The organism is Pseudomonas sp. MF08831, from assembly GCF_059862645.1.
In genome coordinates this window covers 56,480-170,773 of the sequence record NZ_JCBCUX010000008.1, presented here as the reverse complement: position 1 = coordinate 170,773, position 114,294 = coordinate 56,480, and the positions used below count along the sequence as shown (strand labels likewise).

Annotated in this window: 102 protein-coding genes, 1 tRNA gene and 1 pseudogene (2 of these 104 only partly in view); 34 read left to right on the top strand and 70 right to left on the bottom strand. The window is 61.1% G+C overall.

Annotation, left to right across the window (positions count from 1 at the left end):
• From AC19YS_RS18390 to AC19YS_RS18370, 5 genes are all read right to left on the bottom strand, one after another.
• Nucleotides 1–1,706, bottom strand: the 5' portion of a protein-coding gene (locus AC19YS_RS18390; RefSeq protein WP_500602348.1) for an extracellular solute-binding protein. The gene continues 151 nt to the left of window position 1, outside the view; 1,706 of the gene's 1,857 nt are visible here — the first part of the coding sequence; the start codon lies at nt 1,704–1,706; its stop codon lies beyond the left edge, outside the window.
• A 162-nt stretch (nt 1,707–1,868) separates the two neighbouring features.
• Nucleotides 1,869–4,766, bottom strand: a complete 2,898-nt coding sequence (locus tag AC19YS_RS18385) for a TonB-dependent receptor (RefSeq protein ID WP_500602347.1) — start codon at nt 4,764–4,766, stop codon at nt 1,869–1,871.
• 114 nt (nt 4,767–4,880) lie between these two features.
• Nucleotides 4,881–7,835 (bottom strand): TonB-dependent receptor, encoded by a 2,955-nt coding sequence (locus tag AC19YS_RS18380; protein WP_500602346.1) that lies wholly within the window; start codon nt 7,833–7,835, stop codon nt 4,881–4,883.
• 191 nt (nt 7,836–8,026) lie between these two features.
• Nucleotides 8,027–8,980, bottom strand: a complete 954-nt coding sequence (locus AC19YS_RS18375; protein WP_500602345.1) for a FecR domain-containing protein — start codon at nt 8,978–8,980, stop codon at nt 8,027–8,029.
• Nucleotides 8,977–9,489, bottom strand: a complete 513-nt coding sequence (locus AC19YS_RS18370; RefSeq protein WP_500602344.1) for a sigma-70 family RNA polymerase sigma factor — start codon at nt 9,487–9,489, stop codon at nt 8,977–8,979. The genes AC19YS_RS18375 and AC19YS_RS18370 overlap by 4 nt, the downstream gene beginning before the upstream one ends.
• Before the next feature lie 255 nt (nt 9,490–9,744).
• On the opposite strand from AC19YS_RS18370, the gene solA reads away from it, so the two are divergent.
• On the top strand, nt 9,745–10,908 hold the full coding sequence (solA, locus tag AC19YS_RS18365) for an N-methyl-L-tryptophan oxidase (RefSeq protein ID WP_500602343.1): 1,164 nt from the start codon (nt 9,745–9,747) through the stop codon (nt 10,906–10,908).
• A 350-nt stretch (nt 10,909–11,258) separates the two neighbouring features.
• Here solA and AC19YS_RS18360 read toward each other — a convergent pair whose 3' ends face one another.
• The 8 genes from AC19YS_RS18360 to AC19YS_RS18325 all read right to left on the bottom strand — a co-directional run bounded on the left by AC19YS_RS18360 (nt 11,259) and on the right by AC19YS_RS18325 (nt 20,299).
• Nucleotides 11,259–11,885, bottom strand: a complete 627-nt coding sequence (locus AC19YS_RS18360) for a glutathione S-transferase family protein (RefSeq protein ID WP_200624961.1) — start codon at nt 11,883–11,885, stop codon at nt 11,259–11,261.
• Between the two features lie 68 nt (nt 11,886–11,953).
• The gene (locus AC19YS_RS18355) at nt 11,954–13,693 is read right to left on the bottom strand and encodes an OPT family oligopeptide transporter (protein ID WP_500602342.1); all 1,740 of its coding nucleotides are present in this window, start codon (nt 13,691–13,693) and stop codon (nt 11,954–11,956) included.
• Between the two features lie 223 nt (nt 13,694–13,916).
• Complete coding sequence (locus AC19YS_RS18350; protein ID WP_500602341.1) at nt 13,917–15,974, bottom strand: methyl-accepting chemotaxis protein; 2,058 nt, start codon at nt 15,972–15,974, stop codon at nt 13,917–13,919.
• A gap of 347 nt (nt 15,975–16,321) precedes the next feature.
• The gene (locus AC19YS_RS18345; RefSeq protein WP_119742530.1) at nt 16,322–16,612 is read right to left on the bottom strand and encodes a DUF3144 domain-containing protein; all 291 of its coding nucleotides are present in this window, start codon (nt 16,610–16,612) and stop codon (nt 16,322–16,324) included.
• A gap of 93 nt (nt 16,613–16,705) precedes the next feature.
• A complete protein-coding gene (locus AC19YS_RS18340; protein ID WP_106576630.1) occupies nt 16,706–17,278 on the bottom strand; it encodes an ATP phosphoribosyltransferase regulatory subunit in 573 nt (190 codons plus the stop codon).
• A gap of 265 nt (nt 17,279–17,543) precedes the next feature.
• Complete coding sequence (locus AC19YS_RS18335; RefSeq protein ID WP_500602340.1) at nt 17,544–18,767, bottom strand: DUF1444 family protein; 1,224 nt, start codon at nt 18,765–18,767, stop codon at nt 17,544–17,546.
• Nucleotides 18,768–18,868: 101 nt separating this feature from the next.
• Nucleotides 18,869–19,564, bottom strand: coding sequence for a tRNA (adenine(22)-N(1))-methyltransferase (locus AC19YS_RS18330; RefSeq protein WP_500602339.1), 696 nt, complete (start codon nt 19,562–19,564; stop codon nt 18,869–18,871).
• A 24-nt stretch (nt 19,565–19,588) separates the two neighbouring features.
• Nucleotides 19,589–20,299, bottom strand: a complete 711-nt coding sequence (locus AC19YS_RS18325) for a FadR/GntR family transcriptional regulator (RefSeq protein ID WP_106576627.1) — start codon at nt 20,297–20,299, stop codon at nt 19,589–19,591.
• A 347-nt stretch (nt 20,300–20,646) separates the two neighbouring features.
• Between AC19YS_RS18325 and AC19YS_RS18320 the strand changes: the two genes are divergently transcribed.
• Together AC19YS_RS18320 and gudD are read left to right on the top strand one after the other, a co-directional pair.
• Nucleotides 20,647–22,008, top strand: coding sequence for an MFS transporter (locus AC19YS_RS18320; protein WP_500602338.1), 1,362 nt, complete (start codon nt 20,647–20,649; stop codon nt 22,006–22,008).
• A gap of 19 nt (nt 22,009–22,027) precedes the next feature.
• Nucleotides 22,028–23,353 (top strand): glucarate dehydratase, encoded by a 1,326-nt coding sequence (gudD, locus tag AC19YS_RS18315; RefSeq protein ID WP_448197821.1) that lies wholly within the window; start codon nt 22,028–22,030, stop codon nt 23,351–23,353.
• Nucleotides 23,354–23,404: 51 nt separating this feature from the next.
• On the opposite strand, the gene AC19YS_RS18310 is transcribed toward gudD, so the two are convergent.
• The 3 genes from AC19YS_RS18310 to AC19YS_RS18300 all read right to left on the bottom strand — a co-directional run bounded on the left by AC19YS_RS18310 (nt 23,405) and on the right by AC19YS_RS18300 (nt 25,151).
• Nucleotides 23,405–23,785 carry an addiction module antidote protein gene (locus AC19YS_RS18310; RefSeq protein ID WP_106576718.1) on the bottom strand — a complete coding sequence of 127 codons (381 nt, stop codon included), beginning with the start codon at nt 23,783–23,785 and terminating at the stop codon, nt 23,405–23,407.
• A 4-nt stretch (nt 23,786–23,789) separates the two neighbouring features.
• The gene (locus AC19YS_RS18305) at nt 23,790–24,089 is read right to left on the bottom strand and encodes a type II toxin-antitoxin system RelE/ParE family toxin (RefSeq protein WP_106576624.1); all 300 of its coding nucleotides are present in this window, start codon (nt 24,087–24,089) and stop codon (nt 23,790–23,792) included.
• A 138-nt stretch (nt 24,090–24,227) separates the two neighbouring features.
• Nucleotides 24,228–25,151 carry an ABC transporter substrate-binding protein gene (locus tag AC19YS_RS18300; protein ID WP_500602337.1) on the bottom strand — a complete coding sequence of 308 codons (924 nt, stop codon included), beginning with the start codon at nt 25,149–25,151 and terminating at the stop codon, nt 24,228–24,230.
• Nucleotides 25,152–25,424: 273 nt separating this feature from the next.
• On the opposite strand from AC19YS_RS18300, the gene AC19YS_RS18295 reads away from it, so the two are divergent.
• Nucleotides 25,425–26,663, top strand: a complete 1,239-nt coding sequence (locus tag AC19YS_RS18295) for an acyl-CoA dehydrogenase family protein (protein WP_500602336.1) — start codon at nt 25,425–25,427, stop codon at nt 26,661–26,663.
• Between the two features lie 138 nt (nt 26,664–26,801).
• Here AC19YS_RS18295 and argE read toward each other — a convergent pair whose 3' ends face one another.
• The 7 genes from argE to AC19YS_RS18260 all read right to left on the bottom strand — a co-directional run bounded on the left by argE (nt 26,802) and on the right by AC19YS_RS18260 (nt 34,005).
• On the bottom strand, nt 26,802–27,953 hold the full coding sequence (gene argE, locus AC19YS_RS18290) for an acetylornithine deacetylase (protein ID WP_500602335.1): 1,152 nt from the start codon (nt 27,951–27,953) through the stop codon (nt 26,802–26,804).
• Nucleotides 27,950–28,627, bottom strand: coding sequence for a DUF1028 domain-containing protein (locus AC19YS_RS18285; protein WP_448194523.1), 678 nt, complete (start codon nt 28,625–28,627; stop codon nt 27,950–27,952). The genes argE and AC19YS_RS18285 overlap by 4 nt, the downstream gene beginning before the upstream one ends.
• A gap of 9 nt (nt 28,628–28,636) precedes the next feature.
• The gene (locus AC19YS_RS18280) at nt 28,637–29,368 is read right to left on the bottom strand and encodes a class II aldolase and adducin N-terminal domain-containing protein (protein WP_448194522.1); all 732 of its coding nucleotides are present in this window, start codon (nt 29,366–29,368) and stop codon (nt 28,637–28,639) included.
• Between the two features lie 50 nt (nt 29,369–29,418).
• Nucleotides 29,419–30,249, bottom strand: a complete 831-nt coding sequence (locus AC19YS_RS18275; RefSeq protein ID WP_500602334.1) for an ABC transporter substrate-binding protein — start codon at nt 30,247–30,249, stop codon at nt 29,419–29,421.
• Between the two features lie 28 nt (nt 30,250–30,277).
• Nucleotides 30,278–31,150 (bottom strand): phytanoyl-CoA dioxygenase family protein, encoded by an 873-nt coding sequence (locus AC19YS_RS18270; RefSeq protein WP_472526393.1) that lies wholly within the window; start codon nt 31,148–31,150, stop codon nt 30,278–30,280.
• 28 nt (nt 31,151–31,178) lie between these two features.
• A complete protein-coding gene (locus tag AC19YS_RS18265) occupies nt 31,179–32,696 on the bottom strand; it encodes an amino acid ABC transporter permease/ATP-binding protein (protein ID WP_106576616.1) in 1,518 nt (505 codons plus the stop codon).
• A gap of 334 nt (nt 32,697–33,030) precedes the next feature.
• Nucleotides 33,031–34,005, bottom strand: a complete 975-nt coding sequence (locus AC19YS_RS18260) for a LysR family transcriptional regulator (RefSeq protein WP_119742506.1) — start codon at nt 34,003–34,005, stop codon at nt 33,031–33,033.
• Nucleotides 34,006–34,188: 183 nt separating this feature from the next.
• Between AC19YS_RS18260 and AC19YS_RS18255 the strand changes: the two genes are divergently transcribed.
• From AC19YS_RS18255 to AC19YS_RS18245, 3 genes are read left to right on the top strand one after another with little or no spacing between them, the layout of a single operon-like run.
• On the top strand, nt 34,189–34,611 hold the full coding sequence (locus AC19YS_RS18255) for a RidA family protein (RefSeq protein ID WP_124418079.1): 423 nt from the start codon (nt 34,189–34,191) through the stop codon (nt 34,609–34,611).
• Nucleotides 34,608–35,585, top strand: coding sequence for an NAD(P)H-quinone oxidoreductase (locus AC19YS_RS18250; protein WP_500602333.1), 978 nt, complete (start codon nt 34,608–34,610; stop codon nt 35,583–35,585). The genes AC19YS_RS18255 and AC19YS_RS18250 overlap by 4 nt, the downstream gene beginning before the upstream one ends.
• 14 nt (nt 35,586–35,599) lie before the next feature.
• Entirely contained in the window at nt 35,600–36,043 is a 444-nt protein-coding gene (locus AC19YS_RS18245) for a type II 3-dehydroquinate dehydratase (RefSeq protein ID WP_500602332.1), read from the top strand.
• A gap of 65 nt (nt 36,044–36,108) precedes the next feature.
• Here the strand turns inward: AC19YS_RS18245 and AC19YS_RS18240 are convergent, their stop codons facing one another.
• Nucleotides 36,109–36,306 (bottom strand): hypothetical protein, encoded by a 198-nt coding sequence (locus AC19YS_RS18240; protein WP_500602331.1) that lies wholly within the window; start codon nt 36,304–36,306, stop codon nt 36,109–36,111.
• 193 nt (nt 36,307–36,499) lie between these two features.
• Here AC19YS_RS18240 and AC19YS_RS18235 point away from each other — a divergent pair, with 193 nt between their 5' ends.
• Together AC19YS_RS18235 and AC19YS_RS18230 are read left to right on the top strand one after the other, a co-directional pair.
• Nucleotides 36,500–37,750, top strand: coding sequence for a flavin-containing monooxygenase (locus AC19YS_RS18235; RefSeq protein ID WP_124418082.1), 1,251 nt, complete (start codon nt 36,500–36,502; stop codon nt 37,748–37,750).
• 322 nt (nt 37,751–38,072) lie between these two features.
• Nucleotides 38,073–38,402, top strand: a complete 330-nt coding sequence (locus AC19YS_RS18230) for a DUF6124 family protein (RefSeq protein WP_500602330.1) — start codon at nt 38,073–38,075, stop codon at nt 38,400–38,402.
• 185 nt (nt 38,403–38,587) lie between these two features.
• On the opposite strand, the gene AC19YS_RS18225 is transcribed toward AC19YS_RS18230, so the two are convergent.
• Nucleotides 38,588–39,112 carry a GNAT family N-acetyltransferase gene (locus AC19YS_RS18225; protein ID WP_472526397.1) on the bottom strand — a complete coding sequence of 175 codons (525 nt, stop codon included), beginning with the start codon at nt 39,110–39,112 and terminating at the stop codon, nt 38,588–38,590.
• A gap of 289 nt (nt 39,113–39,401) precedes the next feature.
• On the opposite strand from AC19YS_RS18225, the gene AC19YS_RS18220 reads away from it, so the two are divergent.
• Nucleotides 39,402–39,866: a hypothetical protein gene (locus tag AC19YS_RS18220; protein WP_200624974.1), complete on the top strand. Its 465-nt coding sequence runs from the start codon at nt 39,402–39,404 to the stop codon at nt 39,864–39,866.
• 199 nt (nt 39,867–40,065) lie between these two features.
• On the opposite strand, the gene AC19YS_RS18215 is transcribed toward AC19YS_RS18220, so the two are convergent.
• A complete protein-coding gene (locus AC19YS_RS18215) occupies nt 40,066–40,566 on the bottom strand; it encodes a GNAT family N-acetyltransferase (protein ID WP_500602329.1) in 501 nt (166 codons plus the stop codon).
• A 90-nt stretch (nt 40,567–40,656) separates the two neighbouring features.
• Nucleotides 40,657–41,163: a peptide-methionine (S)-S-oxide reductase MsrA gene (msrA, locus tag AC19YS_RS18210; RefSeq protein ID WP_119742485.1), complete on the bottom strand. Its 507-nt coding sequence runs from the start codon at nt 41,161–41,163 to the stop codon at nt 40,657–40,659.
• Nucleotides 41,164–41,481: 318 nt separating this feature from the next.
• Here msrA and selD point away from each other — a divergent pair, with 318 nt between their 5' ends.
• The 4 genes from selD to AC19YS_RS18190 all read left to right on the top strand — a co-directional run bounded on the left by selD (nt 41,482) and on the right by AC19YS_RS18190 (nt 45,486).
• Nucleotides 41,482–42,531, top strand: coding sequence for a selenide, water dikinase SelD (gene selD / locus AC19YS_RS18205; protein WP_500602328.1), 1,050 nt, complete (start codon nt 41,482–41,484; stop codon nt 42,529–42,531).
• A gap of 10 nt (nt 42,532–42,541) precedes the next feature.
• The gene (locus AC19YS_RS18200; protein ID WP_234452677.1) at nt 42,542–43,303 is read left to right on the top strand and encodes a sulfite exporter TauE/SafE family protein; all 762 of its coding nucleotides are present in this window, start codon (nt 42,542–42,544) and stop codon (nt 43,301–43,303) included.
• 72 nt (nt 43,304–43,375) lie between these two features.
• The gene (locus tag AC19YS_RS18195) at nt 43,376–44,572 is read left to right on the top strand and encodes a cysteine desulfurase family protein (RefSeq protein ID WP_200624978.1); all 1,197 of its coding nucleotides are present in this window, start codon (nt 43,376–43,378) and stop codon (nt 44,570–44,572) included.
• On the top strand, nt 44,569–45,486 hold the full coding sequence (locus tag AC19YS_RS18190; RefSeq protein ID WP_500602327.1) for a DHH family phosphoesterase: 918 nt from the start codon (nt 44,569–44,571) through the stop codon (nt 45,484–45,486). The genes AC19YS_RS18195 and AC19YS_RS18190 overlap by 4 nt, the downstream gene beginning before the upstream one ends.
• Before the next feature lie 74 nt (nt 45,487–45,560).
• On the opposite strand, the gene AC19YS_RS18185 is transcribed toward AC19YS_RS18190, so the two are convergent.
• Nucleotides 45,561–46,202: a hypothetical protein gene (locus AC19YS_RS18185; RefSeq protein ID WP_234427157.1), complete on the bottom strand. Its 642-nt coding sequence runs from the start codon at nt 46,200–46,202 to the stop codon at nt 45,561–45,563.
• A gap of 231 nt (nt 46,203–46,433) precedes the next feature.
• Between AC19YS_RS18185 and AC19YS_RS18180 the strand changes: the two genes are divergently transcribed.
• The 7 genes from AC19YS_RS18180 to AC19YS_RS18150 all read left to right on the top strand — a co-directional run bounded on the left by AC19YS_RS18180 (nt 46,434) and on the right by AC19YS_RS18150 (nt 51,668).
• Complete coding sequence (locus AC19YS_RS18180; protein WP_491724476.1) at nt 46,434–46,724, top strand: transposase; 291 nt, start codon at nt 46,434–46,436, stop codon at nt 46,722–46,724.
• Between the two features lie 83 nt (nt 46,725–46,807).
• Complete coding sequence (locus tag AC19YS_RS18175; RefSeq protein ID WP_119742475.1) at nt 46,808–47,026, top strand: hypothetical protein; 219 nt, start codon at nt 46,808–46,810, stop codon at nt 47,024–47,026.
• A gap of 177 nt (nt 47,027–47,203) precedes the next feature.
• Nucleotides 47,204–48,103 (top strand): alpha/beta fold hydrolase, encoded by a 900-nt coding sequence (locus AC19YS_RS18170; RefSeq protein WP_500602326.1) that lies wholly within the window; start codon nt 47,204–47,206, stop codon nt 48,101–48,103.
• Between the two features lie 355 nt (nt 48,104–48,458).
• Nucleotides 48,459–49,259 (top strand): enhanced serine sensitivity protein SseB, encoded by an 801-nt coding sequence (gene sseB, locus AC19YS_RS18165; RefSeq protein WP_124418090.1) that lies wholly within the window; start codon nt 48,459–48,461, stop codon nt 49,257–49,259.
• 14 nt (nt 49,260–49,273) lie between these two features.
• On the top strand, nt 49,274–49,864 hold the full coding sequence (locus AC19YS_RS18160) for a hypothetical protein (protein ID WP_256680550.1): 591 nt from the start codon (nt 49,274–49,276) through the stop codon (nt 49,862–49,864).
• A gap of 237 nt (nt 49,865–50,101) precedes the next feature.
• Nucleotides 50,102–50,509 (top strand): hypothetical protein, encoded by a 408-nt coding sequence (locus tag AC19YS_RS18155; protein ID WP_179609216.1) that lies wholly within the window; start codon nt 50,102–50,104, stop codon nt 50,507–50,509.
• Nucleotides 50,510–50,606: 97 nt separating this feature from the next.
• On the top strand, nt 50,607–51,668 hold the full coding sequence (locus AC19YS_RS18150) for an alpha/beta hydrolase family protein (RefSeq protein WP_500602325.1): 1,062 nt from the start codon (nt 50,607–50,609) through the stop codon (nt 51,666–51,668).
• On the opposite strand, the gene AC19YS_RS18145 is transcribed toward AC19YS_RS18150, so the two are convergent.
• From AC19YS_RS18145 to AC19YS_RS18130, 4 genes are all read right to left on the bottom strand, one after another.
• Nucleotides 51,647–52,870, bottom strand: a complete 1,224-nt coding sequence (locus AC19YS_RS18145) for an amidohydrolase family protein (RefSeq protein WP_200624983.1) — start codon at nt 52,868–52,870, stop codon at nt 51,647–51,649. The genes AC19YS_RS18150 and AC19YS_RS18145 overlap by 22 nt on opposite strands.
• A 70-nt stretch (nt 52,871–52,940) precedes the next feature.
• Nucleotides 52,941–53,180 carry a DUF2790 domain-containing protein gene (locus tag AC19YS_RS18140; protein WP_106576594.1) on the bottom strand — a complete coding sequence of 80 codons (240 nt, stop codon included), beginning with the start codon at nt 53,178–53,180 and terminating at the stop codon, nt 52,941–52,943.
• A 77-nt stretch (nt 53,181–53,257) separates the two neighbouring features.
• Nucleotides 53,258–53,728, bottom strand: coding sequence for a cyanase (cynS, locus tag AC19YS_RS18135; RefSeq protein ID WP_119742460.1), 471 nt, complete (start codon nt 53,726–53,728; stop codon nt 53,258–53,260).
• Nucleotides 53,729–53,849: 121 nt separating this feature from the next.
• Complete coding sequence (locus AC19YS_RS18130; RefSeq protein WP_200624984.1) at nt 53,850–54,473, bottom strand: carbonic anhydrase; 624 nt, start codon at nt 54,471–54,473, stop codon at nt 53,850–53,852.
• Nucleotides 54,474–54,584: 111 nt separating this feature from the next.
• Here AC19YS_RS18130 and cynR point away from each other — a divergent pair, with 111 nt between their 5' ends.
• Complete coding sequence (gene cynR / locus AC19YS_RS18125; RefSeq protein WP_200625029.1) at nt 54,585–55,469, top strand: transcriptional regulator CynR; 885 nt, start codon at nt 54,585–54,587, stop codon at nt 55,467–55,469.
• 14 nt (nt 55,470–55,483) lie between these two features.
• Here cynR and AC19YS_RS18120 read toward each other — a convergent pair whose 3' ends face one another.
• On the bottom strand, nt 55,484–55,672 hold the full coding sequence (locus tag AC19YS_RS18120) for a DUF1737 domain-containing protein (RefSeq protein WP_106576590.1): 189 nt from the start codon (nt 55,670–55,672) through the stop codon (nt 55,484–55,486).
• 277 nt (nt 55,673–55,949) lie between these two features.
• Between AC19YS_RS18120 and AC19YS_RS18115 the strand changes: the two genes are divergently transcribed.
• A complete protein-coding gene (locus tag AC19YS_RS18115; protein WP_500602324.1) occupies nt 55,950–57,338 on the top strand; it encodes an aminotransferase-like domain-containing protein in 1,389 nt (462 codons plus the stop codon).
• Here AC19YS_RS18115 and panB read toward each other — a convergent pair.
• Together panB and AC19YS_RS18105 are read right to left on the bottom strand one after the other, a co-directional pair.
• Nucleotides 57,326–58,141: a 3-methyl-2-oxobutanoate hydroxymethyltransferase gene (gene panB / locus AC19YS_RS18110; protein ID WP_106576588.1), complete on the bottom strand. Its 816-nt coding sequence runs from the start codon at nt 58,139–58,141 to the stop codon at nt 57,326–57,328. The genes AC19YS_RS18115 and panB overlap by 13 nt on opposite strands.
• A 164-nt stretch (nt 58,142–58,305) precedes the next feature.
• Nucleotides 58,306–59,262 carry a glycoside hydrolase family 6 protein gene (locus AC19YS_RS18105; RefSeq protein ID WP_500602323.1) on the bottom strand — a complete coding sequence of 319 codons (957 nt, stop codon included), beginning with the start codon at nt 59,260–59,262 and terminating at the stop codon, nt 58,306–58,308.
• Between the two features lie 81 nt (nt 59,263–59,343).
• Here AC19YS_RS18105 and AC19YS_RS18100 point away from each other — a divergent pair, with 81 nt between their 5' ends.
• Nucleotides 59,344–59,508, top strand: a complete 165-nt coding sequence (locus tag AC19YS_RS18100; protein ID WP_106576586.1) for a DUF2986 domain-containing protein — start codon at nt 59,344–59,346, stop codon at nt 59,506–59,508.
• Here the strand turns inward: AC19YS_RS18100 and AC19YS_RS18095 are convergent.
• The 10 genes from AC19YS_RS18095 to AC19YS_RS18050 all read right to left on the bottom strand — a co-directional run bounded on the left by AC19YS_RS18095 (nt 59,482) and on the right by AC19YS_RS18050 (nt 70,055).
• The gene (locus AC19YS_RS18095; protein ID WP_500602322.1) at nt 59,482–60,462 is read right to left on the bottom strand and encodes a GlxA family transcriptional regulator; all 981 of its coding nucleotides are present in this window, start codon (nt 60,460–60,462) and stop codon (nt 59,482–59,484) included. The two genes, AC19YS_RS18100 and AC19YS_RS18095, sit on opposite strands and share 27 nt — an antisense overlap.
• A 4-nt stretch (nt 60,463–60,466) precedes the next feature.
• On the bottom strand, nt 60,467–61,009 hold the full coding sequence (locus tag AC19YS_RS18090) for a cysteine hydrolase family protein (protein WP_124418098.1): 543 nt from the start codon (nt 61,007–61,009) through the stop codon (nt 60,467–60,469).
• Nucleotides 61,010–61,123: 114 nt separating this feature from the next.
• Nucleotides 61,124–62,464, bottom strand: coding sequence for an MFS transporter (locus AC19YS_RS18085; RefSeq protein ID WP_106576583.1), 1,341 nt, complete (start codon nt 62,462–62,464; stop codon nt 61,124–61,126).
• A gap of 171 nt (nt 62,465–62,635) precedes the next feature.
• Nucleotides 62,636–63,574 (bottom strand): 5-oxoprolinase subunit C family protein, encoded by a 939-nt coding sequence (locus AC19YS_RS18080; protein ID WP_500602321.1) that lies wholly within the window; start codon nt 63,572–63,574, stop codon nt 62,636–62,638.
• Nucleotides 63,571–64,335, bottom strand: coding sequence for a 5-oxoprolinase subunit PxpB (gene pxpB, locus AC19YS_RS18075; RefSeq protein WP_500602320.1), 765 nt, complete (start codon nt 64,333–64,335; stop codon nt 63,571–63,573). Before pxpB ends, AC19YS_RS18080 begins: the two co-directional genes overlap by 4 nt.
• 86 nt (nt 64,336–64,421) lie before the next feature.
• Nucleotides 64,422–64,847: a VOC family protein gene (locus AC19YS_RS18070; protein ID WP_119742438.1), complete on the bottom strand. Its 426-nt coding sequence runs from the start codon at nt 64,845–64,847 to the stop codon at nt 64,422–64,424.
• Between the two features lie 110 nt (nt 64,848–64,957).
• Nucleotides 64,958–65,833: a LysR family transcriptional regulator gene (locus AC19YS_RS18065; protein WP_124418101.1), complete on the bottom strand. Its 876-nt coding sequence runs from the start codon at nt 65,831–65,833 to the stop codon at nt 64,958–64,960.
• 22 nt (nt 65,834–65,855) lie between these two features.
• Complete coding sequence (locus AC19YS_RS18060) at nt 65,856–67,067, bottom strand: YeeE/YedE family protein (RefSeq protein WP_119742434.1); 1,212 nt, start codon at nt 67,065–67,067, stop codon at nt 65,856–65,858.
• Nucleotides 67,068–67,274: 207 nt separating this feature from the next.
• The gene (locus AC19YS_RS18055) at nt 67,275–69,077 is read right to left on the bottom strand and encodes a hypothetical protein (RefSeq protein WP_500602319.1); all 1,803 of its coding nucleotides are present in this window, start codon (nt 69,075–69,077) and stop codon (nt 67,275–67,277) included.
• A 222-nt stretch (nt 69,078–69,299) separates the two neighbouring features.
• A complete protein-coding gene (locus AC19YS_RS18050) occupies nt 69,300–70,055 on the bottom strand; it encodes a YaaW family protein (protein ID WP_200624993.1) in 756 nt (251 codons plus the stop codon).
• 156 nt (nt 70,056–70,211) lie between these two features.
• On the opposite strand from AC19YS_RS18050, the gene AC19YS_RS18045 reads away from it, so the two are divergent.
• The 3 genes from AC19YS_RS18045 to AC19YS_RS18035 are packed head-to-tail and all read left to right on the top strand — an operon-like array spanning nt 70,212 to nt 72,502.
• Entirely contained in the window at nt 70,212–70,664 is a 453-nt protein-coding gene (locus AC19YS_RS18045; RefSeq protein WP_200624994.1) for a MarR family winged helix-turn-helix transcriptional regulator, read from the top strand.
• A 22-nt stretch (nt 70,665–70,686) separates the two neighbouring features.
• A complete protein-coding gene (locus AC19YS_RS18040; protein ID WP_200624995.1) occupies nt 70,687–71,250 on the top strand; it encodes an isochorismatase family protein in 564 nt (187 codons plus the stop codon).
• Between the two features lie 7 nt (nt 71,251–71,257).
• On the top strand, nt 71,258–72,502 hold the full coding sequence (locus AC19YS_RS18035) for an MFS transporter (protein ID WP_169367291.1): 1,245 nt from the start codon (nt 71,258–71,260) through the stop codon (nt 72,500–72,502).
• Here AC19YS_RS18035 and AC19YS_RS18030 read toward each other — a convergent pair.
• The 5 genes from AC19YS_RS18030 to AC19YS_RS18010 all read right to left on the bottom strand — a co-directional run bounded on the left by AC19YS_RS18030 (nt 72,477) and on the right by AC19YS_RS18010 (nt 78,961).
• Entirely contained in the window at nt 72,477–73,343 is an 867-nt protein-coding gene (locus AC19YS_RS18030; RefSeq protein ID WP_106576574.1) for a DNA/RNA non-specific endonuclease, read from the bottom strand. The genes AC19YS_RS18035 and AC19YS_RS18030 overlap by 26 nt on opposite strands.
• A 124-nt stretch (nt 73,344–73,467) precedes the next feature.
• The gene (locus AC19YS_RS18025) at nt 73,468–75,798 is read right to left on the bottom strand and encodes a membrane-bound PQQ-dependent dehydrogenase, glucose/quinate/shikimate family (RefSeq protein WP_500602318.1); all 2,331 of its coding nucleotides are present in this window, start codon (nt 75,796–75,798) and stop codon (nt 73,468–73,470) included.
• A 94-nt stretch (nt 75,799–75,892) separates the two neighbouring features.
• Nucleotides 75,893–76,657, bottom strand: coding sequence for an SDR family NAD(P)-dependent oxidoreductase (locus tag AC19YS_RS18020; RefSeq protein ID WP_106576573.1), 765 nt, complete (start codon nt 76,655–76,657; stop codon nt 75,893–75,895).
• Between the two features lie 91 nt (nt 76,658–76,748).
• The gene (locus tag AC19YS_RS18015) at nt 76,749–77,660 is read right to left on the bottom strand and encodes a LysR family transcriptional regulator (RefSeq protein WP_500602317.1); all 912 of its coding nucleotides are present in this window, start codon (nt 77,658–77,660) and stop codon (nt 76,749–76,751) included.
• 83 nt (nt 77,661–77,743) lie between these two features.
• Nucleotides 77,744–78,961 carry an MFS transporter gene (locus AC19YS_RS18010; protein ID WP_448200851.1) on the bottom strand — a complete coding sequence of 406 codons (1,218 nt, stop codon included), beginning with the start codon at nt 78,959–78,961 and terminating at the stop codon, nt 77,744–77,746.
• Nucleotides 78,962–79,087: 126 nt separating this feature from the next.
• Between AC19YS_RS18010 and AC19YS_RS18005 the strand changes: the two genes are divergently transcribed.
• On the top strand, nt 79,088–79,792 hold the full coding sequence (locus AC19YS_RS18005) for a TetR/AcrR family transcriptional regulator (RefSeq protein WP_500602316.1): 705 nt from the start codon (nt 79,088–79,090) through the stop codon (nt 79,790–79,792).
• Here the strand turns inward: AC19YS_RS18005 and AC19YS_RS18000 are convergent.
• The 4 genes from AC19YS_RS18000 to AC19YS_RS17985 all read right to left on the bottom strand — a co-directional run bounded on the left by AC19YS_RS18000 (nt 79,695) and on the right by AC19YS_RS17985 (nt 81,504).
• On the bottom strand, nt 79,695–80,618 hold the full coding sequence (locus AC19YS_RS18000) for a LysR family transcriptional regulator (RefSeq protein WP_124418109.1): 924 nt from the start codon (nt 80,616–80,618) through the stop codon (nt 79,695–79,697). The two genes, AC19YS_RS18005 and AC19YS_RS18000, sit on opposite strands and share 98 nt — an antisense overlap.
• A 70-nt stretch (nt 80,619–80,688) precedes the next feature.
• On the bottom strand, nt 80,689–80,856 hold the full coding sequence (locus AC19YS_RS17995) for an OprD family outer membrane porin (RefSeq protein WP_500602315.1): 168 nt from the start codon (nt 80,854–80,856) through the stop codon (nt 80,689–80,691).
• 88 nt (nt 80,857–80,944) lie between these two features.
• Nucleotides 80,945–81,127 carry a hypothetical protein gene (locus AC19YS_RS17990; protein ID WP_367241681.1) on the bottom strand — a complete coding sequence of 61 codons (183 nt, stop codon included), beginning with the start codon at nt 81,125–81,127 and terminating at the stop codon, nt 80,945–80,947.
• Nucleotides 81,127–81,504: an NAD(P)-dependent oxidoreductase gene (locus AC19YS_RS17985; RefSeq protein WP_500602314.1), complete on the bottom strand. Its 378-nt coding sequence runs from the start codon at nt 81,502–81,504 to the stop codon at nt 81,127–81,129. The genes AC19YS_RS17990 and AC19YS_RS17985 overlap by 1 nt, the downstream gene beginning before the upstream one ends.
• Before the next feature lie 9 nt (nt 81,505–81,513).
• Between AC19YS_RS17985 and AC19YS_RS17980 the strand changes: the two are divergent.
• Nucleotides 81,514–83,330 (top strand): annotated as a pseudogene (locus AC19YS_RS17980) (DUF3857 domain-containing transglutaminase family protein).
• 66 nt (nt 83,331–83,396) lie between these two features.
• Here AC19YS_RS17980 and AC19YS_RS17975 read toward each other — a convergent pair.
• From AC19YS_RS17975 to AC19YS_RS17955, 5 genes are all read right to left on the bottom strand, one after another.
• The gene (locus AC19YS_RS17975) at nt 83,397–86,231 is read right to left on the bottom strand and encodes a TonB-dependent receptor (protein ID WP_500602313.1); all 2,835 of its coding nucleotides are present in this window, start codon (nt 86,229–86,231) and stop codon (nt 83,397–83,399) included.
• Between the two features lie 96 nt (nt 86,232–86,327).
• Entirely contained in the window at nt 86,328–87,293 is a 966-nt protein-coding gene (locus AC19YS_RS17970) for a FecR domain-containing protein (RefSeq protein ID WP_500602312.1), read from the bottom strand.
• Nucleotides 87,290–87,796 carry a sigma-70 family RNA polymerase sigma factor gene (locus AC19YS_RS17965; RefSeq protein WP_119742412.1) on the bottom strand — a complete coding sequence of 169 codons (507 nt, stop codon included), beginning with the start codon at nt 87,794–87,796 and terminating at the stop codon, nt 87,290–87,292. The genes AC19YS_RS17970 and AC19YS_RS17965 overlap by 4 nt, the downstream gene beginning before the upstream one ends.
• Before the next feature lie 134 nt (nt 87,797–87,930).
• A tRNA-Asn gene (locus AC19YS_RS17960) sits at nt 87,931–88,006 on the bottom strand.
• 86 nt (nt 88,007–88,092) lie between these two features.
• Nucleotides 88,093–88,977, bottom strand: coding sequence for a LysR family transcriptional regulator (locus AC19YS_RS17955; RefSeq protein ID WP_500602311.1), 885 nt, complete (start codon nt 88,975–88,977; stop codon nt 88,093–88,095).
• A gap of 101 nt (nt 88,978–89,078) precedes the next feature.
• Between AC19YS_RS17955 and lldD the strand changes: the two genes are divergently transcribed.
• Together lldD and AC19YS_RS17945 are read left to right on the top strand one after the other, a co-directional pair.
• Nucleotides 89,079–90,221, top strand: coding sequence for an FMN-dependent L-lactate dehydrogenase LldD (gene lldD, locus AC19YS_RS17950; protein WP_106576563.1), 1,143 nt, complete (start codon nt 89,079–89,081; stop codon nt 90,219–90,221).
• A gap of 281 nt (nt 90,222–90,502) precedes the next feature.
• Entirely contained in the window at nt 90,503–91,432 is a 930-nt protein-coding gene (locus AC19YS_RS17945) for a GGDEF domain-containing protein (protein WP_106576562.1), read from the top strand.
• A gap of 22 nt (nt 91,433–91,454) precedes the next feature.
• Here AC19YS_RS17945 and AC19YS_RS17940 read toward each other — a convergent pair whose 3' ends face one another.
• The 7 genes from AC19YS_RS17940 to AC19YS_RS17910 form a co-directional block, all read right to left on the bottom strand.
• Nucleotides 91,455–92,228, bottom strand: a complete 774-nt coding sequence (locus tag AC19YS_RS17940; RefSeq protein ID WP_234452688.1) for an iron-containing redox enzyme family protein — start codon at nt 92,226–92,228, stop codon at nt 91,455–91,457.
• Nucleotides 92,229–92,305: 77 nt separating this feature from the next.
• Entirely contained in the window at nt 92,306–94,780 is a 2,475-nt protein-coding gene (locus AC19YS_RS17935; RefSeq protein WP_500602310.1) for an EAL domain-containing protein, read from the bottom strand.
• Between the two features lie 195 nt (nt 94,781–94,975).
• Nucleotides 94,976–96,778: an ABC transporter ATP-binding protein gene (locus AC19YS_RS17930; protein WP_119742404.1), complete on the bottom strand. Its 1,803-nt coding sequence runs from the start codon at nt 96,776–96,778 to the stop codon at nt 94,976–94,978.
• The gene (locus AC19YS_RS17925; RefSeq protein WP_177410076.1) at nt 96,771–97,373 is read right to left on the bottom strand and encodes a DsbA family protein; all 603 of its coding nucleotides are present in this window, start codon (nt 97,371–97,373) and stop codon (nt 96,771–96,773) included. The genes AC19YS_RS17930 and AC19YS_RS17925 overlap by 8 nt, the downstream gene beginning before the upstream one ends.
• A gap of 36 nt (nt 97,374–97,409) precedes the next feature.
• On the bottom strand, nt 97,410–98,351 hold the full coding sequence (gene trhO / locus AC19YS_RS17920) for an oxygen-dependent tRNA uridine(34) hydroxylase TrhO (RefSeq protein WP_106576557.1): 942 nt from the start codon (nt 98,349–98,351) through the stop codon (nt 97,410–97,412).
• 189 nt (nt 98,352–98,540) lie between these two features.
• Nucleotides 98,541–98,834, bottom strand: a complete 294-nt coding sequence (locus tag AC19YS_RS17915) for a BolA family protein (protein ID WP_106576556.1) — start codon at nt 98,832–98,834, stop codon at nt 98,541–98,543.
• A 6-nt stretch (nt 98,835–98,840) separates the two neighbouring features.
• The gene (locus AC19YS_RS17910; protein ID WP_003175221.1) at nt 98,841–99,359 is read right to left on the bottom strand and encodes a DUF2059 domain-containing protein; all 519 of its coding nucleotides are present in this window, start codon (nt 99,357–99,359) and stop codon (nt 98,841–98,843) included.
• Between the two features lie 193 nt (nt 99,360–99,552).
• On the opposite strand from AC19YS_RS17910, the gene AC19YS_RS17905 reads away from it, so the two are divergent.
• Nucleotides 99,553–100,941 (top strand): class II fumarate hydratase, encoded by a 1,389-nt coding sequence (locus AC19YS_RS17905; RefSeq protein WP_124418118.1) that lies wholly within the window; start codon nt 99,553–99,555, stop codon nt 100,939–100,941.
• Nucleotides 100,942–101,345: 404 nt separating this feature from the next.
• Here the strand turns inward: AC19YS_RS17905 and AC19YS_RS17900 are convergent, their stop codons facing one another.
• From AC19YS_RS17900 to pap, 3 genes are all read right to left on the bottom strand, one after another.
• Nucleotides 101,346–102,302 carry a DMT family transporter gene (locus tag AC19YS_RS17900; protein ID WP_500602309.1) on the bottom strand — a complete coding sequence of 319 codons (957 nt, stop codon included), beginning with the start codon at nt 102,300–102,302 and terminating at the stop codon, nt 101,346–101,348.
• Nucleotides 102,303–102,497: 195 nt separating this feature from the next.
• Entirely contained in the window at nt 102,498–103,682 is a 1,185-nt protein-coding gene (locus AC19YS_RS17895; RefSeq protein ID WP_500602308.1) for a thiolase family protein, read from the bottom strand.
• Nucleotides 103,683–104,002: 320 nt separating this feature from the next.
• Nucleotides 104,003–105,520, bottom strand: coding sequence for a polyphosphate:AMP phosphotransferase (pap, locus tag AC19YS_RS17890; protein ID WP_119742394.1), 1,518 nt, complete (start codon nt 105,518–105,520; stop codon nt 104,003–104,005).
• A gap of 155 nt (nt 105,521–105,675) precedes the next feature.
• Here pap and mnmC point away from each other — a divergent pair, with 155 nt between their 5' ends.
• Complete coding sequence (mnmC, locus tag AC19YS_RS17885) at nt 105,676–107,664, top strand: bifunctional tRNA (5-methylaminomethyl-2-thiouridine)(34)-methyltransferase MnmC2/FAD-dependent 5-carboxymethylaminomethyl-2-thiouridine(34) oxidoreductase MnmC1 (RefSeq protein WP_500602307.1); 1,989 nt, start codon at nt 105,676–105,678, stop codon at nt 107,662–107,664.
• A gap of 11 nt (nt 107,665–107,675) precedes the next feature.
• Here mnmC and AC19YS_RS17880 read toward each other — a convergent pair whose 3' ends face one another.
• Nucleotides 107,676–112,505: an NEL-type E3 ubiquitin ligase domain-containing protein gene (locus AC19YS_RS17880; RefSeq protein WP_500602306.1), complete on the bottom strand. Its 4,830-nt coding sequence runs from the start codon at nt 112,503–112,505 to the stop codon at nt 107,676–107,678.
• 310 nt (nt 112,506–112,815) lie between these two features.
• On the opposite strand from AC19YS_RS17880, the gene AC19YS_RS17875 reads away from it, so the two are divergent.
• Nucleotides 112,816–114,294: the 5' portion of an N-acetylglutaminylglutamine amidotransferase gene (locus AC19YS_RS17875; RefSeq protein ID WP_119742388.1), read on the top strand. It continues 294 nt past the right edge of the window; only the first 1,479 of its 1,773 coding nucleotides appear in the window; it begins with the start codon at nt 112,816–112,818; its stop codon lies beyond the right edge, outside the window.

The following is a 114,294-nucleotide window of genomic DNA, read 5'->3' as shown; positions in this document are numbered from 1 at the left end:
GAGCCTGGCGGATAGTAGTTGGGAATCCAATAGAAGCCCCACTGCAAAACACGATCGAGCGCGTGGGCGTAGCGCACCATGCTCGGACGGTCGTTGGCGCGCACCAGGCCATCGATCAATGCGTCTACTGCGGGGCTGCGCAGCGCCATGTAATTGTTGGAGCCCGGGTCGTCGGCGCTTTCGGAGCCAAAATAGTTGATCAATTCGCGGCCCGGCGATGGGCTGACCGGGTAGCCCACAACAATCATGTCGTAGTCCCGGGCGCGCACGCGGTTGGTGTACTGGGCCGAGTCGATCATGCGAATGTTGAAGCCGATGCCGATCTGCGCCAGGTTGCGTTTGTACGGCAGCAGCAAACGCTCGAAACCTTTCTGGCTGTTGAGGAAGGTGAATTGCAACGGCGTGCCTTCGGCATTCACCAGTTGGTCGCCCTTGGGTGTCCAGCCCGCCGCCTCAAGCAACTTCAAGGCTTGCGCCTGCTGGGGCCGAATGCGGCCGCTGCCGTCGGTGTGCGGCGGTTGATACACCGCATCGAACACCGCATCCGGCACCTGGCCGCGCCAGGGTTCGAGGATCGCCCGCTCCTGGGCGTCGGGCAGCTCACTGGCCGCCAGCGGGCTGCGCGAAAAAAAGCTGCGCTGGCGCAGGTACATGCTGTGCATGATCTGGCGGTTGCTCCAGTCGAAATCCCACAGCAAGCTCAGCGCCTCACGCACGCGGCGGTCTTGGAACTGCGGTTTTTGCAGGTTGAACACAAACCCCTGGGTGCCCTGCACCGCATTCGGGGCCAGCTGTTCGCGTTGCAGTCGCCCGTCGCGCAGGGCTTCACCGTCGTAGCCCACCGAGTAACTGGTGGCAGAAAACTCGCGGTTGAAGTCATAGCCCTGGGCTTGCAGGATCTGGCGCGACACGTCGGTGTCGGCGAAAAATTCCAGGCGCAGGCTGTCGAAGTTGTACTGCCCTTGGGCCACTGGCAGGTCTTGCCCCCACCAGTCCTTGACCCGCTCGAAGGTAACGCTGCGGCCGTTGTCCACTGCGCTGATGCGGTACGGGCCGCTGCCCAGCGGCGGTTCAAAGCCGCCGCCGTTGGCAAAGTTACGCCCGCGCCACCAATGCTCCGGCAGCACCGGCAACGAGGCGATATCCAGCGGCAAGGTGCGGTTGTCGGCGCTTTTGAAGGTGAAGCGCACCTGGGTCGGTGATTCCACCTGCACCTCATCCACGTCGGCAAAGGTTTGGCGGTACGCGAGGCTGCCCTGGGTGGTGAACAGCTTGAAGGTGTAGGCCACGTCTTGGGCGGTGATGGGCGTGCCATCGGCAAAACGCGCCTTGGGGTTGAGGTAGAAACGTATCCACGAATGGTCGTCGGCCAGCTCCAGGGTCTGCGCCACCAATCCATACACGGTGTAGGGCTCATCCTGTGAGCGGTACGCCAGCGGGCTGTACAGCCAGCCCTGGATCTGCGTGATGCCGGTGCCTTTGTCGACATACGGGATCAGGTGATCGAACGCGCCGCCTTCCATGGACGAGCGGCGAAAACTGCCGCCCTTGGGGGCGTTCGGGTTGACGTAGTCCAGGTGCTTGAAGTTTGCCGGGTACTTGGGGGCTTCGCCGTAAACCGTTAATGCATGCACCGGTTGCGCCAGCAGTGACGGCGCCCAAAGCCCCAGCAGCAGCGCTGCCAGGATGAAACGACACAGGATCACAAACGCGGCTCCTTTTTTGAAAACACTGAAGATCACATGTGGGCGCTGGCTTGCCTGCGATGAGGCCCTGTCAGTCAGTATTTCATCGACTGATCCACCGCTATCGCCGGCAAGCCAGCGCCCACCGTTGACGTGCTTTGTTCCTGAGGCAGTGCTTCACCCTCAGAAGTTGTAGGAAACCCGGCTATACAACGTGCGGCCAAACGGGTCGGAGTAACGCGGGTCGTAGCCACTCTGGAAGGTCGAGGTCTGGTTGCTGAACGGTGGTTCGCGGTCAAACACGTTCTGCACGCCCACCGTGACCTGCGCGGTGTCACGCCAGGTGTAGGTGCCGGCCAGGTCCCACACGCTCCAGGCACCGACCTTGTCGTGGAAGGCGCGGTTGTAGTCGTTGTAGCCACTGGTGTAGCGGTTGGTCAGCGAGGCGCCGAGCGGGCCTTTGTTCCAGGTGCCGGTCAGGCTGTGACGCCAGCGGGCGACGGCGCCGGCCGAGGCAAAATCGCCGCCGCGAAAGTCGCCGGCCTTGTCGATGTAATCGCCCTTGAGCTGCTGCTGGTACACGTAGCGATCCACGTAAGTGCCTTGCAGGTTGGTGCCGAACTGGCCCAGCCGGGACTCGGGAAAGCGGTAGTCGAGGCTGACGTCGACGCCGTTGGTCTTGACCTTGCCCAGGTTGGCGAGCCCGGTGACGATGTGGTCGATGGAGCCATCGGCCTTGCGCACGATGCGGTCCGAGTACAGGTCAGGCTGTTCGAAGACCGCCGACTCCGGGAACTCGGCGATCTGATTGGCGATCTTGATCCACCAGAAATCCAGGCCCACCGACAAGTTGGTGATCGGCTGATAGACAAAGCCCAAGGTCACGTTGCGCGCGGTTTCGGGGCTCAGGCTGGTGTTACCGCCACTGCGGCTGAAAAACTGCTGCGCACAATCGCGGTTAGCCAGGCCACCGTTGCTCGGCGAGCCGCCAGCGCACAGGCGCGGGTCGTTGTAGTTGGCCACGGTAAAGCTGGTGAAGTTGGGGTTGTAGAGTTCATACAGGGACGGCGCACGGAAGCCTTCGCTGTAGGCGCCACGCACCACCAGTTCGCGGAACGGCTGGAAGCGGAACGAGTATTTGGGGTTGGTGGTGTTGCCAAAGTCACTGTATTTGTCGTGACGCAGCGCTGCCGACAGCTCGAGGCTGTCGATCACCGGCACGTTGACCTCGGCGTATTGCGCCGACACTGTGCGATCCCCCGCCACCGTCGCGGCCGGGTCGACGCCCAGGCTTTGCACGTTGGCGGCAAAGTCGGCGAAGTCCTGGTGGAAGTCTTCCTTGCGGTATTCACCGCCCAGCGCCAGGGCCGACGGGCCTGCGCCGAACCAGTCGCCGATGTCGCGGCTGATACGGCCATCGATGCTTTTGACACGGCCGACGGCAGAGCCGTAGTCGCCGTCTACCCCGCTGGCGCCGAGCAACGCACTGCCGGCCGCCGTCTGCGGACCGAACGGGTTGATCACGCCGGTGTTGATGCCGCTGGCAACCACACGGTCGTCCACATAACCGCTTTTGATCGTGTTGGTGACTTTGTTCTGGTTGTAGGCCGCGCCGACGTTGTAGTCCCAGCCCGCCAGCGTGCCTTCGAAGGTCAGCAGCAGGCGCTGGCCGACGTTATCGTCTTCATGCTTGCGTGGGCCCACTTCACTTTCGCGCCAGTTCACATCGACCGGCTGCGTCGGGTCGAGGGCAAACTGGGTCGGGCCCGGTGTGATGCCGTTGCCTGGGTAGAACGGCGTGCCCGGTTGCACTTGCAGCCCTTGCAGCAAGCCGGGGCCGATCTGGGTACGGTTGAGGTTGCGTGCCCAGAAGTACTCGAGGCTGACGGTATGCTCGTCCGCCAACTTGCCGCTGGCTTTGCCGAAGAACGAAGTGTTTTCGGTTTCTGGCACCAGGTCCAGGTAGCTCCACAGCGATTGGCGGCAGATGCCGCTGCGGGAAATCAGCCCCGGTGCATTACAGCCGGACGCCGCCAACGGGTTGCTCGCGTTCGCGCCCTGGCTGTAGTTGGCCGGTGAGGCGATGCCCGATGAATAATCCAGGCCGCGGCCCGGCTGGTAGTTGTAGGTGTAGTCGCGGTCTTTGGCCTTGAGGCTTTGCTGTTTGTCGTGGCTGACCACGCCGAACACGTTGAAGCGGTCTTCTTCCAGGTCGCCAAAACCCCAGCTGCCACTGAAGTTATTGGTTTCACCGCCACCGGAGCGGGTTGGCGTGCTGCCGCCCAGGGTCAGTTGGCCGTCGGTCACGCTTTTTTTGGTGATGAAGTTGATCACCCCGCCGATGGCGTCCGTGCCATACAACGCCGACGCGCCGTCGCGCAGCACTTCCACGCGGTCGATGGCGGCAAACGGGATGGTATTAAGGTCTACACCCGAGCCGTTGATTGCACTGGTGGCGTTGTTGGCCAGGCGCCTGCCGTTGAGCAGCACGAGGGTTTTGTTCGGGCCGATTCCACGCAAGTCGGCATAGGCCGCACCCCCGCTGCTGGAACCGATCGAGCGGCCGGAGCCTACCGAGGACTGGTTGGCGGAAATACGGCTGATCAATTGCTCGGTGGTGGTGACGCCCTGTTTTTTCAGCTCTTCGGTGCGCAGGATGGTCACCGGCACGGCGGTTTCCGCATCAACCCGGCGGATCGCGCTGCCGGTGACTTCGATGCGCTGCAATTGCGGGATCACCGACGGGCTTTCTACCCCGGCGGTGACCGGCGCAATAGTTGCCTCGCGCGGTGCGGCGCTCAGCACAATGCCGCTGGCGCTTTCGCTGTCTTGCAGGTCGGTGCCCTGCAGGGCGATTTGCAGGGCTTCACCGACGCTGAGGTCACCCTTGATCGCCGGTGCATTCAGGCCACTGACCAGGCGTTGTTCGAACGCGATCGGCTTGCCGCTTTGCTGGGAAATACTCAGCAGCGTTTTGTCGAGCGACCCGGCGGGAATGTCCAACGGGCTGGCCGCCGCGCTACCGGCGACCAGCGTGGCGGCGAGGCTGAGTAAAAAACGTGTGGGGTTTGGCGTAAGCATGCGTCGAGGGCTCCCTGTCCTTTGTCTGGGTATGCAGGGTTGTGCGTCGATGCCGGTTTTTTTATAGAGCGCCGTTTAGACCGTTAACGCATGTCCTTATGCGTTAGCGACACCTCACTTGCCGAAGTGGTAACTCACGTCCAGCCAGACTTGCCGACCATAGGGGTCGTAGTTGCCCACCGGGTAATACGGCCAGGCGGAATCATCATGCTTGTAGGTGTTGAGCAGGTTGTTGACGGTCAGGCCAACACTGGCCTGGTCATTGACCTGATAACGCGCGCTGGCGTTGAAGGTGGCCCAGGGCGACAGGCGCCCGTCGCCGGCGCCATTGGTCACGCTGCCGTAACGGATGCCGGTCAGGGTGGTGGTAAAGCGCTGGTAATCCCAGGTCAAGCTGGCGTTGACCTTGCTGCGCCAGTCGTAGTTGTTGGTGCTGCTGCGCAGGTTCTGGGTTTGCGCCTCATCCGATTCCTTGAGGTAGTGGGACAGCACCAGGCTGTAGCCGATCACCGAACTGAACGCGCCGTACTCGCCTGCGCCCCAGCGGATATTGCTCTTGAGGTCCAGGCCGCTGGCGCGTTCGCTGGCGGCGTTGATGGCATTGACATACACCTGTTGCAACTTATTCGGATCGACCGCCGCGTTGCCGGCATTACGCTGCACACGCGCCAGCACATCGGCGCAGGTGGCGGCGTCGAGCAGGCCATTACGGCACTGGTCTTCCTGTTGCAGCAGGCGGTTGATGTCAACGGTGGTCAGCAGGTCCTTGATCTGCACGCGCCAGAAGTCAGCGGACACATCGAACTGATGCGAGGGCGACCAGACAACCCCATAAGTCCAGGATTTACCGCGCTCCGACTCAAGGTTCGGCGTGCCGCTCTGGGTGTAGTCAACGCGCCCGCGATCACAGGCGCCTTCAAGGCCTTTGCTGCAACCGTAGTAGTCGATCTGGTCCGGTTTGTAGCCTTTGCTGTCGGCCTGATAGAGGTAATTAAGGTCCGGCGCGCGAAAGCTGGTGCCGTAGCTGCCGCGAAACAGCAGGCTGGTGATCGGCCGCCATTCGAGCCCCAGGTTGTAGGTTTTCTGTTGCTCAGAGCGGCCACTGAATGTGTACTGGTCCCAACGCCCGGCGGCCGAGGCCAGCAGCGTGTCGGTGAGCGGAATGCTGAACTCGCCGCCAGCAGCATAACGGTCGCGCGAGCCGCCGGAATTGGACGCCGGCGTGGTGTTGTAGAAGGTGCCGTCATTGAGCTGGTCATCGACATGCACGCTGTAGGACTGGCGCCCGACTTCAGTCACGCCGGCAAACCCCACCGGCCCGGCCGGCAAGTCGAACAGGTCACCGTTGATGTTGGCGCTGAAGGTTTGGGACACCGACTTGCTCTTCTGCACCAGGTTGCCGCGAAACTGCCGCCACTGCGCTTCGGTCAAGGGCTGGTCGAGCCGCGACGGGTCCGGGGCAAATACCGGGTGGCCGTCCTGGGTGCCCAGTTGCAGCCCCAGGTAGTAATCGCGGATGCCGCTCAACGGTGTGTAGCGGGTGTTGCGGTCGCTGGTGTACTCGGAGCGGTTGGCGGCGATCTGGTAACCCCAGTCGCTGTTGGCGAACTTGTCTTCCAGGCCCAGGGTGCCGGTCCAGGACAGCTCGCGCCATTTGCTGTTGTTGGAGGTCTTGCCGCCGATTTCCTCACTGGCGAAGTTACGCGACCAGCGCTCCAGGTTGCCGGTGTTCTGGTTGATGAAGTCCGGCGAGGTAAAGCTCGGGCCGCGCGTGTTGTTCTGGGTGTGATCAAAGCCAAACATCAGGTCGGCAAATACTTTGCCGCTGTCGCTGAAATGCCAGGTGCCCCGGGTGTAGCCGTCGTAGTTCTCCTTCTCGGCCTGGAGGGTCGAGTAATCGTTGTAGTACTGGTTGGTGGTGCAGCGATTGCCGGTGTTGCCCAGCTTGCCGTTGTAGATACCGCCATAGGCGGCGCAGCCGGGCCCCAGGTAGGCGCCGCTGTCGAGGTTGCGCCGGTAGCCGACGTTGACCGCCGGGCCGTCGGTCATGAAGCCGCGCTGGTTGCTCCAGATCGGCTGGCGGTTGGTCAGTTCAAGGCCGAACACACCGTCGAAATCGCCCCAACTGTCGCCGCCGCTGATCTGCAGGCGCTGGTTGTCGCCGCCGCCGCGCTCGGCGTAACCGCCGCGCAGGTTAACGTCTACGCCGCTGATTTTGTCCTTGAGGATGATGTTCACCACCCCGGCAATGGCGTCGGAGCCGTACACGGCCGACGCACCGCTGCTGAGGATTTCGATGCGCTCGATCATCACCGCCGGGATATTCGCCAGGTTAGTGAAGTTGACCGCGCCGTCGTACGCCGTGGGGTAGTCGGCCACGCGCCGGCCGTTGATCAGCACCAGTGTGTGGTTGGGCCCCAACCCTCGCAGGTTGAGGGCGCTGGCGGCGGGCTGGAAGGTGTTGCCGTAGTCTTCGCCCTGGGTCATGCCGGTGTTCTGGGTTTGCGAAGCGATGGCGTCGTAGACGTTCTTGTAGCCACGGCTGGTGATTTCTTCGCCGCTGATTACCGTGACCGGCGACGGCCCTTCGACCTGGGCGCGGGCAATGCGCGAGCCGGTGACCACGACTTTTTCCAGGGCCACATCGCCAGGCACTGGTGCGAGGGCGACGGCCGCAGCAGGTGCCGCCTTGATGCTGGCGGCAGGCGCCTTGGCCGCGCGGCGCAGCACCCAGCCGCCGTCGCCGCTTGGCACCGCGTCCAGGGCCGAACCACGCAGCGCCTGTTGCAGCGCTTGCTCGGTGGTCAGGCGACCCCGCACCGCGGCACTGGTAAGGCCTTGCACCAGGTCTTGCTGGAAGGAGATGGTCTGCCCGCTGTTGCGCGACAGGTTCAGCAACGCCTGGTCGAGGGGACCGCTGGCGATATCGAAGTCATAGGTCTGGGCGTGCGTGGCCGCTGCCGGCGACGGCGACTGGCCGAACGCCAGGGCGCCATGCCCGGCCAGGGTCACGCCAAGGGCCAAAGACAGCGCCGCCAGCGATGAGCGATTAAGGTGTTTGAAGTGCATGGTTGAGCGTCCCCATCAGTGTTATGCAGTTGATGGGTTGAACAACCAATCAGCGGTTTTTATAGACGGGCGTTAGGCTAAAAAGGCATGGGTTTATAACGGCGAAAACGGCTGTACGCGGGCAGATAAACCTCTGCCTGCACTGGGTTGTGCAACTGCCATGGGATTTTTATAGGGCGCCGTGCAATGATTTATCGGCGCTCGATACTGACCCAGTACGGGCTGTGGTAGTCGACCTGCACCGGCAACGACTGAGCCAGCAATTGCAGGGCACGCTGGCTGTCGTCCAGCGGAAAAATCCCGCTCAAGCGCAGGCTGGCTGCCTCGGGGCTGATGCGGATAATGCCGCGCCGGTAGTCGCGCAATGCGTCCACCACTTCACCCAGTGAGCGGTCACGCACTTCCAGCAGGCCCTGCGTCCACGCGGCCTCGCCACCGCTGGCGGCTTCGAGTTTCAACAGGCCCTGCGCGTTGAACGTGGCTTTCTGGCCGGCGTTGATCACCTGCACGGCGCCGCTGCGCGTGGTGATTTCCACTTGGGAATGCAGCATCGTGATTTGTGTCTGGCCGTCGCCCTGCTGCACCTGAAAACGCGTGCCCAAAGCGCGCATGCGGCCCTGCTCGGTCTCGACAATAAACGGGCGCAGCGGGTCCTTGACCACGTCCACCAACAGCTTGCCGTCGAGCAACGCCAGCAGCCGTTGCCGAGCGTCGAAATGCGTGATCACCTTGCTGCGCGCGTCCAGGCTCAACGCGCTGCCGTCTTCCAACGTCAGGTTCAAGCGCTCGCCCGTGCCGGTGCGCAGGCCGTCGGACGGCAGCCAGGTGTCGGACAGCCGCGTGACCAGGCTCGCGCAGGAAACGAAGCCCACCAACGCCAGGGTATTGCGCAAAAAGCGGCGACGGCCCGAGGGCGCATTCAAGGTGTGCAACAGGCTCTCGCGCGGCATGCGCCGCAGGTCGTCGTTGCCCAGCGCCGACATGCCACTGCCCATCATATTGAAGACCTCGGCCCGCCGTGGGTCGCCCTCGCGCCAACGGCGGAACGCGTGGTGCTCCTGGGCACTGGCATGCCCCGATTGCAGCAACGCCATCCATTGCGCCGCCTCATCGATCATCGCCTCATCGGGCGGGTTGGTGCTCATGGCTGCGCCATCGCCAGGTAGCAACGCTTGAACGCATCGGCCATGTACTGCTGCACCCGGCTCACCGACACCTGCAGCCGTTCGGCAATTTGCGCATAGGTCAGCCCATCCAGTTGGTGATACAAAAACGCTGCCTTGGCCTTGGCCGACAAGCCGTTGAGCAAGCGGTCGACTTCAAGCAATGTCTCGATCAGCAACAAGCGCTCTTCAGGCGACGGATGCACCAACTCCGGCGCCAGGGCCAGTGCTTCCAGATACGCCCGTTCCAGGTCCTGGCGGCGCCAGCCCTCATACATCAGGCGCCGCGCAATGGTGGTCAACAATGCGCGTGGTTCTCGAATGGCCGCCGGGTCCGGCAACGCCAGCACCCGCAAAAAGGTTTCCGAGGCAATATCCTGCGCCCCGTGCGGGCATCCCATCGCCCGGCCAACGCGCGCACACAGCCAGTTGTAATCGCTCTTGAACATCTGACCAATCAGACCGAAATGCAGGTTCTGATTAACACCCATTGCATGCTCCGTGCGGATAACGGCCATTCAGCCTTGCTGTCGAGGAACGATGGAGATCCATCGCTGGAAAGGCGGACTTTGCATGAAGGCGGTATAGGTTAGGAAAGAATAAAAAATTGCAAAGGGCTTTGTAATTGGCATATGCAGAACGCGTGGTCCAACGCCGCAAGGCGAGGCGCCCGTGCCTGTTGCCCATTGTTTTTTCTGCCGTCTTGGCCTCAACTACTGCCCTGCCCTCAGACGCGAGTATCAACCTTGGAACGCTATGAATCGCTGGTCATCGGCCTCGGCGCCATGGGTGCCGCCACGGTGTACCAACTGGCCAAAGCCGGTGTAAACGTTGCCGGTATCGATCGCCATCACCCGCCCCACTCGTTCGGCTCAAGCCACGGCGATACGCGTATCACGCGGCTGTCGGTGGGTGAAGGCGCGCAGTACGTGCCCATTGTGCGCAACTCGCACCGTATCTGGCGTGAGCTGGAGGCGTTGTCCGGGGAGGCGTTGTTCGAGCAGTCGGGGCTGTTGGTGCTGACCTCCCGCGATGACTTCGACCCCAGCGATGAAACCGACTTCACCCTGCGCACCATTGGCCTGGCGCAAACCTATGGCATCGAACACGAGTTGCTGGATGCGACGCAGATTCGCCAGCGCTTCGCGCAATTTTCCCAGGTCGCGGACAGCGCCATCGGCTACTACGAACCCGGCGGCGGTTTTGTGCGCCCGGAGCGGTGTATCGATGTGCAGCTCAAGCTGGCCGAGCAGCACGGCGCCACGCTGTACAAGGGCGAGACCGTCACCCAGATCAGCTCGGACGCGCACGGCGTGACGGTGACCACCGACAAACGCACGTTGCAGGCCGACAAACTGGTGGTGAGCGCGGGCAATTGGGCGGGCGGTTTGCTCGGGGCGCCGTTTGATCGGTTGCTCAGCGTTTACCGTCAGCAACTGTTCTGGTTCGCGCTTGAACCGGGTGCCGAGTTGGTCGGCAAATCGCCCACGTATATCCTCACGCATGGCCAGGATCAAACCCACTACGGCTTCCCCGCATTGCCCGGCGAGGGCAGCCTGAAACTTGCCACGGCGCAGTATCACACCGCTGCCACGCCTGAGACGCTGGACCGCACGGTCTCGGCGGCGCAAGCGCGCGAGATGTATGAGCAGCAGGTGCAGGGCCGTATCGCCGGGGTGACGGCCGAGGTGGTGAAGTCAGCGGTGTGTGCCTACACGGTGACGCCGGACCACCATTTCATCATCGACGAGCACCCATCGCTGCAGCACACACTGGTGGTGTCGCCGTGTTCGGGGCATGGCTTCAAGCACTCGGCGGCGTTGGGCGAGGCGTTTGCGCAGTGGTGTATGCGGGGGTCGAGTGACCTGGATTTGTCGTCGTTTTCGTTGAAGCGGTTTGCGAACAGCTGAGAAGCCGCTCTCGGTGGGCTGTAGGGGCTAAGGCGTTGTGAAGCGCGGGCCTCTTGCGGCGAACGGGCTTCTTGTGGCAAGCGGGCCTGGTGTGGCGAGCGGGCTTGCCCCGCGTTGGGCTGCGCAGCGGCCCCAATGGAGCAGAACGCGGTGTGTCAGGCGGTACTCGGCGGCTGGTTTGGGGCTGCTTCGCAGCCCAACGCGGGGCAAGCCCGCTCGCCACATCAAGCCCACTCTTCACATCAGGCCCGTTTGCCACACCGGGCCCGCTCGTCACACCAAGCCCGTTTGCCACACCAGGCCCGTTTGCCACACCAGGCCCGTTCGTCACAGGGGTAACGCCTGCGCTTTTATTTGGCGAAGGCGTACTCGCCGCCCTGCTCCACTGCCTTGCGGTAGGCCGGGCGCGCCTGGAAGCGTTGCACCCACGCGGCCAGGTTCGGGTAGGCCTGCAGCTTGCCTTGGGCCTTGGCGATTTCGCCGATGAAGCTCATCTGGATATCCGCGCCGCTCAGTTCATCACCCACCAGGTATGGCGTATCCGCCAGCACGTCGTTCAGGTAGCCCAGGTAGTTGGCCAACTCCGACTCGATGCGCGGATGCAACGGTGCGCCCGCTTCACCCAGGCGGCCGACGTAGAGGTTGAGCATCAGCGGCAGCATTGCCGAGCCTTCGGCGAAGTGCAGCCATTGCACGTATTTGTCGTAGGTGGCCGTGGCCGGATCGGGCTGCAGACGGCCTTGGCCATGACGGCGGATCAGGTAGTCGATGATCGCGGCAGACTCGATCAGCACAAGGTCGCCGTCTTCGATCACCGGGGATTTGCCCAACGGGTTGATTGCCTTGAGTTCGGGCGGAGCAAGGTTGGTTTTCGGGTCGCGCTGGTAGCGCTTGATCTGGTAAGGCAGGCCGAGTTCTTCGAGCAGCCACAGAATGCGTTGCGAACGCGAGTTGTTGAGGTGGTGGACAGTGATCATAAGGGCTCCGCTGAACGAGAGTGGGTATCCAGGTAAGAGACTACGCTGTCGCGGTGGAGTGCCATGGATTAATTCGCAACCATCGCCCACAACGACGCGCCGACCCCGGTGATGCTCTCCCCGGCGATCAATCCGGCCGCAGCGGTAATCGCAAAACGTTCGGTGAGACTCGGCCAGCGGCAGCTCGCCAACCACGTCAGCACCGCGCCGAGGGCCATCATCAGCGACACCGAAGCCGGCAGCACGAAGGCCAGGCCCAAGGCCGCGGCGCTGGGCAGATACCGGGCGCGTCGGGCCGACAACGTGCTGTCGAGAACGCCCAGCAACACGCCGACCGCACCCGCCAGGCCAATCGCCCAACGAATGCTCACCGACAATGAATCCAGGCCATGGGTCAGGGTTTGCGCCACGGCCTTCCAGGTGGCGACCGCAGGCGCCGGCCACTCTTCGGTGAGCAGCATGCTTTGCGGGTCGGGGATCAACGCCAGGTAGGCAAATACGCCAACGATGCTGCCCACAAAAATCCCCAGAATCTGCGCGATCACTTGCTTGCGCGGCGTGGCGCCAATCGCCTTGCCAACCTTGAAATCGTTCATCAAGTCCGTGCATTGCCCGGCCGAGCCGCCGGCGGTGTTGGCACTCATCAAGTTGATCGGCACTTGCCCCGGCGCAACGATGCCGAAGCTCAGCTGGGACAATTGCCCGATGGCGCCAATCGGCGGAATGCCGGTGGCACCCACCACGCGCGCCGCCACGGCGGCCAGGCAAATCGCCAGGGGAATGGTCAGCAAGGCCATCCACAGGTTGATGCCGAACAACAGCGCCTGCAGGCTCACCACCAGCACAATCGCCAGCGCAAAACCGGCGGCAGGCCCAACCTTGGGCACCGCCCATGGCGTGCCGCCGCCGGCTTTGGTGGACGTGTGCAAGGCCCACAGACGGATCGCCAGCGAGGCCAGCGTCGAACACACCATCAGGCTCACGCCGGGCCACAGCAACCATTCCACCAACGCGGCAAATTGGGGGCCGCTGCTGCCTGCCGGCAGGCTGACCAGGCCTTGCGCCAACAGCCACGGCCCCAGCCCGCCCCAGGCGAGCAAGGCGCCAAGCAGCAGGGTCAGGCCCACGCGAATACCGATGATGCCGCCAAAGCCCAGCAACAGCAGCGAAGGGTCGGCGGTAAACGTCAGGCGCTCCAACGCCGCGCTGGGCGACCAGCGCGGCAAGGCCCACATAAACGTATCCACCCACTTGACCAGCCCGGACAGCAACGCGGCGCCGAGCAGCACCTTCAAGCGCGTGGCGGCTTCACGGCCGTGGTTGTAGATGTGCAGCAGGGTTTCCAGGGTGGCCATGCCCTCGGGGAATTTTAGCGCGTTGTCATTGAGCAGCGAGGGCCGCAGGTACCAGGCGATCCAGATCCCGAGAAAGCTCACCGAGAACACCCAGGCGATCATCGGCAAGGCGTCCAGCGTGTGGCCGGTCAACAAGGTGTAGGCCGGGATCGGCGCCACCAGCCCGCCGGAGATAATCGAGGCGGCGGCCGAGGCAACGGTCTGGTTGATGTTGCTTTCGTGCAGTGTCCACGGCATTTGCCCGGGGCTGCGCCTGGCCAGGCCCTGCCAGATGGCGTAGCCAACCAGCAAGGCGATGATCGACATGTTGAACGACCAGCCGATCTTGAGTCCCGCATACACATTCGAGGGCGTGAGCAGGATGCCCAGCACGACCCCGGTAATCACCGCGCGCAGGCTGAGTTCGCGTTCCACGGGGGCGGTCAGGTCGGGTGATGGGGGGGTTGAAGGCATGCAGATTCCTTTCGGCAACGGGACAGGGCGTCTTGATAAGTGAGCCCTGTTGGCGCTGAAGGTTCATCTAACGCGCGGTGCTTTCATTCAGAGCGCACCGCGTTGAGGGGGCGCAGCAGGCTCAATTAGAGCGATGGGGTTTTTCTGATAGTCCTCGTTGTCTGGGTTTGGGGCCGCTTCGCGGCCCAACGCGGGGCAAGCCCGCTCGCCACAGGGGGGATGGTCAGTCCAGGCGAAAGCGCGCGGTGTTTTCACTCAGGGCGCGGCTGCCTTTGCTCAAGGTGTCGGCCGCCTGGTTCACCGCGCGCGCGCCGTCGAGCAAGCGCCCTGCGGCCTGATCGACCTGCTGGATATTGCCGCTGACTTCATCCGCCGTCGTCGCCTGTTCTTCCACCGCCGCCGCAATCTGCGCCAGGGTGTCGGTGACGTTTTGCACCGCGCCGGCAATTTCGCCCAGGCGTGTGCCCAGGCCGGTGACGGACTCGGCGTCAGTCAGCGCCTGGTCACACGCGGCGCCCATCAGCGTGACCGCCTGGCTCACCGTCGCGCGCAGGCTGTCCACCGTGCCGGCGATCTGCGCCGTCGAAGCCTGGGTGCGTTGCGACAGGCTGCGCACCTCATCCGCTACCACGGCGAACCCGCGGCCCTGCTCGCCTGCGCGGGCGGCTTCGATGGCGGCGTTGAGTGCGAGCAGGTTGGTCTGTTCGGCAATGCCGCGAATGGTGTCGACCACCGACTGAATCTGCTGGCCCTGCTGGCTGACTTGCTCCAGGGCATTGGCCGTGTCGGTCAGGCGCTGGTTGAGTTGCTGGATACTCGCCGTGGTGCGCTGGCTGTCACGGCTGCTGTCTTCGGCGATACGCCGGGTTTGCTGAGCGCTGCCGGAAGCCTGTTCGCAGCTTTTGGCGACGCCCATCGAGGTGGCCGCCAGTTGCGTGGCGGCGGCGGCGATCTGGCTGATCTGGTGTTGCTGGTCTTCGACTTCGGTCAGGGTGCTGCCCGATTGCGCGTTGAGGGTGAGCACTGCCGAGCCCAGTTGCTGGGTCTCGTGGTTGACGCCCAGCAGGCTGGTGCGCAGCTGCACCACGGCGACGTTGAGCGCGGTGCTGATTGCCGCCAGTTCATCGCGACCTTCCACCGCCACTTCGACGCACAGGTTGCCGTCACGCAGGGACTCGGCGAGCGTGGTGATGCCACTGGCACTGCGACGAATCGAAGCCTGCAGGCAAATAAACAGGTACAACGCCGCCAACGCCAGCAGGCTGAACGTGGCCACCACCGGAATGAACTCCCTGAGCGAGCGGTCACGGTAATAACTCAAACGTTCATCCAGCGAGTGCAGCGACTGGCTGCGCAGTGCGCCCAACGCGCCGAGGATGCTGTCGACACTGCGATCAAAGCCTGCGGTGTCGAGCTTGATGGTGCCGCCAAACACGCCGTCGTCCAGGCCTTTGAGTTCGTTATCGAGCAATTGCAGGCTGGTGTCGTATTGCGCCGTCCACGGTTCCATCCCGGCATATTGCTTGGCTTTGAGTGACGCGGCGGCCTTGACCAACTGGTCACGTGCATCGCCGATTCGGCCGCGCAGGTCGCGCATCTGCAAGCGGCTTTGCAAGGTGAATTGCCCGGAGGCAATCGAGGACTGGCCGACGCTCGCGGTGCGGCCGATACGTTCGATCAGGTCCGGCGTGTGCTGGGTGGAAATCTGCATCAGCAAGTAGGTTTCCAGCCACGGGTCGAGGATCAGGCCGGCGTCCAGGGTGATCTGCTCGCGCAAGGTTTGCATCGCAGTCAGGGCGGCGGTGAAACGGTCATAGCCGTCCGGCCACCAGCCCACGGTGTGCAGCGATTGGGTGTCCATGCCCTTGACCGTCGCCTGCAACGCCTCAAAACGGGCCAGGGTGTCGGCGCTGGCGTTGTGGGTCTTGAGCGCCTCGCCCAAGGCTTGCAGGCTTTGCACAATGGCCGGGTTGCCGGCATCGACGTTGTCCATCGCGGCCTGCGCGGCGGGGGTTGGGGTGTGCAGAATATCCAGCGCTTTCCAGCGGGCAGCCAGGTTGCGTTGTGCGGTCAACTGCCCATCCAGGGTGTCCAGGGCCAGCAGTTGGCGCACGCCGGACTGCTCGCTGGAAATCACCGCTAATTTGTCGCGATAGTCCTGGCCGATCAGCCACAGGCTTCCGGCCAGAGGCAGCATGAACAGGAAAAACAGGATCTGGAACTTGCGCGCAAAACCGAAACGGCCAAGCAGGCGGATACCCGGTGATAAAAGACTGTGCATGGCCGACCCACTCCCCCAAACAACCTGGATATGACTAGAAGCAAAATGCCATGTCATTGATTGGGAAGGTACTAGCAAGATACGGGCCGTTGGTGGCGGGTCGCGAAATAGGCGGCTTGGCGAGGTGACGGCGCTGTGGCATGCGCGAAAATGGGGCAAAAGCACTCAGTGTGCAGAGTGGAACGGTAACCCGGCTTTCCAGGTAGGCTGGCTTACCCTGGAGGGCTCTGGGCACTGACCTGCCTGACCTGGCGTGCAAGGGCATCTGAAACAGCCATGGATATCCATCGGCTGCTGAAGAAAGGACAACTCAACGTACAAGAGCAAGTGGAATCGGTGCCGACGAGCTATTTGACCAACATGTACTGACTGAAATTATTGATGTGATCATCCAGATTGTCCTCAAGCATCATCCGGTACTGGTCACAGAAATACTTCAGCATCGCTTCCCGCGCCTCGGCCATTTCGGCGCCGGACTTGAAGTTGCGTGCACTGGCCCAAGCGTTGAAGCGCGTGGTGCCGAACATCATCGAGGCACTGACCTCGCCGAGGTTTTCACAGGTTTTGAGTTGTTCGTTCGACAGTTCGATGTGTGCGTCTGCACGGTCGTAGAAGGCTTGATCGGTGGTGTCGGCCATGGCGGGGGTCCCGGATGAGCAAATGATGGCGGCTATTGGAGCATATCCGGCGGCCGGATAGGAGACGCCTCCGGGTGGAGGCGTCCTTGCACATCACGCCAACGCAAGCACCAGACGCTCAAGCCCGATGCCGAACCCGGCGCCTTCGCGGTATGCACCGCCGCCCACCACTTGCTGCTGAGCACCCAACGCGGGGCAACGCACCTCGAAGCCATTGCCTTGCAGGTAGTAACTCAACCCGCGTTTGACGGCCAGGTTAAGCTCATAGTCAAGGTCCAGCGTGTCGAGAAAACCGGTGCACAGCGCTTGGCTGCGCTGCAACGCCAGCGCGGGCTCAGGGCTGAGAATTTCCAGCCCCAACTGAGTGAACTCCCGGTAGCGCCCAGCTTGCGGCCGCTCATACCGGTAACACCGCGCCACGTAGAAAAACATCGCCTCCGCGCGCGCGCCAAGCAATTGCGTGTTGCGTTCCTGGAACAGCGCGGTGGCTTCCGGGATCAGGCAACACTGACGTCCGGCCTTGTCATCGAAGGCCCACATCTGCCCGATGATTTCACTGCCGCCGGCTTTTTCGATAAACGTGTCCTGGCCCCACAGGGCCGGCACGATGACTTCTTCAGCGCCCGCGTCGATGAAGATAGCTCCGAAAACGCGCCTCGATCTCACGCATTGTCGCGGCTTCTTTGCCCATCACTATTCGGGTACCCCGTAGCATTGTCATCTGTTGAATCTCCCTTTTTACAAGCAATAAAAAAGGCGCCATCGGCGCCTTGGGTGGTGGTTCATCGAGTGATCAGAGGTTCTGGTCAATCAGTGAGCGCAAGCAACCGCGGCACCTTGGGCAAGGTCCGTGGGGGTGATGGCGGTTGCTTTGCGAAAATTTGGTCATGGGCGATCCTTGCACAGGTGGGCGACGCGTGACAAGCCGGCGTTAAACCAGCGGCGTCAACTGACTCAATTGCGCAGGCGTTGGAAAACCCAGCGTGCGATAGCGCGCCGGGTACAGGCTCGCCGGCGCCAGCAGGTCACCCAATTTGGCCTCAAGCTCAGCCCATTCGACCACTTGGGTCTGGGCGGTGCCATCGGGCTGGATCTGCACCAGCGCCACGCGGTCGGTCTTGGGCAGCAAGGTGTCGACGGTTTCTGTCCAGCTACAGAGCGAGAAGGTCTTGCCGTGACTGTCCTTTAACTCGAACAACGTGTAGGTCGCGACAAACACGTCGATCTTCTGCTCATCGTGAAGGATGTCGAGCTGCTCTTTCTGCGCGTGGTAGTTGCCCTGCAGCAGCATGTGTTCGAGGCTCGCCATGCGCGCCTTGAGCGCTTCATCCTGGCTGATGAAAGGCACGATCCGTTGATCGTCATAGGTGTAGACCTGGCTGGACACCGCGCGCCCGCTTTCCATGGCCTTGAAGCTGACCTCGACCATGTGCCGAATGCCCGCTTCATCCTTGTCACCGGTCACCATCAGGATGTCGCGGGTCGGGATCATGAACACAGGGCGGCCCTTGATGGCCGCACGCTGCAGCACATCCGGCAACAGCACGCGGCTGGTGTCATAGCCGTCATTCCAGCGGCCGAGGTAGAGGCCGGGCACGATTTCGTCAAACGCGTCCTGGGTCGCTTCACGCAGATTGCTCACCGCCACCGCCAATGCCTCGTCCAGGCTCACGCCCCACTGTGGATCAGGCCCCTCGGTCAGGGTGGAGGTGGTCTCGGGGTAGTCCACCGCCAGCAGGGTCACGCAGTCGGTGCCCAGCGCCTGGTGGACGGCGGTGTACGGCGCATCCCAGCCCTTGTTGCGGACGTGATGAAGGCGCACTTCTTCGAGCATCGCCAGGTTACGAATCACCGGCCGCAACAGCGGCCTGACGCCTTCGAAGGTTGGCGGGGCTGGCTTTTTGTAGCCGAGCAGGGTCGATACATACCCTTTCAATACGTCAGATTTGTGCGCTTTTTCGGCGTTCTGATAGTCATTGAATGCGTTATGCAGATTGAAGTAGCTACCGTCGCCATGCTTGAGGCGGAACTCTTTGGGCACGTACTCAAGAGGTTCGCTGAAACCCGCTTCGCGAGCTGCCTTGATGACTTTCTCGGCGAACGCGTCTTCAGTCAGCGGGCGATTGAAAAGTTTGTCGAGCAGGGAGCCAAACATACGCAGCGTCCTCCATGAGTGCGAGCCGTCCATCATGGGCGGCGCAAGAGACCGGGTAAAGCGCCGGTCTGGGATGTGTGACCCTGTTCACTGTTGCCAGTTCAAGCCAGCAGCTGGGTGATCCAGCGCGCCTGCTGTTCAATCTCCTGCACCTTATGCTGGGGCACCGCCTGCCGGGCCTGCTCGAAGCTGGCCAGGGTCTTGTGCTTCTGACGCAACATGCGTTGCCACTTGCCCAGGAACTGCGGGCTGCGCGCCTGCATCTGCAGCGGGCCGAAGTACAGCTGTTGCGCCGTGTAGACCAGCGGCTCAGCGCGTTCGGCGACGATGATTTCGTAGTAAAACCGGTTTTCCTGCAACAGCTCCTCGCGCACGATCCGGTAGCCGTTGTCCATCAGCCATTGGCGCAAGGGTTGTTCGCCGCCATTGGGTTGCAGGATCAGCCGTTCTTGACCGCTCAGGTGCGCCCTGCCGCTGTTGAGGATGTCGCGGATGGTTTCGCCGCCCATGCCGCACAGGCTGATCGCGGTGATTGCGTCCGCCGGTTCAATGGCCGCCAAGCCATCAGCCAGCCGCACGCTGATGTGCTGCTCCAGAGCGTTGTCGCGTACCATGCGTTCGGCCGCGTGAAAGGGCGTGGCCGCCACCTCACCCGCCACCGCCGCTGCGATCGCGCCGCGACGCATCAAGGCTACCGGCAGGTAGCCGTGGTCCGAGCCAATATCGGCCAGGCGCGCACCCGCCGGCACGTTTGCCGCCACGCGCTCCAGGCGCATGGACAATGTGTGTTCGTTCAACGGTTGTTCCTTATCAGCACAACATTACACACCTGAAAACCGATCCCGGCTGTTGGTCAGGTGCAGCACCATGGCCGCGCGCGCGGCGTCCGGGTCCTGGCGCTTGATGGCATTGAAGATCGCTTCGTGCTCCAGGTTTGCCAACTGACCGAGCTTGGCAAAATCGGCGCCGCCGCGCTCGGCGCCCTTGACCTGGGTGCGCGGGATCATCGCATTGCCCAGGTGCAGCATGATTTCAGTGAAGAAGGTATTGCCGGTGGCCTCGGCGATCAGTTGGTGAAAGCGCTTGTCCTCCTCCACGCAACTGTCGTTGTTCGCCAGCGAAGCCTGGTAGTCATCCAGCGCTTCGCGCATGCGCACGAGTTGCTCGTCACTTCTGCGCACAGCGGCCAGCGCCACCGCTTGCACCTCCAGGCCCAGGCGCAGCTCGAGCATATTGCGCACGCTCGCGACGGTGTCCACATGCAGGCGCAAGCCCTGTTGCGCAGGTTGCTCCAGTACAAAGGTGCCGATGCCGTGGCGGGTCTCTACCAGACCTGACGCCTGCAACTTGGAAATCGCTTCGCGCACCACCGTGCGACTCACCCCATGCTCAAGCACGATGGTGGATTCGGACGGCAGTTTTTCACCGGGCTTGAGCTGGCCGAGCAGGATGCGCTGGGTCAGCGCATCAACCACGCCCTGGGCCAGGTTATTGGAACGTCTACGGACCAGGGTTGCGTTTTCAATGGGCATCGCTAGGGTCCACGGGGTTGGGCTGGACGGAGCTTAACACCCCGCTTGGCGGCAGCGTTGAGTTGATTCAAAAAATGCCTAACTTGTATGACAACTAAGCTCTATAGCTCTTAGCCTAAAGGGCGTCGGTGTCGCTTGGCGGGTGGCGCTCACGCCTTATCGACATACCCCAAACGGCGTAAAACCCAATAAACGCTGAACAAATAACCAAAACATCTATTAAATTCTCTCGCTTATAAGAACAAATACACCCACGCCGCATTGCGAAAAAAATAAATGCACTTGTATGATGTCTATCAACAAAACACGCAAACCCGTATAAAAATAAATCAGGGGAGTTTTGAATTGTGACCAATTCAAACCATGCATCTGCCGCTTCACCCAGCGACTCAGTACTCACGCGCGCCGTGAGCAAAGTGAAGGGCCATGTGCTCCCACTGTTCGTGATCATGTTCATCCTCAACTACATCGACCGGGTCAATATCGGCTTCGTGCGCACGCACATGGAGCATGACCTGGGCATCGGCGCGGCCGCCTATGGCCTGGGCGCCGGGTTGTTCTTTATTGGCTATGCGCTGTTTGAAGTGCCCTCCAACATGCTGCTGCAAAAGGTCGGTGCGCGGATCTGGCTGACGCGCATCATGTTCACCTGGGGCATCGTTGCCACGCTGATGGCGTTCATCCAGAACGAAACACAGTTCTACATCCTGCGCTTTCTGCTGGGCGTGGCCGAAGCCGGGTTTTTCCCTGGGGTGATCTACTACTTCACTCGTTGGTTGCCGGGTGTGGAGCGCGGCAAAGCCATCGCAATCTTCCTCAGCGGTTCGGCGGTCGCCTCGCTGATTTCCGGCCCGTTGTCGGGCGCACTGTTGCAAATCGAAGGTTTGGGCTTTCACGGTTGGCAATGGATGTTCGCCATTGAAGGCCTGGCCTCGGTGGCGCTGGGGTTCTTCGTGTGGTTCTGGCTGGACTCCAACCCCCACGACGCCAAATGGCTGACCCGCGAAGAGCGGGACACACTGGTCGGCGCCATCGACCAGGAACAACGTGAGCGGGAAGCGCTGACCACGGTCAAACCGACCATTGGCAAACTGCTCAAAGACCGCCAGATCCTGCTGTTCTGCGCCCTGTACTTCTGCATCCAGCTGACGATCTACGCGGCGACCTTCTGGCTGCCGAGCATCATCAAGAAAATGGGTGACCTGAGCGACATACAGGTCGGGTTCTTCAACTCGATTCCGTGGCTGATCTCGATCATCGCCATGTACGCCTTCGCCTCGCTGTCGGGCAAGTTCAAGTTCCAGCAAGCCTGGGTCGCCGCCGCGCTGTTGATTGCCGCTGCGGGCATGTTCATGTCCACCACCGGCGGGCCAATCTTCGCCTTCGTGGCGATCTGCTTCGCGGCAATCGGGTTCAAGTCCGCCTCGTCGCTGTTCTGGCCCATTCCCCAGGGTTATCTGGATGTGCGCATCGCCGCGGCCGTGATCGCGTTGATCAACTCCATCGGCAACTTGGGCGGCTTCGTGGCCCCGACCACGTTTGGATTCCTGGAACAAACCACCGGCTCGATCCAGGGCGGCCTCTACGGCCTGGCCGGCACGTCGGTGCTTGCCGCGATCCTGGTGTTTTTTGCCAAGACGTCACCCTCGGCCGTACTGACCTCTGCCAGCGCTGTGCCAACGGGCGCCGCCATCAGCAAACCTCTTTGAGCTTACTTAGGACACTGCCATGAACACTCCTGTAGTCACCCATTTGCAAGTCATCCCGGTGGCAGGCCACGACAGCATGCTGCTCAATCTGAGCGGCGCCCACGGGCCATTTTTTACCCGCAATATCGTGATTCTCAAGGACAGCGCCGGCAACACGGGCGTGGGCGAGGTGCCCGGTGGCGAGCGCATCCGTGAAACCCTTGAAGATGCGCGCAGCCTGGTGGTCGGCCAGCCGATTGGCCAATACCAACGCGTCCTTAACCAGATGCGCAGCACCTTTGCCGCTCGCGACGCCGCCGGTCGCGGCCTGCAGACCTTTGACCTGCGCATTACCATTCACGCCGTCACCGCCATGGAAGCTGCGCTGCTCGACCTGTTGGGTCAGTTCCTGGAAGTGCCGGTGGCGGCGCTGCTGGGTGAAGGGCAGCAACGTGATGCGGTAAAAATGCTCGGCTACCTGTTTTATGTCGGCGACCGCACAGCCACCTCTCTGGCCTACCGCAACGAGGCCGACGCCGATGACGCGTGGTTCCGCCTGCGTCACGAGAAGGCCATGACTGCCGAATCCGTGGTGCGCCTGGCCGAAGCCGCCAAGGCCAAATACGGCTTCAACGACTTCAAGCTCAAAGGCGGCGTGCTGAGTGGCGATGAAGAAATCGAAGCCGTCACCGCCCTGGCCGAACGCTTTCCAGACGCGCGCATCACCCTTGACCCCAACGGCGCGTGGTCACTCAAAGAAGCCATCCGCCTGTGCCGCGACCAACACCACGTGCTCGCCTACGCCGAGGACCCCTGCGGTGCAGAAAACGGCTACTCGGGTCGCGAAGTCATGGCTGAATTCCGCCGTGCCACCGGGCTGAAAACCGCGACCAACATGATCGCCACCGACTGGCGCGAAATGGGCCACGCGATCCAGCTGCAATCGGTCGACATTCCGCTGGCCGACCCACACTTCTGGACGATGCAAGGCTCGGTGCGTGTGGCTCAAATGTGCAATGAATGGGGCCTGACCTGGGGTTCGCATTCCAACAACCACTTCGATATTTCCCTGGCGATGTTTACCCAGGTGGCCGCCGCCGCACCGGGAGACATCACCGCCATCGACACCCACTGGATCTGGCAGGACGGCCAGCACCTGACCAAGGCGCCACTGAAAATCGAAGGCGGCTACGTAAAAGTGCCCACCCAGCCTGGCCTGGGCGTGGAGATCGACATGGATGCAGTGGCCAAGGCCCATGAGCTGTACAAAGGCATGGGCCTTGGAGCGCGGGATGACAGTGTGGCGATGCAGTTCTTGATTCCGGGCTGGCGCTTTAATAACAAGCAGCCTTGCCTGGTGCGCTAAGACTTGAGGACAACGGCGACCGCTCCCACATTTGATCGTCGTGATTCGATATCAGGGCTTACCGGCTGCCACCGGCTTAGCCCTTGTCGCCTGATTGACAGCAATCGGTTGCACAGTGAGCTCAACGCCTAACGCCAGCATCAGCTTCTGAATCGTCTCATAGCGAGTCTTAGAGCCGCCTTTGAGGGTTTTGTACAGACTCTCCCGGTTGACCCCTGCCGCCTCAGCCACCTTGTTTACGCCTTGGGCTTTGGCAACCTCGGCAAGCGCCTTCATGAATATTTGCGGATCTTGCGCCTTCATGCTTTGCGCGAGATAGGCACTGATAACTTCCGGGCTGTCGAGAAAGCGCGAAGCCTCATAAACACGGGTGCCGGACGTATCAAGATCGAGGATCGGCATGTCCTCGGGTTTGAATTTCGATTCGCTCATTTCATTAACCTCTGAGGGCATCGAGGATCTCTTTTGCCCGTGTGATTCCCCGCTTCTGGTCGGTTTTATCGCTGCCCCATAACATCAGGTAAGCGGTAATGCCCGTCCGTACAAAGTAAATTCTGTAGCCCGGCCCGACGAAAACACGCATTTCGCTCAGGCCTTCACCGACTGGCTCGCAATCGCCAAAATTGTGTTCTTCGGCGCGGTCCAGGCGCGTCAGAACAGCCGTTCTTCCCCAGACATCCTTCATGCCGTCGAGCCATGTATCGAACTGCGGCGTCCTGCCGATCAAGTTGGTCACAGATTCACATGTAGCCTACTGGCTACTCCTCGCTGATGCTAGTTAATTTTTTGTCCCGGTGCGCACCGGAATAAAAAACCTAGCCCAGCCCAGGCATAATCAGCCTGTCGATACTGTTAGTGCTTATTTCCGTTACGTTTAAAGCGCCCGATCAAACAGTGGCGTCACGTCATACCGCTGCTTCAGCATCTGCGCATCCACCAGGAAATCCGCCGTGGCCTGGGCTTCGCTGACAATCGTCGGCGAGATCGGCAGAACCTTGATCGCATCACGCTTGAACCACACTTTGGCAATCTCCGGCGCCGACTGGTTGGCCTTCGACCACGCCTGCGCGTACTCATCGATATGGCTGTTGCTCCACACCCGTGCGCGGGTAAGGCGCGCGACGAAGTCTTTGATGATCGCGCCTTTCTGCGCCAGCGCCGGCTCATACGCAACGATGTAGGTCGGCGCACTCATCAAGCCCTTGTCGTTGCGGATCAGGCGGCTGCCCTCTTTCTCCTGCAGCGACACGTAGGGTTCCCAGGTGCCGAACGCATCGATGTCGCCCTGTGTCAGCGCCAGGCTGGCCTCGGCCGGCAGCAGGTATTTGAAGGTCACGCTGTTGCGCGGCACGCCGGCTTCGTCGAGGGCTTTGTAGGCCAGTTGCTGGCTCCACGAACCATTCCAGATCGCGATGGTTTTGCCTTTCAGATCGGCCACCGACTGGATGCCTTTGCGCGCCACGATGCCAACGCCGTCAAGGCTGGTCTGGGTGCTGGCGACCACTTTCACCGGCGCGCCGTTGGCGGCCAGGCTGATCACCGGCGTGTCGCCGACAATGCCCACGTCCAGTGCGCCGCTGGCGACCGCCGAGGCCACAGGGGAGCCAGTATTAAAGCGCTTGAAATCGATCTTGTAGGGCAAGTCCTTCAACTCGCCTGACAGCTCCAGAACAATGCGGTTGGAGAAAAACTGATCGCCCACGGTGAGCGTCAGCGGCTCTGCCGCCTCGACCGAAGGACCGTGCAGCGTAAGCGCGGCCAGGCCGAGCAGGGCAAGCAAGTGTCGACGATTGATCATGAATGCACTCCACACACGTGAGGGCTGACTCAACCATCTGTGGGCGTGCAGTCTGGTCATGAGAAAAGGGGTTGGAAGGTCGCCAAGAACGGCGCCCGTAGAAGCTAACGCAATAAAAGCACGGGGTTTAATACTGTTGCGCACTATCGATAGAACCGCCGCGCAGCTCCATAGCTATTTTTCGTATTAAAAACTTTGCGAACTGTGGGTTAGGGTGGCGGCACCAGACCACTGGACCCCAGCACCTGAGCCACTTTCTGCAAGGTCCATTGCATGTCGATTTGCGCGTTGAATATCTGGGGCGCTGCGCCCTCCTCCCGTTACGAACAACTGGCTGCTCCCTTTCGCCCGCTTTTTGCGCAGATCCTTGCGCAAGCCGCAGAGGCTGATCAGACACGCGCCAGCCTGGCACTTGTTATCCGCCAGCTCAACGAACTGGGACTGCCCCGCTGGCGCTTGCCCGTGAGCCACGGTGGCCAGGGCGCGACCTTTGCCGAACTGCTTGCACTGCTCACCGAACTGTCCGCCGCCGACTCCAACATCACCCAGGCCCTGCGTGGGCATTTTGGTTTTTGCGAGGACGTCCTCTGTGCCAAAGACCTCGACTGGCGCGCAAAATGGCTGGACCGGCTCGGCCAGGGCGCGCTGCTTTCTCCCGGCAGCACCGAGGTCGGCAACCAGACCCGCGGCGACTTCGAAACCCGTCTGCACCGCGATGCTGACGGCACCCTGCGCATCAGCGGCAAAAAGTTCTACACCACCGGCGCGCTCTACAGCGACCTGATCAACACCGTCGCCACGGGTGAGGATGGCACGGTGTATTCGGTCGTCGTCGACCTCAAGGCCCCTGGCGTGCACATCGTCGATGACTGGAATGGCTTCGGCCAACGCCTCACCGCCAGCGGCACCTGTATTTTCGACAGTGCCCCGGTGGAGGACGACCTGCGCCCTACCCACCAACGCTTCGGCTACGGCCAGTCGTTCTACCAGATCTACCACCTCAGCACCCTCGCCGGCATTGCTCGCCGCGCGGCGCTGAGCGGTGCACAAGAACTCAGCCAGCGCGCCAGAACCTTCACCACCGGCAACGCCGACACCGCAGCGCAAGACGTACAGTTGCTGCAAGTCATCGGCGAAGTTGCCAGCCAGGCCTACGCCGCGCACGCCATCACCCAGCAAGCGGCGCAGCGCCTGGAGCAGACGGCGCAGTCTGTGATCGCCCACAAGCAGGCGCTGCACGACGATGACCCGCACCTGGCATTGGCGGAGCTGGAAGTGTGCCTGGCCGTCAACCCGGTGGTGGACGCGACACTCGCGGCGACCACCGCACTGTTTGACGCGCTGGGCGCCAGTGCCACGGCCAGCAACAAAGCGCTGGACCGGCTGTGGCGCAATGCGCGCACGTTGGCCAATCATAATCCGCGGGTCTACAAGTCGCGCATTGTGGGCAACTACCTGGTGAACGGTGCGCTGCCGCCGGCGCAGTGGCGGGTGGGTGTGGCCAACGCCTGAGCAAACAACACAGAGCAAATGTGGGAGCGGGCTTGTGTGGTAGCTGGCTTGCCTGCGAAGGCATCACCTCGGTTTAACTGCAAGACCGGGGCGCCTGCATCGCGGGCAAGCCCGCCCCACATTGGATAGGGGGTTGCCTTACTGGCTCACAAACGCCACCACCCGCTCTAACATCCGGTCACACGCCGCCAATTGTTCCAGGCTGATGAACTCGTCGGGCTTGTGGCCCTGCTCCATGCTCCCCGGTCCGCAGACCACGGTGGGAATCCCTGCCTGGTCAAACAGCCCGCCCTCAGTCCCAAAAGCCACAGTGCCGTAGTCGCGCGAGCCGCAAAATTGCGCAATCCACTCAGCCGCCTGGCTCTGCAGCGACGTCGCCAGGCCCGGGTAGCTGGATAACTCGCTGAAGCTGATCGCACACTGCGCGCTCACTGCCTGCATTGCCGGCAGCAGCGTGTGTTCGGCGTAGCCGCGTAACTGGTCCGCAACCTGCCAGGGGTTCTGGTTCGGCAACGCGCGCACTTCAAAGTCAAAACTGCAATCCTGCGGCACGATGTTCAAGGCCTTCCCGCCGCTTATCACGCCGGTTTGTACGGTGGAAAATGGCGGGTCAAATCGCGCATCAAGGTGCTGCTCAGCCGTGAGCGTTTCACCGAGCCGCACCAGCTCACTGATCAACCGCGCAGCGTATTCGATGGCGTTTACGCCCGACGGCGCATAGGCCGAATGGCACGCCGCGCCATGGATCTGGCAGCGCATGCCCAGCTTGCCCTTGTGGCCCAGCACCGGCTTGAGCTCGGTGGGCTCGCCAATCACGCACAGCAGCGGCTTGACCGGTTGCGCGTGAAACCTTTCGATCAGCGAGCGCACACCCAGGCAGCCGACCTCTTCATCATAGGACAGCGCGATATGCACCGGCATGCGCAGCGGCGCCTGCACCAGTGCCGGCACACAGGCCAACACACAGGCGATGTAGCCCTTCATGTCCGCCGTGCCACGCCCGTACAACTTGCCGTCTTTTTCTGTCAGGTCAAACGGCGCCACCGTCCAGCGCTGACCGTCCACCGGCACCACATCGGTGTGCCCGGACAACACAATCCCCGGCACGCCGGCCGGGCCAAGGGTTGCCAGCAGGTTGGCCTTGCTTTTTTGCGCGTTGAACACCAACTCGCAGACCACGCCGTGGCCTTGCAAATACGTGCGCACAAAGTCGATCAAGGCCAGGTTGGATTCACGGCTGGTGGTGTCAAAACGCACCAGTTGCGCCAGCAGGTCGCGGCTGTTGCTCATCGGTCATCTCCCGGTACCGCATAGCCCGGTGCATGTTGAGGGTTGATGGCGCGGTCAATGTAGTCCTGCAGTTGGCTGCGATAGGCCTGCCACAATTGGTCGAGGGCGCCGATCGGGTCGTCATCGGCCCAGTCCACGCGCAAATTGACGATGGGCCACAGCAGGTCATCGACCACCACGAGGGCGGCCGAATGCACCGGGCCGGCTTCACCGCCTTTAGCCTGGCCCGCCTGCATCGCGGCAAGCAGTCGGTCGGCCAGGTGCCCGGAGGCATTTTCGAACGCCCGCACCATGGCCTCGATCACGCCGGGATGGGCGAGCATATTCCCCGCCGCCACGCATTGCTCACCACTCAGCGCCGCATGAATACCAAGGGTCTGCGCGCCGCTGAAGTGCGCCGTGCGGCCTTGGTTATCGATCACCGTCACCTGGCGAAACTGGCTGTGATCCTGGCCGGCCAGCACCGTTTCCAGCGCCTCATTCGGCGCCAAGCCGTGCCCTAAGCTGTCCAGGATGTGCGGCCCCAAACTCGGCAAGGTGATGTTCTGCGACGCCACCGCGCCCACACCGGGTCGCAGCCATGGGCAGCGCGCACCGACGGCAATGCTTGAAGAGCTGATTGCAATGCCCAGCTGGCCGGTCTCGGCGCAGCGAGCGACAACGGAAAACGTCATAAAAAGCCCTCAGTCGAGCACCGACGGGTCGGCGTCGATCATCAACTGCTTCATTTCTTCAAAGTGCTGCCGCGAAAAGTCCGCGATACCTTCCCAGCCGCGTGCGGTTTTCTCCGCCACGTCATCCGACAACACCCGCAGCGGCTGCCCGGTGGACCACGCCGTCACCAGGATCTGGCAGGCACGCTCCAGGGTCCAGATATCGTCAAAGGCCTCACCAATGGACGCCGCCGTGACCATCACGCCATGGTTGCCCATCAGCAGGCGGCTCTTGCCGTCGAGCAGCGCGGCCAGGCGCGCGCCTTCGGCTTCGGTGTCAGCCATGCCGCCGTACAGTTCGTCCACGGCCACGCGGTTGAAATAGCGCGCGGTGTTCTGGTCAATCGCCGGAATGTGCGGTGTGGCCAGGCACGCCACCGCCGTGGTGTAGACCGGGTGCAGGTGCAGCACGGCGCGGGTTTGCGGCAGCAGTCGGTGGATCTGCCCGTGGATCGACCAGGCGGTGGCGTCCACATGCGGGTGGTCGGCGCAGGCCGGGTCGTCGGCGTTCAACAGCAGCAGGTCGCTGGCGCGAATGCGCGAAAAATGCTTCCACTTCGGGTTAAGCAAAAACTGTTTGCCGTCGGCCGATACCGCCGCGCTGAAATGGTTGGCTACCGCCTCGTGCATGCCCAAGTGGGCAATGATGCGAAAGGTTGCCGCCAGGTCGATGCGCGCCTGTTCTTCAAGGGATAACGCCATGAATCTGTCTCCGCAAGGCGCGACCGCAGGGCTGCGGTCGCGCAATAGGCTTACTTGGGCATCAGCGCGGCGATGTCGGCATCGGTCGGCGCTTCAAAGTTGTATTTCTTGAGCAAGACCGCGTATTCCGGGGTCGCGCGGTACTTGTCCAACCCGTCGAGCAGGGCTTTTTTCACCTCGTCGTTGCCCTTTTTCACGCCGAAGCCGTTGAGGACCGGGTAGATCAGCGTGTCGGACGAAATCACCACGCGGCTGCCGAGCTTGTCGACCACACCCCGCGCCACGGCGGCATCGGTGATCTGCGCTTCAACGGCGTGGGCCAGCAAGGCCTGGGTGGTTTGCGGGTCGGTGCTGTATTCACTGATCGCAATCGGTTTCAAGCCCTTGGCCACGCAGTACTCATCCGACAGTTTGTGCATCTGTGCCAGCCAGGACGTGGCGCCCATGGAGCCGATCTTGTGGCCGCAGAACTCTTCCGGTTTTTTGGGTTGGAACGCACTGTCCTTGAGGGTCAGGATCGACTCGCCGCTTTTCAGGTAAGGGATCATGTCGATGACTTTGACCCGCTCCGCCGTGATGTACATCGACGAGTTCGTCACATCGAACCGCCCGGCCTGCAGGCCGGTGATCAGGTTGGGGAAGCGCGTGTCAAGGGTTTCGACCTTGCGCCCCATGACCTTGCCCAGGCCGTCCATGAATTCGATATCAAAGCCTGCCGGCGTGTTGTTATCCATGTACTCGTAAGGGAAGAAGGTCACGTCGGAACCGGCGATGATCTTGCCATCCTGCTGGAACGCCGAAGCCGCCAACGAGGTCAGTGCAACCGCGGCGCCCAACAGGCACACGGCAAGAGGGCGAAGACTTTTTTGAGACGCTGTCATGGTCATTACCTGCAAGGGTTTTAGGGGGTTAGGCAGTCGCGGAGTCTTGGCCGGCCTGTTGCACAAAGAACGAGGCGCCACGGGGTTTCTGCGGCAAGCGCAGGTGGTTGTCGGTGGAACGCACCAAGCCACTTTCTTCACCGGCCACCAGCAGGCCGGCGTGTGCACTGGGCAGCGGGTTTTCGCCGAATGGCAGCGCGTCTTCAGCGGCGTAGACGCTGATGAACAGGGTGCGCGGCAGTTCGGTCTCATTAGGGCTGGAAGCATGTAGAAGGCGCGTGTGCATAAAGCACACGGAGCCGGCCGGGCCGTAGCAGGCGACCGGTTGCCGGCAATGTTCTTGAACCACGGCATCGTCCACCGAACCGGTAAAACGCTGGTTCTGCCAGTGCGACCACAACGGGCCTTTGTGGCTGCCGGGGATCACATTCAGTGGGCCGTTTTGCGGGGTTACTTCGCTGACCATCAGCAAGGCAGTGACGATGTCGTCGTTGCTGTGCGGCGTGAACAGAAAGTCCTGGTGCCACTTCACCTGCGTCGCGGTGTGCGGCAGTTTGGAGTTGATCTTGCTGTGGTGAAAACGCGCGCCGCCAGCGCCCACCAACTGCGCGGAAATCGCCGCCATCCGCGAGTGCAGCGCCACGCGCTCATACGCCGGGGAAATCTCGGTGGGCGAACTCACCCGCCGCAACGACGGGTGATCGGCGCGGTGGTCGCCTTCCAGGTCGAAACGCGCGCGGCCATCCACGGTGGCACCCCAGCCCTGGTCGTGGCTGCGGCTCTCCTCCACCCACAGGTCGAAGTCGTGTTGCAACGCGGCCACTTCGTCCAGCGACAACACGCCCTCCACCACCAGGAAGCCGTCGCGCTGGAATTGTTCGATTTGAGCTTGCTCGATCATTTTTAGTGAGTCCTGAACATTGAAGAGATCACGCCAGCGAGACGTCCTTGAGGAACGCCTCCACGCGTGGGTTGTGGCCGCTGCGCAGGGCCTGGGGCGTGTCGTCGCAAACCACGCGGCCCTTTTCCATGAACACGATGCGGTCGGAGACCTTGAAGGCGAAGTTCATCTCGTGGGTAACAATCACCATGGTGATGCCCTCCCCGGCCAGGGCTTCGATGACCTGCAGCACTTCGTTGACTTTCTCGGGGTCGAGCGCCGAGGTGGGCTCGTCGAACAGCATGATCTGCGGGCGCATCATCAAGGCGCGGGCGATGGCCACACGTTGCTGCTGGCCGCCGGACAGCTGGTGCGGGTACTTCCAGGCGTGGTCGAGCATCCCGACCTTGTGCAGCAGCGCGTAAGCCTGTTGCTTGAGCTCATCGGTGCGCCCCAGGCGATGGTATTTCGGCGCCATCAGCAGGTTGTCGAGCACGCTCAAGTGCGGGAACAGGTTGAAGCTCTGGAACACCATGCCGATGTTCAGGCGGTGCTCGGCGTGCTCAATAAATTGAGGTTTCTGCGCGCCGACCTTATGCAAGTGAATGAACGGCAAGCCGTTGATATGAATCTCGCCGTTGTCCAGTTGCTCCAGGCCGTTGAGCAGGCGGATCAGCGTGGTTTTACCCGATCCGGACGGCCCGATCACCGACACCACTTCACCTGGCTGCACCTGCAGGTTGACCGAGCCCAGCACTTCAATGTCGTTGTAAGCCTTATGCAACCGGGCAGCTTGCAGCGCGGCGACGCCGGTGTTGGCCGGGCGCGCCGGCGCCGTGCGTTGTTGGGTGGCCAGGGCCAGCACTGCGGCATCCGGTACGCGGGACACATTGCGTTGGTTGACGTCGAGAAAGCGCTCCAGGCGTTTGAGCAGAAAGTCGAACACGGTGACGATAAACACGTAGAAAAACGCCACCGCCGCCATGGTTTCGATCACCAGGAAGTTCTGCGAATACAGGCGCTGGCCGACCATCAAAATCTCGGTCAGCGAGATCACCGACACCAGCGAGGTGAGCTTGACGATGGAGATGTACTCGTTGGCCAGCGACGGCAGGGCCACGCGCAACGCCTGGGGAATCACCACGCGCCACTGGGTGCCAAAGAACCTCAAGCCCAACGCCCGCGCCGCTTCACCCTGGCCTTTGGGAATCGAGAGCAAACCACCACGGTGGATTTCGGCCACGTACGCCGTCTCGCAGATCACCAACGCCAGCAGGCCGGACCAGAACGGGTCGGCCAGCACGGCCGAGGTGCCGGGCAGCGCCTGGGGCAGGTTGTAGATAAAGATCAGCAGCACCAACAGCGGCAGGCTGCGGAACAACCAGATATAGCCACGGGCCGGGACGCTGAGCAGCCCATGTTTGGATTGTTTGGCCAGCGCCAGCAGAAAGCCCAGGGCGATGCTCAGGACCCAGGTCAGGGTGCTGAGCTTGATTACCGTCCACGTCGCCCGCCAGAACTCGGGATCGGCGAGCAAACCAAACATGTAGTGCCAGTCGAATGTCATCGTCGCGGTGCCTTGCTGAAAAGAAATTGATCTGCATCGATGGGATGAGAGTCGTGGGGACGGGGGTTCAGGGTCAATTCGTAAAACCCGGCCCACTGGGTAGGCAGAACCTATGCAGTGATAACCGGCCAGGGGAAACCATGAAGATCAAATGTGAGAGCGGGCTGGCTCGCGAAGGCGGTGTGTCAGTCAACTCATGTTTAGCTGACATACCGCATTCGCGAGCCAGCCCGCTCCCACATGGGTTCTTTGGTGTTTCCGGGATTGTTGGCTCCGGCCAAAAGGGTGCACCGCCGAGCAAGTGGCGCAGCCCGCGCCACCTTTTGGTGCAATCTCAGCTCACACCACTCAAGACCCGCACCGCATGCGGGTCAAAAAAGCTCGGCGGGGCCATGCCGGGGATGTACTGGTCGGACACAAACATGCGGCAGCGCTCGGCGAACGCCGACACCACACGCGACAGCTGAGTGTTGCTCGCCGTGGCGTAGCCCAGCCGCATCGGCCGGTGCGAGCCCGCCAGGCGCAGGCGAATCACGCGTTTGCCATCCTGGGACACATTGGATTTGGGCCGCGCATTCGCGAAGGAATAGCCAATGCCATTGCCGACCATCGCGCGCACCGTTTCGAGGTTGGTGGAGCGCATGATGATGTTGGGCGTGGTGCCCGCCTGCATGAACAGGCTGAGGAAATAGTCGCGGCTCCAGGGCGTGTCGAGCAGCACCACCGGGTAGGCTTCAAGGTCTTGCATGCTCACCGCAGGAGAGCTCGCCAGCGGGTGATACTCGCCGACCATCACATACGGCGGCAGGTGCGCCAGGGCTTGGAAGTCGATATCGGGGCTGGTCACCAGGTCGTAGGTCAGGGCGATATCCAGCTCGCCGCTGCGCAGTTTTTCCAGCAATTCCTCGTGGTTGCCTTCGGCCTGGGTCAGCCGCACGCCGGGGAATGCGCGGCCAAAACCAAACACCAGCTCGGGGGTGATCATCGGCGCCAGCGACTCCAGGCAACCCACTCGCAACGGCCCGCGCACAGAGTTCAACGACTCCGAGGCGATGGTGTAGAGGTTGGTCATCTGCTCCAGAATCAGCTTGGCTTCCTGCATCACCTGGCGCCCCACTGCCGTGAGCGAAATGCCCTGGGCGTGATGGCGGATAAACAGCTGGATGCCCAGCTCGGCTTCCATATGGGTGATGGCGGCCGAGATCGACGGCGACGACACATGAATGCGTTCAGCCGCAGCACTGATGCTGCCCGCCTCTCCCGACGCCACGAAATACTCCAGTTGACGCTGAGTAATACGACTGAGCATTACGCCTGCCCCTCAACAATGACTGTACGCGAGGTGTTGCAGGGTTCGTGCCGGGTCAGGCGCGAGCCGATGACCTGCACGGGCTTCGGTTTTTCCTAAGCACTACCGCGCGCAAATGCTGGTTTCGCGAGGTCGGGGGCGATGTGAAGCTTGTTGTATCCCGCTTCCGATGAGTTGCCCGCCATGCCCACCCACACCCGCATCCGCATGTTCAACACCAAACAGACCTACCCCAACCAGGCGCTGGACAACGACTTGTGCCAGGCCGTGCGCGCCGGCAACACCCTCTATGTGCGCGGCCAGATCGGCACCGATTTCGACGGCAACCTGGTCGGCCTCGGCGACCCACGCGCCCAGGCCGAACAAGCGATGAAAAACGTCAAGCAACTGCTTGAGGAAGCGGGCTCTGACCTGTCGCACATCGTGAAAACCACCACGTACCTGACCGACCCGCGTTACCGCGAGCCGGTGTATCAGGAGGTGGGCAAGTGGCTCAAAGGCGTGTTCCCGATCTCCACCGGGCTGGTGATTTCCGGCCTGGGCCAGCCGGAATGGCTGATGGAAATCGACGTGATCGCCGTTGTGCCGGATGACTGGACCGTATGAAGGCGGTGATTGCCCGTGAGCCGGGCGGGCCTGAGGTGCTGCACTGCGTGGAGCGCCCGGTGCCGACACCCGAGGCGGGCGAGGTGTTGATTCGCGTGGCCGCCGCAGGCGTCAATCGCCCGGACCTGATGCAACGCAGCGGCGCACCGATTGCGCCTGGCGTCACCGACGTACTCGGCCTGGAAGCGGCGGGCATTGTGGTCGCCACAGGCCCTGGCGTAGACGAGTTTGCCCCTGGCGACCGCGTGATGGCGTTGCTCAACGGCGGCTACGCCGAGTACTGCGTGGCCCAGGCCGCGCACTGCTTGCCGGTGCCGGCGGGGTTATCACTTCAGGATGCCGCAGGCGTGCCGGAAGCGGCGTTCACCGTGTGGCACAACCTGTTTGAACTAGGCCGCCTGCGCAGCGGCGACAGCGTGCTGATCCACGGCGCCGCCAGTGGCGTCGGCAGTTTTGCCGTGCAGTGCGCGCACGCCGCCGGGGCGCGGGTAATCGCCACCGCCGGCGGCGCGCAGAAAGTCGCGATGCTGCACGCCCTTGGCGTGTGGCGCGCGGTGGATAGACACACGGAAGATTTTGTCGAGATGGTGAACGACTGCACCGAAGGGCGCGGCGTGGACGTGGTGCTGGATAACGTCGGCGGCCCTTATGTCGCGCGCAACCTCGCGGCGATGGCGATGGGTGGGCGGCATGTAAGTTTGTCCTTTCTGCAAGGCGCAAAAATCGAACTGGATTTACAGGTCTTGATGCGCAAAAACCTCAGCCTCACCTCCTCCACCTTGCGCCCCAAAAGTCACGCCGAAAAAGCCCGTTTGGCGGTGTGTATTCGCTCGCGTTTTTTACCTTGGCTCGCCTCGGGCCTGGTGCGTCCGCAAATCCACACGCAGTTGCCCCTGCTTCAAGCCGCCGAGGCCCATCGGCTGCTGGAGGCCAACGCTAACGTCGGCAAAGTCGTGCTGACCGTCGCGCAATAACTGGAGCGCAAGCCATGTCCCACCGCGTGTTTTTCCTCAATGGCCCTAACGCCAACCTTTACGGCCTGGACAAAAACGGCACCTATGGCAGCGAAAGTTTCGCCAGTATCGAAGCACGCTGCCAACGCCACGCCGCTGAGCTGGGCCTGAGCCTGGACTTTCGCCAGAGCAACCACGAAGGCGTGTTGGTGGACTGGATTCAAGAGGCGCGGTCGAACGCCGACGCCATCGTGATCAACGCCGCCGGGCTCACCTACAGCTCGGTACCGATCCTCGACGCGCTGCTGGCCTTCGACGGCCCGATCATAGAAGCGCACATGAGAAACATCTGGAAGCGTGAGAGCTTTCGGCATCACTCCTACGTGTCCAAGGCGGCTACCGGCGTGATCGCAGGGCTGGGGGCCCTGGGTTATGAGCTGGCGCTTACGGCGGTGGCCACGTTGTTGAAAACCCAATGAGCCGCCTCACCGCAGATCAACGGTGGGAGCTGTCGGGCTTTAGCGAGGCGGCGAAGGGATACTGTTCATATTGATGAACCAGCGCGGGCGGCGTATTTCTCGAAAAGATCATTGAAAAAAATAGCGCTTACGATGATCGGGTAGTCCGAACACACTTCTTTATCTACCAGTGGACGCACCGTCAGCTCGTCCCCTACAGACTCGTCCATGGGAAAGAACCAGGCACCAAAATGACGAAAGTCATCCAGGGTCAGCTCATACACTTGCTTATCTAGAGTGCATCAGTGATGCATCGATAATGACGCGGCTGACGACTGCCCCATGGGGTTTGGATTTTCCTAACCTCTGCCTTCAAAAAGCATAATTTCGCTCCTTCCACTGCGTGATCACACTGAGGCTGTCGATGCTTGCGCGTCGCCCAAACCGACCGAGGTCGTTCACTTTTAGGAAACGCACATGTCAGTGGAAACAATCAACACCCTGGTAGTGGGCGCAGGCCAGGCCGGCGTCGCCATGAGCGAGCACCTTTCCCTGATGGGTGTGCCGCACCTCGTGCTGGAGCGCAGCCGCATCGCCGAACGCTGGCGCTCGGAGCGCTGGGACTCGCTGGTCGCCAACGGCCCGGCCTGGCATGACCGCTTTCCCGGGCTGAAATTCGAGGGCATTTCCCCCGAAGCCTTCCCGCCGAAAGAGCGCATGGCCGACTACTTCGAAGCCTACGTCGAGAAGTTACAGGCCCCCGTGCGCACCGGCGTGGAAGTCCAACGCGTGGAACGCCACGTGGGTCGCCCCGGCTTCAAAGTCACCACCTCCGCGGGCATCATCGAAGCCGCGAATGTAGTGGCCGCCACCGGCCCGTTCCAACGCCCATCGATCCCCACCATCGTCCCGGCCACCGCGCCCGTGCACCAACTGCACTCCTCCACCTACAAGAACCCCGCGCAATTGCCCGAAGGCGCCGTGCTGGTGGTGGGCGCCGGCGCGTCCGGCTCGCAAATCGCCGAAGAACTGCAAAAGGCCGGCAAAACCGTGTACCTCTCGGTGGGCGAACACTACCGCCCGCCCCGCGCCTACCGCGGCCGCGACTACTGCTGGTGGCTCGGCGCGCTGGGCCTGTGGGACGAAGTCAAAATTCAGCCGAAGAAAAAGCACGTGGCTTTTGCCGTCAGCGGCTATGAAGGCGGCAAGACCGTGGACTTCCGCCGCCTGGCGCACCAGGGCATCCACCTGGTCGGCGTCACCCGCGAGTGGAACGAGGGCGTCATGACTTTCGAACCGGGCCTGGCCGACAACGTGGCCGAAGGTGACCGTGCCTACTTTGATGTACTGCGCGACGCCGACGCTTACATCGAGGCCAACGGGTTGCCGTTCCCCCTGGAGCCCGACGCCTGGAAATTGCTGCCCGACCCGGAATGCCTGGTTAACCCGACCCTCAGCCTGGACCTGGCCGAGGCCGGCGTAACCACTGTCCTTTGGGCGACTGGTTTTAAATTCGATTTCAGCTGGTTGAAAGTCGATGCGTTTGACGAAAAAGGCGAGCCATTTCACAAGCGCGGCATCTCGGCGCAAAGCGGGATTTACTTCCTGGGCCTGCCGAATCTGGTGAACCGCGCGTCGTCGTTTATCTACGGGGTTTGGCACGACGCGAAGTACGTGGCCGACCATATTGTTTTGCAGAATGAGTACATGTCCTACACCAAGCCCTGAAACAGCAAAGTCCGAGGCGACGGCGCCTTGCTCCGTTGCCTACGCTTGCGTCAGAATCCGCCGGCTTGTGTGCTTGGGTGGGCGTCTCTAAGGTTGCTCGGTCGCTGAATGCTCAGTGATCGGGTTTAGTAGCCCGAGCGATAACATAAAGTGCATGAGCCTCATCTGTCAGATGTTCTTGTCTGTGCTTGATGGTGGCTGTGTGCAGGGCGCCCTCGGGCGCGCCGGCTTTGTGTGTTTCCCCGGTCTACTAACCTGCGCACAGCTGCCACCCCATCGTTTAGTAGCGAAGAGGTGTTGGCCCTAATCAGGTACAACACACATGTTCAAAGTCACACCCAACCCTCCGAACGAGCCGGACCTGAAGCTGAACCAGGCGGCGCATCGCGCGATTGATCGCTATCTCAGCCCGGAAGCTGACTCACCATCGCCGCCGGGCCTGTTCAGCGTTGCCGCCGACGCCAGCAACGAAGCCCTGATCACCAACAGCTATGAAACTTTTTCCTCGGTAACCGCCTTGCTGCTTGACCTGTCGGAGGACCTGACCGGGAAACAGCGCGACGTGGCGCTGGCGATTCACCAGCTGAGTGAGCTGGGGGTTTTGTTGATGGACAGGCTGATGGAGCGGGAGGCTGCTGTAGTGGGTCGCTGAGCTTTCAACTGCATGACCCGAATAAACAACCGGGTTTACTCGCGAACACGTCGGGCCGGCAAACATGAGGTCGACTGACCCACCGCTTTCGCGGGCAAGCCCGCTCCCACAGGGGGATCGGCGCTTCACTGATTGGTAGTGGGGAACAGGCCACCTTTAAAGGCGTGGCCTGGCGCCTGCTCTCTCTAACTCAACCGAATACACGGCAACCGATACCTCACCTCGACCAGCTGCACACCGCCCCTCTCAAGCGTGCGCTCACTGCCCGCCTCCTCAACACAGCCTACCCGGCGATAAAAGCGGATAGCTCGTTCATTACGGGCCAACACCCACAGCGTTAACTGTTCAAACCCCTGTTCAGCCAAATACTGTAAGCCCGCGTTCCACAACGCCAGCCCGACACCCGTGTGCCAGTGCTCGGCGACAACGTAGATGGCCATCACTTCACCTACGTTCTGCGCAGCAGCATCCTCATCACGGCTGGCGCCGACGGACACCCAGCCGACTACCTGCTTGCTCACCTGCGCCACCCAGACTTTTGATTCGCCCGATTCAATCGAGGCCATCCAAAATGACTCGCGCCTGGCCAATGTCGAGCTCAACGCACCCAAGTAGTCGGCGGGCATCAGCTCGCGATAGGCGTCCTGCCAACTGCTGATGTGCACCTGGGCAATCGCCCTGGCGTCTGCGGGTGAGGCGTGACGAATCATCGAAGCGTTCCTTGTTCGGATATCAAGTGGTCAGGGTAAGCCGGCCTCAATTACGATTTTGTGATGTTGTTAAATTTTCTATGGTCTGAGGTGTCAGGCACCTTATGAGTGCGGGGAAATAAAGGGACAACGTCATCGCCTGCATCTTCGACGGCTACTGGCGTAGCGATTCAGCCATTCGGGCCGATACTGAGGTTGGACCGCAAGTGAATGGCTATTCACTGATGTCTTCCATCCCCGGACTATTTAGGTCACCTCACGTATTTGCACGGCATACGGGGTCGCGAACATGGACATCAGCTGCCTCACGTTCCAACAAATGCTTCGCCCTGGAAGCGACTTAAAAGGTTGCACGGTGGCCGAGCGTTGTTCAATTGATTTTCTGATTAATCAGCGTTCGTTGCTCGATACGCTCGTCACCGCGGGCGGTGACCACGCAGACTATATGAGCTGTTTCGTCAAAGGCTTCTGCGAGGCAAACAGCCGGTCCAGCGCTCGCCTGCTGTTGCGCGAACCCGCCGGAACGGAAAGTGGACGTGTCCTCCTGTACGCGTGCCCCGAGTGCGGCGACATCAGTTGTGGCGGCTATTCAGTGCATGTCAGTCAAACCGATAACCGCTTTACGTGGCACGCCTTTGCTTACGAGAACGGGTATGAAGAGCCAGTCATCATCGATGGCGTTGGCCCCTATACCTTCGAGAAGCAGGCCTATGAAGCAACCCTGAACAAGGCAGAATGGCTGATGAAGGAGTAGTCGTGTAGCGCGCTTTTCTATTTAAAGCGGACTGACTCTGGTGGGCCACTCAGCACTTGAACATGGAGATCCGCCCAGGGCGATCGGTTGATTCAGCATGAGTGCCGCACAAATCACCGCGATCAGTCTGGTTTATGACTATCTGCGCAAACGGAAGAAGGTGTAAAGACGGCGATTCGCGAGAAGCAATGCATAGGGCTCACATCATTTCACCCGACGGGCCAGTTACGCCGCACGTCGTAAGGTGCTGACGGACATAATAATTGTCGAACTCACTGCTTTCGACGAATTGGAAACCATGGCGGGTATAAAACCGGTTCGAGGCGCTTTCTTTGAGCGCACCTACTTTGATCGGCAGTGCAGCCGCATCCGCTTCTTTGAAAACCTGAGCAAGCACCGCAGCACCTACCCCTGCCCCTTGCGCACTCGGCCTCACGTACAGGTGGTCGAGCACGAGTTGATCGGGATGGTGCTTGACCACGACAAAGCCGACCCGGTCCCCAGCGACCTCAATGTAGCGGGTGCTGTGGGCTTCGAAGCCGCTGACGAACCGCTCACGCGCCCGCACCGGATCAAATCGCCCGACACGCTCCAGACTGTCGCGCATCGCCTCGATTCGAATGGCAACCAAATCGTCCACGTCGCCGGGTTGAGCGAGGACTAACTTCACTGGGGTGGTTTGATAGCGTGTGATGGGCATGACGTTGCACTCTACTTAGGCGCAGGAGTAAGACCACGTCCATAGGTTTCCCGAAGCGTGGTCTACCTTGTTTTTCGAGCGCACTCAGGCTCAGGCGCGCTTGGGCAACTTCCAGTTCGGCCGGATGAAGTGGCAGGTATAGCCATTGGGTATGCGCTCCAGATAATCCTGATGCTCCGGCTCCGCTTCCCAAAACGGCCCTGCGGGCTCTATTTCAGTCACCACACGGCCTGGCCACAACGTGGAGGCATCCACGTCGGCAGCAGTGTCTTCGGCGATGTCGCGTTGCTGTTCGCTCAGGTAGTAAATCGCTGAACGATAGCTGGGCCCAAGGTCATTGCCCTGGCGGTTAGGCGTGCTGGGGTCGTGGATCTGGAAAAAGAACTCGAGAATCTGCCGGTACGTGATCACAGCAGGATCAAACACGATCTCAATCGCTTCAGCATGATTGCCGTGGTTGCGATAGGTGGCGTTCGGCACATCGCCGCCGGTGTAGCCGACTCGCGTGCTGAGGACGCCGGGGTAGCGCCGCAACAGGTCCTGCATGCCCCAGAAGCAGCCGCCGGCGAGGATCGCGGTTTCGGTTTGGTTGGTCATGGTCTGCCCTTGTGCTGAATGAGTACTGGGATAGTTATGGGGCTGTGCTGGGCAATAGCAAGGGTGAACGTCGGGTTGCGCTCGCCTCACTCATAAAACTCCCGGCCAGCAAAATGGCCGCACAGCGCTGCGCAGCCGTGAGGCAATGGTTCATACACCGCAGCGCGCTGACATCCGCATGACTTCAAAATGCCGCCATGGCGTCATATTTCTGCAATGAAACCATGCGATTTTTGTCGGCGGAATAGGACATAACAGCCAGTTTCAGCACGCTAAACCGCTGTTTTTATTATGGAAAATGGATTTTAAGGAAAGTCGATGTCGATGTTTTGTCAGATTATGGATAAATCTGAGAGTGGTGGGTGCGGGTGCAAGATCCCATCCAGCGTGTTAACGAAGATTCTGTCGCAAACTGCAGCGGCCAATACGGTGTCGGATGACAAAGTGGTATTGGGCTTTGAGTCTTCTGACGATTGCGCCGTCTATGACGCAGGTGAAAAATACCTTTTATTCACCACCGACTTTTTCTCCCCGATAGTCAACGACCCTTATGTCTTCGGCCAATTGGCAGCCAGCAATGCTGTGAGCGATATCTTTGCTTCAGGCGGAAGTCCACTGATTGCCAACTCGATCATGGCGTTCGACCCGGAACTGGTGTCGGCCGAGCAAGTAACGCAGATGATCCTGGGCGCCCAGTCGGTGATGAACAAGTTCAACGTCAGCATCGTCGGTGGCCACACGATCAAGAACAGCCAGCCCTTGTACGGCTTCTCGATCATTGGTGAGGTGGAAAAGCAACGCTTGAAGAAAAACAACACGGCCAAGGCCGGTGATTGGCTGGTCATGACGCGTCCGATTGGTGTCGGCATCCTCGCCAATGCCCTGAAGACCGGCGTGATTGAACAAGAGGACATTGCTGCGTCGACGCTTGCCCAGATCACCGGCGACAACGCGTTTGGGCGCACGCTGAGCGAAAGCCCTGAAGTCAGCAGTTTGACTGACATCACCGGGTTCGGCCTGATCGGCCATATCAGTGAGATGGTCGGGATGGGGCAACTGGATGTTGACCTCGATACAAGCGGTCTGGTTTTTTATGACGGTACAGAGTCATTGGCAGTGGCGGTGACGTCGGCCGACAGCGGTATTTTTTCTAACATTAAAAAGTACGCGCAGCACGTGGAGTACCTGGCTGATATTCCCTTGGCTAGAAAGTTTCTGTTGCATGACCCGCAAACGAATGGCGGGTTGCTGTTCACTGTGAGTGCCCAAGGGTTTGAAACGAACCGTCGGACGTGGCAGGCGCTTTGCCCTGATCTGATTGTTATCGGTCGGATGACGCAAGGGACCGGCAAGATCAAGGTCTGCTGAGATGGTAGCCATGACAATCTACCCGGTTATGGTCGGTGTGGGCGTGATGGCGGGTTTCATGTCAGGCCTGTTCGGTATCGGTGGAGGCATCATCGTGACGCCCCTGTTGGTGCTGGTTTACCCGATATTGTCCGGTCAGAAACTGCCAATTGAAGTCGTGACGGGGTTGTCCTCTGCACAGGGCTTCTTTTCGTCCCTCGTGTCGTTCGCGTTGCACCGCATCAAGTTTCAGCCGGATTGGCGAGTGATCAGAAGCTTTGCCGTACCGATGGCTGTCGCCAACTTTTTTGCCTCGCTCCATGCTGATGCCTTCAGCGAAAACTTCATCCTGTTCGTCTTCGGCCTGCTGGGGCTGATGTCGTTGTTGGTCACGTACCTGTTCCGTAAACCGGTGGCCGTGTTGTGCAACCATCAATCGCTGTCGTTGCCACTGATAGGGCTGGTGCTTGGCGTACTGTGCGGGCTGGTTGGACAGGGCGGCGGGTTCATCTACCTGCCTGTACTGATCAGCTTGTTTGGTCTGCAGATAAAGCAGGCCATTTCGACCTCGGCGCTGATCGGTATCATCGGAGCAAGTGGGGCGTTATTCGGCAGAGTGGGCTCAACCATGGATTTTCTCGGCTACACCGGTGAGTTGGTACTGGGGATATTGGTGGGGGGGTTGCTCGGCGCCATGCTTTCTCATCGGCTGGATTCGAGGCATCTGAAGCAGGCGCTGAATGCTTTCGTTTTGCTGTGCTCGCTCCAGCTCATGCTGCGCGTGCTTATTTGACCTGTGAGCCTCTGTTCGCATGTGCGAGCAGCATCCTGAATGACATAAAAAGAAAACCTGGAAGTGTTTGATATGGATATTGCTGTGGATGCAGTTTATGCCGACGTCTGTGGGTCGGCTCCGGTTTCAATGGGTGTCAGCAACATGCTTCAGGCGTTGTTTTCGACCCGCCAATGCGCCAACCCCAATGCCAATCACGCCCTGGGCGTTCAGTTGCTCGAACGCGTCGAACGGGCGCGTGGCAGCATCGCCAGCCTTTTGAACGTGGACGCCGACTGCCTGATTTTCAACAGCGGCTCCAGTGAGGGCTGTGCCCAGGTGTTTCATGGTTTTTTCGAACGCTACAAACATGAGCAACCCTTGGTGTTGTACTCAGCGATCGAACACGCCTGCACCCTGCAGAACATAAACCGCTACAGCCTGGAAGGCCTGCAGGCCATAGCAATCGGGCATCAAATGAACGGTCTGCTCGACACCGAACAATTGGAGCAGTTGCTGCGCGCCCATGCAGGTCGCCCGACGTTGGTTTGCGTTATGGCCGTGCATAACGAAACCGGCGTGATTCAACCGATCGAAGACATCGCCCGACACGTGAAGGCTGGAGGTGGTTGGCTGTTTTCGGACATGACCCAGGCCATCGGCAAAATCCCTGTGGACCTGCACGCATCCGGCGTTGATTTCGCCATTGCGTCAGGACACAAGTTCGGGGCGTTGCCCGGTGCCGGTTTTCTGTACGCCAGAAGCCGCTACGGGTTGTCGCCATTGATTGTTGGCGGCGGCCAGGAAGGTGGGTTGCGCGGTGGTACTCAGAACTATCCGGGCATTCTTTCGATTGAAACCGCGTTGCAAGAGAAACAACACACCTACGGCACCGGCAAAGTCGCGGTACAACAGAGCCGGGAAACGTTTGAACGTACGCTGCAAGCGATGCTGGGCGAAGTGGTCGTGATCGGTCAGCAAGCGCCGCGTGTGCCTTGTGTGAGTTTTGTTGCATTGCCAGGGGTCAATACAAAAAAACTGCAGTGGGCCTTGAACACGCAGTCGATCTACATCACCGGTGGGTCGGCATGCTCGGACAAGCAACGGAGCCTGTCCAACACGGTTATACAACTGGGATATCCCGACCGGATCGCCGGGGCCACGGTGCGCATTTCCATCGCCGAAGCGCAGTGTCAATTGGCGTATGAGCGGATTCTGGCGGGTATCGCCCAAGCGCTGAAGCTGTCTTCGACTGTCCCGGCAGCTCACGCTGTGACCCATGCGTCATGAGGGTAGTGACCTCAGGCTCGGCGTACCTGGACATCGACGCGTATGCCTGTTGCATTGCGTACGCCGAGCTGTTGAATCACCAGGGCGTTGATGCTCGTGCCGTCAGTAGCGCCCCGCTCAATGTCAGCATCTCCAGGACCGTGCTCGGATGGCAATCATCGCTGGACGATTATCGGCCGAGAGCGGGTGATGAGTTCGTGTTGGTGGATGTCTCCGACTACCACCATTTCGACCCGCTGGTGGTGCTTGAACAGGTGGTGGAAGTCATTGACCATCACCCAGGTTTTGAAAACCATTGGGCGCAGAAGCTCGGACCTACGGCCCACATCCTGCCGATCGGCGCAGCGGCAACGCTGATTTTTCTACGCTGGGAAGCGGCAGAGTTGTTGCCGCTGATCAGCGAAAAAAGTGCCGCGTTGCTGGCCACGGCCATCCTGGACAATACCCTGAATTTCACCGGGCAGTTGACCACCCAAGCGGATATCCGGGCGTATGAAGTCCTCGCAGAGCGGGCGAAACTGGAAGCCGACTGGCCCGAGCGGTATTTCTCCGAGTGTCAGGCCACTGTCGAATCAGACCTGATTGGCGCGTTGGCGGTTGATGTGAAGCGGCTGAAAGCCGAGAGCAACCTGCCGCAGGTTTTCGCGCAGCTGGCGGTATGGGATGCCAGTGCGCTCATCCGAACCCATCGTGCAACGATGGGACACTGGCTGGCGGCGCAGGGTGAAGACTGGCTGTTGAACGTCATCAGCATCCGCGAGTGCAAAAGCTACTTTCTGGCTGAGCCCTTGGTCAGCCAACAAAAGTTGAGCCATTTACTGTCGATCGAATGGCAGGCCGCAATGGCGGTGCTGGAGCCCGCGCTGCTACGCAAGGAACTGTTGAAGTTGGGGTTGGCCGCGTCTGCGTTGTGAGTAAACCGCAGCTGGTTTTGTAGCCGCGTTGAAGGGCTGTTTTTGGCCGATTCTGTTGAAAAAGTCGTACTCGCTTAGCCAAGGTGACCGCCTGCATCAATGAATAGCTTGCGGAGTTTTTTTCGAGCCGCCTCTGAAAGACGCGGTGAATAGCGTTGAAACTCTTCTTCGGCTGTGTCGGGCTTGCCGTTCATGGCCAATACAAACGCGTATGCAAGAGGATGTTGTATGTAGTTGTAGAAACCCAGGCCACCAGTCGACAAATGCTGCTTGACCCGCTCGAAAGCATCAGGCAGGTCGGCTATCGAACGAGCCTCGTTCCAAAACGATTCGGCTTTTGGAATTGCAGCCCGGAGGATATTGGGTGCGCGGGTTGCTATGACATCAGGTCCGTAGCTGCATGAGATATCAAACGCTCGATCTCGCACATCGAAAGTCAGATCAGGTCGTGCTGATTTTGACGTCCTGTGCCATTTGATTTCATTGCCGGAAAGATGGGGAACGAAGTCCAGTGACAGAGCCCATGACGGCGCTAGCGCGCCGCCTTTGCACTGCTCAAGGCGAAAGAGTTGGCGAATGGGAGCATTGACGCTACGAAGCCAGGACAGCGGGCCCTGAACTTCGAACCCTAACGGCTGTAAAAGTGATTCTACGGTTGGCGAAACAATTTCGTGGATTTGATCTATTCGCACTATTTCGAACGTTTTTCCCTGCATCGTCGGCCCCATGCCCAAAAGTAATCCCACTTCGACAACTACGCTCGTTGGTTCGACCTCAGATAATGGATGGAGTCTTCTTCATCTACATTCGGGAATCAAGGCACACGAAACCTCTGTCGGCGAACTGCCTTTTACATCAGCAGATGATGAACTGTCCTTTTGCAAAAGTAGCTCTCCTGATTGGTCTAAGGCAAAATCTGCCCGTCGGCCAGCGGGAGAGTACGCAGCATGATGGGACAGTTATCGAGTAAGCAGGATCGGCTGTTTTATTCGTTCAATCTTGAAGAACACATCCCAAAAAATCATCTCCTGCGTAGCATTGATCGGTGTCTCAATCTGAGCGACCTGCGCCACTACCTCGCCGATTTCTATAGCCCGATTGGGCGCCCTTCGATTGATCCTGAACTGATGATCCGCATGCTAGTCGTGGGCTATTGCTATGGCATTCGCTCCGAACGGCGCTTGTGGAGAAAAACAGAAAAACGGGGTCAGACCACAATTACTTTAACTGTGGTCTGACCCTGTTTTTTTGGGGAAGGCCGAGCTGGAAGGGCTGATAGGCAACTAGTATGCTTGAGTCCCTCTAATGATAGGAACCTGACATGGGACATGATCCCTCGTTGCAGATCGAACGCGCCGCTTATGAGGAGTTCGTCTGGCTTTGGAGTCATGGAAGCTTCGAGCATCAGCGACTGGGCCAAGCGTTTTACAACCACTTCAATCTACACAAACTCACCGATCAGGCCGGATTACACGGTCTATATGAGGCCGACGGTGATAAAGCCTCACGCTTGATCTTGAGGCTTTTCCACCTTCACTGAGTGGCAGCTATCGACCCGAAGCGGACGCCATAAATTGCAGGCGGGGATAGTTTTCTGATGTCTTTGGGCGCCGTATAGTGGCAATACTTATTCAGTCAAAGGAGTGGCTATGAACCCGTTAAGCGGCCTACCTGTCGGTGTAAACGTCACTACTCACTGCGCGAAAAGGGCAGTTCAATGCGTGCAAGAATGATTTTTGCCGGGATCGGCACGCTGTTGGCGCTGCTGTCTGCATCGCCAGCCCAGTCTGCGCCCCTGCCGCCAGGCACAGTGAACAAGGGGGGTATCTCGGTGCAGGTACAAGGCTCGGGCACAGATATCATCTTGATCCCAGGATTTGCGTCGTCCTACGAAGTATGGGCAGATTTGGCCTCCAGATTAAGACTCAGCCACCGGCTCCATCTTATACAGGTAGCTGGATTTGCCGGCTCGCCTGCTGTATCCAATCCGGACGGGAGAGTAGTCGCGTCTACGGTCGAGGCGATCGCTGAATACATCCGCAGCCAGCGCATCGAGTCGCCGGTCATCATCGGGCATTCGTTGGGTGGCGAGGTGGCACTCATGCTAGGTGCTCGTCATCCTGATCAAGTGGGACGCCTGATGATTGTCGATGCGATGCCCTTTTACACTTTGCTCTTTGATCCCTCCGCGACCAGTGAAACGGCGGCCCCGCATGCGGCTGCAATGCGTGATGCAATGTTGGCGGCAACGCCTGAGCAGGCGCAAGCCATGCAGCATGCATCCATCGCCCGCCTCGCCAAAACTGAAGCGGTCAGGCCAGGCCTGGTCGCGGCGGGGTTAAACTCGGACCGAAAGACCATGGCCGATGCCATGTATGAATTGATGGTCTCAGACCTCCGGCCTGAGCTTGGGCACATTAAGGTGCCGGTTGAGGTCGTCTACGCCTACGATGCGCTTTTCGGCGTAGAAGCGTCCCACGTCGATGCAATGTTCCGTAACGCCTATGCTTCTACCCCAAACATCAGCTTCAGGCGCATTGACGGCAGTTTTCACTTCATCATGCTCGACCAGCCCGAACTGTTCGCCAGTGCTGTCATCAAGTTCCTGAACCAGTGAACGGCAACGGAGTTGCCAGAGTGGTGAGTCGCCGTAAAACGGTACAGGATTCGTAGCCGTGCTTGCAGGTCACCGACCGTCCGCTTTTGGCCGATTGCTGCCCTCCGTAAAGGGCAGCTTAGGGTCGAGAGCAGCCTATCTCGCAGCGCATAACGCCATAAAAACCGGGTCAGGCCACCCTTTATAACAGTGGTCTGACCCTATTTTCTCGAGGAGCTATCCTTGAAGACCGTCCAGCGTGTCTCTGCGTATGCTTCAAATTTATTAGCCCCCTGTTCTTCCCGTTTTCACAGTGGCGTGAAAAACTGCGCGCACTTTGCCGCTCACCTTTTTGTCTGTTTCGATGGAACTGCTGATGGACATCATGGATACCCAGCAAGAAAACAACCTCGAAAAATCACTCCGGCTGGCGGCGAATGAACCGGCCCATCGTCCAGACTTTTTCAAGACTTTGTTGAATTCCTCCGTCTACGTCCTCGGCACTGCCGGCGTTGGCGAAGGTCAAGTCAACATCGAGTCTGGTAGCAACATCAGCATTGCGCACTGGCAAAAACCTGACGGCTGCGCAGTCATCCCGTTTTTTTCTTCGTTGCAAACACTCCAAAGATCCATAGATAGCAAAGAATCCTACATAGAGATCTCGGCCAGATCGCTGTTTGAAATCACACTAGGCACCCCTCTTTTCCTCAATCCAAAGTCTGCTTACGGCAAAGAGTTTTTCCCGGAGGAAGTGCGCCATCTGCTCTCTGACGGGATCGGCCAGGAGCCCGTGCAGCGCACAGTAGAAAAAGACACCAACGTGCTGCTCGGACAGCCGTCGCACCATCCGTCGAAGATGGTCAACTCGCTCACGCAATTACTCGCCAAACATCGCAACGTAAAGCGTGCATTTCTGGCGTTGATGCATGACGCATCGTCTGATCAGAAGCCTCATCTGATCATTGGTATTGAAGCGGATGGGGATATTGAACGGGTCATGCGCGAAGCCGGTAACGTTGCCGGGGATAGCGCTCCGGATGGCGAACCCGTTGACCTCTACCGCGTTCACGCGGGGGAATCAGGCCTTAGCGATTACTTCCTCACACAAACCGCACCCTTCTATGAACGAAAGTCGGCAGGCTGGCTGCGTTCATTGCTTGGCTTTGGCAAAGCGTGACAAGGATCAACTCCTTGCTAACCGCAGAGCAGGCCTGCGAAATCGTGCTTAGCCTGTTTGACGGCGTCATGAGAGATGGCAAACCTGAGCGTTTTGTCATTCAGTCATGTGAGCTTTCCGCCAACGGTGATTACTGGGTTATTCGCAGTAACAGTGAGGATTACGTCGTCCACGGCATGACGGAGTTCTGCTACGTCGGCGTTAATGCGCACTTGATCAACGTCATGACGGGAGAGCGTGAGACGGTCGTCAGTTGCATGAGTGTCGATGAATATCTGCAAGACAAATACGATCTGGAGGCAGCGTCGGGCAACAAGTATGTACTGACCCCAGCAATTGACCGAGGCGACAAACCGGCTCTGGTCAATTTGCGTCGAAAGCTGCAGTGCACTTACCCGCAAACCCTTGCGTTGCTGACGGGCAAACAACGCTATTGGCTCACAGGTAAACGCAGGCTGCTTGAAGACGCGCAGCGACTGCTTTTCGAACAAGCCATAGCCACCCAAATTGAGTTAGTGCTTGATGCCGGCGAAGCGGTCGCCATCGGTGTCGAAACCTGGCACATAGAAGCGGTATTGAGGGCTGTGCGCGAGAGGTTGTGCTGAATGATTGGCGAACAATGAGCGAGGTGAAAATTCAGCGAATCCCATTCTTTGTCGGTGGAACATGCGTTTCGTGATTTGACCGTATTGGGTCTAAAGCCGGCTATCTCGCAGCGCATACCACCATAAGCCAACAGCCCCCCGTGAAGCCAAAGCACCTCGACCAGATACCAAACGCTTCACACCTATAAAGCTGGTAAAAACACACCAACCAAACCCCATCTTTCTCGGAACCTCGCCATGCCGCGCCTTCTCCCCCTTCTGCTCTTGCTTCTACCCAGCCTGGCCCACGCCCTCCCCGCCCTGAAAGACACCACGCTCTACACCACCACCGCCCACGACTGCGTGGACGTCAACCTGGCCACCTGGCAGCATCCCACCCGCACGTTACTGGAGAAGAACAACTTTCAGCTCGAACGCATCCAGCTGTGCAACGGCGGTCATTACCCGATTTTCCAGGTGCAAGCGCCCTACGACCCACGCGGTCAGACCAAGGATTTTTTCCTGCCGTTGTATGAGCACATGCGTAAGGCCAACGGTAAATGGCCTTACGCATTGGTCGACAGCAGCGACGCGGTGGTGGTGTACGTCAGCTACCCGAAAGACGATGAGATCTCCCTGGATTACGAGGGTTTCGAAGCGCCGTAGAAGCGCGTTTCAATCGTCGCAGGTGAGCCGGCAGGGGATGCATTGCGAGGGCATTTCAGGTAATGATGCGCCACCCAAATCAAGGACGATAAAAACAATGAAAACCGCGCTGCGCGCCCTGTTCCTGCTGTGCCTGTCTACGCCCGCCTTCGCTGCCGAAACCCCGGTGGGCTTCAAGACCGCCACGCTGCCCGATGCCACACACCAGCGCCCGCTGGAACTGGTGGTCTGGTACCCCGCTACCTCCACAGCCCAACCCAAGCTGATCGCCGACAACGCGGTGTTCATCGGCGCTCTCGCCGTGCCCGACGCGCCACCGGCTGCCGGCGAGCATCCGTTGGTGGTGCTGTCCCACGGCTACGGCGGCAATTGGGGTAAACAGGTGTGGCTGGCCAGTGCCTTGGCGCACCAGGGTTATATCGTGGCTGCGGTCAATCACCCCGGCACCACCACCAAAGACCGCAGCCCCCAAGCCGCCGCGCAACTGTGGCTGCGCCCGGCCGACCTGAGCCGCGCTATCGACGCGGTCCTGGCTCAGCCGCAGCAATTTGGCGCGGTCGCGCCTAGCCGGATTGCTGCGGTGGGCCACTCCCTCGGCGGCTGGACCGTGATGGAAATCGCCGGTGCACGCTTCGACCCCGACCTGTTCAGCCGCGACTGCGCCGAACACCCGAAGTTGGGCGGCTGCATCGGCTACCAGCAGATGAACCCCGCCGCCACGCCCGCCGGCAAGGCCCAGTTGGCCGCTGACTTGAGCGACAAACGCATCACCGCAGTTGTGTCACTGGACCTAGGCTTGTCGCGAGGCTTCACCAGCGCCAGCCTGGCCGCACTGCCGGTGCCGGCGCTGGTGATCGCCGGGGGCGTGCCAACCGAGGACATGTCGCCCGAATTGGAGTCCGCCGACATGGTCAAGCGCATGCCAACATCCTCCACGCAGTACGTGGAGATCAGCGACGCCACGCACTTCAGCTTTATGCCGATCTGCAAGCCGGGTGGCATGGCATTGATTGAAGAAAGCTCGCCGGGCGATGGCATGATTTGCCGGGATGGCGAAGGCGCGCGGCCACGGGCGGTGATTCAGCAGCAAGTGGTGGCGCTGATCAGCGGGTTTCTGGCGAGGGCAAGCACGCCGGGTCAAAAAACCACCGAACGCTGACAGGCCGATGTCGCCACGATCTTCCCGCGTTTGAGCACCATCAACCGCGTCGGTAAATCGAGAATCACATCACTGACTGCCCGCGTATCCAACAACACCAGGTCAGCAGCCTTACCCACTGCCAACCCGTAGTGCTTCAAGCCCAGTGCTTTGGCCGGGCTTGTGGTAAGCATCGACAACACCGTGGCCTGGTCGTCCGCCCCGCCCAGGTGGCAGGCAGGAATCGCCAGTTGCGCAATATTGAGCAAGTCGCCGGTGCCAAACGGGGTAAAGGCGTTGCGAATATTGTTGGTGGCCAGGCACACATTCACGCCGCCATCACGCAGGGCCCGCACCGGTGTCAGCGTGCGGCGCACGTTATGACTGTCGCCGCGCGCACCGAGGTGCAGGTCGGTGGCAGGCAGGCACATGACGCTGATGCCAGCCTCGCGGATCAGCGCAATGATCTCGTGCTGTTTGTGCGGGGGCACGGCGCCCAGGCTTGTCAGGTGGCCGACACACACGCGGCCTTGGTAGCCTTCCTGAAGGGTTTTGCGCGCGAGGTACTCAATGGTCATGTGTTCGGCGTGGTCGGCGAAGTCCTGGTGCAAATCGATGTCCTTGCCGTAGCGCTTGGCCAGGGCGAACACAAAGTCGATATGTTCATGCGCCGAGTCATCGTTGTAGGGGATGCCGCCCACCACATCGGCGCCTTTTTCCATGGCCTCGACCATCATTTCCTGCATGCCGGGCAGCTTCAGGATGCCTTCCTGAGGAAAGGCGACCACCTGAATATCGATGACGTCGCGAAATTTCTCCCGCAGTTCCAGCACCGCATCAAACCCGGTGAAGCCTTGTACCGGGTCGAACTCGGCGTGGGCACGCACATGAGTAGTGCCGGCTTGCACCAGCGCACGTAAGACCTGGGTGGAGCGCTCCAGAATGTCGTCGCGGGTCAAGCTGGGTTTGAGTTCGGCGGTCACCGCAATCGCCTCTTTCAACGTGCCGGAGCGATTGGCCTTGCGGTGCATGACATGGGCTTTTTCCAGGTGCAGGTGGCCTTCGACAAAACCGGGTATCAGCACGTTGCCGTGACCCTGAATTTCCTGCTGGGCATGCGCTGAAATGCGCGGCGCAATTTCAATGATTTTGCCGTCGTGCACCGCCACGTCCATCAGCGGTTGTGCGTCGTCGACGCGTACGTTGCGAAAGATTAAATCCATGGGTATGGCCCTCAAGTTGCTGCCCTCAGGCGCACCGGGCGCAGCGGTAAAAACACAAACAATGGGTGGCTTAACCGTTGGAACAGCCGTTACCCATCACGTGGTATTCAAGAATGTGCTGCTGGCCCTTCGAGTCTTCATAGGTCATGCGCACAGGCACCACAGCGCAGACGTCTGCAATGTCGCTGATGGAAATGACGTGGGCGATGTCCAGGTGCTGGGCATAGCTGTATTGCTCAACCGGAAGTAGCTGGTCGGCCATCGCCGCGCTGCAAAAAACCCCAACCACCAGTGCAAGTAACGCTTTCATGCTCAGATAACCTCTTCGACATCGTGAGGAGAGTGGAGCCCGGCGACCAGGCGCCGCCGGGCCCTTTGCGGACGTGATCAGAACGGTTTGGTCGGCAGGTATTTGCCATCCAGGGTGATCACCGCGCGCGAGCCGCCGTCCGGGTCTTCAACCTTCTTGACGTCGAGCTTGAAGTTGATCGCGCTGATAATGCCGTCGCCAAACTTCTCGTGAACCAGTGCCTTGAGCGTGGTGCCGTAGACCTGAATCATTTCGTAGAAACGGTAGATGGTCGGGTCGGTCGGGATGCCGTTGCCGATGCTGCCGCGCACGGGGATGGTTTGCAGCAGCAGCACAGCGTCCGCGTCGAGGCCCAGGGTGTCGGCAACGGTTTGGGCGGCGTCGGCCGGCAGCGGGTGTTGGCCGAGCAACGCAGCGGTGACGAAGGCTTCGTGCAGGCCAGTGCCCTCGGCGATCTGGGCGAACGACAGGTCTTTGCGGGCCTTGGCCAGCAGGATGACGTCGGTCAGGGCAAGGCGAGTGTTCTGGCTGATGTGTGACTGGATCATGGGGTTATCTCCGTGAGTAAAAACAATGGGTAAAACGGTTGATGGGGAAAGCGCCAACTATCAACTGTGGGAGCTGGCTTGTCGGATCGCCGCACCGCTGCGATGCAGACACCTCGGTGCATCAGGCAGGGTAATCGGCCAGCGGCACGAAGGTGCCGGTGCGGCTATCGAAGGCCTGGATACAGCCGCTTTCGATGTCGTAGACCCAGCCATGCAGGGTCACGCGCTTCTCTTCGAGTGCCAGCCGTACCGAGGGGTGCGTCTGGATATTGGCCAATTGCGCGATCACATTTTCGCGGACCATGGAGGCGACTTTGGCGGACTGATCGACATGCTGGCGAGCCTCGTTGACCACCCGGCCGGAGTCGGCGTAGCGCAGCCAGCTGGCCACGGCGGGCATGTGGTCCAGGCATTTGCAGGTGGCGATGGCGGTCATGGCGCCGCAGTCGGAATGCCCGCAGATCACGATGTCGCGAACCTGCAAGGCCGCAACGGCGTACTCCACTGACGCCGACACGCCGCCCGGCTCCGGGCCGTAGGACGGCACGATATTGCCGGCGTTGCGGATGACGAACAGGTCGCCCGGCTCACGCTGCGTGACCAGCTCGGGCACCAGACGGCTGTCGGAGCAGGAGATGAACAGCGCCCGTGGGCTCTGCTGGTTGGCCAGGTCTTTGAACAAGCCGGCGCGCTCAGGGAAGGCACTGCGCTGGAATTTCAGGAAACCGTCGATGATGTCTTGCATGGGTAACTCCTTTGAATCGCGATGCGATGGAGCAAAGGTTACGGAGCCCGTGCAATAAGGTAAAAGTCTCATATATGATCCGGCACATTAGATAATCTTATGAGTACAAATATGCTGGCACGCCATATCCACTACTTCCTGGCCGTTGCAGAACACCAAGGCTTTACCAAAGCGGCGGCGGCCCTGCATGTCTCGCAGCCTGCACTGTCCCAGCAAGTGCGGCAGTTGGAGGAGAGCCTCGGTGCCCAGTTGTTTGATCGATCCGGTCGCCAGACGCGCCTGACCGATGCCGGTGAGGTGTACCTGCGCTATGCGCTGCGGGCGGCGCAGGAGCTGCAGCAAGGCAAGCGCGCGATTCATGACGTGGGCGATCTGAGCCGGGGCACGCTGCGGATTGCCGTCACGCCGACGTTCACCACCTACCTGGTGGGGCCGCTGGTGGAGGCCTTTCACGGCCGCTATCCAAACATCTCGCTGAACGTGCGTGAGGTTGCCCAGGAACAGATGGAAAACCTCCTGCTGGCGGACGAACTGGACGTGGGGATTGCGTTTGATGAGGTGCATGCGCCCGACATTGACGCCACTCCCCTGCTGGTCGAAACCCTTGCACTGGTAGTCGGCAAGCAGCACCCGCGGGCTGAGGAGCGGGTTATTGGGCTGGAGGCGCTGGACGGTGAATCACTGATTTTGCTGGGCAAGGAATTCGCCACCCGCGAGCAGATTGACCGCTATTGCAGCACGCACGGCATTCGCCCACGCGTGGTGATGGAGGCCAATGTGATTGGCGCGCTGATTGAGGTGGTGCGCCGGACTACGCTGTCGACGCTGCTGCCCGCCGCGATTGCGCGGGCGCATCCAGAGTTGGTGGCCATTGAGCTGGGCCCGCAGCGGTTACAGCGCACCGCCGTGTTGATGCAGCGCAAAGGGGGTTATCAGCCTGCGGCGGCGCGGGCGTTTTTGGCGCTGGCCAAGGACGTCGCCGAGGGGCTGACCTGACAAGGCAAACGGGCCTACTTACCAGGCCCCCAAACAATGGCCTGAGCCACCACAACGTACTCGCCGTTGAAGGTGGCCGCTGGCGAGCCATATAACTGATAACCCAGCGCAAGGGCTTCAGAGACGCGGTGACAAAACGCGGCGTCATCCTTGCCCGTCAGTAGCCGGTAAACAGGTAATCCATCGGGCGGCGAGGTTTGCATGGTGTGGTTTTCCTGGTCGACATGAAAGTATCAGGCCCCAACGCATCGTACGGCCCGTGAACGAATCGACAGCAGCATCCATGATTTCCTGCTTCGGCTCAAATCTGCCAATCCGATAAGCACAGCGGCACGCGCGCTCGTCAGGAATGTTAAGGGTGCACGGCTTGATCATGGAGGGCTGCCGTTGAGTTCCGTATCACATCGCCTTGAGTAATACTCGCCCGGCCCCAACCCCGATGTATTCCCCGTGTAACCTGGTCGAGTAGCGCGAATAGTCATGGATAGAACTAAACACAGCGCGTTCGCCTATCAGGCGGTGTACCGCTACCTGGTCGAGTTGATCGACGCCGGCCCGCCAGACGGCGAACGCAAATTGCCGTCTCTGCGCCAACTGGCCGAGCGCCTGGGTGTGTCAGTGTCGACCACCAAGTACGCCTACGCGCTGCTTGAAGATCAAGGGCGGATCTACGCCAAAGCCAAGTTCGGCTACTTCACCCGATCGCTAACGGCGCCGTTATTGACTGAAGGCACATCAAGCCTGCTCGACCAGGTGTTTGCCACGGCCCGCCAGCCCGGGATGCTGGCGCTGAGCAGCGATGCTCCGGCGATGCTGCTGTCGCTGGAACACCCGCTGCTGATGCTCGAACGCGAACTCACCCGCCAACACCCGCGCTCGCTGGCGCCGCTGTACCTGCCGTTCGGCGAGCCCGAGTTGCGCACCGCATTGGCCGAGCGCTACACCCAATCTGCCGAGCGTTACTGGCAGGCCGACCATGTGTTTATCGGCTCGGACTTGCACGCGGTGTTGGACGCAGCGCTCAACGCGCTGGACCTCGCCGGCACGGTGGCGTTGGTGGAGTCGCCGTGTTCGTGGGCGATCCTGCGTCAGCTGCAGGCAGCGAAGATCCGGGTGATCGAATTGCACCTGAATGCGCACGGGCGGTTCGACCTGGCCGCGCTGGAAGGAGTACTGAAGCGGGCGCCGATTCGATTGGCGGTGCTGTCGTCGACGGTGAATATCCCCCAGGGTGGCGTGATGCCCGCGCAGGATAAACAGCAGATTTGCCGCTGGCTGGCAGAGCGGGATATCTGGCTGTTCGAAAACGACACCTACGGCGAGTTGTATTTCGAGCCGCCACCTGCGCGCTATCGCGACTTTGCCGACCCGCAGAAGCTGTTGGTGTTTTCGACCTTCGACAAAGTCATCGGCGCGGAAGCGCCTTATGGGTACGTACTGAGTCGCGGGCATGGCTCGCAGTTGCAGCGAGAGTTTCTCAAGCGCGGGTTCCGCCTGTCGCCTATCCGTCAGAAGGCGATCGCCAAACTGTTCACGTCCAAGCGTATCGACCCACATTTGAAAGCGCTCCGGGCACTGTTGCTCAAGCGCATGACCCAACTCGACGCGCTGCTGAGCGAACACGATCAGTGGCAGGTACACCGCCCCCACGGAGGCGCGAGTTTCTGGCTTGAGGCTTCGCCCGCCGTCGACATGCGCAAGGTATTCGAGCGTCTGCGGGCCGAGCGCATCGTCATTGCGCCCGGCGAGCTGTTCAGTCAGCAAGGCGCCTGGCGCCATCACCTACGCCTGAGCTACACCCTCGACTGGGGCAAGGATATCGCCCAGGCCGTAAACCTGCTGGCCCAGGCGATGCGTCAAAGCCCGTAGCAATGCCGCGCCTCGGGGAAACGCCCGTGGCGTACGTCATCGGCAAAGCGCTCGCAGGCATCGCGAATCACCGCGCCGACATCGGCGTACTGTTTGACGAAACGTGGCAGGTGCTCACCGCTCAGGCCCAGCACGTCTTCGGTGACCAACACCTGGCCATCGCAGGCGGGCGAGGCGCCGATGCCGATCGTCGGCATTTTCGCGTCCTGGGTGATCTGCCGGGCCACACCTTCGGCCACGCCTTCCAGCAGCAGGCTGAAAGCGCCCGCCTCCAGGTTGGCACGCGCATCTTCAGCGATCACCGCAGCGGTTTGAATCGTGAGACCCTGCGCCTTGAAGCCGCCCATCACATTCACAAACTGCGGCATCAGCCCCACATGGGCCATCACCGGAATGCCGCGCGCCACCAGAAACTCAACCGTGCTGGCCAAGGCCTGGTTGGCTTCCAGCTTGACGGCGTCGCACCCGGTGCGCGCCAACACCTGGGCGCAATTGCGAAACGCCTGCTCGTGGGATTCCTGGTAGCTGCCAAACGGCATGTCGGCGATGACACAGGCCAGGCGCGTGCTATCGACCACTGCGCGAGTGTGGCCGATGATTTCTTCGAGCTGCATGCTCAAGGTTGAAGGCCGGCCATAGCCGACCATGGCCGTGGAATCGCCCACCAGAATGAAGTCGACCAACGGGTCGATCAGCGTGGCGATGGCGCTGGAATACGCCGTCAGGGAGACGATTTTCTGCTGGCCTTTCATCGCGACCAGTTGCGGGACGGTGATGCGTTGGGTGCGGGTATGCGTGCTCATCAAATGCCTTCCGTTTGCGCTGAATACCCGGCCTGATTATTGGCAAAACAGCCGGTGATTCAATGCACAGATCGGCGCTGAAAAGCGACCCAGATGCCAAGACGTTCCGTTGTGGCGAGGGCCGTTGCGCGTTCGCCAACAGCACCGGGGTCACGCAGAGGGGTTTATTTGCCCTCGATCAACCGCAGCGCCAACGGCGCGCTGAACGTGCCGGCCGCCGGCCCACCATGGCAGTCGGCGATGGGCGAAGAGGCGCCGTCCGAGTTGCCCGGCAGCTTGATCCACAGCGCCAGCAGGTTGGGCGTGACGGCGTGCGGCAGCATGCCCAGCTTGCGTGCAGGCGGGTTGCACCAGTCGCCAGGGACGGCGCCGTTGCCGTTGCGGCTGGTGTCGACGACCACGGCCTTTGTGTAAGTGTGATTGGCAAAGAGCCTGGCGTTGATCCGGTCGGCGTAGTCACGGGATTGATCGAGCGTGTAGAAATTGGAGACGTTCAGCGCAAAACCGTGTGCGTTTTTTATCCCGGCCGCATGCAGGGTATCGGCCATCTGCGCGGCGGGCTTCCAGCGCGCGTTACCGGCGTCCAGGTACACGTCGGCCTGGGGCGCGCGTTGCTTGAAAGCTGCGACTGTGTAGTTGAACAGCGCCAGGCGCTCGTCTCGCTGAGACGGGCTGAGGCACTGCATGTCCGGCAAGGCATCGGGCTCCAGGATGATGATCGCCGGTTTGCGGCCAACGCCGTTGATCAGGTGGTCGATCCAGGCGCGATACGCTGTCGCATCGGCCGCGCCGCCTGCAGAGGCGCCGCCGCTGCAGTCACGGTGCGGCAGGTTGTAGGCGACCAGAATCGGTGTGGCGCGGGCCGTGGCGGCGGCGGATACGTAGCGCTCCACACGCGCCTCAAGCTGATCGCTGCCCTGGCTGCTGCCGGTCAGCCACAGGGCACTCGGCACCTGGGCAATGGCCACACGGATGGTTGCCGCATCGGCCGCCTGCGGGTTGTGTTTTACCCACTGGGCAGCGGTCGATTCAGGATTGACGTAGAAGGCGTCGCCGGCATGCGCAGCCGGTAGCACCGCTAACACCACCAGACTGGCAACCCCAACGATGAACCTGAGCATAGGTTGACTCCACAAGGCCGAGGCCTGACGCACTGCCTCAAGCTGATATCATGCGAACACTTACCCGCTGAGTAGCACACCATGAACCGCCAGAAAAAACTGCAGCAGCTCTTCAAGGCCAAAGCGAAAAAAGCCAGCGCCAAATTGGCCCCCAAGAGCAAAGATAAATACATCAGCAAAGCCGACCGCGCCAAACTCGAAGCCCAGGACGATCAAGCGTCAACCACCACCGACACGCCCAGCTGACGGCGTCCCCGCTTCATATTTGCCCCAGATACGCCGCAGATGCCGCGCCGAACCAAAGCCCGCGCGCTCGGCGACGGTTTCAATGTCCAGGGTCGATTCAACCAGTAATTCACGCGCCACGGTTAAACGCAGGGTGTGCAGATAATCCAGCGGGCTGATGCCGACGTGTTCGTGAAACAGTCGCGCCAGGTGCCGGGTGCTGGTGCAGGCCAGGCTGGCCATACGCGCGACGGTCCACGGCTCACACGGGTCTGCGGCGACGGCGTCCTGCACCCGATGCACGGCGGGATGCAGGTGGTTGCGCCCGGCGATCCAGGCCGACAGCTGTGGATCGGCGCCGCTGCGGCGCATGTACACCACCATGTCCCGCGCAACCGCGCAGGCCAGTCGCGGCCCGGCCAGCTCGGCCACCCAATGCAGCATCAGGTCGATGCCGGCAGTGACGCCGGCACTGCAACTGATGTTGCCATCGGTGACGTACAAGCGGTTTTCCAATACTCGAGCCTTGGGCGCCAGGGTTTGCAAAGCGGCGCACAGCGCGTGGTGCGTGGTGCATTGGCGTCCGTCCAGCAGCCCGGCGCGGGCAGCGCTCAAGGCGCCCGCACAGACGCAAACCAGCTTCTCGCCAGACGGCGCGAACACCGCCTGCAGCCACTGGGTCAGCACGCTGCTGGCCGCTTCAAATGCCTGCTGCCCCGTCTTGCTGACCTTCGATGTAGAGCCCACCAATACCACGAGCGTGCCCGGCGCCAGATTTGGCGGAAGCGGCGCCAACCCGGTCAGGGGCAAGCCGATGGACGTTTGCAGCGTTTCAACGGGGCTGACGTATTGCAAGTCGAACTCAACGGCCGTCGAGTCCTCGACCTGAGTGGCCAGGCGCAGCACTTCGGCGGGACCGGCCAGGTCCAGCATCAGCACGTTGGGCAGCAGTACAAACAGCACCGGCACGCTCACGGGGTCAATCCTCCAATGCCTGGGCGACCGTGACGATGCGCGCAAAGCGGCCTTCCAGCACCAGCTCCGTACGCTCGCGTATTTCGGCTGCGGTATAGACCCGGCCGCTGCGCGCGTGGGTCATCGGGAAGGTCAACGTCGCTTCGCTGACAAACTCCACACTGAGGCCACTGTCCGACGCCTGCCGCGTGGTGGTTTCACAGCACTGTTCGGTGCGGATGCCGCTGATGATCACTGTGGTCACTCCCATTTCCGTGAGCCGCGCCGCCAAGGGCGTGCCGGCGAACGCGCTGTGAAAGCGCTTGTGAATGACCTGGTCAGGGTTGATCGACAACTCGCTCAATGCCCGAACATTGCCCGAGGCCAGCGAAAAATGCCCCTGGTCTTCCACATGGAAGACTTGTATCACCGGGATGCCCTGTTGAACACACCCATCAATGAGGGCCTGTTGCTTTTCCAGGTAACCCGGCAGGTCATTTTCGGACCAGTAGCTTGAATGGCGGAACGAATGCTGGGCATCGATAACAATAAGGGCTTTGCGGCTCATGAGGTGTCCTGTTGGCGTGCAGTTCAGCGAGTGATGCAAGCCATACTAGGCAGTGCGGCACGCGAGCGACAGGCACATGGCGGACCACTTGCGGACGTATTCGGACATTCATTCTCAGCGGCGCAAAGCGCCTTGGGAGGTTTCACGCAAGGTGGTCAAGGCAATCAACGCACAGACCGCCGCGCCGGCCATGAAAAACCCCGGGATCAGCAAATTGCCGGTCGAGCCGATCAGTGATGTGACGATGTAAGGCGTGATCCCGCCGCCCAGGATGGCGCCCAGATTGATGCTGATGGCCATGCCGGTGTAACGAACCCGAGTAGGAAACTGCTCGGCATAGGTCGGATAGCCCACCGACTGGATCACCGGCATCGGCAGCGTCGCCACAAAAAACGCCAGGACCGCGATGAACAGGCTGCTGTTGTTCATCAACACCATCATCGGAATCACCAGTACCGCATAACCGACAAAGCCGATGGCCAGGGCTTTCTTGCGCCCGATACGATCCGACAGCCCGCCCCAGAACGGCATCAGCGCGGCCATGCACAGGCTGACGCCGGCGATGACCCAATAGATCTTGGACTTCTCGAAATGCAGGTAGGTGGTCAAGTAGATGTTCATGAACACCAGGCCGATGTAGTAGCCGGCGTTCTGTGCAAAGGCGAACACCACCACGCGCAGCACCGCCGGCAGGTTCTGCGTGAGTACCTCCTTGACCGGCGCGGTGGGCGGCTTTTCCACGGCAAGAAAGGCTTTGAACTCAGGCGTCTCCTCGACGTTGTGGCGCATGATGCACGAAAAGATCACCAACGGAATCGCCAGGAAAAACGGGATACGCCAGGCCCAGGCTTGCAGCTGCTGCGCATCGACCAGGCCGGTGGTGATGCCGCAGATGATCGCTGCCATCGACCCGCCAATCGCAACACCCACCGGCGTGAACGCACCGTAGAAGCCACGGCGGCCCTTGGGTGAAGACTCGGCCAGAAAAGCCGCAGCCCCAATCACCTCGCCGCCGGCGAAAAAGCCCTGCGCCAGCCGGATCAGCACCAGCAGGATCGGCGCGGCAATCCCCACGTGGGCGGCCGTCGGCAACAGCCCGATCATCGCGGTCGCGGTGCCCATTCCGATGACGGTGCTCAGCAATACTTTGCGCCGACCGATGCGGTCCGCCAGCCGCCCGAGCAGAATGCCGCCCAACGGCCGGATCAAGAATGCGCTGCCAAACACCGCCAGCGTGGCCAGCAATGCGGCGGCGGCGTTATCGCTGGGAAAAAACAACGGCGCGATAATCGTCGCCATAAAGCCGTACACACCGAATTCGTAATACTCCACTGCAGTGCCTGTCGCGGCAGCGATGGCTGCCCGCTTGGCGATCCTGGTGGCGCTGCTGTCAGCGGTCTTGTCGAACTCGCCCAAACGCGGCGATGGGATGGGAGTAGCGATTACGCGAGACATAAACACCTTCCACTCTGACCGTTGGTCATTTGAGTTATTGAGGTGGACAGTTCCACCCAGAAGTAAACCCGTCAGGTTGCGAGGGGTTTTAATGCTCGACAGTAAGAAATGTGAACGTGGGCTTAATCATCTAGCGCTCCTGTTTTTATTATCGGTAGCGACGGCTTTTGCTCAGTGGGCGGCCTCCAGTCGTTCCAGCGCGTGTGCACGCGCCACGAACAACGCTTGAGCCGTGGGTAAATCAATCAGCGAAAATCGAATCTCATCGCCGGGCAACAGTTGCGCCAGCCTGGGTAAATCCACACTGGCCACCTGGGCGATGCGCGGGTAGCCACCTGTGGTTTGCCGGTCGGCCATCAGCACAATCGGCTGACCGCCAGCGGGCACTTGCACGGTGCCGAAGGCCACGCTTTCGGACAGCAGTTGGCGGGGCTGCGTCAGGTCCAGCGCGGCGCCGTCCAATCGATACCCCATGCGATCCGAGGCAGCGGTCAGCTGATAGGGCTCATGCAGGAAGTCATGGCGAGCCGTTTCTGTGAAGTCGGCCCATTCGCGCCCCGGCAGCACCCGAATGGACGCTGGCCGTGTCGGCGCGCCAAGCCGCCAGCCCGCAGGAATATTCAACCGCACGGGGTTTGCGAACGATGAGCAAATGGGGATCACATCGCCGGCTTGCAGTGCGCGCCCCGACAGCCCGCCAAACCCTCCCCGGCTATACGTGCTGGCACTGTTCATCACCGGCGCGAGCAGATAACCGCCGGCCACCGCCAGATAGGCCCGCGCGCCGTACTCACGCGTCTCGAAGCGAAGCATCGCGCCCGGTTTGATACGCACGGCGTGCCCGGGTTGCAGCGCAACACCGTCCAGGCGCGCGCCCAGGTCAGCCCCGGCCAGGGCGATCAGCGCCTGTGCCTGAAAGCACAAGACCGGGCCTTGAAGGGTAATTTCCAGGGTCGCAGCGGTGGCCGGGTTGCCCACCAACAGGTTGGCCAGCGCATGCGCGTCCTGGTCCATGGCGCCGTTGACCGGCACGCCCCAATGCTGGAAGCCCACGCGGCCGGCGTCTTGAAAGGTGGAAAACAGACCGGGCCTGATCACTTTGATAGTCATCGCTGCGCTCCGGCCAGTTGTTTAAATTCACGGGCGGTGATGGGCACGAAGCGCACCTGATCGCCACCGCTCAACAGGCACGGCGGCTGATTGGCCGGCGAAAACATCGACAACGGTGTGCGGCCTACGATGTTCCAGCCACCTGGCAAATCAGTGGGGTAAATCACGCTCTGACAATTGGCCAGGCCGATGCTGCCGCGCGTGACCAGCGTGCGCGGTACGGCGCGGCGCGTCAGTTTCAACGCAGGCTCGTGCATGCCGATATAGGGATGGCCCGGTGCGAAACCGACCATCAATACGTCGACCCACTGCCCGCTGTGTGCGGCGATGACTTCGTTGGGCGTGATGGCGCAGGCGTTGGCGATGTCCAGCAGATCCGGCGCGTAGTCGCCCTCGTAGCACACCGGGATTTCCAGGCGTTTGGGTGTGACGCGTGCCAGGTTGTGCTGTTGAGTCAGGGCGTTTTCCAACACCTGGGCAATAGCGTCGTAGGGCAACAATTCGGGGTACAGCCTGGCGATGATAGGCGGGGCATAATGCACGCCCACGGACACCATCGCCGGGATCACATCGGTCACGCCGCCAAGCAGCCCACGCGCCAACAGGTCATGCAGCGTGGCACTGAACGCCACGGCACGGCGGTTGGCCTGCGCGCTGAACAGCGTTGCAAACACCACCACGATGCAGCTGTCGCCACACGGCTCGAACTGCCAGCGCTGTTCGGCAAGCACGGGCCGAAAATCACAGTCAACGTCAGACATCACGTCACTTCTCTCATGCGGCAGGCGTGCAGCTTCACGTCTTATTAACGCCGTCGCTCGGGTGGCGACGGTCGCGCGGATGGCAACTACTTGGCGAACAACTGGCTCATGTCCTTGAACGCCTTGAACTCCAGCGCGTTGCCGCACGGGTCAAACAGGAACATGGTGGCTTGCTCGCCGACCTGGCCCTGAAAGCGGATGTAGGGTTCGATCACAAACCGGGTTTCACGCGCTCTGAGCCGATCGGCCAGGGCTTCCCATTGGTCCCAGTGCAGGATGATGCCGAAATGCGGGACCGGTACGTCATGACCATCGACAGGGTTGGAGTGCACCGATGCCTGGGATTCAGTCTTGGGGTGTTCGTGGATGACCAACTGGTGCCCGTAAAAGTCGAAATCGACCCATTGCGCGCTGGAGCGACCTTCGCGAAGGCCAAACACGTCGCCGTAGAAGTGGCGGGCGGCGGCGAGGTCGTAGACGGGAATAGCAAGATGAAAGGGCGAAAGGCTCACGGTGGCTACCTGCGGGTTCTGTTATTCAGAACTCGATTCTTCACCAGAAAGACCGTGCGATAAAGCGCATATCTTTCGTCCTGAGCCTCAATTTTTTCGATGCTCGCGCCCTACTTCGGCGCACCGAGCACTTCCATGATGCACGCCCTGAATAACGCGAAGAGCGGCAGTTGGCGCTGGGTGTACTTGGTGAGCAAGACGATTTCGCGATGGAAGGTCAGGTCGTCCAATCGCAAAACCCGCACGTCGCTTTCGTGTTCCAGCCACAAGCCGGCCAGTGGCACCAGGGACACGCCGAGGCCGCTGCGGACCATCTTGACGATGGCGTCCAACTCATCAAGCTCAAGCGCCTGCTGGGTCTGGATCTTTTGTTCCTTGAGAAACTGCGTGACCTGGCGGCCACCGAACGAGCCCCGGTCGTATCGCACAAACGGCTGCTCGCGCAGGATCTGCAGCGGGTCATCGCCTGGCACGTCCTTGGCGGTGATCAGCACAAAAGGCTCGCGGGCGATGACCTCGACATTCAGGTCCTTTGGCAGGTTGAACGGCGGGTGAATCATGATCGCCAGGTCCAGTTCACCGGCATCGACCTGGCTGAGCAGGTTCAGCGAAACCCCCGGCACCAGGTTGACTTCAATAAACGGCGCCCGCTGTTTGAGGGCCACCAGCGCCTTGGGCAGGATGCCGGTCTGCACACTGCCGATGGCGCCGATGCGCAACGAACCGTGGAAGTTGTTGGCCCTGTCGGGGGTGCCCATGCGCGAGAAAATATCGAGGATTTCCTCCGCCAGCGGCACCGCGCGCTGCCCCGCGGAGTTGAGGGTGGCCGAGCGGCCGGTGCGGTCGAACAGCTTCACCCCCAGCGCGTCTTCAAGGTGCTTGATCTGCGCGCTCACGGCCGATTGCGTCAGCCCCACCTGCTGACCGGCAGCGGCAAAAGTGCCGCGCCGCGCGGCGCTGACGAAAGTCCTCAGTTCTCGAATCATGCCGCATACCTCACTGGTTCGCTCAGCAGCCGCTTAACGCCACCTGCGGCCGCTCGCCCGCAAAGAAGAAGGGACGCAACCGCACGCCCACGCTGTTACCGATAAACGCCGCCACCAACCAAACCCAGCCATGCAGGCTGCCCGAGGCGATGCCGCTGAAGTACGCGCCGATATTGCAACCGTACGCCAGACGCGAACCGTAACCCAGCAGCAAGCCACCGATCACCGCCGCCACCAGCGAGCGCGCGGGGATTTTCAGGCTGGGCGCGAAACGCCCGGCCAGGCCGGCCGCCAACAAAGCGCCGAGAACAATACCGATGTCCATCACGCTGGTGATGTCTTCCCACACCGGTGCGGCCAGGGCCTTGGCATTGCCCGGTACCTGCCAGAACGCCCAACTGGCCACGTCTACACCCAAACCGCTGGCGACCTTGGCGCCCCACAGCGCGAACGCCGAGGTAATGCCCCACGGCCGCCCAGCCAACGCCAAGGTGGCGTAATTGAGCAGCGCCAGGCCTATCGCGCCCCATACCAAGGGCCACGGCCCGCGCAGGAAACGGCGCAGGCCGGTGTGTTCGCTGGTCACGCCCTCTTCCAGTTGGCCATGACGGCCCTTCTCCAGGCGCACGGTGACGGCTGCAATGATCGCGAACACCGCCAGGCTCAAGAGCAGCGCCGGTACGACGCCGAAGCTTTTGACGATGGACACCGCCGGGAACGCCGGCAGTGCAAACCACCAATCGACATGGTGGGTGGCGATCAACGAACCGCAAATGAAGAAGAACAACGTCACCAACATGCGCGCATTGCCGCCGCCCACAGTGAACAACGTGCCCGAGGCACAACCGCCGCCCAGCTGCATGCCGATGCCGAAGATGAACGCGCCAAACACCACCGACACGCCGGCCGGCGCCACCAGCCCGACCACCGGCTGACCCAACAGCGTGCCCGCCCCCAGCGCCGGGAAAAACAGCACGACCGCCACCGCCAGCATCACCATCTGCGCTCGCAAGCCGGCGCCACGCCGATCATTGATGAACACGCGCCAGGCGGAGGTAAAGCCAAAGGCGGCGTGATACAGGGTCAAACCCAGTGCCGCGCCGACCACCAGCAACAGCACCTGGCGTGAGCCGACACTGCTTTGCAGGAACACGGCGCCCGCCAACAGGATGATAAAAGCCACCAGCGGCGCGATAGGCTTGCGCGCAGGCGTGAGGGAAACAGAGGTGCTCATGGGGTATCTCGGTTTGTTTGAGAGTGTGCAATCGCCAGTGGACGAGTATAAGCCCAGCGCTACCCAATATTTGACCCCGCTCCAGCCATTAGCTCAAAGCGTGCCCTCGGGTTTCCTTCAGCACTGGACCTGTCCAGATCCTACGCGGCCCTGACACGCAAAGAACCAAGAACAAAGAGCGCGGAGCATACGCATGCGAACCCAAAATTATCGATTATCAGAGATAACGCGAAATTCTGCAGATACCGAGTGCGCCAGAGCTTCAGCCCCCAGCAACAACGTATGCAATTGAAGCTCACCTATGGTGGGCGTGCCCGTAGGATTAAACTTACTCTTCAACGCATGTGGCTGAACAATAACAACTTGATAATCACAATCCTGCTTAATACCACTAAGAGCGTTATAAAAGTCTGTCTTTACTGAACCGTTACTCCTCAGACCTACGCGCCAAGCCTCGTCCCAAACGCGATTCGTAGAGGCGATCAAAACAGACTTGATACTATCAACGATAGAGCCCGCAGAGATCCTTTTCAGATTTTTAATCGCTTGCGCTGTGACAAGTTCATAGGCACCCGGTGAGATCAAGCGAGTAAGGGAGTCATTATTCGCCCCCTTGACATGGATAATTGATACTTTAGGCGTGCCGGAAGCCGGCTTATACACATGAATGAAGTCTGCTACTTCTTTAGACCTGTCATCACAATACAACCAGCAACAACCGGGCGTTGGCTGCTCCAGCTTCATAAGCCCCAGTCCTTCTTTAGCCACCCATTTGAACAAGCTGACATCGTTCAAATCGTAAATATTGTCGAGTGGGGGTGGCGCGCCCGGAGGCTTTTCCATTTTCACATTATAATTAAACCCAAGAGGGGCAAAATCTAAAAACTCTATTCCGAACTTTCTATGAACTACGGCGGGCAGACATAACGTGGCGCACACCACTGAGTGCCCGCAGTCATAAAGCAGTCGCATCACTTCAGCATCGTGCTCCACTCCCGCTATCCAATCGATAAACTCTGAAGATACCTGGCGCGGTGACGCCTTGAAAGTAACTTTACGATTTTTCATACCGAGTGCCAGGTCAAAAACCTGAGACGTACCTGTAGCCGTTGCGGTGACTTCAACTTGCACATCCTTTGCCAACGGCTGCGTGGATGTCAAGTTCATTTCATAGGTGTCGCGTAACTCAACTATTCTTTTCCCCTTCGTTCGTCCCTTTATAGTTTCTGGATCGGCCCATTCAATCAAATAGGCTCGGCCGACCCGGCTAAAATCAGGCGCACTGCTCGCCAGCCCAGAATGAACAGAAGTACTTTTTGGTTTCTGCTGATCGGAAGCATTTAATGTAGTTAACAAGCCATAGGCAGCATCTGAAAAGTCTGACCAGTTTTTTTTCGGACCGAACCAAACACCACTTCTTTTCAAACTCACACCGGCGATATTGGATCGAACGGCCCCGGCGATAAAGGTATTATCCCCGAACGTATCTATCGCATCCCCCAAGGACTCTCCGCTGAGCACCTTGCTGTTTGGTTTCACTGACACATTCCGATGAATGCCTCCCAACCACAGGGTACGCAATGATTTCCCGTTAATATAAGCGTTAATCAATACAGCCTCATCCACGGGCTTGAGTGAAGGAATTTCATCGAGCATGAGCGCCTCATGCACGGTGGACTTAAGGTCACTATCACTTACATAAAGTGCCACATAATCCTCGACAAGAAAAACAGCAAAAAAATGATTAAGCTCGTCTTCGACTCTATTCCCACCCGCCCAATTTACCTGCCGCTTTTCAATTAAATGAAATGCACTCGCCTTCAGCAAATTGCTATTGGCTTTTATTGTCAGCTTTTTTGATTCACGCCAGCCTCCGACGGGCTTAATAACCTCCAACACCGCGTTTTCGATTTCAGCTATTTTTGTTCGTCGCCCCGCCAAACGCGCGACAATAAAGCTTGCAAAGGGCGACACACTGCCTGCCGAAGTTATCTTGCTTTTTGAACTCATAGTTCACGCTTCCTTTCGCTCAATCTGTACCAGAATATGCGAGTCCTTTATACGAACGGGACGGTCCATATACCCAGATAACCAATGGGGCTGATACCCCGCGCTCACCGAGATAAAGGATGCACTTGAATCACTCACCGTTACGCTACAGGAAAGAGGAAAGAGGAAAGAAATCAAATGCCCCCTAGCCTCTCACCGTGATCAATAATCCTCCCTGAATATTTAGCTAAATTCGACCTGTGACGCTTGCGTTTCATAAAGGTATTTCTGACGCAACGCAGCGACCTGAATAACAGCGGGGATGGTCACTCTATAGGCGGGGCTGGCGATATCGATGGCCGTCCATGCACCGGTGATAACCCATCCAATAGGGCCTGTCAACACGGCCATAGTCCGGGTCAAGGCAACGTTGCCCGCCAAACTCAGCCCACGCCCGATCAACGCTTTGAGAATCGCGTTAACGATAATCAACGTTAATTGATAGGATTTAAATCCTCCTGCTTTGAAGACAGCCTGGAATACCCCAAGCATCGCTTCGGAAGTGAGTAATCCAACGTTCTTCACGCCTACTGCGTCTGCCAACTCTTTCAATTCGGCCGGCGTCATTTTTTCAACCGCATCCGTGAGGATTTTCATCAGCAGGTTTTGCTCGATTTTCTCAACACTAGAACTACTGTTGTAGTTAACCCTCATTTTGTCGCAAACGTCTTGGAGCACCTCTTTATAAAGGACGCCTTTCCCACCCCTAAGCATCGTTGCGAATGTATTACCGCCAAAGCACTGAATTTCGGCAGCGACCGATTCCCAATAACGTCGGTGATCCGGGAACCAGGCTTTGTACATGTCATTGGTCGTCAGCTCTTCCGTCAGCCTGACACTCCCGTCTTTATCGTGGACGAGGCAATAGACCAAATCGTTCATCGACTCCGAGTCAAGTTTTGAAAGAAACTCAAGGTCGCTATCGTCTCTGTAGGCCATCACTGGCTCCTTTTCCTATTGGCTGGGTAAATATTTCAAGACGCAAAAATATCATTTTGCCACTATTCAAGGAACACTGAGCAGGGAATTATTCATCGCCTAAAATCAATACAGCAAAACTGTAAAGCTTTGCTGTGGGCATGCTACCGTTCTGAGATGAGCAAATACTCTCCTATCTCCAGCACCCACTCCTGCGCCACCCTGGCCGCCGAACTGCGCATCTCACTGGGCAAGCTGATCCGCCGCCTGCGCGAACAGACTCACCCCGATGATTTCACCACCGCGCAAAAGTCGGTGTTGCTGCGCCTGGACCGTGATGGCCCGACGACCGTGTCCGCCCTCGCCCGCGCTGAAAGTGTGCGGCCGCAGTCGATGCGCATCACCGTGGCCGGGCTTGAGGCAATGCAAGCCGTCAGCGGCAAGCCGGACCCATCCGATGGCCGGCAGACGCTGATCGAACTGACGCCCGCCTTGCGCAAACACCTGACCCAAAGCCGCGCCGCCAAAGACGATTGGCTGCTGCACGCGCTGCAGGAACAACTGTCGCCCCAGGAACAACACGAACTCGCCGCTGCGGTGAAACTGCTGGAGCGCCTAGCCGACTTTTGAATCACCCGATTGAGGAAATAGCATGGCTGTCACCTCGCTGGATGCAACAACCGCCCTGATCATCGTGGACCTGCAACACGGCATCGTTGGCTACCCTTTTATCCATCCCATTGGCGAGGTGATAGAGCGGTCGCGTGCACTGCTCGACGCCTTTCGCGAACGCGGGCTGCCGGTGGTGCTGGTGAATGTCAGCGGCTTTGCGCCGGGACGCACCGAGCGGCCGCGTCGCATCACTGACCTGCCACCCGATTGGGCTGATCTGATTGCGCAACTCGGCCACCAGCCCAGCGACATTCTGGTGACCAAACGCAGCTGGGGCGCCTTCGCCAACACGGACCTTGAGGCGCAGTTGAAGGCGCTCAATGTCACCCAAGTGGTGATCACAGGTGTCGTCACCGGCACCGGCGTCGAAGCCACCGCGCGGCAGGCCTACGAATTCGGCTTCAACGTGACCCTGGCCATCGATGCCATGACCGACGTCAGCCCCGAGGCCCATGCCTACAGCCTGCAGCACGTGTTCCCCAAGCTGGGCGAATCGGGCACGGCGCAAGCCATCATCGAGTTGCTCGACAACCGGGGGAACTGAAGCCGTCATGAGTTTCCTCGGCACGTTCCGTTCCCTGCGCAGCCCCAACTACCGCATCTGGGCCGCCGGCGCGCTGGTGTCCAACGTCGGCACCTGGATGCAACGCACCGCCCAGGACTGGCTGGTGCTGACTCAGCTCACGCCGCACAACGCCGCCGCGGTGGGTATCGTGATGGCGCTGCAGTTCGGGCCGCAGTTGTTGTTGCTGCCGTGGACCGGGTTTGCTGCCGATCACTACGACCAGCGCAAGCTGTTGATCTTCACTCAGGCGGTGATGGGCTTGCTGGCGCTGACGCTGGGCGTGTTCACCATCACAGGCTTCGTGCAGCTGTGGCATGTGTACGTGTTCGCGTTTTTATCCGGCTGCGCCTCGGCATTCGATGCGCCGGTGCGGCAGATTTTCGTCGCAGAACTGGTGGGCGAGAAGGACTTGTCGAATGCCATCGCGCTCAACTCCACCTCGTTCAACATGGCGCGCATGATCGGCCCGGCCGTGGCCGGCGTGACCATCGCGTCGGTGGGCACCGGCTGGGCGTTCCTGCTCAATGGCTCGAGCTTTTTTGCGGTGCTGGCGTCGCTGTTTTTCCTGCGCGTCTCAAGTCAACACACCAAGGTGCGCGCGCTGCGTACCAAAGGCAGCCTTACCGAAGGCATGCGTTACGTGTGGGCGCGGCCGGACTTGAAAGCCATCCTGCTGATGCTGTTTCTGATCGGCACCTTCGGCATGAACTTCCCGATTTTCATCTCGACCATGGCCGTCACGGTGTTCCACGCTGACGCGCGCGGCTACGGGCTGCTGACCTCGACCCTGGCCATCGGCACCATCGCCGGTGCGCTGATTGCCGCGGGCAGCGAACGCCCCCGGTTCAAGTCTTTGCTGACCGGTGCGGCAGTGTTTGGATTTGGCTGCGTGCTGGCAGCCCTGGCGCCCAATTACTGGACGTTTGCGATTGCGCTGGTGGTCATCGGCGTGGGCGCCATGACCTTCAGCAACACCACCAACAGCTTGATGCAACTCACCACCGAACCCGCGATGCGCGGCCGGGTGATCGCACTGCGCGTCGCCGTCGCCCTGGGCGGCACGCCAATTGGCGCGCCCATCGTCGGTTGGGTCGCCGACCACTTGGGCCCGCGCTGGGCGCTGGTGGTCGGCGCGGTGTCAGGCATCCTGGCGGTGGGCGTGGCGCTCTACACAATCAAGCGCCAGCTGGATCGGCCGCAGGTGATCACGTCCGGCCCACCGACCCCGTGACCGGCAGATTGCCCAGCAGCTTCAGCCCGGTACTCTTCACAAACGTTTCGTAGTCCATCGGCTTCTGGATGCGCGTTTCAGCGTTGGGCAGCACATAGGCCCAGGCGCGTTTCGACGAGGCGTCGTACACCAACTTGAACAGGCGCGTCGGCACCCAGACCTTGTTGTCGCCGATGGTGCTGTAGCCCGCGTCGAACAACGGGCCGGTGAACACAAACACATCGCCGCCGGCACGCACGGCAAACTTGCGCACATCCGCCTCGACCTTGCTCCAGATCTTGCGGTTGTTGGTGGGGTCTTGCGGCACCATGTTCGACAGCGCGAAGGATTGCGCCATGGCATTCGCGCTCGGCGCGTCGGCCGCCGGAGACTGATGACCACGGTCCACGGCCGGGTGCTGGCTGCGGTAGTCGCTCAACTCGGCGCGAGCGCCTTTGGGGATGCGCGGGTCTGCGTAGAACTGGTTGGTGCGTTCCTCGCCTTTGGCGTCCTTGAGCTGGGCGGCGTTCAAGCGCTCGACCACCACCAGCGGCGTCTTGCTCGTTTGCGAGTAGAGCACCGCAAAGCTATCGGAACACAACGCCATGGGTTTCATGGTGCTGGGCACGGTGGCGGTGTTGATCGGTGTGGCACCAGGGAACAGATCGGCGCAGCTGGCGAACGAGGGCTGCTGTTGCTTGCTGGAATAAAGGTCGAGGGCCGCGCGCTGGCTGGTCGAGCCTGCGCGTGAGGTGTGTTCCTGGGCGGGTGGCTTGATAAGGTCGAGCAAACCACGGGCATCTGCCCCGGTGGAAAGCAAAACAAGGGCTGACAGCCCGACTGCAATTTTGCGCAGGTGCATGCATGACTTCTTTGAAAGGGAGTAAGGCGGCAGGCTCCGCTGGCGGAGCCAAGTGGATGATCTTGCGAGGTTTATTGACCCTCGAAAGGCATTTTAGTGCGGCCGCTTCACGCGCTTTATCGCGTCAATGTTGAATCATCGGTACAGGTAATGCGAAGGCCACCACGTAGTCGCCTTTGAGCGTGGTGGCCGAGTTGCCACCGGCGCTGATGACCAGGAACTGGCGGCCGGTCTTCGGCGAACTATACGTCATGGGTGTTGCTTCTGCGCCCACCGGCAAACGACCTTTCCACAGTTCATGGCCGGTGCGTACATCAAAGGCGCGCAGGTAGAAGTCCTGGGTGCCGGCCATGAAGACCAGGCCAGTGGCGGTCGTCACCGGGCCGCCGCGCGTTGGCATGCCGATGGGCATGGGCAGATGGGTGGCGAGCCCCAGCGGCCCGGTTTGCTCGGTGGTGCCCAGGGGCATTGACCAGAGCACTTTGCGCGTGGCCAGGTCGACCGCGCTGAGGGTTCCGTAAGGCGGCGCCTGGCATGGGATGCCCAGCGGTGACAGAAAGCGTCCTTGCTCAATGCCCCACGGCGTACCCGCCTGGGGTGCATTGCCTTCGTGCCCGCCGCCGCTGAGCGCTTTTTGATCGTAGACGGCACGCGGGATCATCCGGCTCCAGGTCGCCACGCGCGTGTCGTTGACGATCAGGTAGCCGAGGTTTTCGGCAATCGACACAGAGCCCCAGTTCATGCCGCCCAGCCAACTCGGGTATTGCAGGGTCAGGCGCTCGCTGGGCGGTGTGAACTCACCCTCGTAACGCGCCCGGCGAAATTGAATGCGGCACATCAACTGATCCAACGGCGTGAGCCCCCACATGCGTTTTTCGCTCAACGGCTGCGTGCCAATCGAAGGCATGCCGACCGAGTACGGCTGGGTCGGCGACGTCCGGTCATCAGCCACACCACCTTGCGGGACGGGTTGTTCCTGCACCTGCGCAATCGGGCGACCCGTGCGTCGGTCAAGCATGAAGATCTGCCCGCGCTTGGTGGTCTGGATCAACGCCGGGAGCGTTCCGCCGTTGCCATCCGGCACGTCGTACAGCGCGGGCTGCGACGGGACGTCGTAATCCCACACGTCGTGGTGCACCGTCTGGAAATGCCAGCGTTCTCGGCCGGTGGCAATGTCGAGGGCAACGATAGAGGAGGAATAGCGGTCGTCGGCGTCGGTGCGATGGCCGCCCCAAAAGTCTGGCGTGGCGTTGCCCGTGGGAAGATAAATCAAGCCCAGTGCCTCATCGAACGCAGGCGTCGACCACACGTTCGGCGTGCCCGCCGTGTAGGTGTGGCCCTCGGGTGGCTCACGGGTAATCGCCGGGTTGCCCAAGTCCCAGGCCCACACCAGTGCGCCCGTACGCACATTGAAGGCGCGCACCACACCGGAGGGCTCGCCGGTCTTCTGGTTGTCCCAGACCAGCCCGCCGACGACGACAAGATCACGCACCACGGTGGGCGCGGCGGTAGGGAAATAAAGCGCCGGATCGGCGCTGCCCATGCCGCTGCGCAAGCTGACGCTGCCCGCGTCGCCGAACCCTGCGCACGCTTGCCCCGTGTGCGCGTCCACGGCAATCAAGCGCGCATCCACGGTGGTTGCAATGATCCGCCGCGTGCACGCTTGGCCCGTTGAGGTTGAAGCCTCAGGCGCGGCGTAATACCCCACGCCTCGGCAGCGCGGGTAGACATTGTTCGCCTGCACGTGTGGGTCGTGGTGCCAGATTTCCTGACCGGTGTCGGCATCCAGCGCGAACAATTGGCTGGACTGTGTGCAGCCATACAGCACGCCGTCCACATGCAGCGGCGTGACCACATGCCCCTGGCTGCCGCGGGGAATTTCGCCGGTGCGGTAGGTCCAGGCCACTTGCAGCCCGGCAACATTTTGCGGGGTGATTGCTTCGAGCCGCGCATGTCGGGTTCCCGAGGGGCTTTGGCCGAAGTAACGCCAGTCGGTCGCCGGCTCCACGTTGCCGACGGCCTTACCGGCTACCGGCGCCGGCGCCCCCGTAGCCGTTTGAATAGGCTGTGGCTGCAGGGCCAGGTAGAGCGTGGCCGCCAGGCAGAGGCTCACGAGCGCAGCCCCTGCGTAGGCGGCCGGCCGAGCCTTGGCGCACAGCTGCGCAGTGGCAAGCAGCACCGGCACCGCCAGCGCCCCAAACGCCATCAAGCGGGAAAACAGCGGCCAGAAATCCAGGCCGACCTCCCACAATGACCACGCGACGGTGGCGGCTGATACGCCCAGGTAAATCACCACGCCTTGCAGGCGGCGGCGCATCAACAACACCCCGCTGGCAGACAGGCCAAGGCCCGCGAGCGCGAAGTACCAGGAACCCCCGAGGGCGATCAGATAGCCGCCACCGCCCAACAGGCACGCACCTGCCAGCGCGAGCATGAGGCCGAGCCCGATGAGCATGAGCGCAGCTGTTTTGGAAGAGGCTGATGGCGGCATCGGCTCGGTACTCCTTGTGGGTAATGTCGGGCGCGGCTTGCGTGGCGTAACGCCGGTGCTAGCGCATGACAAAACCCCCGTCCACCGAAATGGACTGGCCTGTGACATAGCTGGAGGTCGAGCTGCTGAGCCAGAGCACGGCGTCGGCGATTTCTTCCGGGCGACCGTGACGCCCCATCGGTATGCTTTTGACCATGCCCGCCAGCGCGTCGCCCTGGCCGGCGGCAACCATCTGGTCAGCCATTGGCGTCCAGATCAATCCGGGGCATACCGCGTTGATGCGGATGTTTCGGGTGGCGTATTCAAGCGCCGCACTTTTGGTCAGCCCGATCACGCCATGCTTGGCCGCGTGGTAATTGGCGCGCTGCGCCCCGCCGACCAGACCGCCCAGAGAGGAACAGTTGACGATGGTGCCGCTGCCCTGGCGACGCATGTGCTCAAGCTCGAACTTCATGCAGCTCCAGACGCCTCGCAGGTTGACCGACATGACCCGGTCGTAATCCTCAACGCTCGCATCGGCGGTTTCTGCCAGTACGTTCTGGATGCCGGCGTTATTGAATGCCGCATCAAGTCGGCCAAACGTCGCGACGGTTTCCTTGACCATGGCCTGTACTTGGTCAATGTCGCAGACGTCGCAGCCAAGACCAATCGCTTGATAACCGGCGGCCACCAACGCCTCGGCGGCCGCGCGTGCAGCCTGCGCGTTGACGTCGACAATCGCCACGGCTGCACCGGCGTGCGCGAATGCGTTGGCGGTCGCCAGACCAATGCCGGACGCCGCGCCGGTGACCAGCGCAACCTGATGCTGGAATGAAAAACTCATGGGTATCTCCTCGCTCAAACGTAGCGTCACGCTAAGTGACGCAGCAGAGGATGAATACCGGGTGAAATCGGGATGTACTGATGAGCGCTGCTCAGCAATCACCGAGCGGCTGCACTTCCCGGATCAGGTCGATCAAAAGTCTCAGCCCCATCGGCAATTGCCGATGGCTGGCGTAATACATATGAAACCCGGGGCCCATGCTGGCCCAGTCGTCGAGCACCCGCACCGCCTCCCCGCGCGCCACCAAAGGGGCCATGGCCGGTTCCGGCGCATACATCAGGCCAGCGCCCTGGCGCATCAACGACAGGCCGACGCGCGTTTCATCCAGGGTGATGGCGCCTGGCACTGCAATCGCCAGGTGCTCGTCGTCTTTTTCGAATTCCCAGTCGTACAGGCAACCGTTGCCCAAACGGATGCGCAGGCAGCGATGGTCGAGCAAGTCCTGGGGATGGCGAGGCACGCCATACTGCTGCAGATAATCCGCCGAACCGGCCACCACCCAACGGATATCCGCGGACAACCGCTGAGCGATCATGTCTTCCGGCACCGTACCGCCGTAGCGGATGCCCGCATCATGCCCTGCGCCAATGACGTCGACGAGCTGATTGGTCACGGCCAGGTCGATCTGGATGTCCGGATAGCGCGCGTTGAACAATGGCAACACCGGGCCCAGCAGCAGGTCGGCGGCATCGCTGAGCAGGTTCAGGCGGATGCGCCCGGTGGGCTCGTCACGAAAACGATTGAGCGCTTCGACCGCCTGGCTGATGTCATCCATGGGCTGACTGATGACGCTGTGCAACTCCTCGCCCGCAGCGGTCAACGTGACGCTGCGGGTGGTGCGGTTCAACAGGCGCACGCCGAGGCGGGTTTCCAGACCTTTGATGGCATGGCTCAGCGCCGACGCACTGATGCCCACCTCCAGGCCCGCGCGGCTGAAGCTCTGGTGCCGGGCAATGGCCAGGAAGAGCACGAAGTCGGCAAGGTTGGCGCGGCTGATCTGCATGGCGGGGTCCTGGGCGGTAGTGACGACTGGCCGGAGTTTACCCCGTTACTCAGCAAGATTAATGAGCGTCACTCAGCAACCAGTCAATGCCCCGCCACGGCGGGCTTGCCCGCCCCGCGCGCGCCAGGCTTGAACGCATGGGTGCGCGCGCGCCAGGCAATCGCAAACGACAGCGCTACCAACAGCGCCATTGCCCAGGGAAATGAGGCAACGCCCCAGGTATCGAGCAGTACGCCGCCCACCACGCCACTGCCGGCGATCGCGCTGTTCCATGCCACCACGTTCAGCGACAGCGCCACGTCTGCGCCGTCACCCGCCGCGTCCGCGAGGGCCGTTTGCAGCAAGGTTGCCGCGCCGCCAAAACTCAAACCCCACACCGCCACGCCGAGGTAAATCACCTGCGGCATATTGCCCACAAAACCGAACACCACGCTCACGGCCGCAAACGTCGCCAGGCTGACCAGCACGGTACGGCGCAACAGCGGCTCGACCAACTTGGCCGTCAGCCAGATCCCCGCCAATGCAGCACTTCCGAACACCAGCAGCACCACATCCACGCGGTCGCCCAAGCCGGCCGGCGCCACGAACGGGGCGATATAGGTGTACAGAATGTTGTGCGCCAGCATCCAACTGATCACCACCGCCAGCACGGGCCGTACACCGGGCGTGGTCAGCACCTTGGCCAGCGACACACGCTGGTGCGCGGCCTGGGGCGGATAGTCCGGGACTTTTACCAGCACCCACACAATCAACATCAGCGTCAGCGCCGACATGAGGCCGAACGTGGTACGCCAGCCCACCAGCCCGCCCAGCCACGTGCCCAGCGGTACGCCCAACGACAGCGCAATCGGCGTGCCGACCATCGCCAAGGCCAGCGCCCTGCCCTGTTGATGCGGCGCGACCATGCGGCGGGCGTAACCGGCCAGCAGGCTCCAGGCCAACCCTGCCGCCACGCCGGCGAAGAAGCGCGCTACCAGGGTCACGCCATAGTGCGACGACAGCGCAGTGATGGAATTGAACAGCAGAAACCCGACGATGGTCAGCAACAGCACATTGCGCCGGCGCCAGCCGCGGGTGGCAATGGTCATGGGGATCACCGCCAGCACCGAACCCAGCGCGTAGGCGGTGACCATCTGCCCGGCCAGCGACGGCGAAATTGCCAGGCCCTCGCTGATCAACGGCAGCAGGCCGGCGGGCAGGGTTTCGGTGACGATGCAAATGAAGCCGGTCATGGCCAGCGCGAGCAATGCGCCGATGGGCAGGCGTTCGGACGAGGCGGATACGCTGAGTGAGGGTGTCACAGGCAACTCCTTAAAGCTGAGGCGATTTAAATACTGATCGATACAGATGTTGCGTGCAGCGCGAGCGCGTTGTCAATGACTTATGTATCGACTAGTATTTATATCGATCTGCACAGGAGAAACGAAATGGCACAAATGGGCCGCCCGCGTAACTTCGACCGTGACCAGGCCGTGGAACAGGCCATGCACCTGTTCTGGCAGCATGGCTACGACGCCACTTCCCTCGCCCAGCTCAAGGCCGGCCTGGGTGGCGGCATCTCCGCGCCGAGTTTTTATGCGGCGTTCGGCTCCAAAGAGGCGCTGTTCGATGAGTGCGTGCAACGCTACCTGACGACCTACGCCCAGGTCACCGAATGCCTGTGGGACGAAACCCTGCCGCCGCGCCAGGCCCTCGAAACGGCGCTGCGCCAATCGGCGCGCATGCAGTGTGACAACGTCCACCCCAAGGGCTGCATGGTCACGCTGGGGGTGATGAGTGCGCCGAGCCCGGAAAATGCGCGGGTCACCGACGCATTGACCCACTCACGCGCACGGACCCGGGCAGGGATTGTGGCGTGCGTGGCGCGAGGTGTGAGTGCCGGGCAGTTGCCGGACACAATCAATGTGGCGGCAATGGCGACGGTGTATGACAGCTTTCTGCAGGGTGTTTCCATTCTGGCGCGTGACAATGCGTCGTTTGAAACCCTCAATGCAGCGATCAGCCAACTCCTGCTGACATGGGACATCGCCGCGTCTACGGCGCCGCCCACACGTCCCGATACGCCAGCAAAAAATCCACAAACGCCCGCACCCGATGCGGCACATAGCGCCCGTGGGGGTACAGCAACGTAAACGGTCGCGTGCGCCCGCCAAACGGCTTCAACACCTCCACGAGCGTGCCGTCAGCCAGTTCGTGTTCGACGATGAACTTGTAGGTCTGAAACAGCCCCGCGCCATGCTTGGCCAAGGTCACGCCGCCCAGCACGTCATGAGAAACGCTGTAACCCGCCTCCCCGGCAAACGCCTGTTCCTGGCCTTGCACCTGGAACAACCAGGGAATGCGTCGGCCATTGCTGGGCAATTCAAACTGAATGCACTCGTGCGACGGCAGATCCTCCAACGTCTGCGGCGTGCCGGCGCGCTGCAGGTAGGCCGGCGCTGCCACCACCACCAATTCAGCGTCTTCCAGCAGCCGTGCGATCAGCGATGAATCGGGCTGGGCGCGCACGCGAATGGCCAGGTCATAGCCTTCGGCAACGAAGTCGATATTGCGGTTGCTGATATGGATGTCCACGGTCACTTGCGGGTACAGCGCGCGAAACGCGGGCAGCAACGGCAACAGCCGATGATGGGCGTAAGTGGTCGGCACGCTGATGCGCAACTGGCCGGACGGCACCGACTGCGCGCCCATGACTTCCTGCTGCGCCTCCACCAATTGCGTCAGCGCCTGGCGGCATTGCTCGAAGAATGTACGGCCGCTGTCGGTCAGGCGAATGCTGCGCGTGGTGCGCACAAACAACTGCGTACCCAGGCGTTCTTCCAGACGCGAAATGCTGCGGCTCACAGCGGCCGGGGTGACCCCGGCAATCTGTGCGGCAGCGGTGAAGCTATTGGCTTCGGCGGCCAGGCAAAACAGCTCGATGCTGCCCAGCTGCACATCTTCGAAATGGCGTTTCATGATCAATGACACCCGGTACCAGCTAGAACGGTTACCGAGCTGTTTATCAGGCTGCGCCGCATAAATACAGCTACCACACCTGCTGCGTGTAGGTGATCAGCACCCGCACCTCGTCCGCATCGCGGCTGAAAGAAGACCGATAGGTCGCATCACGCACGCGCAGCGCGAGGTTTTTGAGCGCGCCACGCGGGTAAAGAAGGCTACGACGCTGTGATTCGTGTCTGCCCGACTTTGCCATCGCCACGCACGTGCCGCCAACACGCGGGTGCAAATCCTCAAAGACTGTTCACGCGCCTCTGTTCCCCGAGCAAGCATTAACGCCTGGCTCAACGGCTGAGGCGCACGCGCTCGCAGACCACCTCCCAGGCTTCAGGATTGAGCAAGTGCGGCGGCCGTTCGCCGCGCAGGATCGCGGCAATTTGCGCCGCCGAAGAGCGTGCCACATTGCGCCGCCCGCCGTGGGTGACGCCCGCCGTGTGAAAGGTCGCAACCACATTGGGCAAGCTCATCAGCGGTGCGTTCTGCGCAGGCGGCTCGCACGCCCACACGTCAGCCCGGCGCCGCTGAGGTGGCCTTTTTGCAAGGCTTCGTACAACGCCGTTTCATCATGAATGCCGCCGCGGGCGGTGGACAAGAACACCGCGCCGGGCTTCATCGCCGCGAACTCGTGCGCGCCCATCAGGTGCCGAGTGCTGGCGTCCAACGGGCAGTGCAACGACACGAAATCACTGCGCCTCAGCAGTTCCGGCAAGGTCACGGGTGTGGCGCCGTGAGCGAGTATCTGTTGGTTGCTCAGATGCGGGTCGTAGGCCAAAACATCCAGGCCAAAACCTTGGGCAATCCGCGCCACACGCCGACCGATTTCCCCCAGGCCGACCAGTCCCATCGTTCGCCCATGAATCTCTTCGCCCATCAGGTCTTCACGGCTGTCGAGCGATACCCAGACGCTTCCCACACGACGCTAAGCAACAAAAATAGCCAGGCCTACGTAGTCAATGCCGACGGCAGTTTTGTGCTCGACTTCGAGCTGGTCTCGCGCATCAATGAGGAACGCGCGATCAAGCCCAACGCGCAACGCTCGGTGAGCTTCAACCGCTCGCTGGAAACCGTGGACATCGTGGAGGCCTACACCCAGAAAGCCGACGGACGCAAAGTGCCGGTGGCTGCCGACCAGATCAAGGAACAGCAGGAGCAGGCCTCAGCCGAAGCGCCGATGTTCCAGGACTCACGCGTCAAAGTGGTGATCTTCCCTGACGTAGCCGTCGGTGACCGCATGGTCTTGCGCTACCAGCGCCATCGCACCACCGCGATGTTCCCCGGACAGTTTGAAGACCTCTACGCGCCGGACTTCTACGAGAACCAACAGATCCACTTCACCTACGACATGCCAGCCGACATGCCCTTGTTCGCTGACGTAAGGGGTTTCAATGCCGCCGAGCCCACCACCGCCAACGGGCGAAAAATCTATCGCTGGGACCTGCAACCCACGGAGAAAAACCGCGTTGAAGTCGGCTCCGTCGCCTACACCGATTACGGGCAACGCCTCGCCGTGTCGACCTTCACTGATTACAAACAGTTTGCCCAGGCGTATGCCGGGCGCAGGTTGAGGTGACGCCCGCCATTACCCAACTGGCCAGGGAACTCACCGCCAACCTGGACTCCCCGCGCAGCAAAGCACTGGTGCTGAGTGACTGGGTGCGCAAGAACATTCGCTACGTCGCGGTTTACGTCGGCAATGGCGGCGTGGTGCCGCACGCGGCGCAGGCGGTGCTGGATAACCGTTATGGCGACTGCAAGGACCATGTTGCCTTGCTCGAAGCGCTGCTCAAGGCGGTGGCCATCGAAAGCTCGCCCGCGCTGATCAACCTCGGCGACGCCTACCTACTGCCGAAGGTGCCGACCCTGGGTTTGCTTAACCATGCGATCACTTACGTCCCGACCCTCGACCTTTATCTGGACTCCACCGCCACCCCCATCGCCGCCGGCTACTTGATGATTCCGGAACTGGGTAAACCCGTGTTACTGACCCAGAGCGGCGAACTGGCGCGTACACCTTCACACCAATTGGGCAAGGTGGACGGCACGCTGCACTTCAAGATCGACCCGAGCGGCGCGGCGGACTTCACCAACGGCACCACGGTGGAAGGCTGTGCCACGGAACTCAATCGTTTCCTGTTCAAATCCATCATGCCTGCCGACCGTGATCAACTGACCCAGAAAGTCCTCAGCATGTATGGGCAAACCGGCAGCGGCAAGATCGAAACCGACCCCTTGGAAGGCAATGCCGCCACCTTCACGTCCACGGTCAAAGGGCGTACCGAGAACCTGGTCAACCTGCCCGGCCCCACGGGCGTACCGACGCTCAGCAGCCTCGCGGGCGGCATCGGCCAGAACGTGTTCAGCCTCATGGCGGAACAAGACCGCACGCAGGCCTTCATCTGTACCTCTGGCACGATTGAAGAAAAAGCGCGCTTCGACTTCCCCAAACAATTGAATATCCTCGCGGTGCCCAAGGCTGTAACGCTCAACACCGGTGGATTCAACTACCAGACCACTTACGTCAAGGAAGGCAACAGCGTACTCATCACCCGCAGCTATGCGTTCAGCCACCCCGACGCGCTGTGCAGCCCGCAAGACTTTGTCGCCATGAAGCCGGCGATTGAAGGCATGGTCAACGACCTGAAAAGCCAGATTATCGTGCAGACGTTGTAACCCCGCCTTGCCGAACCTCGCGTGACGGGCTGTTGCACCGCCGCGCGAGGATCACAACCGTTGCCTCTAGAACTTCGCCTGCACTCCCACCCGCAGCGTACGCCCCGGCGCCGGCATGAAACTCTGCGCCAGTGGATCCAGGTAGTAGCGATCGGTCAGGTTTTGCAGCGACACGTTGAGGCTGGCGTCTTCCTGCAACTTGTAGTTAAGGAACAGATCGACCAAGGCCACTTCGCGGTAATTCAATTGCGGCGTGGTGGCGCCGGTCTGCCAGGGTTTGTCGGCGGTGACGGTGGGGCCTGAGGTGTAGGTGATGCGCGTACCGAGCGTAAGGCTCTGGCCGAAGAAGCGCAGGCCTGTGGTGAGGTTGCCTGCGAACCGTGGCGGGTTCTGGGTATTGGTGTAGGAACCCATGAAGCTGCCCGGCGTGCAGTTCGGCGTATTACTGGTTTTCTGGTAGCTGTCACTGGTCGCGCGCAGTGTGGCTGCGAACGCTGCATCGCAGGTTTCAGTCTTCAGGTAGTAGGTGGACGACAGGTCGGCAAATACGCGCCCGGCATCGTAGCGGGTTTGCAGTTCCAGGCCGCTGGTCTGGTAGCTGTCGGTGTTGCTGAAGCGCATCAAGCCCCACAAGCCCGGGCTTGGGTCGTAGTAGCGGGTGATGTAGTGTTTGATGGTGTTGTTGAAATAGGCCAGCTTGATCGCCGCCGAGTCGTCATCGAACAACACCCCCTTTTGCAGCGTGCTCGCGCCGACCTCCCAGTTACTTGAACGCTCAGGCTTCAGGCCCTTGCCGGGCATGGTCTGCAACACGCCCTGGCTGGTTTCAAACAGCGAAGGCATACGAAAGCCCTGGGTGTAGGAGGCATAGACGAAGGTGTCTGGCAGCACTTCGATATTGATGCCCACGGCCGGAGCGAAAGCGCCTCCGCTGTTGCTCGCCTTGCCCGAATACTCATAGCCGGTAACCACGCGGCCGAACTGTGACGGATAGACCGTCGAATCGACCGCACCAAAATCGTTATAGCGAACACCTTCAAAGGGATAGTGGGTGTTCTGGAAAACGATGCCGTTGTTCAGGCGCGGATCGGTGGCGTCAGTGTACTGGCCGTTCTGATCCGGGAACCACATCATGTTGCCGGAGCCGCCACCGTTGTAGACCCGCAGGTAGCGCAAGTTACGCTCCTCCTCGCGCGCCGTGGCATTGGCGATGTGGTCTTTGCTGCGATAGTGGGTGTAACGCCCGCCGCCCCATAACGTGAGGCGGTCCACCGGTTTGTACTCCAGCTTGCCATTGAAGCTGAACTCTTGCCGCGAGCCTTCGCGCAGCATGCGGTTGGCGTTGATATCGTCCTGGTTGGTGACCACGCCTTTTTGCGGGCGCAGCTCTTCGAGCTGGAACGAGCCGCCCAGGTCCAGCTTCAAGTCGCCGTAGTCGGTCGCCCAGTTCGAGGTGTTGGCCAGGCCGCCGCCAATACGCTGGTTAGCCTGACGACTCCAGGCGCGGTCCGAGCGATACGCCTGGGACGCCGGCGCGCGTACCGAGGTGAGCTGGCTGGTTTGCGCATCGGTGAGCCACAGGTCGGCAGTCAGGTCCACCAACGGGTTACCCGCAGGCAAGTAGTTGTAACGCGCGGTGTAGGTGTCGATTTTGGTGTGGCCCAAGGGGTACTGATAGATGCCGCCGGTGCCGAAGCGGAAGATATCCGAAGGCATGATCTCGCCGATGCGCCCGTCATAGCGGCGGTAACCCAGGTCGAAAGTATGGCCGTCCGCCGGGCGCAGGGTGGTCTTGAGCAGGAAGGATTCGGTCCTCGACGACGAGTTCAGCACTTCTTCGCCAGCGTTGTAGGTGGTTGCCACGCTGGTTTCTTCATCGCCCCAACGGTCGTAGGTGCGGTAGCGGTCCTGGCCCTTTTTGCCGGCGAAATAATTGCCTTGGTTGCGCTTGGCATAGGCCGCCACGACGTCGAAAAAATCATGGGTATAGGCAAATGCCGCGCTGCCGGCCTGCGCCTCTGAGCCGAACAGCCCACCGCGACTCTGGTGCGGTTCCGAGTACAGGTCTTCGGTCTTGGAATGCGGGTCTCGGGAGGCTGGAGCGACGCCGTTGTTCCACAGGTCGCCCTTGAGGCGCAGGCCGATGGTCTGGCCGTCCTTGAGGATGTCGTCGACCGTGAGGGTGCGCATTTTCACCGTGCCGCCGATGGCGCTGGAGGTCAGGCTGGGGCCCTTGTCGATCGTGATGTCGCTGATCATGTCCGGGTCGATGTAACTGCGCTGCTGGGTACCGGCATAACCACGATAGACATCCAGTGCCTGCTGCGACCCGTCCACCGTGACCGCCACCCGGCTCTGGCCCTGGATGCCGCGGATATTCACATCCAGCCCGCCACCATTGCGGCTGTCGCCGACCTGCACGCTCGGCTGGCCCTTGAGCACGTCGCCCACAGAGACCACGCCAAAGCGCTGCATGTCTTCGCCGGAGATGTACACCGATGAGCGCGGCGCGCGGTAGACGTCTTCCTCGTCGAGATTTTCGCCCGTGACCTTTTGCGTCGGCAGCAGGACTGCACCTTGATGCGCACGCAAGACATAGCCGCCGTCGGCCTGGCGCTGATAGCCCAGGCCAGTGCCTGAGAGCAGTTGGGTCAGGCCCGACTCAATGTTGTACTCCCCCTGCAGCCCGTGGCTGGTCTTGTCGGCCGTAAGCAGCGCACTGCCCGCCATGCTGATGCCCGCCTCGGCACCAAAGCGCGACAGCACTTGATCCAGCGGGCCGGCGCTAATTCGGTAAGGGCGTTCGCCAGCGGCAAAAACCAGCTCGCCGTAGAGCGGCTGTAAACTCAAAAACAGCAAGCTGAATGTATGGGTACGCAAGACACGAGCGGGGGAAATCATGCAAGGCTCCTAGGGGTTGAAACCCACCTGTGCCGGTGGGTAATACCTAAAGGCCAAGCCAGATCGAAAAAACTATCGCGCCGCGAAAAAAAAACTTCACGCAGGCACCACCGTCACCCAGTAACGCGTTCTTCGCTCGATACGCACCGGCAACGTGTTGGCGACCAACGCGAGCGCTGCATCGGTATCGTCCAGCTGGAAACTGCCAGTGATGCGCAGGCTTGCCACCGCCTCGCTGCAACGCAATAAGCCTGGGCGATAGCGCGACAGCTCAGCCAACAGGTGGTCCAGGCGCATGCGCTCGGCAGGCAGGATGCCGCGCATCCAGGCCTGGGCCAGCACCCGATCAATGGGGCTCGGGCGCCCTGCCCCACGCTCGTCCACCTGCATCTGCCAGCCTGCCTGCAACGGCACCGGCGTCGGCTGATGCCGCGTGCTCACTTGCGCCAGCCCGCGCAACACCGTCACCTGGGTGCCTTGGCGATCATGACGCACCAGCAGGTGGGCGCCATGGCTGTAGAGCACCGCGTTGTGGGTCAGCAGTTCCAGCGACGCAGACCCGGCCGGGGTATCCAGGGCCAGTTCGCCCTCGACCAGCTCCACGCTGCGTTGCCCTGCGCCCAAGTCCAGGTTTACCGCACTGGCGGTGTTTAGCCACAGCGAATAGCCATCCGCCAGGGCCCAGTGCCGCCGCTCGCCCACACGCGTGCGATAGCTCGCCAATGCCGAACGCACCAACGTGGAATCCGCCGTTTGCCAGGAGATCCCACCCAGCAGCCCCAACGCCAGCAAACACTTGAGCACCTGGCGACGACGTTGCGGGTCAGCCCCGGCCGCCTGCAACGCCCGGCGCGCCGTGGCATCGGCTAATAGATCGGCGCCCGGCTGAAGCATCAACGGCAAGCTGCTTACCCGCTGCCACGCATGCTCATGCTCGGCACTCACCTGACGCCACTGCTGCAGCGCTTGATGATCACCGGCGCTCATCAACCCGGACTGCATCCGCACCAGCCAATCGATTGCACGGTCGCGCACGCGCGAGTCAACTGCAGCGCCCCTCATTCAAAGCGACTCGCGTAGCACACACTGAATGCCTTGCTCATGGCCCGCTGCACCTGGGCCACCGTCAGGCTCAACTGCGCAGCGATTTGCGGATAGGTCAGGCCATCGAGCTGGGACAAAAAGAAAATCTGCCGAACCCGCGCCGACAACCCGACCAGCAGCGAATCCAACTGCAACAAGGTCTCGATCATCAGGTGGCGCTCCTCCGGCGAAGGCTCCTCAGCCAGCGGCCGCGCCGCCAGCGCTTCCAAGTACGCCCGCTCGATCGCTTGGCGACGCCAGCGATTGATCAGCAAGCCATTGGCGATGGTGGCCAGAAACGCCATGGGTTGGCGCAACTCGCGCACATCCTCCTTGGAGCGCAACACGCGGATAAACGTGTCGTGTGCCAGGTCTTCGGCATCGGCACTGTGCCCCAGCCGCCGATGCAACCAACCCCGAAGCCAGCCATGGTGATTCGCATACAGCTTGGCGACCGGCGAGGCGATGCTGTCGTCGTGCATGTCAGATCCGCATTAAATGATAATGCTTCTCATCTTATGGCTTTGGGGTGGGCGTTGTACAGGGGTTGGGGTGGCTACCATTAGTCAAATCCAAGGCAAAAAAAAGCCTGCATCTCTGCAGGCTTTTCTCTATCTGGCTCCACGACCTGGACTCGAACCAGGGACCCAATGATTAACAGTCATTTGCTCTACCAACTGAGCTATCGCGGAATGCGCCGTATGTTACTGATTAAAAAGAAGAAGTCAAGCACTGAGGCATATTTTCCAGAATTACTTCGGTCAACCGCTGTGAACGTCTATACCGGGCTGGCCATTTCCTTGGCCAGGTCCAGCCAGGCGCGGGCGGCGGGCGGCAGGTGCGCACTGGCGCGCCACGCCAGGGCGATGTGCCAATCAGTGTGCGCCTCGTCCAGGGCAATCAAGGCGATGCCGGGTTGTTGATGCTTGTGCGCAAGCATGCGCGGCAGAAAAGCGACTCCTAGCCCCGCCGCCACCAAGTCGACGATAAAGTCGATCTGGCCGCTGCGGGCCGTCACCCTCGGCGTCACGCCTTTGCGTTCACAGGCGGCAAGAATCTTGGCATTCAGGGCAAAACCCGCTTCGAACAGGATAAACGGCGAATCCGCCAAGTCGTTGAAATCAATGCGTGTGCGTTGGGCGAGTGGATGGCTCATGGGCAGCACGGCCATCAAGGGTTCGTTGCGCACCGACTGATAGTCGAAATCTTCATCCATGGGCAACAGCAGCGCCGCCAGATCGACCTCCCCGGCTTCCAGGCATTCACGCAATTTCTTGCTGCCATACTCGGTAAGCTGGATATCGATATCCGGGTACAGCCTGCGGTAAGCGGCGAACATCGCGGCAAACAACACGCCGCAGCCCACGGGCGGCAAGCCAATGCGCAATACGCCGCGCTTGAGCCCGCGCAGGTCGTTGATCTCGGCCACCAAATCGTTGCGTTCAGCGAGCAACACCAGCGCGCGGCGGTAGGCAATTTCGCCAGCGGCGGTCAGTTCGTTCCTGTGGCCCAGGCGATTGAGCAACGGCGTACCCAATTCATCCTCCAGCGTCTTGACCGCCTTGCTCACGGTGGACTGTGTCAGGGACACCACTTGGGCCGCCTGGGAGAAACCGCCCTGGCGCACCACTTCGACAAAGGCGCGCAGCGTTCTGAGGTTCATCGGTATTCCTTTAGCGACTGCCTGCTAGCGATAAAAGTTGTTTTTATCATGCCAGATATTTCCTTATGCTGAACCCACCTTGCCTTGTGGAGACACTGTTGATGATCATCTCGTCCGCTTCCGATTACCGCGCCGCCGCCAAGCGCAAGCTGCCGCGCTTTCTGTTCGACTACATCGACGGCGGCGCTTACGCCGAGCACACGATGCGCGCCAACAGTTCGGACCTGGCCGAGATCAGCCTGCGCCAGCGTATCCTGCGCAACGTCGACAACCTGAGCCTCAAGACCCACCTGTTCGGCCAGGAACTGGCCATGCCCGTGATTCTGAGCCCGGTGGGGCTTACCGGCATGTACGCGCGGCGTGGTGAGGTGCAAGCGGCAAAGGCAGCGGCGAACCAGGGCATTCCGTTTTGCCTGTCGACGGTGTCGGTGTGCTCGATTGAAGAAGTGGCATCGCAGAGCCCGCAGTCGATCTGGTTCCAGCTCTATGTGCTCAAGGACCGTGGATTTATGCGCAATGCGCTGGAGCGCGCGCAGGCTGCCGGGGTCACCACACTGGTATTCACCGTGGACATGCCGACGCCTGGCGCGCGTTACCGCGATGCCCACTCCGGCATGTCCGGGCCGTTCGCGGCGTCGCGACGCATGCTGCAGGCGGTCACCAAACCGCAATGGGCCTTTGACGTAGGCCTGATGGGCCGCCCGCACGATCTGGGCAACATCTCAAAATACCTCGGCAAGCCGACTCATCTGGAAGATTACATCGGCTGGCTGGCCAACAACTTCGACCCGTCGATCAGCTGGAAGGACCTGGAGTGGATCCGTGAATTCTGGAAAGGCCCGATGATCATCAAAGGCATTCTCGACCCACAGGACGCCAAGGATGCGGTGAGTTTCGGCGCCGACGGTATCGTGGTCTCCAACCACGGCGGCCGTCAGCTTGATGGCGTGCTCTCTACCGCCAGAGCCTTGCCGCCGATTGCCGATGGGGTTGGCGATGACCTGACGGTACTGGTCGACTCGGGCATCCGTTCCGGGCTGGATGTGGTGCGCATGCTCGCACTGGGTGCCAAGGCCTGCCTGCTGGGACGCGCGACGGCCTATGCGCTGGCTGCCGATGGCCAGCACGGCGTTGAAAACCTGCTGGACATCTTCGCCAAGGAAATGCGCGTGGCCATGACACTGACCGGCGTGACGTCGATTGATCAGATTGACAGCACTACGCTGGTTCAATCAGCCAAATAACTGACGTCAGTACCCAACGACTGTTTGTACTCTGTAAAACGGTCGTTGATTTATAAGGAGTTTTATTAAGTTAAACGAAATGGCATGAATCTCGCTCTAATCCCTTTCAAGCAGGTTAAGCGATGACAAGACGTGCGGCAGTACCCAGGGGTTATAACCCCTGGTAAAGCGGTTTAAACTGTTACCAATGTTTTACGGAACTGAAGGAACAGTAAGACGCTTGGCACTCGCCACTCTCACGCAGCCTGTAAGACAGTTAAGTGCTTAGAGGCAGATAGCTTATGAAAACACCGACCCAGACTCACGCAATTGACTTCGACAGTGCCAAATTGCAACGCCTGGGCTTTGGTCAGCCGTCTCTCCTGCCACCCCGTCGACCAGCGTCGTTCGCCCAACTTCGTCAGCAATTGAGCCAACAATTGCAAGTCAGCCTGGAGCCCCAGCGGATCCTTGGGCTGTTCTTTCGCGAGATTCAGCGCCTGGTTCCTTTGGATGCGTTGCAGTATCGCCACGAAGCCAGCGACCTGCGCCTGGAATTTGGCCATCGCGGCCACCACTCGGTGAGCTATGCCTTGAGCCATGAAGGTGAGCACTTGGGCGAGCTGATATTTCGACGCAATCAACGCCTGCTGGAAGACGAACTGGTCCAGCTTGAAGCGCTGCTGGCGACGTTGCTTTATCCGATGCGCAACGCCCTGCTCTACCGCGCCGCCACTCGCAGCGCTCTGCGTGACCCGTTGACCGAAACCGGTAATCGCGTCGCCATGGACCAGACCCTGCAACGCGAGATCGACATGGCCCGGCGGCACATGAACCCGTTGTCTCTACTGATGCTGGATATCGATCACTTCAAGAAGATCAACGACACTCACGGCCACGCAACCGGCGACACCGTACTGCGCGCTGTGGCCGGGGCGATCAAAAGCCAGCTGCGCAATGTCGACATGGTGTTTCGATTTGGCGGGGAAGAGTTTTTGATCCTGCTCTCCAACACCGGCCGGGACGCGGCAGGTATGGTCGGCGAGCGCCTGCGCAAGGCGGCACAAGCTCAGGACTATTGGGCGGATACCACACGGGTGGAGCTGACCGTGAGCCTGGGGTGCTCGACGCTGTTGGCCGCAGAGTCTGCCGAAAGCCTGTTGCGCCGTGCCGACAACGCTTTGTACGTGGCCAAGCGCGAAGGCCGCAACCGCCTGGCAATGGCGGGGTAAACACCCCGCCATCACGCTTACATCACGCCTCGCTGGCGACGCGAACCTGACGCTCGCGAGCGGCCGCAGGGGCCTTTGCTTTTTCGTTCTCCAACCGCATGCAGCTTTCCAAGAACAGATACATGTAGTCGTAGCTCTTGCATACCGCTTGGCGCAGCTCTACCTGCAGGGCTTTGCTGGGGTTCATCCCGGCCAGGGTGCAGATGATTTCCAGCGCTTCCCATGGGTGGGCGTCGTCATACTGCGCGTGCATCTTCAACCACTTCATGGCGCGCTTGCGGTCTTCCTCAGGGAAGGCTGCCGCGTACACACCGGTCGAGCACACCACCGCTGACCACTCCCCGGTTGCACCTTCGATCGCATAGTTGGTTGCGGCAATCGCGACAATCAACGAATCGGCCGAGCTGGTATGCCAGCACCAATGGCTCAGTGCGTGCAGTTCAGGCGGTACGTTCTGCGCTTGCAGCTCTTCGAGGCTGACGCCGTGGGCGCGGGCCCAATGCACCCAATAGTCGGCGTGGTTGAGCTCCACGCGAATATTGCGCATCAACCACCGGCGCGCCATATCCTCCCCAGGATGACGGGCAAACTTGGTCTTGGTCAGGTTTTGTGCCATGTACAAGGCAAACTGTTCAACCACTGGCCAGCCACCGATAAGGTAATGGCGCATGGTCTTGGCGCTGAGCGTGTTGTCACGCATGCGCTGATACAGTTCGTGTTCGACAACTCGGCGCTTGCTCTCGCTACAGTCCTGGATCAATTGCTGCGCCCAGGCGGGGTAACTCGAGGCTTCCATAAGCGGGCCGGTTCTGTTGAATGTGTCGATCACTGTAAGGCTCCTTTTTAAGTGTGATTGTACAGACCAGCAAAGTTTCAGCGGAATGTGCCGGGCGCCTTGAACAACAGAGGCTGCGGCCGCACAGGTCGACACTGCAAGCTATCAAAGGTAAACAATTGCGGGCGTTCAATCAGGTAGCCCTGAGCGTAATCCACACCTATCTCCAGTAACGCCTGTTCGATTTGCGGTGTTTCAACAAACTCGGCAATTGTGCGCTTACCCATGACATGGCCGATGTGGTTGATCACTTCGACCATAGCGCGGTTAATCGGGTCGTCCAGCATATCCTTTACGAAACTTCCATCGATCTTCAGGAAGTCTACAGGTAAATGTTTCAGATAGGCGAATGAGGACATTCCGGCACAAAAATCGTCGAGCGAAAAATGGCAACCTAAGGCTTTGAGTTCATTAATAAAGCGAATTGCACTGCCCAAATTCGCTATAGCGCTGGTTTCGGTTATTTCAAAACAAATCATTTCAGGCGGAATGCTGTAAGCCTCGAATTTTTCACGTAAAAACCCAAGAAAATCGTCATCTCCAATAGTTATCCCTGACAGATTTATCGCACACATGGCCATAGGTCGGCCTGCACGCTCGTGCATGCAACGGGCGATGATCTTGAATACGTTTTCTACCACCCAGCGGTCCAGTGAAGTCATTAAACCGTAACGTTCGGCGGCCGGGATAAAGCTGTCGGGAAGGATGATCCGGCCGGCCTCGTCGTGCAGACGCAGCAGGATTTCAATATGGCCATTGCCGCCATCGGTTTGGCCAAGCGGGGAGATTTCCTGGGCGTAGAGGCAAAAGCGATTCTCCTCCAACGCCATGTGCAAGCGCTGCACCCAAGCCATCTCGCCAAAACGCAGGGACAACTCCGAGTCATCCGCGTGGTAGACCTGCACGCGGTTGCGGCCCTTTTCCTTGGCCATGTAGCACGCCATGTCGGCGGCTCGCAACGAGGCTTCCAGTGTGGTCGGGGTTTGCGAAATGTGCACCAGACCAATACTGACGGTGGTCATGAAGGGCCGCCCCTTCCACACAAAATGCAGGCTTTGCACGGTATGGCGCAGGCTTTCGGCGATCTTTTCCGCCACAGGTGCCGGGCAGTTCTCCAGCAGAATGCCGAACTCGTCTCCGCCCAGCCGCGCCAGCGTGTCGCCCTCACGCAGGTCCGATTGCAGCAGTGCGCAGATGTGGCGCAGCAATTCATCGCCCGCCGCATGACCGCAGGTGTCGTTGACCAGCTTGAACTGGTCAAGGTCGAGGAACATCAACGCATGCCGCCCGCTTTGCTGGCGCCCTGCCGGGTGCAGCACTTGCTCAAGGCGATACTCGAATTCGCGGCGGTTGGCCAGGCCGGTCAATGCATCGTGGGTCGCCTGCCAGGAGAGGTTGGCAATGTATTGACGCTCCTGAGTCATGTCGTGCAGCACCAGCACCGCACCGCTGACCTTGCCTGCACTGCGGATCGGCGCGCCCACCAGCGTCACCGACACGGTACTGCCGTCCAGGCGCTGGATCAGCTTCGAATGTTCGCTGCCGCCACTGAGCCGGCCCTTGGTGATGTGTTCCAGCAGCGTAAAGCCGTCCGGCTCGGCGTTTTCGTCCAGCAGCTTGAACAGCGCCGCCAGGGGCAGCCCTTGGGCCTGCGATGAGCGCCAGTGGGTCAGTGCCTCCGCCGCGGGGTTCATGTAGGCAATGGCGCCGTCGACGTCGGTGGTGATCACGCCGTCGCCGATCGACTCGAGGGTGATCTGCGCTCGCTCCTTCTCCACCTGCAAGGCGTCGGCGAAGGCATGACGCTGGGTCAGCAACTTGTGGGTGCGCAGCAGGGCCAACGCGATCAGGCCCAGTGCGGTGGCCAGGTTAGTGATCAACAGCAGGCGCAGGATAACCCGCGAGCCCTCGCCCAGGGCATCACTGAAGGCTTTGGCAGCCGGCGTGACGCCGTCGTTGATGGCGTTGATGCGCGTTTTCCAGGCCTTCACGTCGGTGCTGCTGGCCTGGTCAGCGCTGATCGCCCGATGCATCGTGCGCGCCAGGTCATCCAGTTGCACCAGGTAACCATCGCCCACGGTCCACAGCTCGATGGCTTTTTCCAGATAACTGAAATGGCGGAAGTTGAGGTACAACCAGATCAGGCTGGAAACGTCATCAGGGTGGTTGCCGCCCTTGAGGATACCCAGGCGCGCGGCCGTCAGGTCGGGCGTGGGTCGGTCAAGGGCAATGCGCAATTCATGCCCACCCTGGGGCACGGCGATGGCTTGCTGGTATTTGAGGTAAGTGGCCGGATCGCGGTTGTCGGCATATAGGGTCAGGTAGTAGATCGCATCTTTCTGACCCTTGGACCACAGGCTTTCACCGGCCACATAACCGCGTACTGCCGAGAGCATGTAGAGGCTGACGCAACCCAGCAATGCCTGGAACAGTACTACCGCGATAAACGGCCAGACGATGCCCAACAACCGAGGCGTACTTAGCGTCGTTCCGAGAGTGCGCTTTTGCTTCATGAGGTCCCTTGCACAAGCACCACCAAAAACAGGCGAGTGATTAACGCTCCTGACAGCACAATCTTGGCTAAATTCGCTCGATCCGCTCAAGGGCGTCGGGCCGATTCAGCGCCTGAACCTCGAACGGCGCAGGAAAGCCGCTATTTCCTGGGGAGACTCTCGTACCTGCCAGAGTCAATCATTGCAAACCCAACGTTACCGAACTTGCTGCAAATGCCCGTAGAGCTTGGCGTACAGGCCACCGTCGGCGATCAACTGCTGATGATCGCCATCCTCGGCGATATGCCCGCCATCAAACACCAGTACCCGGTCAGCCTGTTTCACCGCTGAAAGCCGGTGCGCGATGATCAGTGTAGTACGCCCACTGAGAAACCGCGCCAGCGCCTGGTGCAGGTTGTATTCGGTGGCGGCGTCCAGGGCGGACGTGGCCTCATCCAGAATCACCACTTTGGGCTCGGCCAACACCATTCGCGCGATGGCCAGGCGTTGACGCTGACCGCCGGAAAACCGTACGCCGGAGCGCCCCACTACGCTGTCCAGCCCCAGCGGCAGTGCCTTGACGGTAGCATCCAGCTGGGCGATTTCCAGTGCCTGCCAACAGGCCTGGTCGCTGCGGGTGCGACCCATGGTCAGGTTGGCGCGCACGGTGTCGTTGAATAACGCCGGGTGTTGCAGCACCACGGCGACGTTTTCGCGGATAGTCGCAAGCCCGATTTCCTGCTGGGTGGCGCCGCCGAAGCGAATGCTGCCGGCTTGCGGCGTATACAGCCCCAACAGCAGTTGCACCAGGGTACTTTTGCCGCCGCCGCTGGCGCCGACAATCGCGACCTTCTCACCCGGCGCAATGGCCAGGTTCAACTGATCGAGCACCAGCTCGTCGCCGTAGCCGAAATTCAGGCCGCGCACCTCGATGCCGACGGTCTCACGCCCGGTGAACGGGTCTGCGCCGCCGGCATACTGCGGCTCGTCGGCGCGCGCCAGCAGCTCGTTGATCCGCGTCAGCGCCCCACCCGCCGCGTAGTAAGCGTATTGCAGGTTCAACAGCTGCTCCACCGGCCCGATCATGAACCACAGGTAGCTGAACACCGCGAGCATCTGGCCGATGGACAAGTCGGAAAACAGCACCGTGAGCATCGCCGCAGCGCGGAAGATATCGATGCCAAACTGAAACAACAGGCCACTGGCACGGCTGGAGGCGTCGGTTTTCCATTGAGAATGAATCGCGTAGTCGCGCACTTCCTGGGCGCGCTGGCCGAGGCGTCCGAGGAAAAAGCCCTGGCGGTTGCCCGCACGCACTTCCTGGATCGCGTCGAGGGTTTCGGTCAATGCCTGGGTAAAGCGCGACGTGCTGTCGTTTTCAAGCTTCTTCAAGTGTTTGACGCGTTTGCCCAGCTGTACCGTGGCGTAGATCACCAACGGGTTGAACAGCAGGATCAGCAGCGCCAACTGCCAGTGCATCCACACCAGAATCGCCGAAGTGCCGACCAGCGTGAGCATGGCCACCAGGAAGCGGCTGAGGGTCTCGCCGACAAACTTGTCCAGCGTATCCAGGTCGGTGACCAGGTGCGTGGTAACCGTGCCGCTGCCCAGGCTTTCGTATTCGCCAAGGGAAATGCGCTTGAGCCGCTCGATCAGGCGCACGCGAATGCGGTAGACAATGTCCTTCGCCAGCCGCGCAAACAGCCGCGCCTGCACCACGTTGAATACCAGTGCGCCGCAACGCAGGCACAGCGTCAGCAACAGCATCAGGCCGATATAACCGGCAGCCTTCTGCCAGCCCAGGGGCAACACGTTGTTCATCACCTTGAGCGCGGCATCGCCACGGCCCAGCAACACTTCGTCTACCAGCAGAGGCAACAGCAATGGAATCGGCACGCTGCACAAGGTCGCCAGCACAGCGACGCCGTTGGCAATCCACAGCGATTTTTTGTGGCGCAGGGCCAGGCGGCGAATCTCCGCCCAGGTCAGTCGGTCGGTACGGTCGGGCTGGTCATGCACAGGTGGCTCGCTCCAACCAGCGGGCGAGCAATGGCGACAGCTCGGACAGCGGCTGGTAGCCGTTGGTCAACAAGGCCAACTGACCGTTACGCTCAGCCAGCAGGGTCGGGAAACCGGCAATGCCCAGATCCTGCACCCAGGTGAAATCAGCGGCCGTCGCGGCGTGCTGCTCGGCGCGGTCGAACGCGCCGGCAAACTCGATACGCGGGATGCCCGCCTCCTCGGCCAGTTCTACCAGCACGCTGGCCAGGGTCACATCGCGGCCCTCGACGTAAAACGCGCGCTGGATCAGCCCCAGCAGCTTCCACGCGCAATCCGGCGCCAGGCTGCGCGCCGTGACGATGGCGCGGCACGCGGGCTCGGTGTCATAGACAAAACCATCGGGCAGCGCGCCTTCACGCGTGAACGGCTGACCGGTGGCCTCGGTGACCGCCTGCCAGTGCTCAAGGATGTAGCGCCGGGTGGTCGGCTCCAACGCCGCGCCACTGCCGGTGCGCAAACCGCCCACCACAAGGTGCAGCTCCACGCCCGCAGCCTGGGCCTGCTCGACCAACGCCTCGGCCACCGGGGCAAAGCCCCAGCACCAGGAACACATCGGGTCCATCACATAGAGCAGGCGCGCGGGCATGGGTCAGGCCTCGGAAGGGGTTTGCTTATAGTTGAAGCCAATCGGGTGCGGCATATTGCGGGCCTTGGCCAGCTCAATCTGCTTTTGCCGATCAATCGCGCTGCGACGGGTCTTCTCCGGCAGCTTATCCCAGCAATGCGGGCAGCTGATGCCAGCCACATAGTGCTCGGACGCGCGGTCTTCGACGCTGACCGGTGTGCGGCAGGCATGACATTGATCGTAGTCGCCTTCGCTCAAGTCGTGGCGCACAGTCACGCGGTTGTCGAACACAAAGCAGTCGCCCTGCCATTTGGTCTCTTCCTGCGGCACCTCTTCGAGGTACTTCAGAATGCCGCCCTTGAGGTGGTAGACCTCGTCAAAGCCTTCGCTGAGCATGTAGCTCGACGCCTTTTCGCAGCGAATGCCGCCGGTGCAGAACATGGCGACTTTCTTGTGCTTGGCCGGGTCGAAGTTGGCTTTGATATAGTCGGGAAATTCGCGAAAACTGGTGGTTTTCGGATCAATCGCGCCTTCAAAGGTGCCAATGGACACTTCGTAATCGTTACGGGTGTCGATCAACAGCACTTGCGGGTCGCTGATCAGCGCGTTCCAGTCTTTGGGGTCGACGTAGGTGCCGACTTTTTTGTTCGGGTCGACGCCTTCGACGCCCAGGGTCACGATCTCTTTCTTGAGCTTGACCTTGGTGCGGTAGAACGGCTGTTCATCGCAGTACGACTCTTTGTGGTCGATGTCGTCCATGCGTGGGTCGTTCTTCAGCCAAGCCATCAGGCCATCAATGCCTTCGCGGCTGCCGGAAACGGTGCCATTGATGCCTTCTTCGGCGATCAGCAACGTGCCTTTGATGCCGTTGTCGACCATCGCCTGCAGCAGTGGCTCGCGCAGGGCGACGTAATCTTCGAGGGTGACGAACTTATACAGTGCCGCCACGACAATCGGTTGAGTCATGGGTGTTCTCTCCAGGTGGCTACCCTCGTAAGGGGTGAACCGGATAACGGCAGCTGCGAGTTTTTAGCCGCAAGCTGCAAGTAAAAGCAAAAAAAACGCGCCGACTGGGCGGCGCGTTGGGGATTGTAGCAAGAAGGCAGCTGCGAGGGCTCTAATCTTGTCGCTGGCAGCTGACAACGTGTGGCTGCTTCAATGCCCTCCGGCGCAGGTCGGCGAGGCCGGGGCTGCGTCGATTTTCGCCCATTCTTCAGGCGTGTAGGTATGCAGCGCCAACGCATGAAACTCGCTCATCAGGTCACCCAGCGTGGCGTAGACCGTCTGATGGCGCTTGACGCGGTTAAGCCCCTCGAACTGCTGGCTGACCAGCACGGCCTTGAAGTGGGTCTGCAACCCACGGCTGTGCATATGGCTTTCGTCCAGCACGCTTACGTGTTGCGGGCTCAGGGCGGCGAGCGCCGTTTCGATACGCTGTTGCATGTTCATTCCTGCTTACTTCTTCTTGGCCGGTGCGGCGGCTTTCGGCGCCAGCTCGTTGGTCATGTCTTCCAACAGCTTGTTGACTACCGGCACAGCGCTTTCCAGCTTGGCCTGGGTCATCTGGGCCGACTGCTGGGTCAGCTGCGGCATTTTTTCCAGGACTTTCTTGCCCAGTGGCGACTGGTAGAAGGCAACCAGGTCCTTGAGTTCGGATTCGCTGAAGTTGGTGGTGTAGAGCTTGACCATGTCCGGTTTCAGCTTCGGCCAGCCGATGGCCTGGTCCAGCGCGGCGTTGGCCTTGGCCTGGTAGCTGTCCAGTACGGACTGCTTGGCGGCAGGCGCCTTGGTCTGTTCGAAACGCTGGGCGAACATTTGCTGCACTTGCATGTACACCGGGGTACCCAGCTTGTCAGCGTGGGCCAGGGTAAGGAAGGCTTCGGCACTGGCGTTATGGCTGGCGGTATCGGCAAAGACTTGGCCGCTGGCGCAAACCAGAGCAACCGCGGTACAGATGGCACGAAGACGAGTCATCGAGTTTCCTTTTCTAGCAGGCGAGGTAAGACCCCAAGGGCGACCATTCTGCGCCTAAAAAACCTCGCGGCTCAACCCCAGGCCTTGTTCGGCCTGGATTTGCAGGGCTTGCCTGCGATGAAAAGTCTTTTATGGAACCCCCAAGGCCCATCACGGCCTAAACTGCGCAAACGAACCTGAAGGAGTGTGCCCGATGAGCCGTATCGAAACCGACAGCCTGGGAGAAGTGCATGTCCCGGATGACGCTTACTGGGGCGCGCAGACCCAACGCTCGCTGGTGAATTTCGCCATCGGCGAACAACGCATGCCATTGGCCGTGCTACATGCCCTGGCCCTGATCAAGAAGGCAGCGGCGCGGGTCAACGACCGCAATGGCGACTTGCCTGCCGATATCGCCCGTCTGATCGAACAGGCCGCCGATGAAGTGCTCGACGGTCAGCATGACGACCAGTTCCCACTGGTGGTCTGGCAGACCGGCAGCGGCACCCAGAGCAACATGAACGCCAACGAAGTGATCGCCGGCCGCGCCAACGAGCTGTCGGGCCAGCCCCGCGGTGGCAAAAGCCCGGTGCACCCGAACGATCATGTCAACCGCTCCCAAAGCTCCAACGACTGTTTCCCCACCGCCATGAGCATCGCGACGGTGCAGGCGATCAATAAGCAATTGCTGCCGGCGATCACCAACCTGTCGGGTGGGCTGGCGGAGCTGTCGGCGCGGCACATGAAGCTGGTCAAGACCGGCCGCACCCACATGATGGACGCTACGCCGATCACTTTTGGCCAGGAAGTCTCGGCGTTTATCGCCCAGCTCGACTACGCCGAACGCGCGATCCGCAGCGCCCTGCCCCCGGTGTGCGAACTGGCCCAGGGCGGCACCGCCGTCGGCACCGGGCTCAACTCGCCCCACGGCTTTGGCGAGGCGATTGCTGCCGAGTTGGCCGCCTTGTCGGGGCTGCCCTTTGTGACCGCCCCGAACAAATTCGCCGCCCTCTCCGGCCACGAGCCGCTGGTAACCTTGCACGGCGCGCTGAAAACCCTCGCGGTGGCGCTGATGAAAATCGCCAACGACCTGCGCTTGCTGGGTTCCGGCCCGCGCGCCGGGTTGGCCGAGGTCAAGTTGCCAGCCAACGAGCCGGGCAGCTCGATCATGCCGGGCAAGGTCAACCCAACCCAATGCGAAGCGCTGTCGATGCTGGCCTGCCAAGTGCTGGGCAATGACGTGACCATCGGCATTGCCGCCAGCCAGGGCCACTTGCAGTTGAACGTGTACAAGCCGGTGATCATCCACAACCTGCTGGAATCGATCCGCCTGCTGGCCGACGGTTGCAACAACTTCCAGGAACACTGCATTGCCGGTCTTGAGCCGGATGCCGAGCAAATGGCCGAACACCTGGAACGCGGCCTGATGCTGGTGACCGCGCTCAACCCGCACATTGGCTACGACAAGTCGGCGCAGATCGCCAAGAAGGCGTATGCCGAGGGCCTGACACTACGTGAAGCCGCACTGGCGCTGGGCTTCTTGACTGATGAAGAGTTCGACCAGTGGGTACGCCCGGAAAACATGCTCGAGGCCGGCCACTGACCTCGGGCTTTTGATCTGCTTTTGATCCAAGGCGCCCCATTAACCACGCTGGCCGCACGCAGGCTTGGATCCGTGGCTAACCCGGCAGGACGCCGGGTTAGCCACGCTGGGCCGAGGATGGCCCAGCGCGGCGGTCCACGGATTCAAGCCTGCGTGCGGGCACACCGAGCCTAGGCGAGGTGCCGAGTGGTGAGGCGAGGACCTTTTGCTTACTTTTGGGTCCTTCCAACAGTGAGCCGCTATAAGAGCGCAACCAATAGCAGCCGTTACCGCAGAAATGGATAGGTACGCCGACCAATATCCCAGTCAACTGACATACCGCCATCGCAGGCATGCCAGCGCCCACATTTAAACCGGTTTACCACCCTAAAGCCGCGGCAACGACTCGGCCGCCACGCCAGGCATCAAGACGCCAGCCGCAGCCGCCGAGCCCTGAGCCCCACCAGCAACGACGGCGCCAGCGCCACCGTCGCCGACCCCAGCACCACCACCAGCGCCCCGACGTAGCCCAAGGCGTTGATCTCTTCGGCCTGCACAAACGCCGGCCATAGCCACGCCGCCAACGCCACCGCCACAAACGTCACCAAGGGCGTCAGCGCCAACGTCGCACTGACCCGCGAGGCCTCCCAATGCGCCAACGCTTCGGCAAACGCACCGTAAGCCACCAGCGTATTCATGCAGCACGCCAGCAACAGCCAGCCTTGCAGCGGGCTCAACTGCAGCGCCTCCAGCGGATGCGCCCACGGCGTGAGCAACGCGGCGCACGACAGGTAGATCACCATCATCACCTGCAGCGAATTCCACACCGTCAGCAACTGCTTCTGGCCCAAGGCGTAAAACACCCAGATGGTGGTGGCGAGCAGAATCGTCAGCACCCCGGCGGTGTAGGTGCCCAGGGACGTGAGCATTTCCACCAGGCGTTGGTTGAAGAACAGCCCGAAGCCGATGATCAACACCACCAGGCCAACACCCTGGCCCAGGCTGAAACGCTCCTTGAACACAAACACGCTGGCGACCATCAGAAAGATCGGCCCCATCTGCACCACCAACTGGGCCGTGCCGGGGCTGAGCATTTTCAGGCCTACCAGGTACAACACGTAATTGCCCACCAGCCCGCACACCGCCATGGCTACCAGCCAACCGCCTTTTGGGCCGAGCACTTTGCGGCTGGGCAGGCGTTGGGTGAGGGCCAAGTAGATAAACAAGCAGCTACCGGCGACAACCAGGCGAAACCAGGTGACGGTGACCGGGTCCATCACCAGCAACACTTGTTTGAGTTTGATCGGCAGGATGCCCCACAGGAACGCGGTCAGCAGGGTCAAGCCAAAGCCATAAACCCAGCGGCCGGAAGAGATGTGCATGAGTGCCCCGAATGCCTGAGGAAGTGGAGGCAGCATTCTAGGGGCAAGCGCACGAATTGGGATACGACACAATTCAAATGTGGGAGCGGGCTTGCTCGCGAACGCGGTGGGTCAGCCTTGCATGTGTTGACTGATCCACCGCTTTCGCGAGCAAGCCCGCTCCCACATTTTTAAGCCGGGTTTCTTCAGTGGGACCTAGCGTACGGCTTCGAAGAGCCCAGTGGCGCCCATGCCGCCGCCCACGCACATGGTGACCACGCCGTAACGCAGGTTGCGCCGTTGCAGCTCGCGCACCAAATGCCCGACTTGTCGCGAACCGGTCATGCCGAACGGGTGCCCGATGGAAATCGAGCCGCCATTGACGTTGTATTTGGCGTTGTCGATCCCCAGGTGGTCGCGCGCATACAGGCACTGCGAGGCAAACGCCTCGTTGAGTTCCCACAGGTCGATATCCGCTACCTGCAAGCCCTTGGCCTTGAGCAACTTGGGCACCGAGAACACCGGGCCAATGCCCATCTCGTCCGGCTCGCAACCGGCCACGGTAAACCCGCGGAAAAACGCCTTGGGCTTGAGCCCCAGCGCCAGGGCTTTTTCCAGGCTCATCACCAGTGTCATCGACGCGCCATCGGACAGCTGCGAGGAATTGCCAGCCGTCACCGAACCGTCTTCGGCAAACACCGGTTTGAGCCCTTGCAGGCTGGCAAGCGTGGTGTCCGGGCGGTTGCAGTCATCGCGATCTACCACGCCTTCAAGGATCTGCACCGCGCCGGTGTGCTTGTCCTCGACCTTGTACGTGACCGTCATCGGCACGATTTCATCGTCGAACAACCCGTCGGCCTGGGCCTGCGCGGTGCGCTGCTGGCTCTGCAGGGCGTAACGGTCCTGCGCTTCGCGGCTGACGTTATAGCGCCGCGCGACGATTTCGGCGGTCTGGCCCATCGGGAAGTAGCTGCCCGGCACCTGCTCTTGCAGCAGCGGGTTGATCAGGTTGTCGGTGTTGACGCTTTTGAGGGTCAGGCTGATCGATTCAACGCCACCGGCGACGATGATGTCGCTGCAACCCGAGGCGATCTGGTTGGCCGCGATCGCGATCGCCTGCAAGCCCGAGGAGCAGAACCGGTTGAGGGTCATGCCTGCCGTGCCCGTGCCCAATTGCGAGAGCACTGCCACATTGCGCCCGATGTTGTAGCCCTGCGCGCCTTCGTTGGAACCGGCACCGACGATGCAATCCTCGACTGTCGCCGGGTCGATGCCATTGCGGCTCAGCAGTGCATTCACGCAATGGGCCGCCATGTCGTCGGGACGGGTCTGGTTGAACTTGCCACGAAAGGATTTGGCCAGGCCGGTTCGCACACTGTCGACGATCACTACTTCACGCATGGGCTACCTCGATCTTGTCGTTGTTGGAAGATCAACCGAGGATAAATCCACGCCCTCCCCACCGCGATGATCATTCACCCCGCCTATACAAAAGCATGGCGATGAGCAGGCTGGTTCTGCCAAGTGGGATGTTGGGGCGGACACGCTCACTGTGGCGAGCAGGCTTGCCCTGCGTTGGGGCGCGAAGCGGCTCTGATGCAGACGCCGCGTACTTTCATTTAGAACGCATTGACCGACTATGGGGCCGCTTCGCAGCCCAACGCAGGGCAAGCCTGCTCACCACAAAAAGCCTGCCTGCCACAGGTCAGCGCCCGCCAACGCTATTTTTTCTTTTTCTTCTTGTCGTGCTTGTCGGTTTTGTCGAACGCCTCTTCCAGCGCGCGGTTGATGGTGCGCAGCACCTTGACCCGCGCCCAGCGCTTGTCGTTGGCTTCGACCAGCGTCCAGGGCGAGATTTCAGTGCTGGTACGGTCGACCATATCGCCCACGGCGGCACGGTAGTCATCCCACTTGTCGCGATTGCGCCAGTCGTCTTCGGTAATTTTGAAGCGCTTGAACGGGATGTTCTCGCGGGCCTGGAAGCGCTCCAGCTGGGTGTCCTTGTCAATCGCCAGCCAGAACTTGACCACGATCACACCGGCATCGCGCAACTGCTCTTCAAAGTCATTGATCTCGCCGTAGGCGCGCATCCAGTCCGCCGGGGTGCAGAAACCTTCGATGCGCTCCACCAGCACGCGCCCGTACCACGAGCGGTCGAACACCGTGAACATGCCGCGCGCCGGAATCTTCTGCCAGAACCGCCACAGGTACGGTTGGGCACGCTCGTCTTCACTTGGCGCGGCAATCGGCACGATGTGGTACTGACGCGGGTCCAGCGCCGCCGCCACACGCCGGATCGCCCCGCCCTTGCCCGCCGCATCGTTGCCTTCGAACACGGTGACCAGCGCGTGTTTGCGCATGCGTTTGTCACGCATCAGGCCGGAGAAACGCGCCTGCTCGGTGATCAGCTGTTCTTCGTAATCGTCCTTGTCCAGGCTCAAGGTCATGTCGAGGCTGTCGAGCAGGCTCTTCTGATCCACCGAGGCCAACAACGGCGCCGGGTTCATGCCGCTGGCCTTGCCCTTGGGCAACTTCAGTGCATTTTGCAGGCCCTCGAGCAGGATCTTGCCCACGGTGAGGCTGCGGTAGTGCGCATCGACCCCTTCGATCACATGCCATGGCGCGTAGTCGCGGCTGGTGCGGCGCAGGATGCGCTCACCAAAATGCACAAATTTGTCGTAGGTCTCCGACTGCTGCCAGTCCAGCGGGCTGATGCGCCAGCTGTGCAGCGGGTCATCGGCCAACGCCTTGAGCCGCGCTTTCATCTGTTTCTTGGAGAGGTGAAACCAGAATTTGAAGATCAGCGCGCCTTCGTCGCAGAGCATTTTTTCCAGGCGCTCGGCACCGGCGATGGCCTGGTCCAGGCGTGCATCCTTGATCTCGCCGTGCACGCGGCTTTGCAGCATCTGGCTGTACCAATTGCCGAAAAAAATGCCCATGCGGCCTTTGGCCGGCAATTGCCGCCAGTAGCGCCAGGCCGGTGGGCGCGCCAGTTCTTCGTCGGTCTGCTGGTCAAAGGTGCGCACTTCGATCAGGCGCGGGTCCATCCATTCGTTAAGCAGCTTGACGGTCTCGCCCTTGCCGGCGCCCTCAATGCCGTTGATCAAGATAATCACCGGGAAGCGCTTCTGCTGCTGCAGCTCGTACTGCACTTCCAGCAACGCTTCGCGCAGGGCCGGCACTTCGGCTTCATAGGTGTCTTTGTCGATGGCGTGACCGATTTCAGCGGATTCGAACATGGGCAGCTCCGTTTCAAGTTGGATCAAGACTAGCGGATTGGGCAACAACGCGCGGGAGGAAATTCCACGCCAACGTGCCGTGGGTCAATTCAAAGCCCATTGATCGGCTAGAATGGCCGCCTTGCTTTTGCCTGCTGTTATTTTATGAGCCGCCCATGAACCCCATCACCCACGCCCAGCTCGACTGGGACGACCAAGGTCGCCCGCACTCGCGGGTGTTCGACGATGTGTATTTTTCCGACCAGTCGGGCCTTGAAGAAACCCGCTACGTGTTCCTCGAACAGAACCGTCTGCAGGCGCGCTTTGCCGCCCTGCCGGTGAACGGGCGGCTGGTGATCGGCGAAACGGGGTTTGGCACCGGCTTGAACTTTCTGTGCGCCTGGCAGCTGTTCGAACAGCATGCGGTGCCGGGCGCGCGCCTGCATTTTGTCAGCGTGGAAAAGTACCCGCTGAGCCACGCCGACCTGCAACGCGCCCTCGCCCTCTGGCCAGAGCTGGCGCCCTTCGCCGAGCAACTGCTGGCGCACTACATTGCCATCCACCCAGGCTTCCAGCGGCTGGTGCTGGATAACGGCCGCGTGACGCTGACCCTGTTGATCGGCGATGCCCTGGAGCAGTTGCCACAACTGGATGCCCAGGTCGATGCGTGGTTTCTCGACGGCTTCGCCCCGGCAAAAAATCCCGACATGTGGACCGCCGAACTGTTTGCCGAACTGGCCCGCCTGGCGGCACCCGGCTCGACCATCAGCACCTTCACCAGCACCGGCTGGGTACGCCGGTTGATCAACGCCGCCGGGTTCAAGATGAAACGCACGCCAGGCATCGGGCATAAGTGGGAGATCCTGCGCGGTGAATTCCTCGGTTGGCCGGCCGAAACGCCGCCACCTGCCCACAGCAAACCGTGGTTCGCCCGCCCGATGCCGGTGCCCGGTGAGCGCAGCGCCCTGGTGATCGGCGGCGGCCTGGCCGGGTGCGCCACGGCGGCCAGCCTGGCGGCACGTGGCTGGCGTGTGAGCCTGCTGGAGCGCCACGGCGCCCTGGCACAGGAAGCCTCGGGCAACCCGCAAGGCGTGCTTTACCTCAAGCTCTCGGCTCATGGCACGGCGCTTTCGCAGCTGATCCTCAGCGGCTTCGGCCACACGCGGCGCTTGCTTGAGCACCTGCACCGCGGCGTCGATTGGGACGGTTGCGGCGTGCTGCAACTGGCCTTCAATGCCAAGGAAGCCGAGCGCCAGGCCCAGTTGGCCGCCGCGTTTGCGCCGGGCCTGCTGCACCTGCTTGATCAGGCTCAAGCTCAGGCGCGCGCCGGCGTGGCGCTCGAACACGGCGGGCTGTTTTACCCCGAGGGCGGCTGGGTGCACCCGCCGGCATTATGCCAATGGCAAGCGCAGCACCCGTTGATCGACGTGCGGCCTCATCACGAAGCCCTTGAGTTGCAGCGCGTTGACGGTCAATGGCAAGCCCTGGCCGGCGACACCCTGCTGGCGAGCGCGAGCGTGGTGGTGCTGGCAGGTGCCGCCGAGATCAAGCGGTTTGCGTTCAGTGCCGACCTGCCGCTCAAACGCATTCGCGGGCAGATCACACGGCTGGCAGAAACGACGGCGAGCCAGGCGCTGGCCACCGTGGTGTGCGCCGAAGGCTATGTCGCCCCTGCGCGCCTGGGTGAACACACCCTGGGCGCCAGCTTCGACTTCAAGAGCGACGACCTGACGCCCACTGCCGCCGAGCACGCCGGCAATCTGGCGATGCTGCGGGAAATCTCCCTCGACCTGGCCGACCGTCTCGGCGCCGATGCCTGCTCTGCCAAGCAGCTTGAAGGCCGCGCCGCATTCCGCTGCACCAGCCCCGACTACCTGCCGATTGTCGGGCCGCTGGCCGAACGCGAGGCGTTCGACCAGGCCTACGCGGCCCTGCGCAAGGACGCCCGCCACGTGCCGCCCACACCTTGCCCGTGGCTGGACGGCGTGTACATCAACAGCGGCCACGGCTCACGTGGCCTGGTGACCGCGCCGCTGTGTGCCGAGCTGCTGGCGGCCTGGCTGGACGCCGAACCCTTGCCCTTGCCCAGCAGCGTGGCCGAGGCTTGCCACCCCAACCGTTTTGCCTTGCGCGCGCTGATTCGCAGCAACGCCGCCAAGCCTTAGACCGGGTTGAATCACGGCATCACACAGGGCGACAGGTCGCCGAATTTCAGCGCCTCCTTGGTCAGGCGCTCAGCTTCGCCCTTATGCGCCGCCTGCTGCTCGCGCAGGATCTGGTTCATCTGGTCAAGGTAGTCGGCGTCGTTGAGCGCGGTGCTTTTTTCAAAGACCGCCTGCAGGCGTTGGTCATAGGGCTCGCTCAACGCCTCGAACGATTGGCTGAAGGCGACTTTCAAGTGACTGTCCCATAACGGCAGCTCCACCAGGTAGTTCAAGAGCTTGGTTGAGCGCTCTGCCGCCCGGAGTTGTTCTTCGGCAGTGTTCAGCGCTTCGACCGTGACGCCGCCCAGGCGGGCAAAGCGCATGTGCAGGGGCTGACCGGGCAAATGAAACTTGCTGGCCAGCCCTGTTCGGTAGGCCAGGCTGACCTCCAGCGGGTCAGCCTCCGGGTGCTGCTGACTGTGCGTGCGTGCGTAGCTGTCCAACTGATCCAGACGAAACAGGCCCTTGGCCAACTTCAGCAGCGGCTTGGCGGTCAGCTTGCCCCCTTCGACGCCTTTGGCAGCTTCGTGGATCTCCACCAGCACCTCAAGGTTGCTGAAGTTCAGCGCCGCGCTGTCATCGCAATTGACCGGCGTGGCGGCCCGGTCAAAAATCTCATCGCGCAGCTGCGCGTCATTTCCGGCCGCCTCCAGCACCCGCCAAACGCGTCGTTCCAGGTCCTCCCGCACCAGTTGAGCATCGCCGGTGCCGCCCAGTTCGGCCAATAACCTGAACAGGCTCTCGGACTCGGGCTCATGCTTGAGTCCCGTCCAAACCGTCTCTTTTTGCGTGTAGCGCGCAACCGCGCTATCGGCCAGCCATAACTCCCGGGCTTTCTGCTCGTTGAGGCGAGCGATGTCATCTTCCAAAAAGCCCATGCCTATGCCGGTTTGGCTCCGATAGTCGGCCAGTGTCTTTCGGCTGGCTTCATCCAGCGGGTTGTGGCGCAGGTTGATGGCTTCAGCCACAGGGCGTGGCGCGGTGGGCAACCAGCCAGGCAAGGCGAGGATATCGTTGTCGCGCAGGTCGAGGTAATGCAGGTAAGGCAAGCGCGGTACCCCAGCAGGAAACGCGCGCAGGCGACAATGACGCAACATCAGCTCACGCAACTCGAACATGTGGCCGACGGCAGGCGGATCAATCAACGGGTTGTTGCTCAGGTTCAATACCTGCAAGCCTCGCAGGTCAGCCAGCTTGGCGTGGGTGTGTTCGGTGAGTTGCAGGTGGTTGTCGTTGAGGTACAGGCGTTTGAGCGCGGGCATCTGTGACAGTACTTCCGGCAGGCGTGTCACCTCGTTGCTGCGCAGCTCCAACGTCTCGAGCTGCTTGAAGTGTTTGAGAAAATACGCCACGTCATCGTCGAGCCCCATTCTGTTCAACGACAACTGTCGGATATGGGCAAAGGTGACCTGCGCCGGCAAGGTCGGCAGTCGGCCCACGGCCAGGCCATCGAGTACCAGGCTTGGGACGTTTACCCCACTGGCATCGGGCAACAGGAGCCGCTGTCGCCAGCCGTCCTCGATGGCCTGCATCGCCTGATGACGGGCCAGGCGGTAATCCGCCTGGGGATGAGGTAAACCGGCGAGGGATGTCTCGTCATTGCGCCACGCCTTGAGCGCCCGATGCAGGGCCTCGAACTGTCGCTCCAGCGCCTCCACGGCCTGGGCGCGCGCCAGGTGATCGGGGCCTTGCCCGTCCAGGAACGTCGCCACCTGCCGTTCGTCAAAACCGGGATACAGCCTGTTGACCTTGCGCACCAGCGCCACCGGGTGCCGCGTCGAACGCACCATGGCCTGCGCGCATAGTTCCGGCGCCGCCTCAGGGAGTGCACGCTCGGGCCACAGATGGCGTGACAGCACGTGGCGCTCTTGCTCGGCACACGCCTGGAGCGCGTCGCGCAATCGACTGGCACGCTCTGCCCCCGAGAGGTTCAGTGCTGCCAATTGCGCAGGCGACAAGGTGGCGAGCAGAGCCTGGTAAAACCCTTCAGGGCCTGACGCTTTTTCGCCCAGCGGCGCACCTTTATCGTCGAACGCCTGCACCCCATCGCCGGTCTCGACCAGTGTGCGCCGCCACCGTGCATGCTGGCTGCCGGAGGTGCCTATCAGCTCGCCGATCAAACTGTCCCGGCGTACCTGCACGTGCAAATCCTGCGGCCATCCCGCGACCTTCGCCAGCAGGTGCACGGCCAGCCGTCGCGAGGGGGCGCTGGCCAGCTCCGGAAGGTAAAGGCCGATCAGCGCCTGGTCTTCTTCCTGCACCGCCAACGCTTCGCGTGCCCGTTGTGCGAGCAACAGCGGCACGCGCCGGGTACTGCGCAGTTGCCAGCGATGCACGGTTGACGTCTTGGACAGCAACTCCCAGGCGATGCGATTGGGCACGCTTGGGAAATGCGCCTTGAGCAACCCGTGATCTGAATGGGTAATGCCATCCGCGTCCTGATACAGCTGCTGGAAGACCTCTCGGTGGGTGCGTTTGAGCGAGGCCAGTAACTGGCGCGCAAGCACCGCGCCCTGCTCATCTGGCGCTATCGTGCCCCCCAGCAAGGTGTGGATCTCGTCCGGCGGCAGGACGTCGAGCAGCGTCGCCATCACTGCGCCGTCTTTGAGCGCCTGTTCAGTGATGTGGATGCTCAAGTGTCCATGCTCGAATGTGGCGCTGCCGGGAAAGCGTTCGAGCCGCGCCCCTTGGCGGTCCAGCACCTCGAAAAACCGTCCCGGCGGCCAACCTGGCATCAGCGGCAACGCCAGCAACTGAACGCGCGCGGTGCTTGCATCCGGCCGTGGCTGATGTTCCAGCTGCCAGATCAGATCGCGGACTTGCTGGTTCAAGGCGAAACGCGCCACGCAGTCGTTGAAGCGCTCCGGCAGCGGCCTGTTTTGCAGGGCCAGGGCGTGCAGGCGGGAGGGCCGCATGTCGACAATGCTCGCCACGTATTTCAATTGCTCGGTGGGCAGCGCGGCCAGGCGCGGGTTAAGCCGAGTGAGAATGTAGGACGGGGAGCCCCACTCCTGGGGGTGTTCGAACGCAAACCGCCAACCGCCCTGGCGGTTGTGCAGCAGACGCGGACGATAGGCCGTGGTCCGCGTCGGGTGAAGGGCGTGCCAGTAACCCGACCGCGCATCGTAGGCCACCGCGTACACCACTCCCATAATCCTGACATAGGAATGGCCGCCGACCTGGTAGATCCCACGGCTATTGGCCACCGTCAGGGCGTCGACATCCAGCGTCCGGCCGTAAGGCTTGAGCCGCCGACGCCACAAGCGAGGACCGGCATCCGGCAGCTGCACCGCTTCGACTGCCTCGAAGAACTCTGCGGGGTTGGACTTGACCCCCCTGAACACCTTGCCTGCCACCTTCACACCGTCCGCGAACACGGCCATGGCCGCCAGGTTTTCAGCCACATTGACCAAATGTTCCAGGCCCTCGGCCTGGTCGCTGTGAGTCCATTCATCCACCCCTTCGAAGACCTCGGCGAGCATCTGGCCGACGGCGACGCCCAACATTAATTGCCCGAGCACCGGCACCATCAGGCCGGCGATGTTCAGCATATTCAGGCCCGCCTCCAGATAGCCTTGTAGGCGTTTCTGCCGCGCCTCCTCATCGACTTGCGCCGTCGGCACGGCCAATGCAACGGCGTCCAGCTGGATCTTGCGGGTCAAGGCGCCGAAAAAGAACGGTTCCAGGCCGGTGTCCACCGCCACGGGCTCCACGCGTTCGAGTGTCCTGCGTTGGTCAAAACGCTGGAAAAAACCGAACCGCTCGGCCTCATCCAGGTAGCGCGTGAAGAAGCTGCGATAGGCCGGCACCTGAAGCTTGAGCGTCAGGTAGGCGATCAGGTCCCCCAGCGTGGGGTATTCGTACCACGGGCGCCCGGGCTCGCCTGGCATGTACACCAGCAAGGGCCCCTCAGCAAAGCCGTGCGTGGAGGCATGGCCGAACACCAGCACGCTCCACAGGCAGGCGCCATGCACATTCATCCCTTGCCAGATCAGCGGCTTTTCATGGAACAACACATGCTGCAGGTTCCGCGCGGGCAAGCGAGCATTGAGCAGGGCTTGCAACGCGGTATAGCCGGACTCGCTGATATCGCCCTTGCCATGGGCAATCTGCAAGTCGATTTGCATGTCCTTGATCTTGCACTGGCCGACCTCGCCGACCACCGGGTTGTAGGCCCGTTCAGCGCCGCCATCGTCGTCGCTCCCCGCGAGGTTGAACACCTCACGCAGGTGCCGCTGATAGGCCGCGCCCAGGTCCAGTTCGCGGCAGTACCGCGCAAAGGCTCCAGCGCTGAGCGTTGACACCTTTTGGCCTGCCGCGCCCGTTCGAATCACCGCGCCTGCGGGCAGCCCCCCTGCCTCGGCCTGGTCCAGGGTAAAATTCTGCATGGCCGCCTGCAGCAGGTGGTGCTTGTCCATGGACATCGTCTGCAGCCGTACACCACGGCCGACGGTCAACGCGGCGAAGTGCCGATTGGGCAACTCCAGCCAGTCACGTTCGACATCCAGCCCGGCATGCCCCTTGGCCGCCAGGAGCGCCTTAAGTCGCTCGGCACAAAATGACCTGAGCGGCGTTATACGGCGCAACAGGCTCGCGGCCCGCTCGCGGGGTTGCTGACTGCTGGCATGCGCCGCTTCCAGCGCCTGGCGCGTTGAGGCGGCGGCACTTACCAGCCATGGGGGCAGCGTATGCTGCAGCACCCTGGCCTTGTCCAGGTCGCCGGTGATTTCCAGCAGTGCAGCGGTGATTTTCTCCTGAGAGACAGGCGCGGCGGCCTGGCTTACAGCCGGTTGTTGGGTCATCGGCAACAGTCCTTATTGCGTTGGATAATGACCCGGACAATAACCCTCACGCCGGCAATGAAAGGTTCAAATAGGCGCTCGATATCGCGGCGCATTCCCCCACTTTTTGCATCCGTGATTGACCTATCTACCGACCATTGACGGGCGCCCCCGTGGCGCGCGACGTGGCTTGCGGCCACTCAAGGCTCTTTGCCTTATAACGTATTGTTCTAAAACTCCGTGAATCTGCTCGGGTCAGTCTCTGGGTGCCCACCCTTTTGGTGCGGTGCCTTTTTTGTCTGTCCCCAACGGAAAAACCGGTAAGGAATATATGTGCGGATTAGCTGGCGAGTTACGTTTTGATCACCAACCTGCCGACTTGGCAGCGGTAGAGCGGATCACCCATCATTTGGCACCACGCGGTCCTGACGCGTGGGGCTTCCACGCCCAAGGGCCGATTGCCCTGGGCCATCGACGCCTGAAAATCATGGACCTGTCGGACGGCTCGGCCCAACCGATGGTCGACGCCCAACTGGGGCTGTCCCTGGCCTTCAATGGCGCGATCTACAACTTCCCGGAATTGCGTGAAGAGCTGGAAGCCCTCGGCTACGCCTTCTATTCCGGTGGCGACACCGAAGTGCTGCTCAAGGGCTACCACGCGTGGGGCGAAGCACTGCTGCCCAAGCTCAATGGCATGTTTGCGTTTGCCATCTGGGAGCGCGACGCCCAGCGCCTGTTCATCGCCCGTGACCGCCTGGGTGTTAAGCCTTTGTACCTGTCGCGCACCGGCCAGCGCCTGCGCTTTGCCTCGGCACTGCCGGCATTGCTCAAGGGCGGTGACATCAACCCGATGCTTGATCCGGTCGCGCTGAATCACTACCTGAACTTCCACGCTGTGGTACCGGCACCGCGCACGTTGCTGGCAGGCATTGAAAAACTGCCGCCGGCCAGCTGGATGCGCATTGACGCCAACGGCAAGATCGAACAGAAAACCTGGTGGACGCTGCCCTACGGTCCCCATGACGATGAAAAAAACCTGACCCTGGAAGACTGGACCGACCGCGTGCTCGACAGCACCCGCGAAGCCGTGGCCATTCGCCAACGCGCCGCCGTGGATGTCGGCGTGCTGCTCTCCGGCGGTGTCGATTCGAGCATGCTCGTGGGCCTGCTGCGTGAAGTCGGCGTGCAGGACCTGTCGACCTTCTCCATCGGCTTTGAAGACGCCGGCGGCGAGCGCGGCGACGAATTCCAGTATTCGGATCTGATCGCCAAGCACTACGGCACCCGTCACCATCAACTGCGCATCGCCGAAAGCGAGATCATCGAGCAACTGCCCGCCGCGTTTCGTGCCATGAGCGAGCCGATGGTCAGCCACGACTGCATCGCCTTCTACCTGCTGTCGCGGGAAGTGGCCAAGCATTGCAAAGTGGTGCAAAGCGGTCAGGGCGCCGATGAGCTCTTCGCCGGTTACCACTGGTACCCGCAAGTGGATGGCGCCAGCGATCCCTATGCCGCCTACCGCGATGCCTTTTTTGACCGCAGCTATGACGACTACGCGGCCACCGTCGCCCCCAAATGGCTGACCGCCAACGACGCTGCCGGTGACTTCGTGCGCGAGCATTTCGCCATGCCGGGCGCCGACGCCGCCGTGGACAAGGCCCTGCGCCTGGACAGTACGGTGATGCTGGTGGACGACCCGGTCAAACGCGTCGACAACATGACCATGGCCTGGGGCCTGGAAGCACGCACGCCGTTTCTGGACTACCGCCTTGTCGAATTGTCAGCCCGTGTGCCCGGCAAATTCAAATTG

Bases quoted from the DNA above. Each gene is read 5' to 3' on its own strand.
- AC19YS_RS18385 (WP_500602347.1), bottom strand. From the start codon at position 4,766: ATGCTTACGCCAAACCCCACACGTTTTTTACTCAGCCTCGCCGCCACG.
- AC19YS_RS18380 (WP_500602346.1), bottom strand. From the start codon at position 7,835: ATGCACTTCAAACACCTTAATCGCTCATCGCTGGCGGCGCTGTCTTTG.
- AC19YS_RS18375 (WP_500602345.1), bottom strand. From the start codon at position 8,980: ATGAGCACCAACCCGCCCGATGAGGCGATGATCGATGAGGCGGCGCAA.
- AC19YS_RS18370 (WP_500602344.1), bottom strand. From the start codon at position 9,489: ATGGGTGTTAATCAGAACCTGCATTTCGGTCTGATTGGTCAGATGTTC.
- AC19YS_RS18360 (WP_200624961.1), bottom strand. From the start codon at position 11,885: ATGATCACTGTCCACCACCTCAACAACTCGCGTTCGCAACGCATTCTG.
- AC19YS_RS18355 (WP_500602342.1), bottom strand. From the start codon at position 13,693: ATGCCTTCAACCCCCCCATCACCCGACCTGACCGCCCCCGTGGAACGC.
- AC19YS_RS18350 (WP_500602341.1), bottom strand. From the start codon at position 15,974: ATGCACAGTCTTTTATCACCGGGTATCCGCCTGCTTGGCCGTTTCGGT.
- AC19YS_RS18345 (WP_119742530.1), bottom strand. From the start codon at position 16,612: ATGGCCGACACCACCGATCAAGCCTTCTACGACCGTGCAGACGCACAC.
- AC19YS_RS18335 (WP_500602340.1), bottom strand. From the start codon at position 18,767: ATGTTTGGCTCCCTGCTCGACAAACTTTTCAATCGCCCGCTGACTGAA.
- AC19YS_RS18325 (WP_106576627.1), bottom strand. From the start codon at position 20,299: ATGCCCATTGAAAACGCAACCCTGGTCCGTAGACGTTCCAATAACCTG.
- gudD (WP_448197821.1), top strand. From the start codon at position 22,028: ATGAACACTCCTGTAGTCACCCATTTGCAAGTCATCCCGGTGGCAGGC.
- AC19YS_RS18310 (WP_106576718.1), bottom strand. From the start codon at position 23,785: ATGAGCGAATCGAAATTCAAACCCGAGGACATGCCGATCCTCGATCTT.
- AC19YS_RS18300 (WP_500602337.1), bottom strand. From the start codon at position 25,151: ATGATCAATCGTCGACACTTGCTTGCCCTGCTCGGCCTGGCCGCGCTT.
- AC19YS_RS18295 (WP_500602336.1), top strand. From the start codon at position 25,425: ATGTCGATTTGCGCGTTGAATATCTGGGGCGCTGCGCCCTCCTCCCGT.
- argE (WP_500602335.1), bottom strand. From the start codon at position 27,953: ATGAGCAACAGCCGCGACCTGCTGGCGCAACTGGTGCGTTTTGACACC.
- AC19YS_RS18285 (WP_448194523.1), bottom strand. From the start codon at position 28,627: ATGACGTTTTCCGTTGTCGCTCGCTGCGCCGAGACCGGCCAGCTGGGC.
- AC19YS_RS18280 (WP_448194522.1), bottom strand. From the start codon at position 29,368: ATGGCGTTATCCCTTGAAGAACAGGCGCGCATCGACCTGGCGGCAACC.
- AC19YS_RS18275 (WP_500602334.1), bottom strand. From the start codon at position 30,249: ATGACAGCGTCTCAAAAAAGTCTTCGCCCTCTTGCCGTGTGCCTGTTG.
- AC19YS_RS18270 (WP_472526393.1), bottom strand. From the start codon at position 31,150: ATGATCGAGCAAGCTCAAATCGAACAATTCCAGCGCGACGGCTTCCTG.
- AC19YS_RS18265 (WP_106576616.1), bottom strand. From the start codon at position 32,696: ATGACATTCGACTGGCACTACATGTTTGGTTTGCTCGCCGATCCCGAG.
- AC19YS_RS18260 (WP_119742506.1), bottom strand. From the start codon at position 34,005: ATGCTCAGTCGTATTACTCAGCGTCAACTGGAGTATTTCGTGGCGTCG.
- AC19YS_RS18255 (WP_124418079.1), top strand. From the start codon at position 34,189: ATGCCCACCCACACCCGCATCCGCATGTTCAACACCAAACAGACCTAC.
- AC19YS_RS18250 (WP_500602333.1), top strand. From the start codon at position 34,608: ATGAAGGCGGTGATTGCCCGTGAGCCGGGCGGGCCTGAGGTGCTGCAC.
- AC19YS_RS18245 (WP_500602332.1), top strand. From the start codon at position 35,600: ATGTCCCACCGCGTGTTTTTCCTCAATGGCCCTAACGCCAACCTTTAC.
- AC19YS_RS18235 (WP_124418082.1), top strand. From the start codon at position 36,500: ATGTCAGTGGAAACAATCAACACCCTGGTAGTGGGCGCAGGCCAGGCC.
- AC19YS_RS18230 (WP_500602330.1), top strand. From the start codon at position 38,073: ATGTTCAAAGTCACACCCAACCCTCCGAACGAGCCGGACCTGAAGCTG.
- AC19YS_RS18225 (WP_472526397.1), bottom strand. From the start codon at position 39,112: ATGATTCGTCACGCCTCACCCGCAGACGCCAGGGCGATTGCCCAGGTG.
- AC19YS_RS18220 (WP_200624974.1), top strand. From the start codon at position 39,402: ATGGACATCAGCTGCCTCACGTTCCAACAAATGCTTCGCCCTGGAAGC.
- AC19YS_RS18215 (WP_500602329.1), bottom strand. From the start codon at position 40,566: ATGCCCATCACACGCTATCAAACCACCCCAGTGAAGTTAGTCCTCGCT.
- msrA (WP_119742485.1), bottom strand. From the start codon at position 41,163: ATGACCAACCAAACCGAAACCGCGATCCTCGCCGGCGGCTGCTTCTGG.
- selD (WP_500602328.1), top strand. From the start codon at position 41,482: ATGTCGATGTTTTGTCAGATTATGGATAAATCTGAGAGTGGTGGGTGC.
- AC19YS_RS18200 (WP_234452677.1), top strand. From the start codon at position 42,542: ATGACAATCTACCCGGTTATGGTCGGTGTGGGCGTGATGGCGGGTTTC.
- AC19YS_RS18195 (WP_200624978.1), top strand. From the start codon at position 43,376: ATGGATATTGCTGTGGATGCAGTTTATGCCGACGTCTGTGGGTCGGCT.
- AC19YS_RS18190 (WP_500602327.1), top strand. From the start codon at position 44,569: ATGAGGGTAGTGACCTCAGGCTCGGCGTACCTGGACATCGACGCGTAT.
- AC19YS_RS18185 (WP_234427157.1), bottom strand. From the start codon at position 46,202: ATGCAGGGAAAAACGTTCGAAATAGTGCGAATAGATCAAATCCACGAA.
- AC19YS_RS18180 (WP_491724476.1), top strand. From the start codon at position 46,434: ATGATGGGACAGTTATCGAGTAAGCAGGATCGGCTGTTTTATTCGTTC.
- AC19YS_RS18175 (WP_119742475.1), top strand. From the start codon at position 46,808: ATGGGACATGATCCCTCGTTGCAGATCGAACGCGCCGCTTATGAGGAG.
- AC19YS_RS18170 (WP_500602326.1), top strand. From the start codon at position 47,204: ATGCGTGCAAGAATGATTTTTGCCGGGATCGGCACGCTGTTGGCGCTG.
- sseB (WP_124418090.1), top strand. From the start codon at position 48,459: ATGGACATCATGGATACCCAGCAAGAAAACAACCTCGAAAAATCACTC.
- AC19YS_RS18155 (WP_179609216.1), top strand. From the start codon at position 50,102: ATGCCGCGCCTTCTCCCCCTTCTGCTCTTGCTTCTACCCAGCCTGGCC.
- AC19YS_RS18150 (WP_500602325.1), top strand. From the start codon at position 50,607: ATGAAAACCGCGCTGCGCGCCCTGTTCCTGCTGTGCCTGTCTACGCCC.
- AC19YS_RS18145 (WP_200624983.1), bottom strand. From the start codon at position 52,870: ATGGATTTAATCTTTCGCAACGTACGCGTCGACGACGCACAACCGCTG.
- AC19YS_RS18140 (WP_106576594.1), bottom strand. From the start codon at position 53,180: ATGAAAGCGTTACTTGCACTGGTGGTTGGGGTTTTTTGCAGCGCGGCG.
- cynS (WP_119742460.1), bottom strand. From the start codon at position 53,728: ATGATCCAGTCACACATCAGCCAGAACACTCGCCTTGCCCTGACCGAC.
- AC19YS_RS18130 (WP_200624984.1), bottom strand. From the start codon at position 54,473: ATGCAAGACATCATCGACGGTTTCCTGAAATTCCAGCGCAGTGCCTTC.
- cynR (WP_200625029.1), top strand. From the start codon at position 54,585: ATGCTGGCACGCCATATCCACTACTTCCTGGCCGTTGCAGAACACCAA.
- AC19YS_RS18120 (WP_106576590.1), bottom strand. From the start codon at position 55,672: ATGCAAACCTCGCCGCCCGATGGATTACCTGTTTACCGGCTACTGACG.
- AC19YS_RS18115 (WP_500602324.1), top strand. From the start codon at position 55,950: ATGGATAGAACTAAACACAGCGCGTTCGCCTATCAGGCGGTGTACCGC.
- panB (WP_106576588.1), bottom strand. From the start codon at position 58,141: ATGAGCACGCATACCCGCACCCAACGCATCACCGTCCCGCAACTGGTC.
- AC19YS_RS18105 (WP_500602323.1), bottom strand. From the start codon at position 59,262: ATGCTCAGGTTCATCGTTGGGGTTGCCAGTCTGGTGGTGTTAGCGGTG.
- AC19YS_RS18100 (WP_106576586.1), top strand. From the start codon at position 59,344: ATGAACCGCCAGAAAAAACTGCAGCAGCTCTTCAAGGCCAAAGCGAAA.
- AC19YS_RS18090 (WP_124418098.1), bottom strand. From the start codon at position 61,009: ATGAGCCGCAAAGCCCTTATTGTTATCGATGCCCAGCATTCGTTCCGC.
- AC19YS_RS18085 (WP_106576583.1), bottom strand. From the start codon at position 62,464: ATGTCTCGCGTAATCGCTACTCCCATCCCATCGCCGCGTTTGGGCGAG.
- AC19YS_RS18080 (WP_500602321.1), bottom strand. From the start codon at position 63,574: ATGACTATCAAAGTGATCAGGCCCGGTCTGTTTTCCACCTTTCAAGAC.
- pxpB (WP_500602320.1), bottom strand. From the start codon at position 64,335: ATGTCTGACGTTGACTGTGATTTTCGGCCCGTGCTTGCCGAACAGCGC.
- AC19YS_RS18065 (WP_124418101.1), bottom strand. From the start codon at position 65,833: ATGATTCGAGAACTGAGGACTTTCGTCAGCGCCGCGCGGCGCGGCACT.
- AC19YS_RS18060 (WP_119742434.1), bottom strand. From the start codon at position 67,067: ATGAGCACCTCTGTTTCCCTCACGCCTGCGCGCAAGCCTATCGCGCCG.
- AC19YS_RS18055 (WP_500602319.1), bottom strand. From the start codon at position 69,077: ATGAGTTCAAAAAGCAAGATAACTTCGGCAGGCAGTGTGTCGCCCTTT.
- AC19YS_RS18050 (WP_200624993.1), bottom strand. From the start codon at position 70,055: ATGGCCTACAGAGACGATAGCGACCTTGAGTTTCTTTCAAAACTTGAC.
- AC19YS_RS18045 (WP_200624994.1), top strand. From the start codon at position 70,212: ATGAGCAAATACTCTCCTATCTCCAGCACCCACTCCTGCGCCACCCTG.
- AC19YS_RS18040 (WP_200624995.1), top strand. From the start codon at position 70,687: ATGGCTGTCACCTCGCTGGATGCAACAACCGCCCTGATCATCGTGGAC.
- AC19YS_RS18035 (WP_169367291.1), top strand. From the start codon at position 71,258: ATGAGTTTCCTCGGCACGTTCCGTTCCCTGCGCAGCCCCAACTACCGC.
- AC19YS_RS18030 (WP_106576574.1), bottom strand. From the start codon at position 73,343: ATGCACCTGCGCAAAATTGCAGTCGGGCTGTCAGCCCTTGTTTTGCTT.
- AC19YS_RS18025 (WP_500602318.1), bottom strand. From the start codon at position 75,798: ATGCTCATCGGGCTCGGCCTCATGCTCGCGCTGGCAGGTGCGTGCCTG.
- AC19YS_RS18020 (WP_106576573.1), bottom strand. From the start codon at position 76,657: ATGAGTTTTTCATTCCAGCATCAGGTTGCGCTGGTCACCGGCGCGGCG.
- AC19YS_RS18015 (WP_500602317.1), bottom strand. From the start codon at position 77,660: ATGCAGATCAGCCGCGCCAACCTTGCCGACTTCGTGCTCTTCCTGGCC.
- AC19YS_RS18005 (WP_500602316.1), top strand. From the start codon at position 79,088: ATGGCACAAATGGGCCGCCCGCGTAACTTCGACCGTGACCAGGCCGTG.
- AC19YS_RS18000 (WP_124418109.1), bottom strand. From the start codon at position 80,618: ATGAAACGCCATTTCGAAGATGTGCAGCTGGGCAGCATCGAGCTGTTT.
- AC19YS_RS17995 (WP_500602315.1), bottom strand. From the start codon at position 80,856: ATGGCAAAGTCGGGCAGACACGAATCACAGCGTCGTAGCCTTCTTTAC.
- AC19YS_RS17990 (WP_367241681.1), bottom strand. From the start codon at position 81,127: ATGAGCTTGCCCAATGTGGTTGCGACCTTTCACACGGCGGGCGTCACC.
- AC19YS_RS17985 (WP_500602314.1), bottom strand. From the start codon at position 81,504: ATGGGACTGGTCGGCCTGGGGGAAATCGGTCGGCGTGTGGCGCGGATT.
- AC19YS_RS17975 (WP_500602313.1), bottom strand. From the start codon at position 86,231: ATGATTTCCCCCGCTCGTGTCTTGCGTACCCATACATTCAGCTTGCTG.
- AC19YS_RS17970 (WP_500602312.1), bottom strand. From the start codon at position 87,293: ATGAGGGGCGCTGCAGTTGACTCGCGCGTGCGCGACCGTGCAATCGAT.
- AC19YS_RS17965 (WP_119742412.1), bottom strand. From the start codon at position 87,796: ATGCACGACGACAGCATCGCCTCGCCGGTCGCCAAGCTGTATGCGAAT.
- AC19YS_RS17955 (WP_500602311.1), bottom strand. From the start codon at position 88,977: ATGAACCTCAGAACGCTGCGCGCCTTTGTCGAAGTGGTGCGCCAGGGC.
- lldD (WP_106576563.1), top strand. From the start codon at position 89,079: ATGATCATCTCGTCCGCTTCCGATTACCGCGCCGCCGCCAAGCGCAAG.
- AC19YS_RS17945 (WP_106576562.1), top strand. From the start codon at position 90,503: ATGAAAACACCGACCCAGACTCACGCAATTGACTTCGACAGTGCCAAA.
- AC19YS_RS17940 (WP_234452688.1), bottom strand. From the start codon at position 92,228: ATGGAAGCCTCGAGTTACCCCGCCTGGGCGCAGCAATTGATCCAGGAC.
- AC19YS_RS17935 (WP_500602310.1), bottom strand. From the start codon at position 94,780: ATGAAGCAAAAGCGCACTCTCGGAACGACGCTAAGTACGCCTCGGTTG.
- AC19YS_RS17925 (WP_177410076.1), bottom strand. From the start codon at position 97,373: ATGTGTTCCTGGTGCTGGGGCTTTGCCCCGGTGGCCGAGGCGTTGGTC.
- trhO (WP_106576557.1), bottom strand. From the start codon at position 98,351: ATGACTCAACCGATTGTCGTGGCGGCACTGTATAAGTTCGTCACCCTC.
- AC19YS_RS17915 (WP_106576556.1), bottom strand. From the start codon at position 98,834: ATGAACATGCAACAGCGTATCGAAACGGCGCTCGCCGCCCTGAGCCCG.
- AC19YS_RS17910 (WP_003175221.1), bottom strand. From the start codon at position 99,359: ATGACTCGTCTTCGTGCCATCTGTACCGCGGTTGCTCTGGTTTGCGCC.
- AC19YS_RS17905 (WP_124418118.1), top strand. From the start codon at position 99,553: ATGAGCCGTATCGAAACCGACAGCCTGGGAGAAGTGCATGTCCCGGAT.
- AC19YS_RS17900 (WP_500602309.1), bottom strand. From the start codon at position 102,302: ATGCACATCTCTTCCGGCCGCTGGGTTTATGGCTTTGGCTTGACCCTG.
- AC19YS_RS17895 (WP_500602308.1), bottom strand. From the start codon at position 103,682: ATGCGTGAAGTAGTGATCGTCGACAGTGTGCGAACCGGCCTGGCCAAA.
- pap (WP_119742394.1), bottom strand. From the start codon at position 105,520: ATGTTCGAATCCGCTGAAATCGGTCACGCCATCGACAAAGACACCTAT.
- mnmC (WP_500602307.1), top strand. From the start codon at position 105,676: ATGAACCCCATCACCCACGCCCAGCTCGACTGGGACGACCAAGGTCGC.
- AC19YS_RS17880 (WP_500602306.1), bottom strand. From the start codon at position 112,505: ATGACCCAACAACCGGCTGTAAGCCAGGCCGCCGCGCCTGTCTCTCAG.